Genomic DNA, 111,096 nt, shown 5'->3' on the forward strand with positions numbered 1-111,096 from the left:
TTTCGCCAGGTTGCCGATGCTTTCGGCGGTGGCCGTGGAGCCGGACGAGGTCTGCGAGGTGATCTGCTGGATCACGTTCATCGTCAGGGAAATCTGCCCGGCCGAAGACGTCTGCTGCTGCGCTGCGTTGGAAATGCTCTGGATCAGCGCCGCGAGGGTCTTGGACACGCCTTCGATTTCTTCCAGGGCCACACCGGCATCCTGCGCCAGCCGCGCGCCGCGCACCACTTCGGTGGTGGTCTGTTCCATGGAAATCACGGCTTCGTTGGTGTCGGTCTGGATCGCCCGTACCAGTGTCTCGATCTGCCGGGTCGCGGCGGACGAACGTTCGGCCAGCCGTTGCACTTCGTCGGCAACCACCGCAAAACCGCGCCCGGCGTCACCGGCCATCGACGCCTGAATCGCCGCGTTGAGGGCGAGGATGTTGGTCTGGTCGGCGATGTCGTCGATCAGGCTGACGATGTCGCCGATTTCCTGGGACGACTCGCCCAGGCGCTTGATGCGTTTGGCGGTGTCCTGGATCTGTTCGCGAATGTTGTCCATGCCGTGGATGGTGTTGTGCACCACCTCGTTGCCCTTGTTGGCGATCTCCACCGAACGCTCGGCCACCGCCGAGGATTCGGCGGCGTTGGCCGACACTTGATCGATGGACTGGGCCATGTCGTTGATCGCAGTCGACGCTTCGGAAATCTGCTGGGCCTGATGCTCGGAAGCCTGGGCCAGGTGCATGGCGGTGGCCTGGGTTTCCTGCACCGCAGCGGCGACCTGGCCGGCGGTGAGGTTGATGGTCGCCACCAGGTCGCGCAACTGGTCGACCGAATAGTTGATCGAGTCGGCGATGGTCCCGGTGAAGTCTTCGGTCACCGAAGCCGTCACCGTCAGGTCGCCATCGGCGAGGTCTTCGATTTCATCCAGCAGACGCATGATCGCGTTCTGGTTGCGTTCGTTCTTCTCGGCGGTTTCCTGCAACTGCCGGTTGGTTTCCCGGACCATGACCATGCCGATCAGGATGATCGACGCCAGCGCCAGCAGGCCCAGCACGTAACCGCCGATGGTGTCGGTGTTGCGCCCGCCGGCGAGGTTCTCGAAACCGGTGGCCAGGTGCGAGGCTTCGTCGAGCAGGGTCTGCGACAGGCTGAAAATGTTGGTGGCGGACTCGCGGACCTTGAACAGCTCCGGCGAGGTTTCGAGAATTTCATCCACCGAGCCCGAGACGAACTGGAACAGCTCGGAAATCTCGCTCAGACGAGCGCGGGCGTCGCGGTCTTCGACCTGGCTGATCTTCAGTGTCGGGTTGCCTTGCAGCATGCCGTTGAGCACCTGGCCGAAACGCGCGGCATCACGACCGAAGGCATCGGCAGCCTGTTGCGAATTTTCATCGCCGGAGAGCACGGTATTCACCGCGCCGAGAATCCGCTCGGCCAACAGCGACTGACGCTGGGCCATCGCCACCTGCGCCGCCGGGGCGCCGCGTTGCAGGAGGATCTCGACGACTTTTTCGTATTCGATCTGCAACTGCGGCACGGTTTCGGCCAGGGTCGCGGCGACCTGATGCAGCGACAGCACGGTCTGTTCGCTGGACAGAATGGCGTCGGTGTTTTTCAGCAGGCGCTCCCAGTCCAGCTGCACGGCGCGCATTTCCGGGCGCACGGTCGACGGTGCCGGCGGCAGGCCGGTGGCCGGGTCGCCCTTCTTCAGGTAACCCCAGCGCTGGGCGAAATCGTTGCGCGCATCGCTCAACAGCTTGAACGCGGCCGACTTGCCGGCCGCCGCTTCGGTGGCGTTCTTGGCGATCCGCTGCGACAGCACCCGCAGCTCACCGGCGTGGCCGATGTACTGTTTGTCGTAGTTGGCCTGGGTGTTGAGGTAAGCGAAATTGGCGAACAGCAGCATGATGAACACGATCAGCGCGATGAACAGCACGATGATCTGCGAGCGGCTGCGCGAGCCTTCTGCGGGCTTGCTGGTTTTTGCTTTGATCATCGGTCCTCGCCTGTTAAACCGCGACGTGCATGAAACTCGGTGACTGCGCCAGCGCAAACAGGCTGAACACTCGCCAGTTCTGCTCGCGCCGGAAATACCCTTTGACGAACTCGCCCTTGGAGCCTTGCCGTTTACGGATCGAGACGGGTTCGAAGCTGTCTTGCTCGAAGTGCTGCAAGCCGAAGACCTCATCGACCAGCACACCGGCAAAAACGTCCTGATGCTCCACTACCAATACCCGCCGCTGCTTGCGCATGGGTGACAGCTCATGGCCGAAGAATCCGCACAGGTCCATGATCGGCAACAACCGCCCGCGCAGATTGGCCACGCCCTTGACCCACGGCTTTACCCCTGGCAGTTGGGTGAAACGCGGTTCGGGCAGCACTTCGCTGACTTCGCCCATCGGCGCGACGTACCAGTGCTCGCCGAGGCGAAAGCCGATGCCGCTCCAGCGATCCTGGCGCGCCGGCTGCGACGGCAGGTCCGCCGCCAGCAGGCGACAGCGCTGGTCGATCTGCCACAACAGTTCGAACGCGGTCAGCGACTCGCTCATGGCGGCGCGATCAACCGGCCAGCACGTTGTTCAGGGTCTTGATCAGCGTGTCTTCATCGACCGGTTTGGTCAGGTAATCCTTGGCGCCCTGGCGAGTGCCCCAGACCTTGTCGGTTTCCTGATCCTTGGTGGTGATGATGATGACCGGGATGTGGCTGGTTTCAGCGTCCTTGGTCAGTTGGCGGGTCGCCTGGAAACCGTTGAGGCCGGGCATGACGATGTCCATCAGCACCGCGTCGGGTTTTTCCTGACGGGCCAGGGCCACGCCGTCGGCGCCGTTTTCGGCTTTCAACACTTCGTGGCCGTGCTTTTCCAGCATGCCGGTCAGTTTGTACATTTCGGTCGGCGAATCATCGACGATCAGAATACGTGCCATGGTCTTCCCCATTTTTCTTGTCGACACCGGGCCCGCTGGCCGAGCGTCACTGTGCGTGTCTTACTGCGGCAAATCAGCGGTAAAGCCCGGAACATGGGCCGCAATCGCGTCGAGCAGTTCTTCCTTGCTGAAAGGCTTGGTCAAAAATTGATCGGAACCGACAATCCGCCCCTTGGCCTTGTCGAACAGCCCGTCGCGGGACGACAGCATGATCACCGGCGTTGCCTTGAAAGCACTGTTGTTCTTGATTAAAGCGCAGGTCTGATAACCATCCAGACGCGGCATCATGATGTCGACAAAAATGATCCCGGGGTGGTTGTCGGCGATCTTCGCCAGGGCGTCGAAACCGTCGATCGCCGTGATGACTTCGCACCCTGCATTTTTCAACAGGGTCTCGGCGGTGCGACGAATCGTTTTCGAGTCGTCGATCACCATGACCTTCAAGGCGCTGGACTGCTGTTCCATAAGGGGGCTCTACCGTCGCCTTTGCGAATCAATTTGTCCGTTTTGCGATGACTGATGGCTGGAAACCCTTGATGTTCAAGGGCCAGCACGGCTGGCAGCCTTTTTAGCACAGTCTCCAGAAGCAATCTATCGACGGGTTTTTCCTTGACCGAAAACCCGCCCGGAGCCACTCTGGCGGCACTTTTTTCATACCGATCCGGTAGCCAATTTTCGAGGAAAACCCAATGAGCGTTCGCGTCGGGATAGTCATGGACCCAATCGCCAGCATTTCCTATAAAAAGGATAGCTCGCTGGCCATGCTGCTGGCGGCGCAGAAGCGCGGCTGGGAACTGTTCTATATGGAACAGCAGGACCTTTATCAGGGCGAAGGTCAGGCACGGGCGCGGATGAAGCCGCTGAAAGTCTTCGCCAACCCGGAAAAATGGTTCGAACTGGGCGCCGAGCAGGATCTGCCGCTGAGCGACCTGAACGTGATCCTGATGCGCAAGGATCCGCCGTTCGACATGGAGTTCGTCTACTCCACCTACCTGCTCGAACAGGCCGAAGCCGCCGGCGTACTGGTGGTCAACAAGCCGCAGAGCCTGCGCGACTGCAATGAAAAACTGTTCGCCACGCTGTTCCCGCAGTGCACGCCGCCAACCGTGGTCAGCCGCCGCGCCGACGTGCTGCGTGAATTCGCCGCCAAGCATGGCGACGTGATCCTCAAACCGCTGGACGGCATGGGCGGCACGTCGATCTTCCGTCACCGCGTCGGCGATCCGAACCTGTCAGTGATCCTCGAAACCCTGACCGCACTCGGCACCCAACAGATCATGGGCCAGGCGTACCTGCCGGCGATCAAGGATGGCGACAAACGCATCCTGATGATCGACGGCGAGCCGGTGGATTACTGCCTGGCGCGGATTCCGGCCCAGGGCGAAACCCGTGGCAACCTCGCGGCCGGCGGCCGTGGCGAAGCCCGTCCGCTGACCGACAAGGATCGCTGGATCGCCGCTCAGGTCGGCCCGACCTTGCGCGCGAAGGGTCTGCTGTTCGTCGGCCTGGATGTGATCGGTGAACACCTGACCGAAATCAACGTCACCAGCCCGACCTGCATCCGCGAGATCGACAATGCCTTCGGCACCGACATCGGCGGCCTGCTGATGGATGCCATCGAGAAAAAGCTGCAAGCTTGATGTGTGTCACATGCAGCCTGTCGCTTGATGCTTGAAGCCCAAGGCGAGAAACCAACATTGCGTTATCATGCGCGGCCTGTGAAAAACGCGATGTTGGTTTTCTTGTCATGACACTTCCGTCCGATCTGCCCGCTGAACTCGCCCATAAAGGCGTGCGCCCGGTCGATCGCCTCGGATTTACCCTGTTTCTCGCGGCGCTGATCCATCTGGCGCTGCTGCTCGGCGTGGGTTTCACCATGGTCGAGCCCAAGCAGATCAGCAAAACCCTGGAAATCACCCTCGCCACCTTCAAGAGCGAAACCAAGCCCAAGAAGGCTGATTTCCTCGCCCAGGAAAACCAGGAAGGCAGCGGCACCCTCGACAAGAAGGCGATCCCCAAGACCACCGAGGTCGCGCCGTTCCAGGACAATCAGGTCAAGAAGGTCACCCCGCCGCCGGCCGCCAAGCCGGAAGTGCAGGAAGCCGCGCCCAAGGCGGCCGTGACCACTGTCGCGCCGAAACCGAAAAAGGCACCGACCAAAAAAGAAGAAGCCAAGACCGAGACCAAACCGACGGTCGACGCCCCGACTTTCGACAGCTCGCAGCTCTCCAGCGACATCGCCAGCCTGGAAGCCGAACTGGCCAACGAACAACAGCTGTACGCCAAGCGCCCGCGCATCCACCGCCTGAGCGCGGCCTCGACCATGCGCGACAAGGGCGCCTGGTACAAGGACGAATGGCGCAAGAAGGTCGAGCGCATCGGCAACCTCAATTACCCCGACGAAGCTCGTCGCCAACAGATCTACGGCAATCTGCGCCTGATGGTGTCGATCAACCGCGACGGCTCGCTGTATGAAGTGCTGGTGCTGGAATCCTCCGGCCAGCCGCTGCTGGATCAGGCGGCGCAACGCATCGTGCGTCTGGCGGCACCGTTTGCACCGTTTACCGGGGATCTGTCGGACATCGACCGACTGGAAATCATCCGCACCTGGAAATTCGCCCGGGGCGACCGGTTGTCCAGCAACTGAGCCGATCTTTTGACCGCTCCAGCTTGTCAGTTCGCCCCCCGAACGCCACACTACCGCACATGAAAAACGTCAGCCCCAGCTACCTCAAGCATCACTTCCTGATCGCCATGCCACACATGGCCGACCCGAACTTTGCCCACACCTTGACCTACATCGTCGAGCACACGGCCAATGGGGCCATGGGGCTGGTGGTCAACCGACCGCAAGAGCTGAATCTGGCCGACATCCTCGAGCAACTGCGCCCGGACATCGATCCGCCAGCGCTGTGCCAGCATGTGCCGATCTTCATCGGCGGCCCGGTGCAGACCGATCGCGGTTTCGTGCTGCACCCGGCGGGCAAGACCTTCCAGGCGACCGTCGAACTGGAAGGCGAGCTGGCCCTGTCCACTTCCCAAGACGTGCTGTTCGCCATCGCTGACGGCGTAGGCCCGGCGAAAAGCCTGATCGCCCTCGGCTACGCCGGCTGGGAAGCCGGGCAACTGGAGGCTGAAATGGCCGACAACGCCTGGCTGACCTGCCCGTACGACGCCGACATCCTGTTCAACACCAGCAGCGAGCTGCGTCTGGAAGCGGCGGCCAAGCATTTGGGGATCAACCTCAATCTGCTGACCAGCCAGGCAGGGCACGCCTGATGGCCCTGCGCCTGATCCTCGGCTTCGACTACGGCACCAAACAGATCGGCGTGGCGGTCGGCCAGGTGGTTACCGGCCAGGCCCGCGAGCTGTGCACCTTGAAGGCACAGAACGGTGTGCCGGACTGGAATCAGGTCGAAGCCCTGATAAAGGAATGGAAACCCGACGCCGTGGTGGTCGGCCTGCCGCTGAACATGGACGGCACGCCCAGCGAGATGTGCCTGCGCGCCGAGAAATTCGCCCGTCGCCTCAACGGCCGCTACAACCTGCCCTTCTATACCCACGACGAACGCCTGACGACCTTCGAAGCCAAGGGCGAACGACTGGTGCGCGGCGGGCAGAAAGGCAGTTACCGCGACAACCCTGTGGACGCCATCGCCGCCGCCTTGCTGCTGCAAGGCTGGCTCGACGAAAACACCGCACTATTTGAATCCTGACAAGCGCTACGGCGCTTTTCTTTTGGTTACAACCCGAGCCTCGGTTCGCGAGAACCGGCTCGACCCCAAGAAGGAGCAACCATGAGCCTGCCCAATCCCGCCGATCTGATCAGCCAGATGGCGACCCGCCTCAAGGCGCACCTTGCCCAGCGTGATATCAGCGAACCGCGTTACATCGGCATCCGCACCGGCGGCGTCTGGGTCGCCCAGGCCCTGCTCGAAGAGCTGGGCAGCGATGCGCCATTGGGCACGCTGGATGTTTCCTTCTATCGCGACGACTTCAGCCAGAACGGCCTGCACCCGCAAGTGCGCCCGTCCGCCCTGCCCTTCGAAATCGAAGGCCAGCATCTGGTACTGATCGACGACGTACTGATGAGCGGCCGCACCATCCGCGCCGCCATGAACGAACTGTTCGACTACGGCCGCCCGGCCAGCGTGACGCTGGTCTGCCTGCTGGACCTGGACGCCGGCGAACTGCCGATCCGCCCGAACGTGGTCGGCGCGACGCTGTCGCTTAGCCCCCACGAACGAGTGAAGCTGTCCGGCCCGGAACTGGCCCTCGAACTGCAAGACCTCGCCCTTTAATCCGCCCTATTGAGAGTCCCCTTCGCGATGACGCCTCTAGATACCAAGCGCCCGCTGCAGCTCAATGATCAGGGCCAGCTGCGCCACTTCCTCTCGCTCGACGGCCTGCGCCGCGAGTTGCTGACGGAAATCCTCGACACCGCCGACTCGTTCCTCGAAGTCGGTGCCCGGGCCGTGAAGAAGGTCCCGTTGCTGCGCGGCAAGACCGTGTGCAACGTGTTCTTCGAAAACTCCACCCGCACCCGCACCACCTTCGAACTGGCGGCCCAGCGGCTGTCGGCGGACGTGATCACCCTAAACGTGTCGACCTCGTCGGCCAGCAAGGGCGAAACCCTGCTCGATACCCTGCGCAACCTCGAAGCCATGGCCGCCGACATGTTCGTCGTACGCCACGGTGATTCGGGCGCTGCGCACTTCATCGCCGAACATGTGTGCCCGCAAGTGGCGATCATCAACGGCGGCGACGGCCGTCACGCCCACCCGACTCAGGGCATGCTCGACATGCTGACCATCCGTCGGCACAAGGGCAGCTTCGAAAATCTCTCGGTGGCCATCGTCGGCGACATCCTGCACTCGCGGGTGGCGCGTTCGAACATGCTCGCCCTGAAGACCCTCGGTTGCCCGGACATCCGCGTGATCGCACCGAAAACACTGCTGCCGATCGGCATCGAGCAATACGGTGTGAAGGTCTACACCGACATGACCGAAGGCCTGAAAGACGTCGACGTGGTGATCATGCTGCGCCTGCAGCGTGAGCGCATGACCGGCGGCCTGCTGCCGAGCGAAGGCGAGTTCTACCGCCTGTTCGGCCTGACCACCGCGCGCCTGGCCGGCGCCAAGCCCGATTGCATCGTCATGCACCCGGGGCCGATCAACCGCGGCGTGGAGATCGAGTCGGCGGTGGCCGACGGCCCGCACTCGGTGATCCTCAATCAAGTCACCTACGGCATCGCGATCCGTATGGCCGTGTTGTCGATGGCCATGAGCGGACAAACAGCCCAGCGCCAATTCGAGCAGGAGAACGCCCAGTGAAGCTCAGCATTCTCGGCGCCCGCGTCATCGATCCAAGCAGCGGCCTGGATCAAATCACCGATATTCACGTTGAAGCCTGCAAGATCGTCGCCCTCGGCGCCGCACCGGCCGGTTTCACTGCCCTCGAAACCATCGATGCCCAAGGCCTTGTCGCCGCTCCAGGCCTCGTAGACCTGAACGTCGCCCTGCGCGAGCCGGGCTACAGCCGCAAAGGCACCATCGCCAGCGAAACCCGCGCTGCGGCGGCCGGCGGCGTGACCAGCCTGTGCTGCCCGCCGAAAACCAAGCCGGTGCTCGACACCTCCGCAGTGGCCGAACTGATCCTCGACCGCGCCCGCGAAGCCGGCAACACCAAGGTGTTCCCGATCGGCGCCCTGAGCAAAGGCCTGGATGGCGAGCAACTGGCCGAGCTGGTGGCCCTGCGCGACGCCGGTTGCGTGGCCTTCGGCAACGGCCTGGAAAGTTTCCGCAACACCCGCACCCTGTGCCGGGCGCTGGATTACGCGGCGACCTTCGACCTGACGGTGATTTTCAACTCCCAGGATCACGACCTGGCCGACGGCGGCCTGGCCCACGAAGGCGCCACCGCCAGTTTCCTCGGTCTGCCGGGCATCCCGGAAACCGCTGAAACCGTGGCCCTGGCCCGTGACCTGCTGCTGGTCGAGCAGACCGGCGTGCGCGCGCACTTCAGCCAGCTCACCAGCGCTCGCGGCGTTGCGCTGATCGCTCAGGCCCAGGCCCGTGGTTTGAAAGTCACGGCGGATGTCGCCCTGTATCAGTTGATCCTGACGGACGAAGCGCTGATCGACTTCAGCAGCCTGTATCACGTGCAACCGCCGCTGCGCACCCGCGCCGACCGCGACGGTCTGCGTGAAGCGGTGAAGTCCGGGGTGATTTCGGCGATTTCCAGCCATCACCAGCCCCACGAGCGTGATGCGAAACTGGCACCGTTCGGCGCGACCGAACCGGGCATCAGCAGCGTCGAGCTGCTGCTGCCGCTGGCGATGACGCTGGTCGAGGATGGTCTGCTGGACCTGCCGACCCTGCTCTCACGCCTGAGCGCCGGCCCGGCCGAGGCCCTGCGCCTGCCGGCGGGCAAACTGGCGGTGGGTGGCGCGGCGGATATCGTGCTGTTCGATCCGAAGGCCTCGACCGTTGCCGGCGAAACCTGGCTGTCGAAGGGCGAGAACTGCCCGTTCCTCGGCCATAGCCTGCCGAGTGTGGTGCGTTACACCTTGGTGGATGGCCGGATCAGCCACCAGGCATAAAAAAATGGCGAGGGAGCTTGCTCCCTCGCCATCACTTACTGAAAAGCGCCCCGCCCTTCGGCATTACGCACCGACACCTGATCGTTCAGCGTCCAGAAGTCATACAGCACGCCAATAAAGAACAATCCGCCGGTCAGCAGGTACAGCAAGCCAGTGATCCACTTGCCTTGATACATCCGGTGCACGCCGAACACCCCGAGGAACGTCAGCAGGATCCACGCCACGTTGTATTCGATCGGCCCCGCCGCAAAGCGCAGGTCCGCTTCCCGATCCATCGCCGGGATCAGGAACACGTCGATCAGCCAGCCGATCCCCAGTAGCCCGAAGGTGAAAAACCAGATCGTTCCGGTCACCGGCTTGCCGTAATAGAAGCGGTGAGAACCGGTAAAACCGAAGATCCACAGCAGGTAACCGATCACTTTGCTATGGGTGTCTTTTTCCTTCACACGGGGTAGCTGATAGCTGTTCATGAAGACCTCGATTCACACGATAGATAAATATTCTTTAATTCTTTGTGACTTTTTTACAGGTAGCCGACGTACGGCAAATGCTACCGTGTGTTCCGTCAAAGCCTTATAGCACCTGACTTCTGTCCGACAATTGCGTCTATTTGCCGCTTGTTTGGTTCCGTTGCCCGCCTTTTGAATCGACCAACGGCCTCGGAAGGGACAAAAAAGCTGTTATAAAGTTGCGCGCTAACACATAAGAGCCCTGCCTAATGCGTCCATTTTTCAAGACATGGCTAACCATTTGCCTATTAATGCCACTGGCCGCCCACGCCACCAATCGTGAGCAACGTCTTCCCAACGTCAACGGCTTCACCCCTAAATCCCATGCCTCTGCTCCTTCGAACAAAGGCAAGCAAACGAAACACACCACGCTCGCCAGCAAGAGTCACGGCAAGCTGGTCCCACCGATGGCGAACAAGGAAAGCAGCAACGTCCTCAGTCGCGCGGTGAACGTCCTCGGTACACCTTACCGTTGGGGCGGCAGCAGCCCAAGTAAAGGCTTCGATTGCAGCGGTCTGGTGAAATACGCGTTCAACGACGCGACTTTCGACCTGCCCCGCACCTCGAATGCCATGGCCAGCGGCCACGGCGAGAAAGTCGAGCGCAAGGATCTCAAGCCGGGCGACCTGATTTTCTTCAACATCAAGAGCCGTCGGGTCAATCACGTTGCCATCTACCTGGGCAACGACCGCTTCATCCACGCGCCGCGTCGTGGTAAAGCGGTGAGCATCGATACGCTGAACAAGCCGTATTGGGAACAGCATTACGTGGTAGCCAAGCGCGTGCTGCCGAAAGAACCGGGTGGCAAGCAGATGCGCGTGGTTCAGCGCTGATCTGTACAGATCATAAAAAACGCAGCCTTCGGGCTGCGTTTTTTTTCGTCCCTAGAAATTATCCGGTGTCCGCGCCTTCTCCCGCGCATGTTCGCGACTGATCAGGCCCTTGGTCACCAGATCCTTCAGGCACATGTCGAGTGTCTGCATCCCCAGCGACCCGCCGGTCTGGATCGCCGAATACATCTGCGCCACCTTGTCCTCGCGGATCAGGTTACGGATCGCCGATGTGCCGAGCATGATCTCGTGCGCCGCTACCCGCCCACCGCCGATCTTCTTGATCAGCGTCTGCGACACCACGGCCAGCAGCGACTCGGACAACATCGAGCGCACCATGGACTTCTCATCCCCCGGAAACACGTCCACCACCCGGTCGATGGTCTTGGCCGCCGACGTGGTGTGCAGCGTGCCGAACACCAGATGCCCGGTCTCGGCAGCGGTCAACGCCAGGCGGATGGTTTCCAGATCGCGCATCTCGCCCACCAGGATCACGTCCGGGTCTTCACGCAGCGCTGAACGCAACGCCGTGGCGAAACTGCGGGTATCGCGATGGACCTCACGCTGATTGATCAGGCATTTACGCGATTCGTGAACGAATTCGATGGGGTCTTCGATGGTCAGGATGTGGTGATGGCGATGGGTGTTGAGGTAATCGATCATCGCCGCCAGCGTGGTGGACTTGCCGGAACCGGTCGGCCCCGTCACCAGCACCAGCCCGCGCGGGGCGTCGGTGATCTTGCGAAAGACGTCGCCCATGGCGAGGTCTTCCATGCTCAGCACTTTCGACGGAATGGTGCGGAACACGGCGCCGGCGCCACGGTTCTGGTTGAAGGCGTTGACCCGAAAGCGCGCCACACCCGGTACTTCGAAGGAAAAGTCGGTTTCCAGATGTTTCTCGAACTCCACCCGTTGGGTGTCGTTCATGATGTCGTAGATCAGCTCATGCACCTGCTTGTGGTCCAGCGCCGGCAGATTGATCCGTCGCACATCGCCATCCACACGGATCATCGGCGGCAGTCCGGCCGACAGGTGCAGGTCGGAAGCGCCCTGTTTGGCGCTGAAGGCCAGCAGTTCAGTGATATCCATAGCGTTCCTCAATTCCAGTAGAATGCCGCGAACCTACAGACCGCTGGCGCCTCTTGATGTCCACGATAGCAGACAACATCTCACTGGTTAGTTCGCGCATTCAGGCAGCCGTCAAAGCCGCCGGCCGCGATGAAAACAGCGTCCAGCTGCTGGCCGTGAGCAAGACCAAACCCGCCGAAGCCCTGCGCGAAGCGTACGCCGCCGGCCTGCGCGACTTTGGCGAGAACTACCTGCAGGAAGCCCTGGGCAAACAGCTCGAACTGGCCGACCTGCCCTTGATCTGGCACTTCATCGGCCCCATTCAGTCGAACAAGACCCGCTCGATTGCCGAGCATTTCGCCTGGGTGCACTCCGTGGATCGCCTGAAAATCGCCCAACGTCTGTCCGAACAACGCCCGGCGGATCTGCCGCCACTGAACATCTGCATTCAGGTCAACGTCAGCGGTGAAGCCAGCAAGTCCGGCTGCACCCCGACTGACCTGCCGGCGCTGGCCCAGGCCATCAGCGCCCTGCCGCGCCTGAAGCTGCGCGGGCTGATGGCAATTCCCGAGCCGACCGACGATCGCGCCGAGCAAGACGCCGCATTCGCCGCTGTTCAGAAGCTGCAGGCCAGCCTCGATCTGCCGCTCGACACACTTTCCATGGGCATGAGCCACGACCTCGAGTCGGCCATTGCCCAGGGCGCCACCTGGGTCCGTATCGGTACGGCCCTGTTTGGCGCTCGCGACTACTCCCAATCTTGATGATTTCCAGATAAGGACCTGACATGAGCAACACGCGTATTGCCTTTATCGGTGCCGGCAACATGGCCGCCAGCCTGATCGGCGGCCTGCGGGCCAAGGGTCTGGAAGCCGCATCGATCCGCGCCAGCGATCCGGGCGAAGAGACCCGCAACCGGGTCAGCGCCGAGCACGGCATCGAAACCTTCGCCGACAACGCCCAGGCCATCGACGGTGCCGACGTTGTCGTGCTGGCGGTCAAGCCACAAGCCATGAAAGCCGTGTGCGAAGCGATCCGCCCGAGCCTGAAACCGAATCAACTGGTGGTGTCCATCGCCGCCGGCATCACCTGTGCCAGCATGACCGCATGGCTCGGCGAACAACCGATCGTGCGCTGCATGCCCAACACCCCGGCGCTGCTGCGTCAGGGCGTGAGCGGCTTGTACGCCACCAGCGAAGTGAGCGCCGAACAGCGCCAACAGGCTGAAGAGCTGCTGTCCGCCGTGGGCATCGCCCTGTGGCTGAACGAAGAGCAGCAACTGGACGCGGTCACCGCTGTCTCCGGTTCCGGCCCGGCGTACTTCTTCCTGCTGATCGAAGCCATGACCGCCGCCGGCGTCAAACTCGGTCTGCCGAAGGAAACCGCCGAGCAACTGACCCTGCAAACCGCACTGGGCGCCGCGCACATGGCCGTGTCCAGCGACGTCGACGCCGCCGAACTGCGCCGCCGCGTGACCTCGCCAGCGGGCACCACTGAAGCGGCGATCAAATCGTTCCAGGCCGGCGGCTTCGAAGCCCTGGTGGAAAAAGCACTCGGCGCCGCCGCGCACCGCTCGGCCGAAATGGCCGAACAACTGGGCAAATAAGGAGCCTTACATGATTGGATTGAACACTGCAGCGGTCTACGTGCTGCAAACCCTCGGCAGCCTGTACCTGCTGATCGTGCTGCTGCGCTTCGTCCTGCAACTGGTAAGGGCGAACTTCTATAACCCGCTGTGCCAGTTCGTGGTCAAGGCTACCCAGCCGCTGCTCAAGCCACTGCGCCGGATCATCCCGAGCGTCTTCGGCCTCGACATGTCGTCGCTGGTGCTGGCAATCCTCGTGCAACTGGCACTGATGGCGCTGACCCTGCTGCTGACCTACGGCACCACCGGCAACCCGCTGCAACTGTTCATCTGGTCGATCATCGGCGTGACCGCGCTGTTCCTGAAGATTTTCTTCTTCGCCCTGATCATCAGCGTGATCCTGTCGTGGGTCGCTCCGGGCAGCCATAACCCGGGCGCCGAGCTGGTGAACCAGATTTGCGAACCGGCCCTGGCGCCGTTCCGTCGCTTCCTGCCGAGCATGGGCGGTCTGGACCTGTCGCCGATCTTCGCCTTCCTCGCGTTGAAGCTGATCGACATGCTGGTGATCAACAACCTCGCGGCGATGACGATGATGCCGGAAATTCTGCGCCTGTTGATGTGAGCTGGTTTCGTTGGGACGGTGACGACTTGATCCTCGAGTGTCACCTGCAACCGGCAGCCCGCAGCGATGATTTCTGCGGGCTGCACGGCGACCGCTTGAAGATCCGCCTGACCGCGCCGCCGGTCGAGGGCAAGGCCAATGCGTACCTGATGGGGTTTCTGGCCAAGGCTTTTGGAGTCTCCAAGAGCCAGGTCAGCCTGATCAGCGGTGAGTTGAACCGGCAGAAACGTGTGCGCATCCACGCCCCCAAAAAACTGCCGGATCTGCCGGGTTTGGTTTTACCTTGATCGTTCCCACGCTCTGCGTGGGAATGCATCCCGGGACGCTCCGCGTCCCCGCCGAAGCGGACGCGGAGCGTCCAATGAGGCGTTCCCACGCAGAGCGTGGGAACGAGCGCAGGTAGTTGCTTGCCGCTAACCCCACCGGTCTTTAGACTTACGCCTCATTTCAACGAGAGCAGGGTCGATGCCAGCTGCCTTTCCCCCCGATTCTGTTGGTCTGGTGACGCCGCAAACGGCGCACTTCAGCGAACCGCTGGCCCTGGCCTGCGGCCGTTCGCTGGCCGCTTATGACCTGATCTACGAAACCTACGGCACGCTGAACGCGCAAGCGAGCAACGCCGTGTTGATCTGCCACGCCTTGTCCGGCCACCACCATGCCGCCGGCTACCACAGCGTCGACGACCGCAAGCCCGGTTGGTGGGACAGCTGCATCGGCCCCGGCAAACCGATCGACACCAACAAGTTCTTCGTGGTCAGCCTGAACAACCTCGGCGGTTGCAACGGCTCCACCGGCCCGAGCAGCCTCAACCCGGAAACCGGCAAACCGTTCGGCGCCGACTTCCCGGTGCTGACCGTGGAAGACTGGGTGCACAGCCAGGCACGCCTCGCCGACCTGCTCGGCATCGACCAGTGGGCCGCGGTGATCGGTGGCAGCCTCGGCGGCATGCAGGCGCTGCAATGGACCATCACGTATCCGGATCGCGTGCGCCACTGCCTGGCCATCGCCTCGGCCCCCAAGCTGTCGGCGCAGAACATTGCCTTCAACGAAGTGGCGCGCCAGGCGATTCTCACCGACCCCGAGTTCCACGGCGGCTCGTTCCAGGAACAGGGCGTGATCCCCAAGCGCGGGCTGATGCTGGCGCGGATGGTCGGGCACATCACCTACCTGTCCGACGACTCCATGGGCGAGAAATTCGGCCGTGGCCTGAAGAGCGAAAAGCTCAACTACGACTTCCACAGCGTCGAGTTCCAGGTCGAAAGCTACCTGCGCTACCAGGGCGAAGAGTTCTCCGGGCGCTTCGATGCCAACACGTATCTGTTGATGACCAAGGCGCTGGATTACTTCGATCCGGCGGCGAACTTCGACGATAACCTGGCGAAAACCTTCGAAGGTGCCAAAGCGAAGTTCTGCGTGATGTCGTTCACCACCGACTGGCGCTTCTCCCCGGCCCGATCGCGGGAACTGGTGGACGCGCTGATGGCCGCGCGCAAGGACGTCAGCTACCTGGAAATCGATGCGCCGCAGGGCCACGACGCCTTCCTGATTCCGATCCCGCGCTATTTGCAGGCGTTCGGCAATTACATGAACCGCATTACGTTGTGAGAAAGCCATGAGAGCTGATCTGGAAATCATCCAGGAATGGATCCCCGCCGGCAGCCGCGTGCTCGACCTCGGCTGCGGTGACGGCGAGTTGCTGACCTGGCTGCGCGACCACAAGCAGGTCACCGGTTATGGCCTGGAAAACGACCCGGACAACATCGCCGAGTGCGTGGCCAAGGGCATCAACGTCATCGAACAGGACCTGGACAAGGGCCTGGGCAACTTCGCCAGCAACAGCTTCGACGTGGTGGTGATGACCCAGGCCCTGCAAGCCGTGCACTACCCGGACAAGATCCTCGACGAAATGCTGCGGGTCGGTCGCCAGTGCATCATCACCTTCCCCAACTTCGGCCACTGGCGCTGCCGCTGGTACTTGGCGAGCAAGGGCCGGATGCCGGTGTCCGAGTTCCTGCCGTACACCTGGTACAACACGCCGAACATTCACTTCTGCACCTTCGAAGACTTTGAAGAACTTTGCCGCGAACGTGAGGCGAAGGTCATTGATCGGCTTGCCGTGGATCAACAGCACCGCCACGGGTGGGCCAGTAAGCTATGGCCTAATCTGTTAGGTGAGATCGGTATCTACCGCGTCAGCAGCCCAGGGCTGCAGGATCACAGAATCGCGGTCTGAACCACGACATTGCGAGGAGAACGAACATGGGACGCTTGATTACCGCGCTATTGGCCGCCTGCCTGAGCCTGTCGGCCATCGCTGCCGACGTCATCAAAGGCGAGCGCCAGGAAACCTTCGGCGACGTGACGGTGCACTACAACACCTTCAACTCGACCTACCTGCAACCGGACATTGCCAAGGCCGCCGAGCTGATTCGCAGCAAGAATCAGGGCGTGATCAATGTCTCGGTGATCAAGGACGGCAAGCCGTTGATCGCCAATGTCACCGGCACGGTCAAAGACCTGACCAGCCAGAGCGTGCCGCTGAAATTCCGCCAGATCACCGAACAGGGCGCGATCTATTACATCGCCCAGTACCCGGTGGAACAGCAGGAAACCCGCACCTTTGAAATCAAGGTGCAGAACGGCGACAAGATCAACACCATCAATTTCAACCAAGAGCTTTTCCCCGGCGAATGATGAACCTCAAGCAACTCGTACTGGCCAGCCATAACGCCGGCAAACTCAAGGAACTCCAGGCCATGCTCGGCGAATCGGTGCAACTGCGCTCGATCGGCGAGTTCAGCAGCGTGGAGCCGGAAGAAACCGGCCTGTCGTTCGTCGAGAACGCGATCCTCAAGGCCCGCAATGCTGCGCGCATCTCCGGGCTGCCGGCGCTGGCCGACGATTCGGGTCTGGCGGTGGATTTCCTCGGCGGTGCGCCGGGCATCTACTCGGCGCGCTACGCCGACGGCAAGGGCGACGCGGCGAACAACGCCAAACTGCTCGACGCCTTGAAGGATGTGCCTGAAGCCGAGCGCGGCGCGCAGTTCGTCTGCGTGCTGGCGCTGGTGCGTCATGCCGATGATCCGCTGCCGATCCTCTGCGAAGGTCTGTGGCACGGGCGCATCCTGACCGCCGCCAGCGGTGAACACGGTTTCGGCTACGACCCATTGTTCTGGGTCCCGGAGCGTAACGTGTCCAGCGCCGAGCTGAACCCGAGCGACAAGAACCAGATCAGCCACCGCGCCCGTGCAATGGATCTGCTGCGCCTGCGTCTGGGCTTGAAATGACCGATAGCTCCTCCGCGTCGTCGCTGATCATCGGCGGCGCCGCCTCCTCGCCTCGGGCGCCGTTGCCGACGCTGCCGCCCCTGGCGCTGTACATCCACATCCCGTGGTGTGTGCGCAAATGCCCGTATTGTGACTTCAACTCCCACACCGCCAGCCCGGTGCTGCCGGAGCAGGAATACGTCGACGCAATGCTGGCCGACCTCGACCAGGATCTGCACGCGGTGTATGGCCGTGAGCTGAGTTCGATCTTCTTTGGCGGTGGCACGCCGAGCCTGTTCAGTGCCGAAGCCCTCGGCCGCTTGCTCGAAGGTGTGAAACAACGCATTCCGTTTGCCGATGACATCGAAATCACCCTGGAAGCCAACCCCGGGACTTTCGAGCAAGAGAAGTTCGTCGCCTACCGCAAACTGGGGATCAATCGCCTGTCGATCGGTATCCAGAGCTTCCAGCAGGAAAAGCTCAAGGCCCTCGGCCGCATCCACAACGGCGATGAAGCCATCCGCGCCGCCGGCATGGCGCGCCAGGCCGGGTTCGATAACTTCAACCTCGACTTGATGCACGGCTTGCCGGATCAGTCGCTGGACGATGCCTTGAGCGATCTGCGTCAGGCGATCGAGCTGAAGCCGACGCACATTTCCTGGTATCAGCTGACACTGGAGCCGAACACCGTGTTCTGGAATCAGCCGCCAGTGCTGCCGGAAGACGATACCTTGTGGGACATTCAAGAGGCCGGACAGGCGCTGCTGGCCGAACACGGTTACGCGCAGTACGAAGTCTCCGCCTATGCGCAGCCCGATCGCCCGGCGCGGCATAACCTCAATTACTGGAGCTTCGGCGACTTCATCGGTATCGGCGCCGGCGCTCACGGCAAGCTCAGCCATCCGGACGGGCGCATCGTGCGCACCTGGAAGACGCGTTTGCCGAAGGACTACCTCAACCCGGCCAAAAGCTTTCAGGCTGGCGAGAAAGCCCTGACCAACGACGAGATGCCGTTCGAGTTCCTGATGAACGCCCTGCGCCTGACTGCTGGCGTCGAATCACGCCTGTACCCCGAGCGCACCGGCCTGCCGCTGGAGAGCCTCGACGAACACCGCCGCGAGGCCGAACAAAGCGGTCTGTTGCAGGTCGAACCGTCACGTCTGGCGGCCACCGAGCGCGGACAACTGTTCCTCAATGACTTGCTGCAGAAATTTCTGAACTGAGCCCAACGCCCAACGGCAGCCCCAAGGAAAAACCATGGATTTGATTCTCGACCTGCTCGCCACCGTGTCCCGCTGGAGTCGCAGCAACCTCTCGGAAATCGCGCTGGCCCTGGTGGGCTGCCTGCTGGTGCTGTTCGGCGCTGACTTCAAGGCCTGGGTCGACCAACGCCTGGGCAGCATCGCCGGCGCCCTGCGCGTCCCGCTGATGGCCCTGCTCTGCCTGATCGGCAGCGGCGCGGCACTGATCTACGCCACGCCTTGGGTGGTGAAGGGCTTGAGCCAGTTCAACAACTACAGCCTGGCACCGGTGTTGTTGGTGGTGCTCGTTTTGATCGGCGTAGTCGCGGATCGCCGCTGACCGCGCATTGAAAACAGACAGGGAAGTTCATGAGCAAGAAACTGCTGGACGAAACAAGCAAATTTCTCAGCTTCGTGCTGCGTCATGAGCCACAGGCGATCGGCCTGACGCTGGATTCCGAAGGCTGGGCAGACATCGACGCCTTGATCGGTGGCGCGACGCGGGACGGTAGAACGCTGGATCGCGCGCTAATCGAAAACGTCGTGGCGAGCAGCGACAAGAAGCGCTTTTCGATCTCCGCCGACGGTCAGTCGATTCGTGCGGTTCAGGGGCACTCGACGAAAAGCGTGGAGCTGCAGTTCGAAGAAAAGCAGCCTCCGGAAACGCTGTATCACGGCACCGCGACGCGCTTCATGGACTCGATCAACGAGCAGGGATTGATTCCGGGGTCACGCCATCACGTGCACCTTTCTCAGGAAACCGCTACCGCCTCGGCGGTTGGGCAACGTTACGGAACGGTGGTGATTCTGAAGGTTGCAGCGCGGCAGATGCAGGAACAGGGTTTCAAGTTCTATCAGGCCGAGAATGGCGTCTGGCTGACCGAGCGGGTTCCGGCGGAATTTCTTTCAACGGTGTAACTTCCGAGCACTGCTAAAACAACTGTGGGAGCCAATGGCTCCCACAGTTTTATTGCGTGATGCTTAAGCGAGCTTTTCGAACTTCAGATCCCACACGCCATGCCCAAGACGTTCGCCGCGGCGTTCGAACTTGGTGATCGGGCGTTCGGCCGGGCGTGGCACGCACTTCCCGTCTTCGGCGAGGTTGCGATAGCCCGGGGCGACGTTCATCACTTCCAGCATGTATTCGGCGTACGGTTCCCAGTCGGTGGCCATGTGCAGAATGCCGCCAACCTTCAGCTTGCTGCGCACCAGCTCAGCGAAGGACGCCTGAACGATGCGGCGCTTGTGGTGACGACTCTTGTGCCACGGGTCCGGGAAGAACAGCATCAGGCGATCGAGGCTGTTGTCGGCGATGCAGCGATTGAGCACTTCGATCGCGTCGCAATCGTAGACCCGCAGGTTGGTCAGGCCCTGCGTCAGCACGCCATTGAGCAGCGCACCGACACCCGGACGGTGAACTTCGACACCGATGAAATCCTGTTCCGGCGCAGCGGCTGCCATTTCCAGCAGCGAATGGCCCATGCCGAAACCGATCTCCAGCGAACGCGGCGCGGAACGGCCGAACACCTGGTCGTAATCCACCGGCGCATCGGCCAACGGCAGGATGAACTTCGGCGCGCCCTGATCCAGGCCGCGCTGCTGGCCTTCGGTCATGCGCCCGGCGCGCATCACGAAACTCTTGATGCGGCGGTGTTGGCGCTCGTCGCCTTCTTCCGTCTGGATTGGCGTGTCGTTCGATTCAGTCATCAATAGCTCTTACTTGATCAGACCATCCAGCGGCGAAGAGGCGCTGGCATAGAGTTTTTTCGGCATGCGGCCGGCGAGGTAGGCCAGGCGGCCCGCGACGATCGCGTGTTTCATGGCTTCAGCCATCATGATCGGCTGCTGGGCGTGGGCGATGGCCGAGTTCATCAGCACCGCATCACAGCCCAGCTCCATGGAGATGGTGGCGTCGGAAGCGGTGCCGACACCGGCATCCACCAGCACCGGAATTTTTGCTTCTTCGAGGATGATCTGCAGGTTGTACGGGTTGCAGATCCCCAGGCCCGAGCCGATCAGACCGGCCAGCGGCATCACTGCGATGCAGCCGATTTCAGCCAGTTGACGGGCGATGATCGGGTCATCACTGGTGTAAACCATCACGTCGAAGCCTTCCTTGACCAGTACTTCGGCGGCCTTGAGGGTTTCGATCACGTTGGGGAACAGGGTTTTCTGGTCGGCCAGCACTTCCAGCTTCACCAGGTTATGGCCATCAAGCAGCTCACGGGCCAGGCGGCAGGTGCGCACAGCCTCGACAGCGTCGTAGCAGCCAGCGGTGTTCGGCAGGAAGGTGTAGCGATCCGGCGACAGCACATCGAGCAGGTTCGGCTCGCCTTCGATCTGGCCCAGGTTGGTGCGGCGCACGGCGAAGGTGACGATCTCGGCACCCGAGGCTTCGATGGCCAGACGGGTTTCTTCCATGTCACGGTACTTGCCGGTACCGACCAGCAAACGCGACTGGTAAGTACGACCGGCCAGAACGAAAGGCTTGTCGCTACGAACGATGCTCATGGGAAATCCTCTGTTGGGGTGAGGGTCTTGCAGAATTCTCGGCCCATGCAGGCCTGGCGACTAGCCGCCGCCGATGGCGTGCACCACTTCGACGTTGTCGCCGTCGTTCAAAGTCGTGTCGGCATGCTGGCTGCGCGGGACGATATCCAGATTGAGTTCGACCGCCACACGGCGTCCGGTCAGGTCCAGACGGGTCAGCAGGGCCGCAACGGTTTCACCGTCGGGCAGTTCAAGGGATTCGCCGTTCAACTGAATGCGCATGCCGGATGCCGCCATCATTTTTAGGGGGTGGCATTCTAGCCCGATCATGACCTAAAGGTCAGCACCAAGCGTCAAGCGGTTGGCTGCAGGCGCCAGGCGGCGAGTCCGAGGCACAACCAGCCGATCAGGAACGCCAGGCCACCGAACGGGGTGATGATGCCGAGCTTGCCGATGCCGACGGTGGTCAGCAGGTACAGGCTGCCGGAGAACAGCAGGATGCCGATGCTGAACGAGATACCGGCCCAGGCAACCAGTCGCCCCTGAAGCTGCGTGGCCAGCAGTGCCACGCCGAACAACGCCAGCGCATGCACCAGTTGATAGGTGACGCCGGTGTGGAAGATCGCGAGGTACTCGGGGGTCAGGCGGTTTTTCAGGCCATGGGCGGCGAATGCGCCGAGGCCGACACCGGTAAAACCAAAGAAGGCAGCCAGCATCAGAAAGCTACGCAGCATGTAGAACTCCAGTCAGACTCGATCGGCAGGGTCTGTATAATGGCCCGCTCAACCGGTTCGGCCAAGCCATCTCTATGCTGCGTTTATTTCTCCGTCGTTTCACGAAGGCTCTGCTCTGGTTCGCGGGCGGCAGCGTATTGCTGGTGTTGGTGTTTCGTTTCGTGCCGCCACCGGGCACGGCGCTGATGGTCGAGCGCAAGATCGAATCCTGGGTCGACGGCGAGCCGATTGATCTGCAGCGCACCTGGAAGCCGTGGGACGAGATCTCCGATGACCTGAAGGTCGCGGTGATTGCCGGCGAAGACCAGAAATTCCCCGAGCATTGGGGTTTTGACCTGAGTGCAATCAAGGCCGCACTGGCCCACAACGAACTCGGCGGTTCGATCCGTGGCGCCAGCACCTTGAGCCAGCAAGTGTCGAAGAACCTGTTCTTGTGGTCGGGTCGCAGTTATCTGCGCAAAGGCCTGGAAGCGTGGTTTACCGCGCTGATCGAAGTGTTCTGGCCCAAGCAGCGAATTCTTGAGGTGTACCTGAACAGTGTCGAGTGGGATGACGGCGTGTTTGGTGCCGAAGCGGCAGCAAGGCATCACTTTGGCGTAGGCGCCAAGTCTTTGTCCCGGCAGCAGGCGAGTTATCTGGCAGCCGTATTGCCCAATCCCCGGGTCTGGAGCGCCAGCCACCCGACATCCTATGTTTCACGCAGGGCGGGGTGGATTCGCCAGCAGATGAGCCAGTTGGGTGGCGACAGCTATTTGCTGACACTCAATGATTCGCGGCGGGCACCCTGGGCTCAATGACTTTCTGACAGGCAAACAAAAACGCCCCGATCATCACTGATCGGGGCGTTTTTTATTGTCGGACTACCGGTTACGCGGCAATCGACAACTTGAGCTTGTTCATCGCGCTCTTCTCGAGCTGACGGATCCGCTCGGCAGACACGTTGTACTTCTGCGCCAGGTCGTGCAGCGTGGCTTTCTCTTCTGCCAGCCAGCGCTGGTAGAGGATGTCACGGCTGCGTTCGTCCAGCACTTCCAGCGCTTCGTGCAGGTTGTGATTGGAGTTGTCGCTCCAGTCGGCATCTTCCAGCTGACGCGCCGGGTCGTACCGGTGGTCTTCCAGGTAGTTGGCCGGCGACTGGAAAGCACTGTCGTCGTCCGCTTCGGCAGCCGGGTCGAAGGCCATGTCATGACCGGTCAGGCGACTTTCCATCTCACGCACTTCACGCGGCTCGACGCCGAGGCTTTCCGCCACACGGTGGACTTCCTCATTGTTCAGCCAGGCCAGACGTTTCTTCTGGCTGCGCAGGTTGAAGAACAGCTTGCGCTGGGCCTTGGTGGTCGCGACTTTCACGATCCGCCAGTTGCGCAGGATGAACTCGTGAATCTCGGCCTTGATCCAGTGCACCGCGAAGGACACCAGACGCACGCCCATTTCCGGGTTGAAACGCTTCACGGCCTTCATCAGGCCGACGTTGCCTTCCTGGATCAGGTCAGCCTGAGCCAGGCCGTAGCCGGAATAGCTACGGGCAATGTGTACAACAAAACGCAGGTGGGCGAGCACCATCTGCCGAGCCGCCCCCAAATCCTGCTCATAGTAGAGACTCTCGGCCAGTTCACGCTCCTGCTCCGGCGTCAGCAATGGAATGCTGTTGACGGTGTGTACATAGGCTTCCAGGTTTGCGCCCGGAACCAATGCATACGCAGGTTGCAAAGAATTGGTCATACGAAAAAACCTCCGACTTACATACTCGCGCCTTTCGGCACTGCGAAAAATTGACCGGGAACTCAAGTACAAGTTCCCTAAAAACCGTAAGGTCAATCACGCGCAAAAAAAGATTCTACTTCGGCGCCAGCTCCCTGAGATGACGTGCGACTGCAATCCATGCACCGATATAACCCAACAGCACCGCGCCAAGCAAGAGCGACAGACCGTCGGCAACTGGCACTCCGGCCAGCGCAAAATCACTGCCGTACAAGCCGGCCAGCCCGACTACCGCGTCGTTCAGCCAGTTCAGGCCGAACGCCAGCACACCCCAGGACAGCAGCCCCGCACCGAAACCATACAACGCGCCCATATAAAGGAAGGGACGACGTACATAGCTGTCAGTGCCGCCGACGAGTTTAATCACTTCTATCTCGGTGCGGCGGTTTTCAATATGAAGACGAATGGTATTGCCTATCACCAAAAGTAATGCGGAAACCAGCAACACCGTCAGACCGAAGACAAAGCGGTCGCCGAGCTTGAGGATGGCAGCCAGACGCTCGACCCAGACTAGATCAAGTTGCGCCTGTTGTACCTTGGGCAGCTCGGAAAGTTTTTGTCTTAATGCTTCCAGCGTCGACTTGTCGACCTCGTTCGGCGTGACCAGCACCACGCCCGGCAGCGGGTTTTCCGGCAGCTCGCGCAGGGCTTCGCCCAATCCGGACTGCTGCTGGAACTCTTCCAGTGCCTGATCGCGGCCGACATATTCAGCATCAGCTACACCGGGCATGCCCTTGATCTGATCGCGCAGCTTCTCGCCCTGAGCCGGACTGGCTTCGAGCTCCAGGTACAGCGAGATCTGTGCCGCACGCTGCCAAGAACCACCCAGGCGCTCGACGTTGTTCAGCAACAGCGACAGCCCCATCGGCAGACTCAGTGCGACCGCCATCACCATGCAGGTGAAGAAGCTGCCGATCGGCTGCTTGCCGAGGCGGCGCAGGCTGTCGAGCAGGCTGGCACGGTGGTTTTCCACCCAGGCACGGAACAGCGTGGCGAAATCCGGGCCATCGTCATCGTCGTGCTTTTTCTTTTTTGGCGGCTGCGGATCGGCGGCTTTGGGAGCCACACGCTCGGAAACCTTCGGACTACGTGTTGCACTCATTCGCCAGCCTCCCCGTCACCGATCAATCGGCCGCGTTGCAGGGTCAGCATGCGATGGCGCATGCGCGCAATCAGGGCCAGGTCGTGACTGGCGATCAGCACGCTGGTACCCAGACGGTTGATGTCTTCGAACACACCCATGATTTCGGCCGCCAGACGCGGGTCGAGGTTACCGGTCGGTTCGTCCGCCAGCAGCAGGGCCGGACGGTGAACGATGGCGCGGGCAATGCCGACGCGCTGTTGCTGACCGGTGGACAGGTCGCCGGGGTACAGATCGGTCTTGTCCGACAGCGCCACGCGCTCCAGCGCCGAATCGACGCGCTTGGCGATTTCCGCCTTGGACAGCCCGAGGATCTGCAACGGCAGCGCGACGTTGTTGAACACCGTGCGATCGAACAACAGTTGATGATTCTGGAACACCACGCCGATCTGCCGGCGCAGGAACGGAATCTGCGCATTGCTGATGGTGCTCAGGTCTTGCCCGGCCAGCAGCAGTTTGCCGCTGGTCGGACGCTCCATCGCCAGCAGCAGGCGCAACAACGTGGATTTACCGGCACCGGAATGGCCGGTGACAAACAGGAACTCGCCGCGACGGACTCGAAAGCTCAGCTCATGCAAGCCGACGTGACCGTTCGGGTAGCGTTTACCGACCTGTTCGAAACGAATCATGAACGCTCCCGCTCGGCAAACAGTGCCTGGACAAAGGGTTCGGCTTCAAAGGTACGCAGATCGTCAATGCCTTCACCGACGCCGATGTAGCGGATCGGCAGGCCGAATTGCTTGGCCAGGGCGAAAATCACCCCGCCCTTGGCGGTGCCGTCGAGCTTGGTCAGCGCCAGGCCGGTCAGTTCGACGGTCTGGTTGAATTGCTTGGCCTGGTTGATGGCGTTCTGACCGGTACCGGCGTCGAGCACCAGCAGCACTTCGTGCGGCGCATCGGCGTCGAGCTTGCCGATTACCCGGCGAACCTTCTTCAGTTCTTCCATCAGGTTGTCTTTGGTGTGCAGGCGACCGGCGGTGTCGGCGATCAGCACATCGATGCCACGGGCCTTGGCGGCCTGCACGGCGTCGAAGATCACCGAGGCCGAGTCAGCGCCAGTATGCTGGGCGATCACCGGAATCTTGTTGCGCTCGCCCCAGACCTGCAACTGCTCGACCGCCGCCGCACGGAAGGTGTCACCGGCGGCGAGCATGACTTTCTTGCCTTCCAGTTGCAGCTTCTTCGCCAGCTTGCCGATGGTGGTGGTCTTGCCGGCACCGTTGACGCCAACCACCAGGATCACGAACGGCTTGTTCTGCGAAACGATCTTCAGCGGCTGCTCGACCGGCTTGAGCATCGCAGACAGCTCGGCTTGCAGGGATTTGTACAGGGCGTCGGAATCGGCCAGTTCCTTGCGTGCGACCTTCTGGGTCAGGCGCTGGATGATCACCGACGTGGCTTCGACGCCGACGTCAGCGGTCAGCAGACGGGTTTCGAGGTCGTCGAGCAACTCGTCATCGATGGCTTTCTTGCCGAGGAACAGGCTGGCCATGCCCTCGCCGATGCTGGCACTGGTCTTCGACAGGCCTTGCTTGAGACGGGCGAAGAAGCCGGCCTTGGTTTCTTCGGTGCGAGGCGCAGCGACCGGAGTTTCGACGACCGCGACAGGCGCAGCGACGACCGGTGCAGGTGCAGGTGCAGGTGCAGGTGCAGGTGCAGGTGCAGGTGCAGGTGCAGGTGCAGGTGCAGGTGCAGGTGCAGACTCGGGGATTTCGATAGCCGGAGCAACTGCGACAGGCTCGGCAAAAACTGGCGCAGCCTCAATCACCAGCTCGGCCACAGGAGCCGGCTCAGAAGCAAACGCAACCGGCGCAGGAATCACCGGCGTCACATGCGGCGCAGCCTCTTCAACCAATGCCACCGGCTCTTCGGCCACCGGCAAGGTCAGCCACGGCTGGGCAACCGGAGTCAGTGGCAGTTCGGCGGCAGCCGGCATTTCAGGTTCGGCCTCAGCCACCGGTTGCAACACAGGCTCGGCAATCGGCAGCACAACCGGGGCCGGCGCTTCCTCTATTACCGGCGCTGGCGCCGGGGCCGGCTCAGGAATGGCCGTCGGCTGTTCGACGACGGGTTCCTGCGGTTTCTTGCGCAGCCATCCGAACAGGCTTTTCTTCTCGCCAGCCGCAGCTGGGGTCTTCTTGTCGTCGTTGGAACCAAACATGGAGGACGGCTATCTCACGGTAGCGACGCGCCACAGGGGCGCCCCGGCAAATAAATATTCGATGCAGAACAGACTGCGTTTCACCCAGCTTGTTCACGCGCAACATTTTGTCGAAGCGCCAACGGCACCTCAAAGGAATCGTTTTAATGAAGGACTAGCCGGCAAAATCGGCGAAAAAGCGAAGTTTAGCTGATAAACCAAGGCCTTCTGCCGCAAACCCATACAACCTGATCAAGTTTCAAAACCGGATAGGCGTGGTCGCCGGTAAAACGGATCAGTATCCTAGCACCTCCTCGCCCGCCTAGGCTAAGACCAAGCGGGCAGCCCAACAGGTTTAAAAACGAATGAATGCTCTAGCCCGCCGCGCCGCAGGCCTGCTGCTCAGCACAGTCTGCCTGCCCCTTTCGGCCCTGGCAGCCGACCCGCAACCGACCCACGAATTCACCCTCGACAACGGTTTGAAGGTTGTCGTGCGCGAAGATCATCGCGCGCCGGTGGTGGTGTCGCAGGTCTGGTACAAGGTCGGCTCCAGCTACGAAACCCCGGGCCAGACCGGTCTGTCCCACGCCCTCGAGCACATGATGTTCAAGGGCAGCGAGAAAGTCGGCCCCGGTGAAGCCTCGCTGATCCTGCGCGACCTCGGCGCCGAAGAGAACGCGTTCACCAGCGATGACTTCACCGCCTACTACCAGGTGCTGGCCCGCGACCGCCTGGGCGTAGCCTTTGAACTGGAAGCCGACCGCATGGCCAATCTGCGTCTGCCGGCCGACGAGTTCGCCAAGGAAATCGAAGTCATCAAGGAAGAGCGCCGCCTGCGCACCGACGACAAACCGATGTCCAAGGCTTACGAGCGCTACAAGGCCATGGCCTACCCGGCCAGCGGCTATCACACGCCGACCATCGGCTGGATGGCCGACCTCGACCGGATGAAGGTCGAAGAACTGCGCCACTGGTACCAGTCCTGGTATGTGCCGAACAACGCCACGCTGGTGGTGGTCGGTGACGTGACCCCGGACGAGGTGAAAACCCTCGCCCAGCGCTATTTCGGGCCGATCCCGAAACGCGACGTGCCACCAGCGAAAAAACCGCTGGAACTGGCCGAACCCGGCGAACGCCAGATCACTCTGCATGTGCAGACCCAACTGCCCAGCCTGATGCTCGGTTTCAACGTGCCAAGCCTGGCCACCGTCGAGGACAAGCGCTCCATCAATGCCTTGCGCCTGATTTCGGCGCTGCTGGACGGCGGCTACAGCGGTCGTATCCCGACCCAACTGGAGCGCGGCGAAGAGCTGGTGTCCGGCGGTTCGTCGAGTTATGACGCCTACACGCGCGGTGACAGCCTGTTCACCCTGTCCGCCACACCGAACACCCAGAAGAAAAAGACCATGGCCCAGGCTGAAGCCGGTCTGTGGAAACTGCTGGAACAGTTGAAAACCACCGCACCGTCCGCCGAAGAACTGGAGCGCGTGCGTGCACAAGTCATCGCCGGCCTGGTCTTCGAGCGTGACTCGATCACTGCCCAGGCCACCGCCATCGGCCAACTGGAGACGGTCGGCCTGTCGTGGAAATTGATGGACACCGAACTGGCCGATCTGGAAAGCGTCACCCCGCAAGACATCCAGAACGCCGCCAAGCTGTATTTCACCCGCGAACGTCTCAGCGTCGCCCACGTCCTGCCACTGGAGACGACTCATGAGTGAGCGCAAAACCCCACGCCTGTTGCTGCTTGGCCTGATCACCGTGGCGGTGATCGGCTCCGCCGCGTTCTACCTGGCGCCGAGCGACAACAGCAAGGCCAGCGAAGCACTGGATAACGCCAAGTCCAGCCAGAAGCTGCAATCGCTGGCCGAACTCGACGGCAAGGCCCCGGCCAGCCGCAAGCTCGACGTGCAGACCTGGAACACCGCCGAAGGCGCCAAGGTGTTGTTCGTCGAAGCTCGCGAACTGCCGATGTTCGACATGCGCCTGATCTTCTCCGCCGGCAGCAGCCAGGACGGCAACGCGCCGGGCCTGGCCCTGCTGACCAACGCCATGCTCAACGAAGGCGTGGCCGGCAAGGATGTCGGTGCAATCGCCCAGGGCTTTGAAGGCCTGGGCGCGGATTTCGGCAACGGCGCCTACAAGGACATGGCCATCGCATCGCTGCGTAGCCTGAGTGCCGTCGACAAACGCGAACCGGCACTGAAGCTGTTCTCCGAAGTGATCGGCAAACCGACCTTCCCCGCCGACTCCTTCGCGCGTATCAAGAACCAGATGCTCGCCGGTTTCGAATACCAGAAACAGAGCCCCGGCAAACTCGCCAGCCTGGAATTGATGAAGCGCCTGTACGGCGATCACCCGTACGCGCACTCCAGCGATGGCAGCGCGCAAAGCGTACCGAAGATCACCCTGGCGCAACTGCGTGAGTTCCACGCCAAGGCGTATGCCGCCGGCAACGTGGTGATTGCGCTGGTCGGCGACCTGTCCCGTGCCGAGGCCGAGGCAATTGCCAATCAGGTTTCTGCCGCCCTGCCAAAAGGCCCGGCGCTGGCGAAGATCGCCCAGCCGCAGGAGCCGAAGGCCAGCGTCGGCCATATCGAGTTCCCGTCCAAGCAGACCAATCTGATGCTCGCGCAACTGGGCATCGACCGTGACGACCCGGACTACGCCGCACTGTCGATGGGCAACCAGATCCTCGGTGGCGGAGGCTTCGGCACCCGCTTGATGAGTGAAGTCCGCGAGAAACGTGGTCTGGCCTACACCGTGTATTCGGCGTTCAGCCCGATGCAGGCGCGCGGCCCGTTCATGATCAATCTGCAGACCCGCGCGGAAATGAGCGAAGGCACCCTGAAACTGGTGCAGGATGTGCTCGCCGATTACCTGAAGACAGGCCCGACCCAGAAAGAACTTGATGACGCCAAGCGCGAACTGGCCGGCAGCTTCCCGCTGTCCACTGCGAGCAACGCCGATATCGTCGGCCAACTCGGCGCCATGGGTTTCTACAACCTGCCGCTGAATTATCTGGACGACTTCATGCGTCAGTCCCAGAGCCTGACCGTCGAGCAGGTTCGCGACGCCCTGAACAAACACTTGAGCACGGATAAACTGGTCATCGTCAGCGCTGGCCCGACCGTGCCGCAAAAGCCGTTACCGGCCCCATCTGATAAACCTGCCGAGCAGCCGCTCGGGGTTCCGGAGCATTAATGGCCAGTCCAAAGAAACCTGTACAAAAACTGCACAACGGTGTGAACCAGCTGCGCATCATCGGCGGCGAATGGCGCAGCCGCAAACTGAGCTTCCCTGATGCGCCGGGCCTGCGTCCGACGCCGGACCGTGTGCGCGAAACCCTGTTCAACTGGCTCGCGCCGTATGTTGCCGGGGCCAAGGTGCTCGATCCGTTTGCCGGCAGCGGCGCGCTGTTTCTGGAAGCGCTGTCCCGTGGCGCGTCCATGGGTCAGGCGCTGGATGCCAGCCATGTCGCAGTCTCCAGCCTGAAAGAACACCTCGGCACGCTGCGCTGCACCAACGGCCACGTGCAGACCGCCGATGCCTTGCGCTACCTGGAAACCCAGACCGCGACCGCGTTCGATCTGGTGTTCCTCGACCCGCCCTTCAACCAGAACCTGCTGCCAGCCGTCTGCACGCTGCTGGAAGAGCGCCAATGGCTCGCCGATGATTCGTGGATCTACACTGAAAGCGAAACCGCGCCATCGACCCTCGGCCTGCCAGGCAACTGGCGCCTGCACCGCGAGCAGAAATCCGGGCGGGTGTACTACGCGTTGTGGCAACGTATGGCAGTGATCGCCGGTTAACCGACCGGCCTGAAAAAGCGGCGAGCTTCAGCCGAGGCTCGCTGCGCTGCATCGAGAGCAATCGTGTCCCCTTCGTCAAAACCGTTCATCCCCGCCTTCGGCCTCGGCAATCCGCACCTGCAAACCTTGTGGGGGCCGCTGTGGCGCAAAACCGTGCACCTTGATCGCCAGCGCGAACGACTGTGGCTGGACGACGGCGATTTCCTCGACCTTGACTGGCACGGCCCCCACAGTGCGGAAGCGCCGTTGGTATTGGTGCTGCACGGGCTGACTGGTTCTTCCAATTCGCCTTACGTCGCCGGAATCCAGGCAGCGCTCGCCGCCCAAGGCTGGGCCAGTGTTGCGCTGAACTGGCGTGGCTGCTCGGGCGAACCGAACCTGTTGCCGCGCAGCTACCATTCCGGCGCCAGCGAAGACCTCGCCGAAACCATCCGTCATCTGAAGGCCAAGCGGCCACTGGCGCCGCTGTATGCGGTCGGCTACTCCCTCGGTGGCAACGTGCTGCTCAAGCATCTGGGGGAAACCGGCAGCGCCAGCGGCGTGCTCGGTGCGGTGGCGGTGTCGGTGCCGTTTCGTCTGGATCAGTGCGCCGACCGTATTGGCCAGGGTTTCTCGAAGGTCTATCAGGCGCACTTCATGCGCGAGATGGTCGCCTACATCAAGAACAAGCAGCGCCAGTTCCAGCACGACGGCCGCGAGGAGGGTCTTGCCGCATTGGCCGCCCTCGGCTCACTGGAAAACATGCGCACCTTCTGGGATTTCGACGGCCGGGTGACGGCGCCACTGAATGGCTTTGCCGATGCCGAGGATTACTATCGCCGGGCATCGAGCCGCTACTTTCTTGGCGAGATCCGTACACCGACCCTGATCATTCAAGCGGCGGACGACCCGTTCGTGTTCCCCCACAGCCTGCCTTCAGCCAGTGAGCTGTCGAGTTCGACCGCGTTCGAATTGCAGAGCAAGGGCGGGCATGTCGGCTTCGTCGATGGCTCGTTCCGCCAACCGGGTTATTACCTGGAACGGCGCATTCCCCAGTGGCTGGCCGATTCGGGGCGCGAGTGACGTCATGAGCGAACAGGGCGAGTCGATCCGTTTCTGGCAAACCGCGCCACTGGCCGGGGTCGAATTACTGTCGGCGCGCTACATCGAGCATCGCTTCGCCCCGCATGTCCACGACGGCTACGTGATCGGCATGATCATGGCCGGCGCCCAGCGCTACCGCTATCGCGGCGCCGAACACCTGGCCGGCAGCGGCACGCTGGTGCTGATCAACCCGGACGAATTGCACACCGGCCACAAAGGCACCGAGGACGGTTGGCTGTACCGGGCGTTTTATCCGGATACCGGCAAGATTGTCTCGCTGCTCGAAGAACTGGAACTGCCGACTGCGCCGATGCCGGCTTTTGGCGCGACGCTCTATCGCGATCCGGATCTGGTCAACGGCTTCAGCCAGTTGCACCGCTTGCTGGAAAGCCCCGCCACCGCGCTGCAACAGCAAACGGTGTGGCGCGAAATGATGATGCTGCTGTTGCAACGCCACGCGGCGGTGCAGATCAACGGCAAACCCGGCAAGGAACATCGTGCGGTGGTGATGGCCAAGGAATTGCTGCACGCACAACTGGCGGCGCCACCCTCGCTGGAAGAACTGGCGGCAGCGGTGAACCTGTCGCCCTTCCACTTCGCCCGGGTGTTCCGCCGCGCCACCGGCATGCCGCCGCACACCTGGCTGATGCAACAGCGGATTGCCTGCGCGCGGGGCTTGTTGCAGAGCGGCTGCCTGCCAGTGGAGGTCGCCACACAGTTGGGCTTTGCCGACCAGAGTCATCTGAGTCGGCAGTTCAAACAGGTTTACGGCGTGGGGCCAGCGGCCTATCGCAGTGCGCGGCTGGACCGCTGAACGCGCTTACTCGCCGGTGGCGATACCGCGCGAAGGCTCATTGATCCACTCGCTCCACGACCCGGCATACAGCGAACCCAACGGATAACCCGCCAGGCACAGGGCGAACAGGTTGTGACACGCCGTCACCCCCGAGCCGCAATACGCCACCAGATCGGCCGGCGACCGCTCGCCGAGTTTCGCGGCAAAGCGCTGCTTGAGCTGGTCGGCCGGCAGGAAACGCCCATCGCTGCCCAGGTTGTCGGTGAACGCCGCGCATTGCGCACCGGGGATGTGCCCGGCGATCGGGTCGATCGGCTCCACTTCTCCCTTGAAACGCGGCAAGGCGCGGGCATCGAGCAGAGTCAGAGCCGGTTGACCGAGGCGTTGCTGCAATTGCTCGGCGCTGAGCAGCAGATGTTTGTCCGGATGCCCGCTGAACGTCCCGCGAGTCACCGAAGGCGCATCCAGGCTCAGCGGCAGACCGGCCGCGTGCCAGGCCTTGAGCCCGCCATCGAGAATGAACACGCCGTCGCGCTTGCCCAGCCACGCCAGCAACCACCAGGCCCGCGCCGCGTAGGCACCGGGGCCGTCGTCATACAGAACCACGTCGCTGTCGTTGTTGATGCCGAAGGTTTGCAGGCGCTCGATCAGCGCTGCCGGCTCCGGCAACGGATGACGCCCGGTCACGCCCTTGGTCACCGGGCCGCTGAGGTCTCGCTCAAGATCGGCATAGCTCGCCCCGGCAATGTGTCCTTCGGCATAGCTGCGCTGGCCGTAGTCCGGGTCTTCGAGGGCAAAACGGCAGTCGAGAATCACCAGCCCCGGTTGCTCCTTGCGGGCATCCAGCGTGGTCGGGCTGATCAGTTGCGCAATCGGCATAGCGAACGACTCCTGTGAGCGGATGGGTCAGGACCTTTCTTCGAGGGCCTGGGCCAACGGTACGTAGAATTCTTCGAACAGTGCGTTGACCTCATCGCGGGCCTGCTCGGTGACAAACCCCGCTTCCAGCACCAGCACCTGATACACGCCGCGTTTAATGGCCTGCTCGCTGAGGTGATTGGAGTTTTCCCGGGTCGTGCACAGAAAGCGCACCCAGGAGGTGAGGATGATCCACGCGTTGAGGGTCAGGGATTCGATCTGCACCCGGTCCATCTTCAGGATGCCGGCGGCGACGAAGCCTTCATAGATCGCCGCGCCCTGAATCACACAGCGCTGGGAAAAGCGCCGGTAACGCCCGGCCAGGTCCGGGTCGCTGTCGAGCAGGTGCTCAAGATCGCGATGCAGGAAGCGGTAGCGCCACATCGCCGACAACAGTTCCTTGAGATAGAAACGCTTGTCTTCGACCGTCGCCGCACGCCCCTGAGGCGGGCGCAGGAAGCTGTCCACCAGGCTTTCGTACTCACTGAACAGCACGGAGATGATCGCCTGCTTGTTGGGGAAGTGGTAGTACAGGTTGCCCGGAGAAATCTCCATGTGAGCGGCGATGTGGTTGGTGCTGATGCTGCGCTCGCCCTGCTGATTGAACAGCTCGAGGCTGTTCTGCACGATGCGCTCGCTGGTTTTGATCCGTGGGGCCATGGCTTGAGCTTTAATTCAGAGTGCGTTGGGGGGCATCTTACGACCTAACCGGAATGGGATAAAACCATGACGCACAAGGAAGTCATTTGACTTTCTAGAGCATAGACTCTAGAAAGTTCCTCACGACAACAAATCCGGAGCCGACAATGACCGCCGATATTGCCTACCTGCAATCGTTGCAACAGCCGCTGGAAGAGCTCAACCGGTTGTTCAACGCGCAGCGCGCCGCCTACGCCGCCAACCCGATGCCGCCGGCCGCCCAGCGCCAGCAATGGCTCAAGGCGTTGCGCGATCTGCTGAGCAGCGAACGGCAGGCGCTGGTCGAGGCGATCAGTTCGGACTTCAGCCATCGCAGCGCCGATGAAACCCTGCTCGCCGAGTTGATGCCGAGCCTGCATGGCATTCATTACGCCAGCCGCCATATCAACCAGTGGATGAAGCCATCGCGGCGCAAAGTGGGTGTCGCCTTCCAGCCGGCGTCGGCGAAAGTCGTGTACCAACCGCTGGGCGTGGTCGGCGTTATCGTGCCGTGGAACTACCCGCTATTTCTGGCCATGGGCCCGTTGACCGGCGCGCTCGCAGCGGGCAATCGGGTGATGCTCAAACTCAGCGAATCGACCCCGGCCACCGGCCTGCTGCTCAAGGAATTACTGGCGCGGATCTTCCCCGAAGACCTGGTCTGCGTGGTGCTCGGCGAGGCCGATGTCGGCGTGGCGTTCTCGAAACTGCGCTTCGATCACCTGCTGTTCACCGGCGCCACCAGCATCGGCAAGCACGTGATGCGCGCAGCGGCGGAAAACCTCACGCCAGTGACTCTCGAACTGGGCGGCAAATCCCCGGCCATCGTCTCCCGCGATGTGCCGCTCAAGGACGCCGCCGAGCGCATCGCCTTCGGCAAGACGCTCAACGCCGGCCAGACCTGCGTGGCCCCGGACTACGTGCTGGTGCCGGAAGATCGGGTCGGCGGTTTCGTCGAAGCCTATCGCCAGGCCGTGCGCGGGTTTTATCCGACACTCGCCGACAACCCGGACTACACCGCCATCATCAACGAGCGCCAATTGGCGCGGCTGAACAGCTACCTCAGCGACGCCACCAGCAAGGGCGCGCTGCTGATTCCGCTGTTCGATCAGGGCCAGGGCCGACGCATGCCTCACAGCCTGCTGCTGAATGTCAGTGACGAGATGACGGTGATGCAGGACGAAATCTTCGGCCCGCTGCTGCCGATCGTGCCGTATCAGGATCTGGATCAGGCATTTGCTTACATCAATCAGCGGCCACGTCCTCTGGCTCTTTACTACTTCGGCTACGACAAACGTGAACAGAAGCGCGTGCTTCACGAAACCCATTCCGGTGGTGTCTGCCTCAACGATACGTTGCTGCATGTGGCCCAGGACGACATGCCCTTCGGCGGTATCGGGCCGTCGGGGATGGGCCATTACCACGGGCACGAAGGTTTTCTGACCTTCAGCAAGGCCAAGGGTGTACTGGTTAAACAGCGCTTCAACGCGGCGAAGCTGATCTACCCGCCGTACGGCAAATCCATCCAGAAACTGATCCAGAAACTGTTCATTCGCTAACGTCACCGCCGGGTAATAACAACAATGCACCCAAGCCTGACCGAAACACCTGCACTCTCGCGCCGTGGCCTGCTGAAATTCAGCCTGGGCGCCACGGCTTTCCTCGCCACCGCCGGCCTCGGCGCCAGCCTCAGCGGCTGTTCGTCGAGCGTATCGGCCAACGGATTCACCGCGTTGCGCAGCGGTGACCTGCTGTTTCTGCGCGCGCTGATTCCGGTGATGCTCGATGGCGCTGTCGCAGTGGAGAAGATGCCCGCCGCTGTCGACGGAGCGCTGAAGTCCCTGGACTACAGCCTCGATCACCTGTCGCCGGAAATGCTCAAACTCACCCGGCAACTGTTCGACGTACTGGGCATGGCCGTGACCCGAGGACCGCTGACCGGAATCTGGGGCAGCTGGGAAAACGCCAGTCCCGAGGCGATCCGACACTTCCTCGATCGCTGGGAAAACAGCTCGTTGAGCCTGCTGCGCATGGGCCACAGCTCCCTGCAGCAAATGGTGATGATGGCCTGGTACACCCGCGCCGAATCCTGGGCGCACTGTGGTTATCCCGGCCCGCCCACCGTCTGAGACACGCGCCTCCCCCGAACAATAATAAGAGAGCCTGATTGATGCCCGTACCTGACCCGTTTCGCGAAGGCCTTGCCCGTGGCTGGAAAACCTACAACGGCGCACAACTGACCGACGACCTGACTCTGGAAGCCGACGTGGCCATCATCGGCAGCGGTGCCGGCGGCGGCACCACGGCGGAAATCCTCAGCGCCGCCGGTTATAAAGTGCTGCTGATCGAAGAAGGTCCGCTCAAGACCAGCAGCGACTTCAAGATGCTGGAAGACAAGGCCTACAGCAGCCTCTATCAGGAAGGCATCGGCCGCATGAGCAAGGACGGCGCGATCACCATCCTTCAGGGTCGCGCGGTCGGCGGCACCACCCTGATCAACTGGACATCGAGCTTCCGAACCCCCGAGCCGACCCTCGAACACTGGGCCAAAGAACACAACGTCAAAGGCCACAGCCCCGTCGACATGGCGCCGTGGTTCGAAAAAATGGAACAGCGCCTCGGCGTCGCCCCGTGGATGATTCCACCCAACGCCAACAACGACGTGATCCGCAAAGGCTGCGAACAACTGGGCTACAGCTGGCACGTGATCCCGCGCAACGTGCGCGGCTGCTGGAATCTGGGTTATTGCGGCATGGGCTGCCCGACCAACGCCAAACAATCGATGATGGTCACAACCATTCCGGCGACCCTGGAAAAGGGCGGTGAACTGCTTTATCTGGCCCGCGCCGAGAAGCTGTTGATCAGCGGCGACAAAGTGACCGGGCTGCAATGCGTGGCGATGGACGAACGCTGCGTCGAACCGACCGGACGCAAGATCACGGTCAAGGCCCGCCATTACGTGCTGGCCGGCGGCGGGATCAACAGCCCTGCCCTGCTGCTGCGCTCGGATGCGCCGGATCCCCATCAGCGCCTCGGCAAACGCACCTTTCTGCATCCGGTGAACATGTCCGCCGGGCGCTTCGACGAGGTCATCAACCCGTTTTATGGGGCGCCGCAGTCGATCTACTCCGACCACTTCCAGTGGAAGGACGGCACCACCGGGCCGATGGCCTTCAAACTCGAAGTGCCGCCGCTGCACCCGGCGCTGGCCGCCACCCTGCTCGGCGGCTTCGGCCAGGAAAACGCGCAGCACATGGCCGACCTGCCCCATACCCACGCCATGCTGGCGTTGCTGCGTGACGGTTTTCATCAGGACAGCCAGGGCGGCAGTGTCGAATTGCGTGGCGACGGCTCGCCGGTGCTCGATTATCAGGTGTCGTCCTACGCCTGGGACGGTTTGCGCCGGGCCTTCCACGTCATGGCCGAAATCCAGTTCGCCGGTGGCGCCAAAGCGGTGATGCCGATGCACGCCGATGCGCGCTACGTGAACAGTCTGGCCGAGGCACGCAAAATGATCGACGGCTTGAGCCTTGAGCTGTACCGCACACGCCTGGGCAGCGCCCACGTCATGGGCGGTTGTGCGATGGGCGAAGACCCGAAAACCGCCGTCACCGATAGCCTTGGCCGGCATCATCAACTGCGCAATCTGTCGATTCATGACGGCTCGCTGTTCCCCACCAGCATCGGCGCCAACCCGCAGCTGTCGGTATATGGTCTGACGGCGCAACTGGCGACATCCCTCGGCGAACGGTTGAGAAACCCGTGAAAAAGCCGAAGATTCGTACCGTCTATAGTGCTTTCTTACCCAAAAGGCGACTTGGCCGGCCGGGACGGCTGCGATACCATCCGACTCCCCAACGGATTCCCGCCAGGACGACGCGATGAACCGAGTGTTGTACCCAGGTACCTTCGACCCTATTACCAAGGGCCATGGCGATCTGGTCGAACGCGCCTCGCGCCTGTTCGACCATGTGATCATCGCCGTCGCCGCCAGCCCCAAGAAGAATCCGCTGTTCCCGCTGGAACAACGGGTCGAGCTGGCTCGCGAGGTCACCAAACACCTGCCGAACGTGGAAGTGGTCGGCTTCTCGACGCTGCTGGCGCATTTCGCCAAAGAGCAGAACGCCAATGTGTTCCTGCGTGGTTTGCGCGCGGTGTCGGACTTCGAATACGAATTCCAGCTGGCCAACATGAACCGCCAGCTGGCACCGGATGTGGAGAGCCTGTTCCTCACCCCGTCCGAGCGTTATTCGTTCATTTCCTCGACGCTGGTGCGGGAAATTGCAGCCCTGGGCGGCGATATCAGCAAGTTCGTCCACCCGGCGGTGGCTGACGCACTGACCCTGCGCTTCAAGAAGTAACGACCGTTCAAACGGCGCCCGCGTGCACTGCGGGCGCCAATGCGGCACAATTGCGCGCATTGATTTATTGCGCCCGGGCCCGCCGCCCCGGCTGGAGTTAGCATGTCCCTGATCATCACCGACGATTGCATCAACTGCGACGTCTGCGAACCTGAGTGCCCGAACGCCGCCATTTCCCAGGGCGAAGAGATCTACGTGATCGACCCGAACCTGTGCACCCAGTGCGTCGGCCACTACGACGAGCCGCAGTGCCAGCAGGTCTGCCCGGTGGATTGCATTCCACTGGACGAAGCCCATCCGGAGACTGAAGAACAGTTGATGGAGAAGTACCGCAAGATTACCGGCAAGGCTTGAGCCTCTGACCCCGATCGCAGCGCCAGGCTGCGATCGCGTCACTCACGCTGCTCGAATCCTTCCCCGGTGCAGCCCAGGCAGCGCACGAATGCCGCTTTCGCCGGTGCCACCACCAGCGCCTCCCCCGCATCGCCGACGCCGCCACCCAGCGCGGTAAACGGCAACGACACCACAAACGCTCCCGCACCGATCACCGTCGCCGCCACCAGCAAGGGGCGGGCAATCAGCAGATCGCCAATCATGGCGTAGGCCGGTGGATTCTGGATGGCGTATCGCGGGTCGCCGCTGCCGCCTTCCGTGGCATGAACGGTCAGGCCGGAACACAGCAGCAGTGCGAGGAACAGGGCTTGCGAGGATTTCATGGCACGATCCTTCGGGCTGAACAGTGAGACAACTCACTATAGACCGTAGGACTTTTTCAGCTTTTGCGCTCAGCTTTGGCAGCGCGGGCAGAAGACGCTGGCGCGCTGACCCAGTTTCACTTCCCGCAGACCGGTGCCGCAGACTTTGCAGTGCTCGTTACCACGCCCGTAGACAAACAGTTCCTGCTGGAAATACCCCGGCTGCCCATCGCCACCGATGAAATCACGCAACGTAGTGCCGCCACGTTCGATGGCGGCGGCGAGGATGCGCTTGATCTCGATTGCCAGCTTCAGATAGCGCGCCCGGGAAATGCCCTTGGCTTCTCGACGCGGATCGATACCGGCGGCGAACAGCGCTTCAGTCGCGTAAATGTTGCCGACGCCCACCACCACTGCGTTATCCATGATGAACGGTTTGACCGCCATCGACCGCCCGCGTGACAACTGGAACAGCCGCTCGCCATCGAACAGATCGGTCAACGGCTCAGGCCCCAGACGAATCAGCAATTCGTGATTGAGCGGGTCGGTACTCCAGAGCATCGCGCCGAAGCGCCGCGGATCGGTGTAGCGCAGGGCCAGGCCGGATTCCAGCTCGATGTCGACATGCTCGTGTTTGGCCGCCGGCAGCCCGACTTCAACCAGCCGCAGATTGCCCGACATGCCCAAGTGACTGATCAGCGTGCCGACCTCGGCGTTGATCAGCAGATACTTGGCGCGCCGCTCGACCAGCACGATGCGCTGCCCGGACAGGCGCACATCGAGGTCTTCGGGAATCGGCCAGCGCAGCCGCCGGTCACGCACGATCACCCGGCTGACGCGCTGGCCTTCCAGGTGCGGGGCGATGCCGCGGCGGGTGGTTTCGACTTCCGGCAATTCAGGCATGGGTGTCTCGAATCAGTTTGCTAAATCAATGTGCACCAAGTTCGCGGATCGTCTGCTTCAACGTTTCGAAGTCGTAATCCGAGAGGCCGATGTATTCGAGCACCAGCGGCCCGACGGCCTGCCATTCGAAGTCTTCGGTCTGGTTGCCCAGCACCCGATACGAGGCGCAGATGTGCTCGGCCATTTTCAGGATCGCCAGCAGGTTTTTCATCTGGCTGTTGCGTGAAGTCTCGTCGCTGAAGATCGCCATCGCATTATGGTGGTTGGCGATGGCCGCGCTGACGTGTTCCGGCAGGCGCCAGGACTTGGCGGTGTAGTAACCGACCACCGAGTGATTGGTGTTGTAGACATCGTTCTCGGTGTCCACAACCCGGCGTTCGGCACCCGCGTTGGCATAGGCCTCTTCGAGTGTCTTCATGTAATCCGGGAAACGCTGGAGCATCAGCGGCACGCCGCAGTCATGGAACAGGCCCAATGCGTAGGCCTCGTCGCTCGCCTCGGTGCCGACGCGCTTGGCCAGGGTCAGGCAGGTCATGGCCACGTCCTGGGCGGTATCCCAGAAGCGGTTCAGGGTGACGATGGTGTCATCGTTCATCTCGCCCTTGATCGACATCGCGTTGATCAGGTTGATGATCGAACGACTGCCCAGCAGGTTCACCGCGCGCTTGATCGAAGTGATCTTGTTGCTCAGGCCGTAATACGGCGAGTTGACGATTTTCAGCAGTGAGCCGGACAGGCCGGGATCCTGGGAGATCAGCTTGGCGATCGTCTCCAGATCCGGGTCGGGCATGTACTGCTCCATTTGCAGATCCACCATGATCTGCGGTTGCGCAGGCACGCTGATGCCTTGCAGGGACTGTTGAATCTGTTCGGTGGTCAGCTCTTGGGACATAAGTACACACTCTGGGACAGGCGGCGATTCTAACCCCTAAAAACCGACGAACGACACATCGGGGACAGATCGGCGGAAACTTTCATTCAAGACCATTTGGCCAATTCTGCCTTCATCCGCTGACAGGCCGGGCTTACGCGCCACATGTCCAGCACCGAACCCGCGTGCAGCGCAACACGGTATACTCCCGCTCTTTTTTCCGGAGCGACGTCATGTCCCTGCCTAGCTTGCGCCTCAAAGCCAACGCCGACCGTCGCCTGCGCGCCGGTCACCTGTGGATCTACAGCAACGAAATCGACGTGGCCGCGACCCCGTTGCACGGCTTCAAGGCCGGCGACCAGGCGATCCTCGAAGCCGCCGGCGGCAAGCCGCTGGGCATCGTCGCCATGAGCCCGAACAACCTGATCTGCGCCCGCCTGCTGTCGCGCGACATCAAGCTGCCGCTGGACAAGTCGCTGCTGGTGCATCGCCTGAACGTGGCCCTGTCCCTGCGCGATCGCCTGTTCGACAAGCCGTTCTATCGTCTGGTCTACGGTGATTCCGACCTGCTGCCGGGTCTGGTGGTCGACCGTTTCGGCGACATCCTCGTGGTGCAGATCGCTTCGGCGACCATGGAAGCGCATAAAGATGACGTGATCGCGGCGCTGACCCAAGTGCTCAAGCCAAGCGGCATCCTGTTCAAGAACGATTCCGCCGCCCGTGATGCCGAAGGCCTCGAGCGCTACACCGAAACCGTGTTCGGCCTGGTGCCGGAGTGGGTGGCGCTGGAAGAGAACGGCGTGAAATTCGAAGCCCCGGTGATTCAGGGCCAGAAAACCGGCTGGTTCTACGACCACCGCATGAACCGCGCGCGCCTGGCCCCTTACGCCAAAGGCAAACGCGTGCTGGACCTCTACAGCTACATCGGTGGCTGGGGTGTGCAGGCTGCCGCATTCGGCGCCAGCGAAGTGTTCTGCGTCGATGCCTCGGGTTTTGCCCTCGACGGTGTTGAACGCAACGCCGCGCTGAACGGCTTCGCCGACAAGATGACCTGCATCGAAGGCGACGTCTTCGAAGCCCTGAAGGAACTCAAGGCCAGCGAAGAACGCTTCGACGTGATCGTTGCCGACCCGCCTGCGTTCATCAAACGCAAGAAGGACATGAAAAACGGTGAAGGCGCCTACCGCCGCCTGAACGAGCAAGCCATGCGCCTGCTCAACAAGGACGGCATCCTGTTCAGCGCTTCGTGCTCGATGCACCTGCCGGAAGACGACCTGCAGAACATCCTGCTGACCAGCGCCCGTCACCTGGACCGCAACATCCAGCTGCTGGAGCGTGGTGGGCAGGGCCCGGATCACCCGGTGCACCCGGCCATTCCGGAAACCCGCTACATCAAGAGCATCACCTGCCGTCTGCTGCCCAACAGCTAACGGTATCGATGCATAAAAGAAGGGGAGCCAACGGGCTCCCCTTCTTTTTGCCTTCCGTTATTGGCTTTCCTACATTTATCGTCCGGTCAGCGTGCAGGACATTTCCTTACATCCATCATTTACCAATATCTAACTTACAAGACCTTTTCAAGCGGAAGATCACTCCGACAAAATTACTGGAATATTCCTACTTAATATCCGCTTGCGATTAATCCATTACAAACTATTATTAAGTCGTCACCACGAGGTGGCACTCAACAAATAACGAAGCCTCAATGAACAAGGAGTTCAAACATGAAAGCAATTGCTCTGGAATCCCGCAAAATCGCAAACCTGGCTTTTCTGGTTGCACCTAAAACCCGATAAGTAAGGCGGCGCTGGGTATTGCCGGCTACCCAGCGTCTTTGATGACCTATCCAGAGAGCCTTGCCTTAACATGCAAATAAATCCCTATCTATTCATATTGCCGCGCACGCCAGGACAAATAGTCTGGAACTATAAAGATCACACGCAACATGAACTCGATCTGGACTATTCATCTCGCCTGGCACAACTAATCCACAACCCCGAGCTGTACGACAACGACAACATCATAGATACACAGTTACTCAACGCCGGAATACTGACAACATCGACAATAAACAACCCCATATGGGGCTGGGATGAACTGTCGAAGGTTTATCACATCGGCACCCGCAACATTCCCTGCGAATACATTCCGAAAAACATTCATGAATGGGCCAGACAATACCTGGAACATTGCAACGAAGTGCTCGCCTCCTCGCCCCCGGCCGATGACACGGCTGAGCGCCCCCCAGGCAGACGCATCGCTCTCCCCGCGCCGTCGACATTGAATGACGACAGTCTGTCGAACGCCCTGACCCGGCGAAAAACCTGCCGGTCCTTCACCGGCTCTTCCATCGCGCTGAAAGATGTCGGCACTTTGCTCTACCTGACCCTCGGATACCTGCGCGAGCGCGAAGGCGACGACAGCGTCGCCGAAGGACTCGACGCCCGCCGCAGCAGCCCTTCCGGTGGCGGGCTCAATGCCTGCGAAGGTTACCTGCTGATCCAGAACGTCGAAGGACTGGCACCTGGCGTATATGCCTATCACCCGACCGAACACGCCTTGAGCCTGATCAACCCGTCGCCCGACACAGCGCTGGGCAATCTGCTGGGAGGCCAGCACTTCATCAACAACCTGCCACTGGGCCTGTTCATCACCGCCCGTTTCGACAGGCTCTGGTGGAAGTATCCCCACTCGCGCGCCTACCGAATGGCGTTCGTCGAGGCCGGGCATCTTTCACAGACGTTTCAACTGGCCGCCACCGCGCTAGGCATGAACACCTGGCTGACAGGCGCATTCGCCGACGATCAGGTCGACACATTGCTGCAACTGGAGAACGCTACCGAGCAACCGCTGTTCTTTGTCGGTTGCGGCGAAAGCGACGGTCAGGCGATGTGCCAGGAAATGCGCGACCTGCTGCGTGAGTCGCAAGCATGAGCCTTCTCTCCCAAGCCCCGGCCTTCGAGTTTTCACTGGGCGACTGGAACACCCGCGCTTCGGTGCGTACCAGCGCCCACGATTACCGCTTGCCGGCTGACATCGCGCAACAACTGGAAACCCGTCATTGGTTCCCGCCGGCATTTCTGCCCTATCTTGCCCACCCGGCCATCGAAGCGGCGGGCCGTTCGGTAGTGCATCGGCTCACGGCCAGTCATCTGGTGCATTTTCTCGACTACACCACGTTACTTGAACACCGCATCGTCAATCGCGCCGTCGAAGTCATCGTCCACGGCGAACTGCCGGTCGATCTTCTGCCATCCATGAAAACCGCCGCACTGCAGCTCTACACCGATGAGGGCTACCACGCCCTGTTTTCCCATCAGGTCGCGGAACAGATCGCCGGGTTCTACGCCATCACAGGGCGCCCGGTGATGCCCAGGCGCATCACGCGGATGGACGGGCTGATCGCCAGAACGCCTCAAGAGCAGCGACCGCTGACAGGGTTCCTGCTCGGCTTCGTCTCGGAAACCATCATTGCCCGGGAGCTGCTCGACGTCTGCCGGGACAGCCTGGTGTCCGGGGTCAACGACATGCTGCGCGATCACCTCACGGACGAAGCGCGCCACAGTCGCTACTTCACTGAAGTGTTCCACTACCTCTGGCTGCACCTGGGCGCGCAACAACGAACCTTCGCCGCCGCCACCCTGCTTGAGATCCTCGGGATCTTCTTCGAAATCGATGAACCGTGGCTGCAGCAAAGCCTGTGCAACGCCGGGATCGCAGACAGCGTCGTGACGGAGATACTCGGCAAGCTGGTAACAGTGCAAGCCACCCGATCGCGCGCACGGGCAGGCAGCGTCGCCACGTTGAATGCACTGAAGAAAGCCGGATTTTTCACTGAACCTCAAAACCAGATACTTTTCGCCAAGGCAGGATTGATCGATGGATAAAGGAAAATCCGGGATGACGACCCGACAACGTCGCGGGGCCGTCAGCCTGTTGCTGGCGATGGTGTTGCTGGGTGTATTTCCGCTGGATGTCCTGCTGCCTTCGTTCCCGGCGCTAGCCGAACACTTTCGCAGCACTCCGGCGGACATCGCACTGTCCATCAGCCTGTTCGCCGTCGGTATCGCCTTCGCCCAGTTGCTGATCGGGCCGCTGTCGGATGTGATCGGTCGCAAGGGGCTGCTGCTCGCCGGCATGAGCGTTTCAATGCTCGGTGCCCTCGGGTGTGTAATGACCTCGGACTATTCGCTGTTCCTGATATTCCGGGTCGTTCAGGCGCTGGGTTGCGGTTGCTTCGTGCTGTCCCAGGCGCTGGTCCAGGATCTGTTCGAAGGCGAGGAACGCGATCGCCTGCGAATCCTGATGGTCACCGCCGGCGGGATTTTCATCTCGGTATCACCGCTGGCAGGGACTTTCATGCAGGCAACGTTGGGCTGGCGAGGCAGCTTCTGGGTGTTCATCACATTATCCGCCGTAGTGCTGCTCAAGGCCTGTCTGTTTCTGGAGAACACCCGACCGACCACCCGAGGCACAAGCACGAACTTCCTCACGGCTTACCGTCGGGTGCTGGGGGATTTCGACTTCGTCGGCTACTGGCTGATTTCGGCATTCGCGTTCGCCTGCCACTTTTCATTCATCGTGATCTCGCCGCTGATCTTCATGGACCGGCTGCAATTGTCCGCCTACGAATTTTCCTTGATCCTGCTGATCTACGGTGCGGCGTACGTCACCGGGGGCATCCTCGCCAGCGTGCTGAGCAGGCGCATCACCAGCGGCCAGCAGATGGTCGTCGGTTTGAGCCTGATCCTGTTCGCCGGTGTGACCATGCTGTACCTGTCGTCGAGCTTTGCACTGGCTCCGGCGACAGTGCTGATCCCGATGCTGATCTGCACCGCCGGCACCACCATCGCCCGACCGGCCGCCACCTCACGGGCCATGGGCCTGTTTCCGGACATCGCCGGCACCTCGGCCTCGGCCGGCAGCACGATCATTTTCATCTGCGGCGGTTTGATCAGTGCCTTGATCAGTCTGAGCCCGACCAACCTGCAATCCACCCTGGGCTACAGCTTTGTCTTGCTCAGTGGTGTGGCGCTCGCCTTGAACAACCGGATCAGCCGTCGCGCCAGAATCCTGCAAACCGGTGCCATCGCACAGCCGGGCGGCGATTAAACCTGCCAGTCGTCATTCCGCACGGGGCGTCAGCGCTGGAACAACGTTTTGCGCCATTCCCTCCTGACGCCAGCGGTGTAGAATCGCGAGATTCATCGCCATTCATCCCCGGCGGGTTTATGAGCTCAGGCTGAGACCAGCGGCGATCCCGCAACGTCATCGGCAACTTCAGGACACACGGCCATTTCTGAGTGTTCCAGACGTCAATAGAAGCTCACTCCCCTTTTGCACCTGATTAGTAAGTGATTAGCCGCCCGGAGTGCTCCATGCCAGATTACCGTTCGAAAACATCCACCCACGGCCGCAACATGGCCGGCGCCCGCGCACTGTGGCGCGCCACCGGGATGAAAGATGACGACTTCAAGAAGCCGATCATCGCGATTGCCAACTCCTTCACCCAGTTCGTACCGGGCCACGTTCACCTGAAAGACCTGGGCCAACTGGTTGCCCGTGAAATCGAACGCGCCGGTGGCGTGGCGAAAGAATTCAACACCATCGCCGTGGACGACGGCATCGCCATGGGTCACGACGGCATGCTGTATTCGCTGCCGAGCCGCGAAATCATCGCCGACTCCGTCGAGTACATGGTCAACGCCCACTGCGCCGACGCCATCGTCTGCATCTCGAACTGCGACAAGATCACCCCGGGCATGCTGATGGCCGCCCTGCGCCTGAACATTCCGGTGATCTTCGTCTCCGGCGGCCCGATGGAAGCCGGCAAGACCAAACTGGCCAGCCACGGTCTCGACCTCGTCGATGCCATGGTCATCGCCGCCGACTCCAGCGCTTCTGACGAGAAGGTTGCCGAGTACGAGCGCAGCGCCTGCCCGACCTGCGGTTCGTGCTCCGGCATGTTCACCGCCAACTCGATGAACTGCCTGACCGAAGCCCTGGGCCTCGCATTGCCGGGCAACGGTTCGACCCTCGCCACCCACAGTGACCGCGAACAGCTGTTCCTGCAGGCCGGCCGCACCATCGTCGAACTGTGCAAACGCTACTACGGCGAGAACGACGAGTCGGTACTGCCGCGCAACATCGCCAACTTCAAGGCGTTTGAGAACGCGATGATGCTCGACATCGCCATGGGCGGCTCGACCAACACCATCCTGCACTTGCTGGCCGCTGCCCAGGAAGCCGAGATCGCGTTCGACCTGCGCGACATCGATCGCCTGTCGCGCGTAGTGCCACAACTGTGCAAAGTCGCGCCGAACATCCAGAAGTACCACATGGAAGACGTGCACCGCGCCGGCGGCATCTTCAGCATCCTCGGTTCGCTGGCCCGTGGCGGCCTGCTGCACACCGACCTGCCGACCGTGCACAGCCGCAGCATGGAAGAAGCCATCGCCAAGTGGGACATCACCCAGACCGACGATGAAGCCGTACACCACTTCTTCAAGGCCGGCCCGGCAGGCATTCCGACGCAGACCGCGTTCAGCCAGTCGACCCGTTGGGAAACCCTGGACGACGACCGTGAAAACGGCTGCATCCGCAGCTTCGAGCATGCCTATTCGAAAGAAGGCGGCCTGGCCGTGCTCTACGGCAACATCGCCCTGGACGGCTGCGTGGTGAAAACCGCCGGCGTCGACGAGTCGATCCATGTGTTTGAAGGCAACGCGAAGATCTTCGAAAGCCAGGACAGCGCCGTGCGCGGCATCCTCGCCGACGAAGTGAAGGAAGGCGACATCGTCATCATTCGCTACGAAGGCCCGAAAGGCGGCCCGGGCATGCAGGAAATGCTCTACCCGACGTCGTACCTGAAATCCAAAGGCCTGGGCAAAGCCTGCGCCCTGCTGACCGATGGCCGCTTCTCCGGCGGCACCTCCGGCCTGTCCATCGGCCACGCTTCGCCAGAAGCTGCAGCCGGCGGCGCGATCGGTCTGGTGCAGGACGGTGACAAGGTGCTGATCGACATTCCGAACCGCTCGATCAACCTGTTGATCAGCGACGAAGAACTGGCTGCACGCCGGGTCGAGCAGGACAAGAAGGGCTGGAAACCGGTGGAAATACGTCCACGCAAAGTGACCACCGCCCTCAAGGCCTACGCCCTGCTGGCCACCAGCGCCGACAAGGGTGCGGTGCGTAACAAGGCGATGCTCGACGGGCTGTAAGCGTCAAATCGCAGAAACAAAATGCCCCGCCAAGTGCGGGGCATTTTGTTTCCTTCAGTTTGATCGTTCCCACGCTCTGCGTGGGAACGATCATCGTAGAAAGGATTACTGAATTTCTTCCGGCTTCACGATCACCCAGTTCTTGTCCGCCGTCACCGGCAAACCTTCTTTCGCCTGCGCCGCTGCGTGTTTGGCCATCATGCCGTTGAGCTGGGTCATGTACTTGTCCTTGCGGTTGACCCACAGGTGAATGCCGCCCTTGGCCACGTCGACGCTGTGGAACAGCATGTAGCCGTCGCTGCTCGGGGTGTCGCCGCCCACCAGCACCGGTTTTTTCCATTCGTCGATGTAGGTCAGGATCGCCGCGTGCTTGCCGGCCATCCAGGTCGCCGGGGTCCACAGGTAAGGCGTCAGTTCCAGGCCGAGGTTGGCCTTCTCGTCATACTTGCCAGCGGTGATCTGCTTGCGCGCGGTGGTCAGTTCGCCAGTCTTCGGGTCTTTGAGCAGCAGCGAAACACCGATCACGTTCTGCGGTTTGACGTTGTAGCCGTACTTCGGATCGGCCGCGACCATCCGCACCAGTTCTTCGGAGGCGGCGGTCATCACATAGACCTCGATGCCGTTCTCCATCAGCTTGTTGTAAAGCTCGGCCTGACCGGCGAAGACTTTCGGCGGCTGGACGTCGAGGTTCTTCACCACATCGCCATCGTAATAAGTCGCCGGCACCGGTTTGCCCGACGCCATCAGCTCATCGACGTAGCCTTTGAGTTCCTTGAGGGTGAAACCGGAGAACACCTGCGCGACCCATGGATAGCAGACCATGTCGTCGACTTCGCAGAGGCGATAGTAGTAGCTGAACAGGCTTTCCTTGTGGTCGGCGGTGTCCTTGAACGGCATCAGTTTCAGGGAGGGGTCGAGTTTGTCGCGGGTGATCAGGCCCTTGTTTTCCATGAACGGCAGCAACGACTCTTCGAGGTCGTAGCGGTAGCTGGTGTTGTCCATGTCGAACACCGCGTAGTTACCCTTGTTGGCGTTGGCGGCAATCATCGCGTCCAGCGCCTTGGCCTGATCCGCCGGCCAGTGTTTCAGGTCGGTGGCGAACGCCTGAGTGGCCAGGCCCATCCCCACAGTCAGCGCGACAGCCAGAAATTTCGGTGCAAACTTCATGGACACTTCTCCCTGAGTCAAAGAAATCGACGCTAACAAATAAATGTGACAGTCCTCGTCTGTCAGCGACCGTCCGCGTCCCTTCCGCGCCAGTTGCATCCCCGAGAGCGACACACGCTTATTCCAAAAACGACGGACGACCTTCGATTTCGGTATTAATTCATTGGAAATCAAACTGTTAGGCTTGCCGGTTCGCAACAGCCCCGGAAGGTTGTTGGCACAGTCTTTTCTGGAGTCCTCATGAATCTGCCTCTGATTCTCAACTTGCTGGTGTTCCTCGCCCTGCTCTTCGGCCTGGCGCAAACCCGTCACACCTCGTGGAGCCTGGCGAAAAAAGTCCTGCTCGCGCTGGTGCTGGGCGTGGCATTCGGCGTCGCGCTGCACACGATTTACGGTGCCGGCAACCCGGTGCTGAAAGCCTCGATCGGCTGGTTCGACCTGGTCGGCAACGGTTACGTGCAACTGCTGCAAATGATCGTGATCCCGCTGGTGTTCGCCTCGATCCTCAGCGCCGTGGCCCGTCTGCACAACGCTTCATCGCTGGGCAAGATCAGCTTCCTGACCATCGGCACACTGCTGTTCACCACCGCGATTGCGGCGCTGATCGGTATCGGCCTGACCAATCTGTTCGGCCTGACCGCCGAAGGCCTGGTCGCCGGCACTCAGGAAATGGCCCGTCTGCAAACCATTCAGACCGACTACGCCGGCAAGGTCGCCGACCTGAATGTGCCGCAACTGCTGCTGTCGTTCATCCCGCAGAACCCGTTCGCCGACCTGGCCCGGGCCAAGCCGACGTCGATCATCAGCGTGGTGATCTTCGCCGCGTTCCTGGGGGTTGCCGCGCTGCAACTGCTCAAGGATGACGTCGAGAAAGGTCAGAAAGTGATCAACGCCATCGACACCCTGCAAGCCTGGGTGATGCGTCTGGTGCGTCTGGTGATGAAGCTGACCCCGTACGGCGTGCTGGCGCTGATGACCAAAGTGGTGGCGGGTTCCAACCTGCAAGACATCATCAAACTCGGCAGTTTTGTGGTGGTGTCGTACCTCGGTCTGGGCCTGATGTTCGTGGTGCACGGCCTGCTGGTGTCGGCGGCCGGGATCAACCCGCTGCGCTTCTTCCGCAAGATCTGGCCGGTGCTGACCTTCGCGTTCACCAGTCGCTCCAGCGCCGCGAGCATCCCGCTGAGCATCGAAGCGCAGACCCGTCGTCTGGGCATTCCGCAATCGGTTGCCAGCTTCGCCGCATCGTTCGGTGCGACCATCGGCCAGAACGGCTGCGCCGGTCTGTACCCGGCAATGTTGGCGGTGATGGTTGCGCCAACGGTCGGCATCAACCCGCTGGATCCACTGTGGATCGCGACGCTGGTGGCGATCGTGACCTTGAGTTCGGCCGGTGTGGCGGGCGTGGGTGGCGGTGCGACTTTCGCGGCACTGATCGTGCTGCCGGCCATGGGCTTGCCGGTTTCGCTGGTGGCGTTGCTGATTTCGGTCGAGCCACTGATCGACATGGGTCGTACGGCGCTGAACGTGAGTGGTTCGATCACCGCTGGCGCGATTACCAGCCAGGTGATGCAGCAGACCGACAAGGCCCTGCTGGATGCCGATGAGCATGCGGAGCTTGCTCAGGCTTGATTGACGTTGTAGCGAGGGAGCGTGCTCCCTCGCTGATCGTTCCCACGCTCCGCGTGGGAATGCAGCCCGTGACGCTCTGCGTCACTGGACGCGGAGCGTCCCTAGAGGCATTCCCACGCAGGAGCGTGGGAACGATCAATTGAGCTAAACCCGCTCCCAGACTTCGAAGTTGTAAGCCGGTTTGTCGCCTTCAGCCGGATTCGGCACGTTCGACACCAGCTTCCACTGGTTGAGATCGAACTCCGGAAACCACGCATCGCCTTCCGGGCTCAGTGCCACACGGGTCAGATACAGACGATCCGCCTGCGCCAGCCCCTGCGCATACAGTTGCGCCCCGCCAATCAGCATCAATTCGTCGACGCCCTGCTCTTTCGCCCACTCTTCGGCGCGAACCACGGCAGCTTCCAGCGACGGATAGACTTCCGCCCCTTCCAGCACCAGATCGGCCTGACGGCTGACCACGATATTCAAACGGCCCGGCAACGGACGACCCAGCGAATCCCAGGTCTTGCGACCCATGATGATCGGCTTGCCGAGCGTCGTGGCCTTGAAGTATTTGAAGTCCCCCGGCAGGTGCCAGGGCATGCTGTTGTCGACGCCGATCACGCGGTTTTCACCGAGGGCTGCGATCAGGCTGAGGGGGAGTGATTTAGTCATGCCGGCGAGGATACCAGAGCCGCGCTTACCCCGATAAGCGCCACAGCGGTTATGCTCACGGCTCAATCAAGCAACGGGATGCCGCGTGACTGAACTGACTCCACTGCAAAACCTCTGGCTCACCGAAACCGTGCGCCTGCGCGAAGAACACGCAGGCCCGCTGGACGATCTGGAAGCCAATCGCCTGGCCCGCGCGGCCGGCGGCGATCTGCCGAGCCGCATTCAACGCCGCGCCCTGTGGCTGGCCGAGCGCGATGGCCTGACCTCTGCGCTCAAGCACTGGCTGCAAGGCGCCCGTCTGGCGCTGGTGCTGCTGGCGATCTTCGCGGTACTGAGCGGCGCCGGCCTGGCTTTCGCCGCACTGGGCCAGACGCCGGTCAATGTGTTCTGGGCGCTGGGCAGTCTGCTCGGGCTGAACCTGATTTTGCTGTTGAGCTGGGCCCTGGGGCTGATCTTCGCTGGCGAACACGGTGCCACCCTTGGCCGCTTGTGGCTGTGGCTCAGTGAAAAACTCGCCCGCGATGCCAAGGCTGCGCAACTGGCGCCGGCCCTGCTGTTGATGCTGCAACGCAAGAAGCTCAATCGCTGGGCGCTCGGCTCGCTGGTCAATGGCCTGTGGCTGCTGGCGATGTTCAGCGCGCTGGTTTTGCTGCTGACGCTGATGGCAACCCGGCGCTACGGCTTCGTCTGGGAAACCACGATTCTCAGTGCCGATACGTTCATCAACATGACCCAGGTCCTCGGCACATTGCCGGCACTGCTGGGCTTCAACGTGCCGACCGTAGACATGATCCGCGCCAGCGGCGACACCGCGCTGAACATCGAAACCGCCCGACAGGCCTGGGCGACCTGGCTGGTCGGCGTGCTGGTGGTGTACGGCGTGCTGCCGCGCCTGCTATTGGCGCTGTTTTGCTTCTGGCGCTGGAACAGCGGCAACGCTGCGTTGCGTCTGGACCTGAACCTGCCCGGCTACGCCCAGTTACGCGAACGGCTGATGCCGACCAGCGAACGCCTGGGCATTACCGACCCTGAGCCTGCGCAACTGCACCGCGTCGAAAGCGCCGTCGGCGAACACGCCAGCGATGGCGCCCTGCTGGTGGCGATCGAGCTCGACGATCAGCACCCATGGCCGCCGGCGCTGCCGAAGAACGTCAGCAACGCCGGCATCCTCGACAGTCGTGAATCACGCAACAAACTGCTCGAACAGCTCAGCCGTTTTCCGCCGGCACGCCTCGCGATTGCCTGCGATCCGAGACGCTCCCCGGATCGCGGCAGCCTGGCACTGATCGCCGAGCTGGCGCGCAATGCCGCCGCGACCCGAATCTGGCTGTTGCAGGCGCCATCGGGACAGGCGCTGGACGCCGAACGCCTCGGTGACTGGCATGTGGCGCTGCAACAGCTGGAGCTGCCATTTGCCGATTGCGCCCCGTTGAACTGGCTGGAGCACGGACATGACTGATGCCTGGAAAGCGCCGCTGAAACTGGCCGTGGTCGGCCACACCAACGTCGGCAAGACTTCGCTGCTGCGCACCCTGACTCGCGACGTCGGTTTCGGCGAAGTCTCCCATCGCCCGAGCACCACGCGGCATGTCGAGGGCGCGCGGTTGTCGGTGGATGGCGAACCGTTGCTCGACCTCTATGACACACCGGGTCTGGAAGACGCCATCGCCCTGCTGGATTTTCTCGAGCGCCTGGAACGCCCCGGCGAACGCCTCGACGGCCCGGCGCGGTTGGCGCGGTTTCTCGACGGCAGCGAAGCGCGCCAGCGTTTCGAACAGGAAGCCAAAGTGTTGCGGCAACTGCTCGACTCCGACGCCGGCCTGTATGTGATCGACGCCCGAGAGCCGGTGCTGGCCAAGTACCGCGATGAACTGGAGGTGCTGGCCAGTTGCGGCAAGCCGTTGCTACCGGTGTTGAATTTCGTCAGCAGCGCCAATCACCGCGAGCCGGACTGGCGTGAAGCGCTGGCGCGCCTGGGACTGCACGCGCTGGTGCGCTTCGACAGCGTCGCCCCGCCCGAGGACGGCGAGCGACGACTGTATGAAAGCCTTGCGTTGCTGCTGGAAAATGCCCGCCCACAACTTGAACGCCTGATCGCCGATCAACAGGCCCAACGCCTCGCCCGCGAACAAAGTGCCGCACGCCTGATCGCCGAATTGTTGATCGACTGCGCCGCGTGCCGGCGCAGCGTGGCGAGCAACGCGGAACAGGAACAACAGGCCATCAGCGAACTGCGCAAGGCCGTGCGCCAACGCGAGCAGAAATGCGTCGAAGCGCTGCTCAAGCTCTACGCCTTCCGACCGCAAGACGCCGCGGCCAGTGATTTGCCGCTGCTCGACGGGCGTTGGGGCGATGACCTGTTCAATCCGGAAACCCTCAAGCAACTGGGGGTGCGAGTCGGCGGCGGGATTGCGGCCGGCGCAGCGGCCGGTGCAGGTGTGGATCTGCTGGTGGGCGGCATCACCCTCGGCGCCGCCGCCCTGGCCGGCGCAATTGCCGGCGGCGCCCTGCAAACCGCCCGCAGCTACGGCAATCGCCTGCTGGGCAAGATCAAGGGACAAAGGGAGCTGACGGTCGACGACAACGTGTTGCGCCTGCTGGCACTGCGTCAACGGCAACTGCTGCAAGCGTTGAATGCCCGTGGCCATGCGGCGCTGGACAGCATTCAGGTGGTGACGCCACAGGACAAGACCTGGCGCGAAGGCAAGCTGCCCGAAGCATTGGGCAAGGCCCGGGCGCATCCACAGTGGTCGTCGCTCAATCCGCATCCGAAGCTGAATCAGGCTGAGCGGCAGGAGCAGATTGAGTCTTTGGCCACAGAGCTCTAGTGCCTGACCTGACCCCATCGCTGGCTTGCCAGCGATGGGGTCAGGTCAGTTCAAAGACTTACGCAGCAAGCAACCGAGCTGCTTTGTCTTTCAGCACGCCCAGATCCATCACCGGCACGGCCATTTCCTTCGCCAGTTCATCCCACTGGCGCATCCGAAGACTCACAGCGCACAACGGATCCCGCTCGAACGCATCGGCTTCAGCCTCCGTCATCACCCCGCCCTGATATTCCAGAGTGCGTCGGCTGGCTTCGCTCAAGCGCTCGTAATAGCCCGAATCCCTGAGTGTCAGATAGCGCTTGGCCTGGACGTGATACTCCACCAGACGCGCCATGCGTTCGCTAAATCCGGCCTCGCGCAAATAATCGGCACCGAGGCGCTCGTGGCTGACCACGCCGTAACCGCCCATGTTCTCCGCACCTTCGGCACACAAATGACCGATGTCATGGAAGAACGCGGCAAGCACCACTTCATCGTCAAAACCTTCGGCGATGGCCAGTTGCGCAGCCTGGGACATGTGCTCGATCTGCGACACCGGTTCGCCGATATAGTCGCTGGCACCAAACCGCTCATAGAGCCCGAACACCCGGGCGATCACCTGTTCGTGCCCCGTCATCAAACCTCTCCCAGCAAGGTTGCGATGTTGCGCTCGGCCATGGCCGGGCCGACGCTCATGCCGACGCCACTGTGCATCAGCGCCACACTCAGCCCCGGCGCCGGACGCAGGAACGAAAACGGCCCCGGCCCCGGCCCCGGCCCCCGAGAACCATAGACACCCTGCCAGCGCTCGACCACTTGCACCTTGCAGCCGAGGGTCTGTTCGGCCAGTTCGAGCATCCAGTTGTCGACCTGCTCGGCGTTGAACGGCGACGGATCGCTGCCGTAATGGTGCGAGTCGCCGATGATCAGTTCGCCATACGGCGTCGGGCTGATCAGCAGGTGAATGCCGTTTTCCTGCAGGTGCGGTTGCTCGCGCAGGATCTGCGCCTGCACCGCTGCGGCTTCCGGCAAGTCGGCGAAGGCGCCGTAGTGCACGCAGCTGAGGCCGGTGAGCAAGGCGTGTTGCAGGTTCAGGTCAATTTGCGGCCGGGCGCGGAGCATTTGCAGGCGGCAGATCTGTGGGTCGAGGGCGGCAATCGGCTCGGCCAGCAAGGTCTGATAATCGTGGCCGGAACAGACAATGATCTGCTCGGCGGTAAAAGTGCCGGCAGTGCTTTGCAGCCTCCCCGGCTCGACGTCGCGCACCAGCGTCGAGAAGTGGAACTCGACGTTGAGTTCGCGACGCAGGTAATCGATCAGCGCCGGAATCGCTTCCCGGGAATACAGTTGTTGATCGTCCATCCCGTGCAGCGCGGCGCGGTGATGGCTGAACTGGCCGCCATACAGATCTCGTAATGCGGCACCGCGCAACAGGTTGACGCGATAGTCGTGCTCCACGGCGCGCCCGACGCAGAAGGCATCGAGCAAGTGCTCTTCGGCCTCGGTACGGGCGAACAGGTACGAGCCGTTGCGCTTGAGTTGCAGGCCGGCGAGCTGCGCCCACTGACCCCAGATCTCGCGGCTGGCCTTGGCCAGTTCGAGCATCAGGCCCGGTGGCTGACCGGTGACCAGTGCCTGGCCGAAGTTGCGAACCGACGCGCCGAGTGGCGTAGCGGTGCGCTCGAAAACCGTGACTTTGAGACCACGCCGGGCGGCGGCATAGGCGTGGGACAGGCCCAGGATGCCGGCGCCGACGATCAGCAAGTCTTTGTGTTGTGTCATTGAGAGGTGCTCTGAATGAGAGACCGCCATCGCTGGCAAGCCAGCGATGGGGCCCTGTCAGTCGATGAAGATCTTACTTGGCGACCACTTTCTCGGACTTGCCGTCATAGCGCTTGCGCCATTCGGTCAGGATCTCGTCGCGGTTCTTCGAGGCCCAGGCAAAGTCGTTCTTGATCAGGCGCTGCTCGTAGTCGGCCGGCAGTTCGGTCTGCGGCTTGGCGATGCCCGGCTGGGCGAGGACGGCGAAGTTTTCCTTGTACAGATCCATCGCCGGGGCGCTGGCGGAGAAGTCAGCCAGTTTCTTCGCAGCCTCTTCGTGCGGCGTGCCTTTGATCACGGCAGTCGCTTCGATCTCCCAGCCCAGGCCTTCCTTCGGCAGGATGATGTCCAGCGGTGCACCCTGGCGTTTCAACTGTACGGCCGGGTATTCGAAGGAAATCCCGATCGGGAATTCGCCAGCGGCCGCCAGTTTGCAAGGCTTGGAACCGGAGTGAACGTATTGGCCGATGTTCTGGTGCAGACCGTCCATGTAAGCCCAGCCCTGCTTCTCGCCGAAGGTTTGCAGCCAGGCGCTGACGTCGAGGAAACCGGTGCCGGACGAGGCCGGGTTCGGCATCACGATCTTGCCTTTGTACTCAGGCTTGGTAAGGTCCTGCCAGCTCACCGGTTTGGTCAGGCCTTGTTTCTCGGCCTCGACAGTGTTGAAGCAAATGGTTGCGGCCCAGACGTCCATGCCGACCCAGGCTGGCGGGTTGGCGGCGTCGCGGTAGTTCGCACCGATCTTGCCCAGATCCTTCGGCGCATAGCTTTGCAGCATGCCTTGCTGATCGAGGATCGCCAGGCTCGATGCTGCCAGGCCCCACACCGCGTCAGCCTGTGGACGCTCTTTTTCGGCCAGCAGTTTGGCGGTGATGATCCCGGTGGAATCGCGCACCCACTTGATCTCGACGTCCGGGTTGGCCTTTTCGAACGCTTCCTTATAGCTCTTAAGCTGTTCGGCTTCGAGGGCGGTGTACACCGTCAACTCGGTTTTTGCCGCGAAGGCATTCAGGCTGAAAGTAGCGAGCACAGCAGCGGCCAGGGCCATAGGCTTGAACATGATCGTTTTCCTGTAGGTGAGTTGAGGCGATAGGGATAAGTCGTGAATCAGTGACCGGGCGCCGTTTGCCGCCAGGCCTGGGAACGGCGCAGCAAGCCGCGCGAAGCCCACGCCAGCAGCAAGGACACGCCCGCCGAGGTGAACAGAATCAGGGTCGACATCGCCGCCGCGCCGCCGACGTTGCCGGCGTCATCCATGTTCAGCACCGCCACCGCCGCAAGGATGGTGTCGGGGCTGTAGAGGAAGATCGCTGCCGACACGGTGGTCATGGCCGAGACGAACAGGTAGCGCACGATGTCCAGCAGCGCCGGCAGGCAGATCGGCACGGTGACCTTCAGGTAATGCCGGTACAGCGGCGCCTTGAGCGACAGCGCGGCGGCTTCGAACTCGGCGTCGAGCTGGCGCAGCGCAGTGGTGGCGGTCATCTGCGCAGTGGTCAAATAGTGAGCAATGGTGCAGACGATCAGCAGGGTCATGGTCCCGTACAGCACGTGCAGCGGGTTGCCGGTGAGGTTGAAGAAGAAGACGTAACCCAGCCCCAGCACCAGTCCCGGTACCGCCATCGGTACGAAACTGAGCATGCGCAGGGTCAAATTCAGTCCGCGCTGGCTGCGGGTCTTTTCCATCAGGTAAGCGCCGGTGAAGATCAGCACGCTGCCGATCAATGCCGTGCCCAGCGCCATTTTCAAACTGTTGCCGTAGGCCAGCCACCCACCGCCGGCGGTCTCGTTGAACTGATAGTGGTTGAGTGACAGCGACAGGTTGTACGGCCAGAACTTCACCAGCGACGAGAACACCGCCATGCCGAACACCAGCAGCAACGCCGCACTGATCAGCAGGACGATCGCCAGATAACAGGCGTCGCGCTTCTTCGACGGCGCCGGTTTGAACACCTGGGCGCGGCCGCTCATGGAGTCGCCGTGACGCCGACGCAGCCAGGCATCGACGCCGAAGCTGAACAGCGCCGGCAGCAGCAGAACCATGCCGATCAACGCGCCACGACCGAATTGCTGCTGGCCGACCACCGCTTTGTAGGCTTCCAGCGCCAGCACCTGATAGTCGCCACCGACCACCACCGGCACACCGAAATCAGTGATGGTCAGGGTGAACACCAAACAGAACGCGGCGAACACAGCCTGGCGGGTTGCCGGCCAAGTAATGCTGCGGAAGGCTTTCGCAGGACTGGCGCCCATGCTCGACGCGGCGTCGAACAGTCGCGCATCCGCCAGCGACAGGGCTGACAGCAAAATCATCAAGGCGTGTGGGAAGGTGTAGATCACCTCACCCAGAACAATCCCCCAGAAACCGTAGATGTTGTCCGATAGCAGCCCGCGCAACATGCCCTGATTGCCGAACAGATAGACCAGGGCAATCCCCGGCAACATCGACGGCGCCATCAGCGGCAGCAGGGAAATCCCGCGCCAGATGCCTTTGGCGGGAATCAACGTGCGTTGCAACGCGTAGGCAAACAGGTAGGCCAGCGGTACGACGATGGCCGCGACGCTGAGGGAAACCTTCAGGCTGTTACCGAGCAACCAGTGAAAATTGTCGCTGGTCACCAGTTCCTTCGCCGCCAGCCAGCCACCACCCTGCCCGGCTTCGCTGCTGAAACCGCGCCAGAAGATCGCCAGCAATGGCAACAGCACCGCCACACCGAGCAGCACCAGCAGCAGGAGTTTGCCGCCGAGGACGAAGATCCGGTCGCCGACCTCGGCCCCGGACACCTGCCGCGCCTGCTTTTGCGGTAGCGGCAGTGCGAGGTTGCTGTTCATCAGGCAAACACCTGCAGGCTGCGTGGCGGCAAGGCGACCATGATTTGCTGGGCGCCGAGGCGCGGCATGGCTTCCGGTGCCAGTTCGGCGAGCAAGGCGTGGCCGGGCAATTGATCGAGCTCGAAGCTCATGCGGCAGCGGTTGCCGAGGAAAGTGATCTCGCGGACCTTGGCCGGGAACAGGTTTTCTTCGTGCACCAGCGGATTGACGTTGATCGCTTCCGGACGGCAGAACAGTCGGCCCGACGGGCTGTGGACGCTGCCATCGGCCAGGCGCAGGTTCATCCCGCCGACCTTGGCGTGGCTGTCGCTGCTGCGCTGGAACGGCAGCCAGTTGCCCTGGCCGACGAACTCGGCCACGAACGGCGTGGCCGGGCGGTTGTAGATTTCCTGCGGGGTGGCGTACTGCTCGACCTTGCCGTTGTTCATCACGGCGATGCGGTCGGCCATCAGCATGGCTTCGTCCTGATTGTGGGTGACCATCAGGGTGGTGATGCCGAGGTTGCGTTGCAGTTGGCGCAACTCGGTGCACAGATGCTCGCGAACCCGGGCGTCGAGGGCCGACATCGGTTCGTCGAGCAGCAGCAACGACGGCGCGGGGGCCAGGGCTCGGGCCAGTGCAACTCGTTGCTGCTGGCCACCGGACAACTGGCCCGGGTACTTTTTCTCACTGCCGGTGAGGCCGACCAGCTCCAGCATCTGACCAACGCGACGGCGCACTTCATCACGACCACTGCCGGCGAGGCCGTAGGCAATGTTCGCTTCGACGGTCAGATTGGGGAACAGCGCGTAGGACTGGAACAGGATGCCGTAGTCCCGGGCCTGCGGGGCGAGGTGGGAAACGTCGCGCTCGCCGAGGTACAACTCGCCACTGTCCTGCTTCTCCAGACCGGCGATGCAGCGCAACAGCGTGGTCTTGCCACAGCCCGACGGGCCGAGCAGGCACACCAGCTCACCGGCCGCGACATCGAGGGAGACGTTATCCAGCGCGGTGAAGGCGCCGAAGCGCTTCTGCACGCCCCGCACTTTCATCGGGGCGCCGGGGTTGGTCAGGGCAGTTGCGATTGCAGGGTTCATGGACAGACCTCATCAAGCAGATGAGGCAAATCCTAGAGTTGTAATGCGTCGGTCATATGGCAGTAAGGCAAAATCGACCGATAGTGGTATTCAGGGATTTGGGTTGATCAGGCCGGGGACATTTCCTGCGCCAGCCCGAGAAACGCCGCCGGCAACCGGGCGTTCTTGCGTTCCTTGAGGCAGTAGAGATATTCGGGGATCTGCGGCGCATTCTCCAGGGTCAGCACCCGCAACTGCGGATCATGCGGTACTTCCTGGCGGGCGATGATGCTGATGCCGATGTTGCGCAGCACCGCTTCGCGGATCGATTCACGGCTGCCGATCTCCAGCAACGGGCCGAAACTGACCCCGGCACCGGCCAGCAATTCTTCGGTCAAGCGACGGGTGGTCGAGCCCGGTTCACGCATCAACAGGGTATGCCCGGCCAGTGCACTCAGCGGCACATGGTCGTGCGCTGCCAGTGGATGATTGCGATGCACCGCCAGCACCAGCGGATCGCTTCCAAGCACCCGGCGGATCAGCCGCGCATCGTCGAGCAATTGCGACGATGCCGCGACATCCACCCGGTAATCCTCCAGCGCTTCGAGCACTTGCTGCGAGTTGCCGATTTCCACCGACACTTCCACCTGCGGCAGACGTTCGCGGAAGGTCTTCACCAGATCGAGGATGTAATACGGCGCGGTGGCGGCGATGCGCAGGGTGCCCTGAACCTGACCACTGTTGCGCAGGAAGAACTCGATATCGGCCTCCTGCTGCAACAGCGCCTTGACCATCGGCAACAGCCGCGCACCTTCATCGCTGACACTCAGGCGCCGGCCGCCACGGTAGAACAGCTCCACCGAGTACTGACTTTCCAGATTACGGATCTGGGTGGTCACGGTCGGTTGACTGAGGCCGAGCTTTTTCGCCGCCAGCGTGATGCTGCCCAGGCGGGCCACCATGTAAAACGCTTTCAGCTCGGCACTCAGCACAACCGCCCCTCTTCCTCTATTTGCGCAACAGGCGCAAACCGTTGAACACCACCAGCAGGCTCACGCCCATGTCGGCAAACACCGCCATCCACATGGTGGCGAGCCCGGCGAAGGTTACCCCAAGAAAGATAGCCTTGATCACCAATGCCAACGCAATGTTCTGTTTCAGGATGCTGGCCGTGTTGCGGGACAAGCTGATGAAGGCCGGAATCTTGCGCAGATCGTCGTCCATCAGGGCGACATCGGCGGTTTCAATCGCCGTATCGGTGCCAGCCGCCGCCATCGCAAAACCGATCTCCGCACGAGCCAGTGCCGGCGCATCGTTGATACCGTCGCCGACCATGCCGACCCGACGGCCCTGCGCGTACAGTTCTTCGATGGCTTGCAGTTTGTCGGTGGGCAGCAAGTCGCCCTTGGCCTGATCGATCCCGACCTGCGCCGCAATGGCCTGCGCGGTGTGGACGTTGTCGCCGGTGAGCATCAGGGTTTTCACGCCCAGATCGTGCAGCTGGCGAATCGCTTCGCGGCTGGTTTCCTTGACTGTGTCGGCCACGGCAAACAATGCCAGCGGGCCGGAACGGTCGAGCAGCAGCACCACGGACTTGCCCTGTTTTTCCAGCGCGAACAGTTTTTCTTCCAGTTGCGGCGAGCAAAGGCCCAGTTCTTCCACCAAACGATGGTTGCCCAGGTGGTAGGCCTGGCCGTTGACCTCACCCTTCACACCACGCCCGGCCAGCGCTTCGAAGTTATCCACAACCAGCGTGGCGAAACCTTTATCCACAGCTGCGTTGGCGATGGCCAGCGACACCGGGTGATCGGAACGCCCGGCCAGCGCGGCGGCAATCGCCGGCGCCGTGGCGTCGGCGGTCGGATCGAGGGACAGGTAGTCGGTCTGCACCGGCTTGCCGTGGGTGATGGTGCCGGTCTTGTCGAGGGCCAGATAGTCGAGTTTGAAACCGCCCTCCAGGTACACGCCGCCCTTGACCAGAATGCCTTTGCGCGCCGCTGCGGCGAGGCCGCTGACGATGGTCACCGGGGTGGAAATCACCAGTGCGCACGGGCACGCAACCACCAGCAGCACCAGCGCGCGGTAGATCCAGTCGAACCACACGGCGCCCATGAACAGCGGCGGGATGATCGCCACGGCCAGGGCCAGGACGAAGACCACCGGGGTGTAGATTTTCGAGAACTGATCGACAAAGCGCTGGGTGGGCGCCCGCGCGCCTTGCGCCTGTTCCACGGCGTGGATGATTCGCGCCAGGGTGGAATTGTTCGCCGCTGCCGTCACCGCATACTCCAGCGAACCGGCCTGGTTGATGGTGCCGGCGAACACTTTGTCGCCGACGGTTTTTTCCACGGGCAGGCTTTCGCCGGTGATCGGCGCCTGATCGATAGTCGAACTGCCGCTGACGACTTCACCGTCCAGCGCAATACGCTCGCCGGGTTTTACCCGCACACGGGCGCCGAGATCGATGCTTTTCACATCCAGTTCGACCCAGTTGCCGTCAGCCTGCAACACAGTCGCCTGCTCCGGGGTCATCTGCATCAAACCGCTGATGGCGTTGCGTGCGCGATCCAGCGAGCGCGCTTCGATCAGCTCGGCCACGGTGAACAAGAACATCACCATCGCCGCTTCCGGCCATTGGCCGATCAACACGGCGCCGGTCACGGCGATGCTCATCAGGGCGTTGATGTTGAGGTTGCGGTTCTTCAGGGCGATCCAGCCCTTCTTGTAGGTGGTGAGGCCGCCGCTGAGGATCGAGATCAGCGCGATGATCGCCACCACCCAGGTCGGCGCGGCGCTGGTGAAGTGGATCACTTCGGCAGCGAGCGCACCGACGCCGGACAGCGCCAGCGGCCACCAGTGTTTTTTCACCGGGGCGGCGGCCGGGGAATCAACGCCCGCCTCGAGCGGCTCGGCCTGCATGCCGAGGGATTTGATTGCGTCGATGATCGGCGCGGTGTCCGGCAGATTGTGGGTCACGCCGAGCACGCGGTTGATCAGGTTGAATTCCAGCTGCTGGATCCCGGCGAGTTTGCCGAGCTTGTTCTGGATCAGCGTCTGCTCGGTCGGGCAGTCCATCGCCTCGATGCGGAAACTGCTCAGCCGGGCGTCGGCGCTTTTCGCCTCGCTCAGTTGTACCAGCGCTGGCGCAGCGGCTTTCGATGAACAGCAGGAATCGCCGCCGTGGGAATGCTTATGCACAGGCTGCAATTTATGACTGTGATCGTGCCCGTCGCCCGGTTTGTGGGTGTGAGGGTGGGTGTGCTGGGAATCGCTCATTGGTCGCGTCCATGAAGGTGCCTGTTGCCAAGTAAAGACCCTGTAGCCACTATAGGGTCAAGCACCCTTTTGGAGATCGCTGTCATGAAGATCGGAGAACTGGCGAAACAGACCGATTGCGCCGTAGAAACCATCCGCTACTACGAGCGCGAAAACCTGCTGCCGGAACCGGCCCGCAGTGACGGCAACTACCGCGTCTACACCCAGGCCCACGCCGAGCGCCTGACGTTCATCCGCAACTGCCGCACCCTCGACATGACCCTCGAAGAGATCCGCAGCCTGCTCGCCTTGCGCGACAGCCCGCAGGATCAGTGCGAAAGCGTGAATGCGCTGATCGACGAGCACATCCAGCACGTCAAGGCGCGAATCGATGGGTTGTTGGCGTTGCAGACGCAACTGCTCGACCTGCGCCAGCGTTGTGGCGAAGGGCCGGAAGCGGATCAGTGCGGGATCCTGCAACGGCTGGAAGTGAGTGGCGGAGTTGTGGCAGCGGAGGTTGAGCATTCGCATGTGGGCCGCAGTCACGGCCATTAAGAACGCCAGAAACGACTGAGGGAGCCATTTGGCTCCCTCAGTGTTTGATCACCCGGTTTTCAGACCGCCATCGGCGCGGTCATCGGCGCATGGTGCTCGTAGCCTTCCAGCGAGAAGTCGCTCGGCTCCACCAGCTCCAGCCATTCCGGCTGGTACACGCCCGTCTTGGCGAATTCCGGCACACGATCCGAAATCTTCAACTTCGGCATGGCGAACGGCTCGCGCTTGAGCTGTTCGTTGAGCATGTCGAGGTGGTTCTCGTAGACGTGGGCGTCACCGATGAAATAGGTGAACCAGCGCGGCGTATAACCGGTCAGGCGACCGATCAGACTCAGCAGTGCAGCGCCTTCGGTGAGGTTGAACGGCGTGCCCAGACCCAGGTCGTTGGAGCGGATGTAGAGGGTCAGAGAAATCTCTTTGGTCTCGACATTCGGGTGGAACTGGTACAGCAGATGGCACGGCGGCAAAGCCATTTCATCGAGCTGGGCGCAGTTCCAGCCGTGGAACAGGATGCGGCGGCTGCCCGGATCCTTGATGATCGTGTCGACGCACTGGCGCACTTGATCGATGGCTTTGTACAGCACCACGTAGGCCTGGCCGTCTTCTTCGCCCTGGGCAATCTGCTTGTAGCCGTTGCTCAGGGTTTGTTCGATGGCGGCGGTGTTGCTCAGCGGGATCTGCTTGTACGCCGGCCATTTGCGCCATTGCACGCCGTAGATTTCGCCGAGGTCGTCTTCGCCCTGGCGGAACGGGTTGGCCAGCCACTGGGCGTTTTCGTTGGCGTTCTGATCCCAGACCTTGCAGCCCAGCGCACGGAATTCCGCAGCATTGTTCACGCCACGCAGAAAGCCGCACATCTCGCCGATGGCCGATTTGAAGGCCATCTTGCGGGTGGTGATCGCCGGGAAACCTTCCTGCAGATCGAAGCGCAGCATCGCGCCCGGAAAGCTGATGGTGTTCACGCCGGTACGGTTGGCCTGTTTGGTGCCGTTGTTGATGACGTGCGACACCAGATCGAGATATTGCTTCATGAGTTACCTGTGTCCTTGAGCCCCGGCCAACCGCGCCGGGGTTCGAAAATTTAAGCCGTCGGTGCAACCGGTGCCGCCGGGGCACGACGGTAGGCCAGCCAGATCAGGAACAGCCCGCCGATGATCATCGGTACACACAGTACCTGACCCATGGTCAGCCAGTTCCAGGCGAGGTAGCCCAGTTGCGCGTCCGGCACGCGGACGAATTCGACGATGAAACGGAAGATGCCATAGAACAGCGCGAACATGCCCGAGACCGCCATGGTTGGGCGCGGCTTGCGCGAGAACAGCCAGAGGATCAGGAACAGCGCGACGCCTTCGAGCGCGAACTGGTACAGCTGCGAAGGGTGACGCGGCAGTTGCGCCGGGTCGCTGAACGGCGGGAACACCATGGCCCACGGCACGTCGGTGGCCTTGCCCCACAGCTCGGCGTTGATGAAGTTGCCGATGCGTCCGGCACCCAGGCCGATCGGCACCATCGGCGCGACGAAGTCCATCAGCTGGAAGAACGACTTGCCGTTACGCTTGCCGAACCACAACGCCGCCAGCATCACGCCGATGAAGCCGCCGTGGAACGACATGCCGCCCTTCCACACCTCGAAAATCAGCGTCGGGTTGGCGATGTAGGCGCTCAGATCGTAGAACAGCACATAGCCCAGTCGCCCGCCGACAATCACGCCCATCGACAGCCAGAACACCAGATCGGAGAGTTTCTCCTTGGTCCAGGTCGGGTCGAAACGGTTGAGCCGGCGCGACGCCAGCAGCCACGCACCGCCAATGCCGACCAGATACATCAGGCCGTACCAATGGATTTTCAGCGGACCGATGGCCAGGGCCACCGGGTCGATCTGCGGGTAAGGCAGCATTGCGACTCCTCGTTAGAGTTCAAATCTTCAAAATTCCCGGGCGACGCTGCCACCTCAGGATTAAGCCAGGATTGTGGCCTGCTCAGAACAAAAAGCTCAGCCCCACGCAGAACAGCAAAGCGGCGAACAGCCGTTTCAGCAACTTCGGCGACAACTTGTGCGCCAGCCGCGCGCCGAGACGGGCGAACACCATGCTGGTCAACGCAATGCCCAGCAGCGCCGGCAGATACACAAACCCGAGACTATGGGCCGGCAGCAACGGATCATGCCAGCCCAGAATCATGAAACTTATTGCACTGGCCACGGCAATCGGCAGGCCACAGGCCGACGATGTCGCCACCGCCTGCTGCATCGGCACGCTGCGCCAGGTCAGGAACGGCACGGTCAGCGAGCCACCGCCAATCCCGAAAATCGCCGACGCCCAGCCGATCACACTGCCGGCCATGGTCAGACCGAGCTTGCCGGGCACCGTTCGGCTGGCCTTGGGTTTGACGTCCAGCGCCAGCTGCGCCGCGATCACCAGCGCGAATACACCGATGATTTTCTGCAGATTGGGCCCGGAGATCGCTTCGGCCGTCAGCGCCCCGAAACCGGCGCCAAGCAGAATCCCGACGGTCATCCACTTGAAGATCGACCAACGCACCGCCCCGCGTCGATGATGCTCACGCACGGCGTTGACCGAGGTGAAGATGATCGTCGCCAGCGACGTGCCGACGGCCAGGTGGGTCAGGATCGACGGATCGAAGCCTTGCAAGGTGAAACTGAACACCAGCACCGGAACGATGATGATCCCGCCGCCAACCCCGAACAGCCCGGCCAGCACGCCTGCACAGGCACCCAGCGCCAGATAGAGCAGAAATTCCATGCTGCCTCCAAGGCGCATCCCCAAAACCGGAGCGGCATGGTAACGGATGCATGGCCTTCGGCTCCACTGGCGATGGATGCACGGACGATGTCTGCGTAGAGTGGGCAGAAAACACACAAGGACCACCTTATGTGCCTGATCGTTTTCGCCTGGCGGCCGGGGCATGCCCAGCCGCTGATCGTCGCGGCCAACCGTGACGAGTTCTACGCCCGGCCCAGCCTGCCGCTGGCCCAGTGGCCGGAAGCGCCGCACGTTCACGCCGGTCGGGACCTGGAGGCCGGAGGCACCTGGCTCGGCCTCGGCGCCAATGGACGTTTTGCCGCACTGACCAACATCCGTGATCCGCATCAACCGCCAGCCCGGCGCTCCCGGGGAGAATTGGTGGCGGGGTTTCTGACCGGAAACCTGTCGATCGATGACTATTTGTCCGACGTTGTCGCCCGTTCGCCGGAGTATGCCGGGTTCAATCTGCTGCTGGGCAATGCTCATGAGTTGTGGCATTTCAACGCCCGGACTTCGGAACCGGTGATGTTGCAGCCGGGCCTTTACGGGCTTTCAAACGCCGGGCTGGATACGCCGTGGCCGAAACTGCTCAAGGCCAAGGCTGCATTGAATGCGGTGCTGGATGATCCACAGCCCGAGCGGTTGCTCGCGCTGCTGGGCGATGCGCAGACCGCGCCGTTCGCCGAACTGCCGGACACCGGCGTGGGGCTGGCGACCGAGTCGTTGTTGTCGAGTGTGTTTATTGCCAGCCAGAGCTATGGGACACGGGCGAGTACGGCGCTGATTGTGCAGGCCGACGGGACGCGGCGGATGGTGGAGCGCAGTTTCGGGCCGTATGGCGGGCACTTGGGGGAAGTGGAAATCAACCTCTGAAGATCGCAGCCCGAAGGCTGCGATCCTGTGCTCAGAGAGGTTTGGCCGCCGCTGGACTGACCATCTTCGCCAATCCGAGGTTCTTCAGCGCCAACTGCAGCGAGCTGTGGATAACTTGCGGGTTATCGATAGTCATCAGTTCCGCCAGCAGATCCCTGGCCTTGCTCAGGTTGATCTGACGCAGCATCCACTTCACCTTCGGCAGGTTGGTGGCGTTCATCGACAGGCTGTCGAAACCCATCGCCATCAACAGCACCGCCGCCGCCGGGTCACCGGCCATCTCGCCGCAGATGCTCACCGGCTTGCCTTCGGCATGGGCGTCGCGCACCACGGTTTGCAGGGCTTGCAGCACCGCCGGGTGCAGGTAGTCGTAGAGATCGGCCACCCGTGGGTTGTTGCGGTCCACGGCCAACAGGTACTGGGTCAGGTCGTTGGAGCCGACCGACAGGAAGTCCACCATCCGCGCCAGTTCCTTGGTCTGGTAGACCGCCGCAGGAATTTCAATCATCACGCCCACCGGCGGCATCGGCACGTCGGTGCCTTCGTCGCGCACTTCGCCCCAGGCACGGTGAATCAGGTGCAGCGCCTCTTCGAGCTCGTGGATGCCGGAGATCATCGGCAGCAGGATCCGCAGGTTGTTCAGGCCTTCGCTGGCCTTGAGCATCGCGCGGGTCTGCACCAGGAAGATTTCCGGGTGGTCGAGGGTGACGCGGATCCCGCGCCAGCCGAGGAACGGGTTGTCTTCCTTGATCGGGAAGTACGACAGCGACTTGTCCCCGCCGATGTCCAGGCTGCGCATGGTCACCGGTTGCGGGTGGAACGCGGCAAGCTGCTCACGGTAGATCGCCAGTTGTTCCTTCTCGCTCGGGAAACGCTGGTTGATCATGAACGGCACTTCGGTGCGGTACAGACCGACGCCTTCGGCGCCACGTTTCTGCGCCCGCGCCACGTCCGCCAGCAGGCCGGTGTTGACCCACAGCGGCATGCGGTGGCCATCGAGGGTCACGCATGGCAGGTCGCGCAGGGTATCGAGGCCCAGCGCCAGTTGTTTCTCTTCTTCCACCACATCGGCGAATTGCTTGCGCAACACTTCGCTGGGGTTGGTGTAGACATCGCCCTTGGTGCCATCGACGATCATGTCGATGCCGTCAACCTTGGCATACGGCAGGTCGACCAGACCCATGACCGTCGGGATGCCCATGGCCCGGGCCAGGATTGCGACGTGGGAGTTGCCCGAACCGAGTACCGAGACCAGACCGACCAGCGTGCCTTCCGGCACCTCGCCGAGCATTGCCGGCGTCAGTTCTTCGCTGACCAGAATGGTTTTTTCCGGGTAGACCAGGTTCTGCTGACGCTCTTCCTGCAAGTAGGCGAGCAGGCGACGGCCCAGGTCCTTGACGTCCGACGCCCGCTCACGCAGGTATTCATCGTCCATCAATTCGAAACGGTTGACGTGATCGGTGACCACCTGACGCAACGCGCCCTGGGCCCACTGGCCGGTCTTGATCACGGTGGTGATTTCGCTGCCCAGCGAGGCATCGTCGAGCATCATCAGGTAGACGTCGAACAGCGCGCGCTCTTCCGGACGCAACTGGGTCGCCAGTTTGGCCGACAAGGCACGCATGTCGGCGCGCACGCCTTCGATGGCGGTCTTGAACAGCTCCAGCTCGGCATCGATGTCGTCGATGTGCTTGTCCGGCACCACGTCCAGATCCGCCGGCGGCAACATGACCACCGCCGTACCGACCGCTGCGCCCGGCGAACCCGGCACACCGACGAACTTGGCTTCCTGGATGCCCTTGCCCTGACGGCCCAGACCTCGGATCGAACCGGTGGCCTCGGCGTGAGCGATTACGCCAGCGAGCTGCGCGCTCATGGTCACGAGGAAGGCTTCTTCACCTTCATCGAACTGGCGACGTTCTTTCTGCTGGATGACCAACACGCCGACGACGCGGCGGTGGTGAATGATCGGCGCCCCGAGGAACGAGGCGTAACGCTCCTCGCCGGTTTCGGCGAAGTAGCGGTAGCGCGGGTGATCCGCGGCGTTTTCGAGGTTCAGGGGTTCTTCACGCGTGCCGACCAGGCCGACCAGACCTTCGTTGGGTGCCATGCTGACCTTGCCGATCGAGCGCTTGTTCAAGCCCTCGGTGGCCATCAGGACGAAGCGGTTGGTCTCGGGATCAAGCAGGTAGACCGAGCAGACCTGGCTGCCCATGGCCTCTTTGACGCGCAATACAATAATCCCCAACGCCGCCTTGAGATCCTTGGCGGAGTTAACTTCCTGGACGATCTTGCGCAGCGTATTGAGCATGGCTCGGGGTCGAACTCCGTCGTCAGTCGCGCGCTAAAAGGCGCGGGGCAAGCTCTTTGAGAGCGCGGCGATACACCTCGCGCTTGAATGTCACCACCTGGCCCAACGGATACCAATAGCTGACCCAGCGCCAGCCATCGAACTCCGGTTTACCGGTCAAATCCATCCGCACCCGCTGCTCGTTGGAGATCAGGCGCAGGAGAAACCACTTCTGTTTCTGGCCGATGCACAGCGGTTGGCTGTGGGTTCGCACCAGACGTTGCGGCAAACGATAGCGCAACCAGCCCCGGGTACAGGCGAGAATTTCAACATCCTCGCGTTCCAGGCCCACTTCTTCGTTCAACTCGCGGTACAAGGCGTCTTCCGGCGTCTCCTCGGGATTGATCCCTCCTTGCGGAAACTGCCAGGCATCTTGATTGATACGGCGAGCCCATAGCACCTGTCCGGCGTCATTCGTCAGAATGATCCCGACATTAGGACGGAAACCATCGGGGTCGATCACGGCAACAACCTCGCAAACGCATGTCGCCGCATTGTTCCACAAAGATTGTGAAGGCAGCAATGAAGCTTCCTACCTTATGTGCACTCTTGTGAAAAGACCGTATTCTTGTGGCCTTTTTACTGACTTTTCAGCGGGTAACTGCAATGCGCCTGGCTTTATTCGATTTGGACAACACCCTTCTGGGCGGCGACAGCGATCACGCCTGGGGCGATTATCTGTGTGAACGCGGCTTCCTCGACCCGATCGCTTACAAGGCACGCAACGACGAGTTCTATCAGGACTACCTGGCGGGCAAACTGGATAACGCCGCGTACCTGAACTTCTGCCTGGAAATTCTCGGCCGCACCGACATGGCCGTGCTCGAGCAATGGCACAGCGACTTCATGCGCGACTGCATCGAGCCGCTGATGTTGCCAAAAGCGGTCGAGCTGCTGAAAAAGCACCGCGACGCCGGCGACAAACTGGTGATCATCACCGCCACCAACCGCTTCGTCACCGCACCGATTGCCGAGCGCCTGGGCGTTGAAACCCTGATCGCCACCGAGTGCGAGATGCAGGACGGTCGCTACACCGGTCGCAGCACCGACGTGCCGTGCTTCCGTGAAGGCAAGGTAACGCGCCTGAACCGCTGGCTGGAAGAGACCGGGCATTCGCTGCAAGACAGCTATTTCTACAGCGACTCGATGAACGACTTGCCGCTGCTGGAGCAGGTGGTGAACCCGGTCGCTGTTGATCCGGACCCGAATCTGCGGGCCGAAGCCGAGAAACGCGGCTGGTCGGTCATCTCGCTGCGCGATTGATCTCGAGACCGGGTGCCGGGCCTTAAACCGGCTTGGCGCCCATCAACCCGGCAATCGCGACAAAGCAGACAAAACTGAACAGCGCCAGGGCAAAGCTGAACCTGCCGACGCCGCCCGGCGCCTTGCGCAACCGGTTCAAGCGCACCAGCAGCCAGAACCACGCCAGCGCCGCCACGGTGTACAGCACGCTGGAGGCCAGAATCCACGTCTGCCCCAACGGCCAACCCACCAGATGCACCATCCACCAACCCGTAAACGGCATGCTCAGCAGCGCCAGGCCCATCAGCAGCCAGACAAACACCCGTGGCCGCTGCAAGGTGCGGCTGCCCGCCGTCGCATCACCTTTGCGCCGGGCCAGTAAAACCCAGACGCCCAGTCCCAGCGCACTCGCCAGCAGAACCACGGTGGCGACCATGTGCGCCGTTTTCAGGGCAGTTAACGTTTCCATTGTCCGATTTCCTTAAGGCCTGCCCATCAGCGTAGCCGCTCAGCCAAGAAACAGCTGATAGGCCGGGTTGTCGCTTTCGTCCCAGTACGGGTAGCCGATTTCCGCCAGCGCTGCGGGAACCAGGTGACGCTCCTCGTGAGGCACTTGCAGACCGGCGACCACACGGCCATCGGCCGCGCCGTGGTTGCGGTAGTGGAACATCGAAATGTTCCAGCGCCCGCCGAGCTTGTTGAGGAAGTTGAACAGCGCGCCCGGACGCTCCGGAAACTCGAAGCGCAACACCACTTCATCGACCACCTGCGCCGCGCGCCCACCGACCATGTGGCGGATATGCAGTTTGGCCAGTTCGTTGTCGGTGAGGTCGAGTACCGGGAAACCCTGTTCGGTCAGGCTCGACAGCAAGGCGCTGCGCGGGTCGTTTTCCGGGTGAGTCTGCACGCCGACGAAGATGTGCGCTTCGCTGCCGGTGTTGTAGCGATAGTTGAATTCGGTGATCTGGCGTTTTCCGATGGCCTCGCAGAACGCCTTGAAGCTGCCGGCCTTCTCCGGGATGGTCACGGCGATGATCGCTTCACGCCCCTCGCCCAGCTCGGCGCGCTCGGCGACGTGGCGCAGGCGGTCGAAGTTGACGTTGGCCCCGGAGTCGATGGCGACGAAAGTCTGGCTGCTGACGCCGCGCTGCTCGACATACTTCTTGATCCCGGCCACGCCCAGGGCGCCGGCCGGTTCGGTGATCGAACGGGTGTCGTCGTAGATGTCCTTGATCGCCGCACAGATCTCGTCGGTGCTGACAGTGATCACTTCATCGACGTAATCCTTGCAGATGTCGAACGTATGCTGGCCGATCTGCGCCACCGCCACGCCGTCGGCGAAGATGCCCACGGTCGGCAGCACGACGCGCTCGCCCGCCGCCATCGCCGCTTGCAGGCAGTTGGAGTCGTCGGGCTCGACGCCGATGACCTTGATGTCCGGCCGCAGGTATTTCACGTACGCCGCGATGCCGGCGATCAGACCGCCACCGCCCACCGGTACGAAGATCGCGTCCAGTGGCTGCGGGTGCTGGCGCAGGATTTCCATCGCCACGGTGCCCTGCCCGGCAATGGTGTGCGGATCGTCGTACGGATGGATGTAGACGTAGCCTTTTTCATCGACCAGTTTCAGCGAGTAGGCCAGGGCTTCCGGGAACGAATCACCGTGCAGCACCACCTTGCCGCCACGGGAGCGTACGCCTTCGACCTTGATCTCCGGGGTGGTCTTGGGCATCACGATGGTTGCCTTCACGCCCAGCACTTTCGCCGCCAGGGCCAGGCCCTGCGCGTGGTTGCCCGCCGACGCGGTGACCACGCCGCGAGCGCGTTCTTCGTCGCTCAACTGGGTCAGCTTGTTGTAGGCGCCGCGAATCTTGAACGAGAACACCGGCTGCAAGTCTTCGCGCTTGAGCCAGATGTCGTTGCCCAGCCGCTCGGAGAGCTGGCGGGCGTTCTGCAGCGGGGTTTCTACGGCAACGTCATAAACGCGCGAGGTGAGGATCTTCTTGACGTACTGTTCGAGCATCGGAAAGCATCACTGAGCGGGTTGGGCAGGGCCAACGAGTCTAACCCGGCTTTCGGGCGCACGACCACACGAATCCAGAGGTTTTAGCCCGGCTTGAGGCTATAATGCCGGCCTTTCCGTTCTTACCTTGCCCGCTTCCGGAGCCCGCATGACCCAGGATCAACTCAAACAGGCCGTGGCCCAGGCCGCCGTCGACTTCATCCTTCCGAAACTTGACGACAAAAGCATCGTCGGGGTCGGCACCGGCTCCACCGCCAACTGCTTCATCGACGCCCTGGCCCAGCACAAGGGCGCGTTCGATGGCGCGGTCGCCAGTTCCGAAGCCACCGCCGCGCGCCTCAAGGGCCACGGGATTCCGGTGTACGAACTGAACACGGTCAGCGACCTGGAGTTCTACATCGACGGCGCCGACGAAAGCGACGAGCACCTGAACCTGATCAAGGGCGGTGGCGCAGCCCTGACCCGCGAGAAGATCGTCGCGGCCGTGGCCAAGACCTTCATCTGCATCGCCGACGGCAGCAAACTGGTGCCGGTGCTCGGCGCGTTCCCGCTGCCGGTGGAAGTGATCCCGATGGCTCGCAGCCACGTGGCCCGCCAACTGGTGAAGCTGGGCGGTGACCCGGTCTACCGCGAAGGCGTGCTGACCGACAACGGCAACATCATCCTCGACGTGCACAATCTGCAGATCACCAACCCGGTGGAGCTGGAAGCGCAGATCAATGCAATCGTCGGCGTGGTCACCAACGGCTTGTTCGCGGCGCGTCCGGCTGACCTGCTGTTGCTGGGCACCAGCGAAGGCGTGAAGACCCTGAAGGCCGAGTAAGCCTGAAGAACCTGTGGGAGCCTGTCCGCTCCCACAGGGGTTCAAAAAGAAAGTCAGTTCGGGTCTGGTTTTCTGAAGACATAAAACAGATTTGGCTCGCTCACCAGATACAACGTCCCGTCGTCATCCATCGCAATGCCTTCCGCCTGCGGCACGGTTTTCTTCAGCCCTTGCCGACCACCGCTCAACGACATCGTGCTCATCGGGCGCCCGTCCACATCCAGTTCCAGAATCAGCCGCGATTCGTCCGACAGCGCCAGTAGATGGCCGCTGCGCTCGTCGTATTGCAGGCTCGACAGGTCACGCACGAACATCCCGGCGTCGCGCTTGGGGTTGTTGATGACATGCACCGCGTAGGACTTTTCCGGGTTGAAGTGCGGAAATCCGTGCACTTCGTAGATCAGCATCGGATCGCGCTCCTTGGCCACGAACAGGCGCTTGCCCACTGAATCGTAAGCCAGACCTTCGAAACCCTTGTTGCCGCTCATGTGCACGCCGAGCGTCATCTGCTCGGCGTCCGCCGCATCGAGGAACGTAGTGTCGTGCTCCAGATGGATCTTGATCAGGCGCTGCTGACGCTCGTCGGTGATCACGTAAGTGTCGGCACTGATGAACTCGACCGCCTCCGGATCGCCGAAACCGATCAGCGCGACACGGCGCAGGATCCGGCCCTCCAGCGACAATTCGATCAGCTCGGCATTCTTGTTGGTGACGGTGAACAGGCTTTTGCGCACCGGATCGTAAGTCAGCGCGGAGACGTCATCGTTCAGCCCCTCGATGACCCGAGCCTCGATGCCCACGCGGTACTGATCCAGATTGATCGCCTCAATGCTGTGGGGCTGCCAGTGACTTTGCAGGTTGAACCAGGCGCGCTCGAACAGACGCAGGTATTGGCCGATCGCAATCAATGCGATCAGGGCAATCACCGAGAGGATGATCAGAAGTGGCTTGGGACGGGCAAATCGACGCATGCGGGCTGGGCTCGGGATCAAAACAGGCGGATGAAATATCACGCCTGTCTGAATCGAAGCTTAAAGGCCACTTGCCCCGGACGACAACCTTGCGGCGGCAGGCGGGTTATTTCTGTTTTTCGAAGCGGTAGAACAGGTTCGGCTCGCTGACCATGTACAGCGTGCCTGCCTCGTCCATGGTCACGCCTTCGGCGCGGGGGATGGTCTGCTTCAGACCGTTGAAACCGCCCAGCAAGGTCATGAAACTGACCTGTTCGCCCTTCTCGTCCAGCTCCAGCAGCAGGTGCGAATCGGCAGACAGCACCAGGGTATGACCGGTGCGCGGATCGATGGCCAGGGCCGAGAGGTTGCGGATGTCCAGTTCATCGTTCGGCAGTTTCTGCTTGTCGCCGGTGAGAGTCTGGCTGCCGTCGCTTTTCCAAGTGAACAGCGCTGGCGGACGTTCTTCGCCCAGCAACAATCGCTGGTTGCGGGCATCCCAGGTGATGGCTTCGAAGGCCTTGTTCTGGTTTTTCGAGGGGCCGAGGTCGTATTTCGGGAAATCGTCGCGCTTCAGCTCGCGGGTATTGGCATCGACCTTGACGATCGACAGCATGTGCTCACGCTCATCGACAATAGCCAGCAAGCCATTGCCCATGACGGTCACGCCTTCCGGGTTGATCCAGCCCACCAGCGGCATCTTGCGCAGCACGTCGCCCTGCAAGGTCAGCTCGACCAGGAACGGATTCTTGCCCATCACCGAAAACAGGGTCTTGCTCTGCGGGTCGTAGGACAGGTCCGAGGCCTCGTCCTTTTCCATCCCCGGCAACAGCTTGGCGTCGATCACCACCCGATAGTCCGGCAACCAGACACTCGCCGTGCGTTCAGCCGGGCTTTCGAAGCGCTCGCGCACCCACAACAGGCCACGGTCATCCCAATGCATCGCATACGCCAGACCGTAACCGGCCGCGACCACCAGCAACAGCCAGTAATACCAGCGCAGGGCGAAACGTGAACGGCGAGCAGTGTTGAGCTGTGTTTGAGATGACATCAGTGGACGCGTTCCGAAAAATTCAGGCTATGGGTAATAGCACAAAGAGGCCGGCTCAGACGCCAGAATGACCGGAATTATCCGGACAGGATGTGAAAAAAACGGCAAATGGCCGGATTGCCCTGCGCCTTTGCAGGCGGGATCACAAAACAGAAATGGGAGATTGCCGGCTTGAGGGCGCACCTCAAACCCGCAATCTCCCACTCGGGAACGCGTTGCCCGGATCAGCGAACGCTGCTGGTGAAGCGACTGGCGCCCGGCAGTTCCAGCACAATGTCATCGCCAACGTTCAGCGGACCGACACCCACCGGCGTGCCGGTCAGGATCACGTCACCGGCCTGCAGCGAGAAGCAGCCGGCCATGTGCTGGATCATCGGCACGATCGGGTTGAGCATCGCGCTGCTGTTGCCGTCCTGGCGCACTTCGCCATTGATGGTCAGGCGGATGCCGATGTCGGTCAGGTCGGCAAAGGTGCTGCCGACCACGAACGGTGCAATCACCGCCGCGCCGTCGAACGACTTGGCGATTTCCCACGGCAGGCCCTTGGACTTGAGCTCGGCCTGCTTGTCGCGCAAGGTCAGGTCCAGCGCCGGGGCGAATCCGGAGATCGCGTCCAGCACTTCTTCACGGCTGGGCTTGGTCGACAGCGGCTTGCCGATCAACACGGCGATTTCCGCTTCGTAATGCACAGAGCCACGCTCGGTCGGAATGCTGAAACCACCTTCCAGCGGCACCACGCAACTGCCCGGCTTGATGAACAGCAACGGTTCGGTAGGGACCGGGTTGTCCAGTTCCTTGGCGTGTTCGGCGTAGTTGCGGCCGATGCACACCACTTTCCCCAGCGGAAAATGAATCCGCGTACCGTCGACATACTGGTGCTGATAGCTCATTACCGACTCCTGCCTTCATTGATTCATCAGGGATTGCCAATCAAACTGCGAAGATCTTGCCCGGGTTCATGATGCCGTTCGGGTCGAACACCGCCTTGACCGCTTTCATGTATTCGATTTCCACCGGCGAGCGGCTGTAGGTCAAGTAGTCGCGCTTGGTCATGCCCACGCCGTGCTCGGCGGAAATCGAACCGTTGTACTTCTCGACGGTTTCGAACACCCACTTGTTGACGGTGGCGCACTTGGCGAAAAACTCGTCCTTGCTCAGGTTGTCCGGCTTGAGGATGTTCAGGTGCAGGTTGCCGTCGCCGATGTGGCCGAACCAGACGATTTCGAAGTCTGGATAATGTTTGCCGACGATCGCGTCGATTTCCCGCAGGAACGCCGGGACTTTCGAGACGGTGACCGAGATGTCGTTCTTGTACGGCGTCCAGTGGGAGATGGTTTCGGAGATGTACTCGCGCAACTTCCACAGGTTCTGCAATTGGGTTTCGCTCTGGCTCATCACGCCGTCCAGCACCCAGCCCTGCTCCACGCAATGCTCGAAGGTTTCCAGGGCGCTGTTGGCCACTTCCTCGGTGGTCGCTTCAAATTCCAGCAACGCATAGAACGGGCAGTCGGTTTCGAACGGTGCCGGGACGTCGCCACGGCCCATGACCTTGGCCAGGGCCTTGTCGGAGAAGAATTCGAACGCGGTCAGGTCGAGCTTGCCCTGGAAGGCGTGCAGCACCGGCATGATCGAGTCGAAATCCGCGGTGCCGAGCACCATTGCGGTCAGGTTTTTCGGTGCGCGATCCAGGCGCATGGTGGCCTCGACCACGAACCCGAGGGTGCCTTCGGCGCCGATGAACAGCTGGCGCAGGTCGTAACCGGTGGCGTTCTTGATCAGGTCCCGGTTCAGTTCCAGCACATCGCCCTTGCCGGTGACCACTTTCATGCCCGCCACCCAGTTGCGAGTCATGCCGTAGCGAATGACCTTGATCCCGCCGGCATTGGTGCCGATATTGCCGCCAATCTGGCTGGAACCGGCCGACGCGAAGTCCACCGGGTAGTACAGATCATGTTCTTCGGCCGCGTTCTGCAATTGCTCGGTGACCACGCCCGGCTGGCACACGGCGGTGCGGTCGGTGAGGTTGATGTCGAGAATCTGGTTCATGTAGTCGAACGACACCACCACTTCGCCATTGGCGGCCACGGCAGCGGCAGAAAGACCGGTGCGGCCGCCCGAGGGCACCAGCGCCACTTTGTGTTCGTTGGCCCAGCGGACGATGGCCTGCACCTGCTCGATGGTCTTGGGGAACACGATGGCGCTGGGCGCCGGGGCGAAGTGCTTGGTCCAATCCTTGCCGTACGCGTTCAGGGAGTCGGCATCGGTCAGGACCTTGCCAGGCTCGACCAGGGTCTTCAGTTCATCAATCAGGGCAGGATTGGTCATCGACGGAACTCTCGAACAATTCATGGTCATCCTGAGAACGCTTCACGTCGCAGGAATGAGTGATTAGCGGGGCGGCTATGCTAGCATACCGACCCCGCAGGCCAGTGCCCAACGGCGGTTCTGCGGTGACGGCATTCTTGTCGTCAAGGTCAATGTCTGTTGACCATTTCCTGCCATTTTTCTCCGGGATACAGGTTTACGCAGATGAGCAAGACTTCTCTCGATAAGAGCAAGATCAAGTTCCTTCTTCTCGAAGGCGTCCACCAATCGGCTGTCGACGTCCTCAAGGCGGCGGGCTACACCAGCATCGAATACCTGACAGGCTCCCTGCCGGAAGCCCAGCTCAAGGAAAAGATCGCTGACGCTCACTTCATCGGCATTCGTTCGCGCACCCAACTGACCGAAGAGATCTTCGATCACGCGAAGAAGCTGGTGGCAGTCGGCTGTTTCTGCATCGGCACCAACCAGGTTGACCTGAGTGCTGCCCGCGAGCGCGGCATCGCCGTGTTCAACGCGCCGTACTCCAACACCCGCTCCGTTGCCGAGCTGGTGCTGGCCGAAGCGATCCTGCTGCTGCGCGGCATCCCTGAGAAAAACGCTTCCTGCCACCGTGGCGGCTGGATCAAGTCGGCGGCCAACTCCTTCGAGATCCGCGGCAAGAAACTGGGCATCGTCGGCTACGGCTCGATCGGTACTCAGCTGTCGGTCCTGGCTGAAGGTCTGGGCATGCAGGTGTTCTTCTACGACACCGTGACCAAGCTGCCGCTGGGCAACGCGACCCAGGTCGGCAACCTGCACGAGCTGCTGGGCATGTCCGACATCGTCACCCTGCACGTTCCGGAAACCGCTGCGACCCAGTGGATGATCGGCGAGAAGGAAATCCGCGCCATCAAGAAGGGCGGCATCCTGATCAACGCAGCACGCGGCACCGTGGTCGAGCTGGATCACCTGGCCGCAGCGATCAAGGACAAGCACCTGATCGGCGCCGCCATCGACGTGTTCCCGGTCGAGCCGCGCTCCAACGACGAAGAGTTCGAAAGCCCGCTGCGCGGCCTGGACAACGTGATCCTGACCCCGCACATCGGCGGTTCCACCGCTGAAGCGCAGGCCAACATCGGTCTGGAAGTGGCAGAGAAACTGGTCAAGTACAGCGACAACGGTACTTCGGTATCGTCCGTGAACTTCCCGGAAGTGGCCCTGCCGGCTCACCCTGGCAAGCACCGCCTGCTGCACATCCACGAGAACATCCCGGGTGTGATGAGCGAGATCAACAAGGTCTTCGCCGAAAACGGCATCAACATCTCCGGTCAGTTCCTGCAGACCAACGAGAAGGTCGGCTACGTGGTGATCGACGTCGACGCCGAGTACTCGGAGCTGGCGCAAGAGAAGCTGCAACACGTCAACGGCACCATCCGTAGCCGCGTGCTGTTCTGATCAAGCGCTGAGCCACAAAAAAGGGAGCCCCTCGGGGCTCCCTTTTTCATGCCGGCGGAAAAGTCATTTCACCGTCACGGTGATCTTTTCCGAAACGATTGGCGGATCGAAGGCCATGTGGCCCTTGTCGCCCAGCTCCAGCTGCAAGGTGTGCTTGCCCGGCGCCAGGGTCAGTTCGGTTTCGGTCTGGGCCTTGCCGAAGTGGAGGTGGTTGGCATCGGTCGGGATCACGCTGCCCGCCGGGACGATTTCCTTGGCATCGACCAGCAGGTGATGGTGCCCGGTGTTCGCGGTCGGGTCGCCGGCCGGCGCCAGGGCAATGCCTTTGACTTCAAACTTGACCTTGAATGTCTTGTCCACAACGGCACCGCTGCTCGGCTCGACAATACTCACTGAAGCACCGGCCGGTGCCGGTGTAGCGGCGCTGGCCATCATCGAAGCACTTAACAGAAGCCCTGCCAAAGCGGCGCGTGACATGAATGTTTTCATTCTCTTCTCCAGTTTTTCCGTAAAATCCGCGCGGTCATGACAACTTCATGACCATTCGTTGTCGAAGGCACTCGACAACCATAGCAAAGCGAGCCTGAACAGCAGGCCGCGACAATGATTTCAAAGGAGTGACCATGCGCTTTCTGCCTGGCCTGATCTGCCTGCTTCCCCTTCTGAGCCCGCTGGCTCATGCCGAACTGATTGATGACATCAACGACCGTGGCGAGTTGCGCATTGCCCTTGAGGCTAATACACCGCCCTTCAATTTCAAGGACGGCGACACACTCACGGGGTTCGAGGTCGAGCTTGGGCAACTGCTGGCCAACGAGCTGGATGTGCGCGCCGACTTCATCGTCACCGACGAAGCCGATCTGCTCCAGGGCGTCGAAAGCGGCAAGTACGACGTCGCGCTCAACCACATAGCACTGACCCCGGAACTCAAGGATCGTTTCGACTTCAGCGAACCTTACACACAGGTCAATGCGCAGTTATTGGCAAAAAAGGATGAGCAGCCCCGCCCATTGGTGCTGGTACAGACGCTGACTGAGGAAAAACCGAAGGTCGGGCCGCCGGTGGATCTGGCGATTCCATTTCAGAAGGGCAACCCGGCGTTTCACGCGAGTCTTGAGAATGCGTTGCAGCGGATCAGGACGGATGGGCGGCTGGAGGCGTTGTCGCAGAAGTGGTTGAACGCGCAGGCCACTGAACACCTGAAGTGACGGTGTCTAGTCGAGTGCCTTGAGCGCCTGTGCGGCCTGCGGCAGTTCCAGTTCGCTGAAGACCTGCACGCCATGGCGCTTGAGCAAGGCTGCCGTGACACCTTCGCCACTCACCTTCACCCCACTGAACGTCCCGTCATAGGTCAGCAGGTTCCCGCAGGAAGGACTGTTGGCCTTGAGCACCGCCACGCGAATTTCGTGTTTCTGCACCAGTTCCAGCGCCTGGCGCGCACCGTCGAGAAACTGCGCACTGACGTCCTCGCCCTCGGTGGTGATCACCGCCGCAAGGCCATCGAGCACTTCACTGCCCTGCCCGCCCGGAATCTCCGCCGCCGCCCGAGGCGTCGGCAGACCACCGGCCACTTCCGGGCACAGCGGCACGACACGCCCTTCGGCAATCCACTGTTCCAGCAGATCGAACGGCCCGCTGGCGCCACCGTCATAACGCACGCGATGGCCCAACAGGCAGCGGCTCACGAGGATCTTCTGCATCTCAGAACGGCTCGTTGCCACGGCGGCGGAACCAGCCTGTCAGCGACAGGCGCTCACGATGGGCCGGCAACACTTCGTGGGGCACTTCACCGGAGAGAAACACCACCAGACAACCGCCGGTAGGTTGCACGTCATGGACGCGGTCGTTCTCCAGGTACATGCGCAGTTGCCCGCCATCCTCCGGCAGCCAGCCGTCATTGAGGTAGATCACCGCCGAGACCATACGCCGGTCATCGTCGCGAAAACGGTCGACATGCCTGCGATAGAACGCACCCGGCGGGTACAGGGCGAAATGGCACTCGAAATCTTCCAGGCCCAGGAACAAGCCGCGATTGAGCGCCTCGCGCAGGCTGTCCATCAGGTTCAGATAACGGTCACTGGCCTCGGCCTGGCCGGGATCGATCCACTGGATATGGTCACCACGAATACCCTCGCGGACCTCCGACAACGGGCCACGTCCGACCCCCGCCGGCGCCAGTTCACCTTCGGCGTCACGTTTGCGGCACTCGGCGGCCAGCGCGCGGGTCAGATCCGCAGGCAGGAAAATGTTCTGCTGCGACCAGCCACGCTCGGCCAGGTCGTCGACGATACGTAACAGCAGCGGGTGTTCAGAGGATATTTGCATGGCGCGCATAGTATGCCTGCGCCGGGAATTCCGACAGAGCCACGCGGCGGCTTGATACGAATTCTCGACAAGTACTGGCACCGCACGGAGAATAGTCCGCTGCTGACAGGAGTCCCTATGCGCCGTTTGCTTTTTTCACTGTTGATGTTCTGCGTTTTGCCCGCCTGGGCAGACGGCCACGACCAGTTGTACAAGGTCGCCGGCTGGCCGGAACAACGCGCGCATTTCAATGACGCCCTGAGCGCCGCGCAACAGCGCTACCAGAACAGCCTGCCGCCGGCGGTGTTTCAGGCGCTGGTGAACAACAGCAATCAGCGCTTCGCCCCCCAGGCCGTGGATCAACGGGCCGAAGCGCAATTGCGCAAGAATCTCGCCGACCCGAAACCGGCCCTGTCGTTCTTTCAGTCACCGCTGGGCAAGAAGATCGTCGCCGCCGAACTGCTGGCGACCCGCCGCGATCAATTGGCCAAAAACGCCAAGGGCCTGCCGAAGATGCCGGCCAGCGACAGTCGTCTGCTGATCATCGGCCACCTCGCCCAGGCCCTGCCCGCCCGCGAAGCCGGCGCCGAAGTCAGCCTGGCGATTGCCGGCGTGGCGGCGGACAGCCTGAGTTCGATGATCCCTGGCCTGCTCGGCGGCGGTCAGGCCCAGGGCATGTTGAACGGTCAACGCCAGCGACTGATGGATCAGATCGGCGCCCACCTGAACAACACGCTGCTGTACGTCTATCGCGATTTGTCGGATGAAGAACTGGAAGAATTCGCGACCTTCGCCGAATCCACCGAAGGCAAGGCCTACTATCAGGCAGCGCTGGCGGCGATTCGCGCCGGGCTGGCCGTGGGGCAAAGCACCTCGAACCTCAATCAGTGATCTAGGGATTGCGGCCCTTGATCCGCTTGTTCAGGAACTCGAAATACTCCTCGCGCATTTCCGCCGTCTCATTGGCCAGGTGATGCCGCGCCTCCGCCAGCAACAGAATCTGCGGCCGGTCGAACTTCCACTTCAGCACTTGCAGGTTGTGCGGCCAATCCACCGTCATGTCCGCCTGGCCCTGAATGATCAGCGGCCGACGCGGACTTTTCTTCGCGTATTCCACGCGGTTGATCCAGCGTGACAACGCCCCGACCCACGCCGTCGGCAAGCGTTTTGGCTGCAATGGATCGGCCTGCAGGAATGGCAGGAAATCCGGATCATTGGAGTTCTCGCTGAAACGCCGGGCGATGCCCCGGACGAAGGGCCGGAGCAGGTAATAACTGAACTGCGACCAGCCCCAGGCCCGCGGACGCACCAGCGGCGCCAGCAGAATCAGCTGGCCTTGCGCCGGGCTGTTTTCGCCATGGTTGAGCACGTGATCGACAATGATCGCACCGCCGGTACTTTGCCCGCACAAGTGCCACGGCTGCGGCAGCGCGATCGAATGCGCCTCGGCGAACAGACCTTGCAGCGCATCCTGATACTCGGAGAAATCGCGGATGCTCGCCCGCTCGCCGCTCGACAGACCATGCCCCGGCAGATCGCAGGCAATCACCGCGAACCCCTGATCCAGCGCCCACTCGATCACATGCCGATAGAGACCGGTGTGGTCATAAAAACCATGAACCAGAAACAGCGTGGCCTTGGCCGTTTCCGCCGGCCACCAGCAATGACTGACCAACTCATAACCATCGACGTCGAACCGGCCCATGCCGCGCCAGACATCGCGTTCCGGGAAGTCGGTCTTGTAGAACCGCTGATACGCCTTCGCCTCCTCGGACAACGGCTGCCACTCGGCCAAAGGCTTGAGGCTCGCGCGCAGATGATCGGGATTGAAGGCAGCAGACATGGGCAATTCCAAAACGGTAAACGGACTTTATCGGCCTGCGATATTCATCTGTCGCGGCAAGCATGGCAAGCTAGCGCGCTCTCGAGGAACCAAATCCATGCGCTCGCCCTACCGCACCGCACTGTTTGCCAGCCTGCTCGCCATCGTGTGTGCCGGCGTGCTGTGGGCCGCGTACGACTGGTTTCAGGGCCGCTACCTGCGGGCCTTCAGCGAACACACGGCGGTGTTTTCCGGCGATCCGCTGCGACTGCCCGAAGACCTCGCCGGCCCCGGCAACATCCGCCTGGTGCATTTCTGGGACCCGGCCTGCCCGTGCAACGTCGGCAATCAGCAGCACCTGACCGAAATGGTCGAACAGTTCGGCCCCAAAGGTGTGGAGTTCTATGCCGTGCAGAAGTCCGGCAGCCACGGCCAGTTGCCCGCCACGCTCAGCAATCTCAAGACCATCGCGGTGCTGCCCGGCTCCGAACAGATCCCCGCCAGCCCGGCCGTGGCGATCTGGGATCGCAGCGGCAAACTGGCGTACTTCGGCCCGTACAGCGAAGGCCTGACGTGCAACTCCAGCAACAGTTTTATCGAACCGATCCTGCAAGCGTTGAGTGATGATCGTCCGGTCAATGCGACTCATACGTTGGCGGTCGGTTGCTACTGCCCGTGGCCGGTAGAAACGAAGTAAGGCATTCCGGACATTTCAAGGACAGCGATGCGCGGCACACGAGGCGTGTGCTAATTGTTTGCAGCCCGCACGGGCGGCAACCCCGAATGCACAAGGAGTCACCATGAAACGCGTCTTTACCGTTCTTGCCTTGCTCATCGTTGCACTGCTCGCCGCCGGCGGCTGGTACGTGTACAGCAAGCAACCGACGCGTCAGGGCCAGGTGGAGTTGCGCAACCTGCAAGGCTCGGTGACCGTGCGTTACGACGAACGCGGCGTGCCGCACATCCGTGCTGAAAACGAAACTGACCTCTATCGTGCCCTCGGTTACGTGCACGCCCAGGACCGGCTGTTCCAGATGGAAGCCATGCGCCGCCTGGCTCGGGGCGAACTGGCCGAAGTGCTCGGGCCGAAACTGCTCGATACCGACAAACTGTTCCGCAGCCTGCGCATTCGCGAACGCGCTGCCACTTACGTGGCCAGCCTCGACAAGCAGTCGCCGGCCTGGAAGGCCCTGCAAGCCTATCTGGACGGCATCAATCAATATCAGGACTCGCACGCCGCCCCCGTCGAGTTCGACGTGCTGGGCATCCCCAAGCGGCCGTTCACCGCCGAAGACACCATCAGCGTCGCCGGCTACATGGCCTACAGCTTCGCCGCCGCGTTTCGCACCGAACCGTTGCTGACCTACGTGCGCGATCAGCTCGGCGCCGATTACCTCAACGTCTTCGACCTCGACTGGCAGCCCAAGGGCGTGCTCGCCAAAGGCCACGCCGGCAAAACACCGGCACTCGCCGCCGAAGACTGGAAAGACCTGAACGCCCTCGCCCGCCTCAGCGAACAGGCGCTGATCGAAAACGGCCTGCCGCAGTTCGAAGGCAGCAACGCCTGGGTGATTGCCGGCAGCCGCAGCAGGGGTGGCAAGGCATTACTGGCCGGCGACCCGCACATCCGCTTCTCGGTGCCATCGGTGTGGTACGAAGCACAGTTGTCGGCGCCGGGTTTTGAACTCTACGGCCATCATCAGGCGCTGGTGCCATTTGCGTTCCTGGGGCACAACCTGGATTTCGGCTGGAGCCTGACCATGTTCCAGAACGATGACCTGGACCTGATCGCCGAGAAGGTCAATCCGGACAACCCGAATCAGGTCTGGTATCACGGTCAGTGGACCGACATGGTCAGCACCGAGCAGCAGATTGCGGTGAAAGACCAGGCGCCGGTGACCATCACCCTGCGCCAGTCGCCCCACGGGCCGATCGTCAACGACGCCCTCGGCACCGCCGCCGGGAAAACCCCGATTGCGATGTGGTGGGCATTCCTCGAAACGCCGAACCCGATCCTCGAAGGTTTCTACCAGCTCAACCGCGCCGACACCCTGGCCAAGGCTCGCGCCGCTGCTGCCAAGGTGCAGGCGCCGGGGCTGAACATTGTCTATGCCAACGCCAAGGGCGATATCGCCTGGTGGGCCTCGGCGCTGTTGCCCAAGCGTCCGGCCGGGGTCAAACCCGAGTTCATCCTCGACGGCAGCGGCAATCAGGCGGACAAGGACGGCTACTTCCCGTTCAGCGCCAACCCGCAGGAAGAGAACCCGGCGCGGGGCTATATCGTCTCGGCCAACTTCCAGCCCGTGTCGCCGACCGGCATGGAGATTCCCGGTTACTACAACCTCGCTGACCGTGGCCAGCAGCTCAACCGCCAGCTCGCCGACAAGAACGTGAAGTGGGACAACGAAGCCAACCAGAAGCTGCAACTGGGCACCACCACCGGTTACGGCCCGCGCGTGCTCGCGCCATTACTGCCGGTATTGCGTGAAGTGGTGACTGACCCGGCGCAGCTGAAACTGGTCGAGCAACTGGCCCAGTGGCAGGGCGACTATCCACTGGATTCGGTCAGCGCGACGGTGTTCAACCAGTTCCTCTACAACCTGGCCGACGCGGCGATGCGCGATGAACTGGGCAACGACATGTTCGAGACTCTGCTGTCGACCCGCGTGCTCGATGCAGCGTTGCCGCGACTGGCAGCCAACGCCGATTCACCGTGGTGGGACAACCGCAACACGCCAGGCAAGGAGACCCGCGCCGACACCGTGCGCACCGCGTGGCAGGCGAGCATGGCGCACCTGAAACAGATCCTCGGCGACGACGCCTCCGGCTGGCAATGGGGCAAGGCGCACACGCTGACCCATGGTCATCCGTTGGGTCAGCAGAAACCGCTGGATCGCATCTTCAATGTCGGCCCGTTTGCCGCACCGGGCACCCATGAAGTGCCGAACAACCTCTCGGCGAAGATCGGCCCCGCGCCATGGCCGGTGACCTACGGCCCGTCGACTCGGCGGCTGGTGGACTTCGCCGACCCTGCTCACAGCCTGACGATCAACCCGGTCGGCCAGAGCGGCGTGCCGTTCGACAGTCACTATGACGATCAGGCGGAAGCGTATGTGGACGGGCTGTATGTGCAGGCGCATTTCAGTGATGAAGAGGTGACGGCGAATACGCGCAGTACCTTGAAGCTGTTGCCGGCGCGGGCGCAGTAAAAGCACCCTCACCCCAGCCCTCTCCCGGGGGGAGAGGGAGCCGATCGGGGGATATTGGGGAGATACGCCGACCTGAACGAATTCAGCTGAATCCAAAATCGCAGCAAAGCATTCGGCGCTAAATCCATAATCGACTCCGATAATTCAGGTCGATGTAAGGCGCAAGACAACTCGGTCGACTCCCTCTCCCTCGGGGAGAGGGCTGGGGTGAGGGGTGGCGATCCATAGCCGATCACCACTCAAACCATCGCCGCAAAGTTCAGCCGAAACTGCTGCGGCGTCACCCCCAGCCGGCGGTTGAACACGCTGCGCATGTGTTGCGCATCGCGAAACCCGCATTGATACGCCACAGTCTTCAGCGGCGCCGTGGTGCTTTCGAGCATCACCCGCGCCGCATCCACCCGCGCCCGCTCGACGAATTCTGCCGGGGTGACCTTGGCTTCCCGGGCAAACACCCGGGAGAAATTCCGTGCGCTCATGTTGGCGGCATTCGCCAGGTCGGCGATGGTCAGGTCGCCGGTGAGATTGGCCAGCACGTACAGTTGCACCATCGCCACCGCCGACGTCGGTTCGGCGTGGGGCGTGAGAAACGGGCTGAACTGCGACTGCCCGCCCGAGCGCTGGGTAAATACCACCAGCCGCTTGGCCACGCTCAGCGCCACCTCGGCACCGTAGTCACGCGCCAGCAGGTACAGCGACAGATCGATCCCCGCCGTCACCCCCGCCGAGGTGTAGAGCTGACCATCCTCGACGTACAGCCGATCGGCCTCGACCCGGCTCGACGGGCACAACTGCGCCAGCACCTCGGCGTCGTTCCAGTGGGTGGTCACCGTGCGCCCTTCCAGTAACCCCGCGCGGGCCAGCATGAACGCGCCGTTGCAGATCGAACCGAACCGCCGCGCCCGCCCGCAGGCCTCACGCAACCAGGCATCGAACGTGCTGCCGAAATCCAGGAACGGCAACTGCGGCCCGCCGGCCACCAGCAGCAAATCGCAGGCTTCCTGCACGTCGCTGAAATGCCGGTGAGCACTCAGGGTCAGCCCGTTGGAACACGCCATCGGTCCGCGCTCGACGCCGATCACTTCGAGCCGGTAATGATCCTCCGGCGCCAGGAAGCGATTGGCCTCGGCGAACACGTCCATGGGCCCGCTGACGTCCAGCGCCTGCACGCCGGGGAACACCACGATGGCAACGGTTCTGTTCATGGCGATATCGGCTCCCGGGGAATGGCGGATCAGCGCCAACCCTAGCCAATCCACGCCGCAGAAGCGAGCTGGCACGATTTGCAGGTGGAATGGCAAGGATCGCTGCCATGGATCGATTGTCCGGTTTTGCCGCCGGGAACAGACTTTCTCCATCAGCGCCGTGACGGCGTTTTCGACGAGGAAGCTCAACATGACCACGACCATCGCCGGTATCCAGATCCCCGACAGCGCCCTCGCCCGGGCCACCACCGAATACATCCGCGACATCGAATCCGACCTGCTCTATCACCATTCGCGCCGGGTGTTTCTGTTCGGTGCCTTGAGCGGCGAACGCCAGCAACTGGCCTACGATCCGGAGCTGTTGTACGTCGGTGCGATGTTCCACGACCTGGGGCTGGTCGAAGGTCACCGCAGCGACGACGAGCGCTTCGAAGTCGATGGCGCCAACGCCGCGGCGGCGTTTCTCAAGCCTTACGGTTTGAGCGACGACGACATCGAACAGGTCTGGCTGTCGATTGCCCTGCACACCACGCCGGGCGTACCGAAGCATCTGCGTCCGACCGTGGCGCTGGTGACGGCAGGCGTCGAGATGGATGTGCTGGGCATGGATTACGCTGCGTTCACCACCGTGCAGCGCGAGGCAGTGGTGCATGCGCATCCACGGGGCGAGGGTTTCAAGGAGTGCATCATCTGCGCGTTCGCCGATGGCTTGCGTCATCGCCCGCAGACGACGTTCGGCAATGTGAAGACCGATGTGCTGAAGGATCAGGCGCCGGGGTTCAAGCCGATGAACTTTGTCGAAGTCATCCGCCAATCGCCCTGGGCGTCCTGACCGGGTATAAAAAAACCTCGCGGCCGGTAACGGTCGCGAGGTTTTTTTGTGTCGGAAGACTTAAGCCGCTTCCGGCGTCTGCGCCCGGCGCACGTCCGGTTGTTTCCACGAATCGGCAGCGCCTTCTTCGATGGCTTGCTGGATCGCCTTGCGGCGCGACTCTTCGGCACGGCGGCTGAAGAACCAGACCATGAAGGTCACCAGCGACACCGCCAGCAGAATCAGGCTGGCTACGGCGTTGATCTCAGGCTTCACGCCCAGACGCACCGCCGAGAACACTTCCATCGGCAGGGTCGTCGAACCCGGGCCGGAGACGAAGCTCGCCAGTACCAGGTCGTCCAGCGACAGGGCGAACGACATCATGCCGCCCGCCGCCAGCGACGGCGCGATCATCGGGATGGTGATCAGGAAGAACACCTTCCACGGCCGCGCACCCAGGTCCATCGCTGCTTCTTCGATGGACAGATCCAGCTCACGTAGACGCGCCGACACCACCACCGCCACATACGCCGCACAGAACGTGGTGTGAGCGATCCAGATGGTGACGATGCCACGCTCCTGTGGCCAGCCGATCATCTGCGCCATGGCCACGAACAGCAGCAACAGCGACAGACCGGTAATCACCTCAGGCATTACCAGCGGCGCAGTGACCAGGCCGCCGAACAGCGTACGGCCCTTGAAGCGCGTGATACGGGTCAGGACGAACGCCGCCAGCGTACCCAGCGCCACTGCCGCGACGGCGGTGTAGCAGGCGATTTCCAGCGAGCGCACCACCGAACCCATCAGTTGGGTGTTGTCGAGCAGGCCGACGTACCACTTGATCGACCAGCCGCCCCACACCGTCACCAGTTTCGAGGCGTTGAACGAGTAGATCACCAGGATCAGCATCGGCAGATAGATGAACAACAGGCCGAGCACCAGCATCAGGCTGGAGAAACGGAAGCGCTTCATTCTTTACCCTCCATTTCCTTGGCCTGACTGCGGTTGAACAGGATGATCGGCACGATCAGGATCGCCAGCATCACCACCGCCAGGGCGGACGCCACAGGCCAGTCACGGTTGTTGAAGAACTCTTGCCAGAGCACTTTACCGATCATCAGGGTTTCCGGACCGCCGAGCAGTTCCGGGATCACGAACTCGCCCACCACCGGGATGAACACCAGCATGCAGCCGGCGATGATCCCGTTCTTGGACAGCGGAATAGTGATTTTCCAGAAGCTGTTGAATGTGCTCGAACCCAGATCGGACGCCGCTTCCAGCAAGCTGTTGTCGTGCTTTACCAGGTTGGCGTACAGCGGCAGGATCATGAACGGCAGGTACGAGTAGACGATGCCGATGTACACCGCGAGGTTGGTGTTGAGGATCTGCAGCGGCTCGTCGATGAAGCCCATGCTCATCAGGAAACCGTTGAGCAGGCCGTTGTTGCTGAGGATGCCCATCCACGCATAGACGCGGATCAGGATCGCGGTCCAGGTCGGCATCATGATCAGCAGCACCAGCACCGTCTGCACTTCCTTGCGGGCACTGGCGATGGCATAGGCCATCGGGTAGCCGATCAGCAGGCACAACAGCGTGCTGAAGAACGCCATCTTCAGCGAACCGAGGTACGCCGAGATGTAGAGTTCGTCGTCACCGAGCATCGCGTAGTTGCCCAGGTTCAGCAGCACTTGCAGCTTCTGGTCAACGAAGCTGTAGATCTCGGTGTACGGCGGGATGGCCACGTCTGCTTCGGCAAAGCTGATCTTCAGAACGATGAAGAACGGCAGCATGAAGAACAGGAACAGCCAGATGAACGGAACCCCGATGACCAGTTGGCGGCCACCGGGAATTATTCGATTGAGCCGGCGTTTGAATTTGCGCATGTTCATGAGCGAAGTACCACGCCGCTGTCATCTTCCCAGTACACGTACACCTGATCGCCCCAGGTCGGACGTGCGCCACGACGCTCGGCGTTGGCCACGAACGACTGCACCAGTTTGCCGCTCGGCAATTCGACGTAGAACACCGAGTGGCCGCCGAGGTAGGCGATGTCGTGCACCTTGCCGCTGGACCAGTTGTATTCGCAGGTCGGCATTTCGGCGGTGACCAGCAGTTTTTCCGGGCGGATCGCGTAGGTCACGGACTTGTCCTGCACCGAGGTGCTGATGCCGTGGCCGACGTAGATCTGCCGGTCGAGGTCCTTGCAGGTGATGGTCGCGTGGCCTTCGGCGTCGTCGATCACTTCACCTTCGAAGATGTTCACGTTGCCGATGAATTCGCAGACCAGGCGGCTGGTCGGGGTTTCGTAGATGTCGATCGGGCTGCCGATCTGGGCGATCCAGCCCAGGTGCATGATCGCGATGCGCTCGGCCATGGTCATGGCCTCTTCCTGGTCGTGGGTCACCATCACGCAGGTCACACCCACGCGCTCGATGATTTCCACCAGTTCCAGCTGCATCTGCGAACGCAGTTTCTTGTCCAGTGCGCCCATCGGTTCGTCGAGCAGCAACAGCTTCGGCCGCTTGGCCAGCGAACGCGCCAGCGCCACACGCTGACGCTGGCCGCCGGACAACTGGTGCGGCTTGCGCTTGGCATACTGGCTCATCTGCACCAGCTTGAGCATCTCGGCCACGCGGGCGTCGATCTCGGCCTTGGGGATCTTGTCCTGTTGCAGGCCGAACGCGATGTTCTGCGCCACGGTCATGTGCGGGAACAGAGCGTACGACTGGAACATCATGTTGATCGGTCGCTCGTACGGCGGCATGTCGGTGATGTCGACGCCGTCGAGGAAAATGCGCCCCTCCGTGGGCCGTTCAAACCCTGCCAGCATCCGCAGCAGAGTGGATTTGCCCGATCCCGAACCGCCGAGCAGGGCGAAGATCTCGCCCTTCTTGATTTCCAGGGACACATCGTCCACGGCAACCGTCTCGTCGAACTTCTTCGTGACCCGGTCGATTTTAACCAGCACCTGCTTAGGTGTCTGGTCGCCCTCGAGGGCTTTCTTATAGGCGCCGGAGGCAACTGCCATTTACGAAACTCCCAGAAAAAAAGAGTGCAGTTCGCCCACGCAAGACGAACCCAGGATAGTTTGTACGTTGAAGCTATTTACCCGACTTGACCTTGGTCCAGCTGCGGGTCATCAAACGCTGAATATTCGGCGGCAACTCGATCGACACGTAAGTCTTGTCGAGAACGGCCTGCGGTGGATAAACCGCTTCGTCGGTGCGAATGGACTGCTCCATCAGCTTGTCCGAACCCGGATTGGGGTTGGCGTAACCGACGTAATCACTGACCTGGGCGATCACCTCAGGTTTCAGCAAATAGTTGATGAAGGCGTGGGCTTCCTTGACGTTGGACGAGTCCTTCGGAATCGCCAGCATGTCGAACCAGAGCGCGCCGCCCTCTTTCGGGATGGCGTAGGCGATGTTCACGCCTTTCTTGGCTTCTTCGGCGCGGTGCTTGGCCTGGAAGATGTCTCCGGAGAAACCGATGGCCACGCAGATGTCGCCGTTGGCCAGATCGCCGATGTATTTCGAGGAGTGGAAGTAGGTCACGTAAGGACGCACCGCCAGCAACTTGGCCGTGGCCTTCTCGTAATCCTTGGGATCGGTGCTGTTGGCGTTCAGGCCCATGTAGTTGAGCACGGTCGGCATCATTTCATCGGCCGAATCGAGGAACGCCACGCCGCAGCTGTGCAGCTTCTTGATGTTCTCGGGCTCGAACAGCACGCTCCAGGAGTCGATCTTGTCGACACCGAGCACGGCTTTCACTTTATCGACGTTGTAGCCGATGCCGTTGGTGCCCCACAGGTACGGCACGGCGTACAGGTTGCCCGGATCGTTCTGTTCCAGACGCTTGAGCAGCACCGGGTCGAGGTTGGAATAGTTCGGCAGCTGCGCCTTGTCGAGCTTCTGGAACGCGCCCGCCTTGATCTGCTTGCCAAGGAAGTGGTTCGACGGCACGACCACGTCGTAACCGGTACGCCCGGCAAGCAGTTTGCCTTCCAGGGTCTCGTTGGAGTCGAACACGTCGTAGACCGGCTTGATCCCGGTTTCTTTCTGGAAATCGGCCAGGGTGGTCTCGCCGATGTAATCCGACCAGTTATAAATATGCACAGTACCGGCGGCTTGGGCACCGACAGCGAACGTCAGGCCGGCAGCGGCCAGCAGGGCATTGCGCAAAGAAGAAAAAATAGGCAAGTGGAGGTCCTCTAATTTAGTTGGGCCCAAGTTGCCCCGCGCTGCATGACAGTCACGGTTGCCCGGCAACAAAACCGGCGCGCAACTTACCCTCGAAAAACCGTTCCAGCAAAACTTTCTGTCATTTAATTGCACCGCTGGCCGTCCTTGCGAACGCGACGGCCAGCGGTTGCTGCGTCAAACCGGCTTATTTACCGGATTTGATCTTGGTCCAGCTGCGAGTCATTTCACGCTGGGTCGCCGCCGGCAGATCGGCGATGGCATACAGCTTGGCCTGCACGTCGGCTGGCGGGTAGATGCCTGGATCGCTGGTGATGTCTTTTTCCACCAGTGCCGTTGCAGCGGCGTTACCGTTCGGGAAACGTACGGCGTTGGTGATGCCGGCCATGACTTCAGGCTTCTGCAGGAAGGTCATGAACTTGTAGGCGCCTTCAACGTTTTCGGCATCCTTCGGAATGGCGACCATGTCGAAGAAGCTGCCAGCGCCTTCTTTCGGAATCGCATAGCTGACTTTCACCTTGTCACCGGCCTCGGCGGCACGGGACTTGGCCTGCTGCACGTCACCCGAGTAGCCGACCGCTACGCAGATGTTGCCGTTGGCCAGGTCCGAGATGTACTTGGACGAGTGGAAGTAGGTGATAGAAGGACGAATCTTGAGGAACAGGTCCTCGGCTTTCTTGATGTCTTCTTTCTTCTGGGAGTCGGTTGGCAGGCCCAGGTAGTGCAGCGCGACCGGGAGCATTTCGGTCGGTGAATCGAGGAAGCTCACGCCGCAGCCCTTGAGCTTGGCGATGTTTTCCGGCTTCAGCAGTACGTCCCAGGAATCGATCTTGTCGACGCCCAGCGCAGCCTTGACCTTCTCCGGGTTGTAGCCGATGCCGATTGAACCCCACATGTACGGGAAGGCGTGCTTGTTGCCCGGGTCGCTGACCGACACGGCCTTGAGCAGGTCCTGGTTCAGGTTCTTCCAGTTAGGCAGCTTGGACTGATCCAGCTCCTGGTAGACACCGGCCTTGATCTGCTTGGCCAGGAAGTTGTTCGACGGCACGACCACGTCGTAGCCGGACTTGCCCGCCAGCAGCTTGGCTTCCAGGGTTTCGTTGGAGTCGAACACGTCGTAGACGACCTTGATCCCCGACTCTTTCTCGAAGTTCGCGATGGTGTCCGGAGCAATGTAGTCGGACCAGTTGTAGACGTGCAGCACTTTGTCGTCCGCGTGAACCGCGCCCGCCATCATGCCCGCGACGGACAGGGCCAGAAGAGTCTTGCCAGCAAGCTTTTTACCTAATGCCTTCATGCGTCATGCTCCAAATTTTTCTTTTTTGAACCACTTTGTTCAGCGGCCGAACCCGGACAACTGGAACCGCGGCTAGTCTGGCAAGATACGAGGCGGTCTTTCAAGAAAAGACCAGCCTTTCTGACAGCTCCGAGCGACAGCGCAACAGCTCCATCGCTCAGAGCCTAGCACTTAGCCCTGCAATGCACTGAGGGTCAGGTCCAGGCACTTGCGCGCCTTGGTCACCAGCTCATCGATCTCCGCCTTGCTGATCACCAGCGGCGGCGCGATGATCATGGTGTCGCCCACGGCGCGCATGATCAGCCCGTTGTCGAAGCAGAACTGGCGGCAGATCATGCCCACACCCTTGCCTTCGTAACGCTTGCGAGTGGCCTTGTCCTGCACCAGCTCGATGGCCCCCAGCAGACCGACTCCGCGCACTTCCCCCACCAACGGGTGATCGTTCAGCTCGCGCAGACGTTTCTGCAAATACGGTGCCGTTTCTTCATGGGCGCGTTCGATGATTTTCTCTTCGCGCAGAATCCGGATGTTTTCCAGACCCACCGCCGCCGCCACCGGGTGACCGGAGTAGGTGAAGCCGTGGTTGAAATCGCCGCCCTCGTTGAGCACCGCCACCACTTCGTCGCGCACGATCAGGCCACCCATCGGGATGTAGCCGGACGTCAGGCCTTTGGCGATGGTCATCATGTGGGGCTTGAGATCGTAGAAATCGCTGCCGAACCATTGGCCGGTACGGCCGAAACCGCAGATCACTTCGTCCGCCACGAACAGGATGTCGTACTTGGCGAGGATTTCCTTGATGCGCAGCCAGTAGGTGTCAGGCGGAATGATCACGCCGCCGGCACCCTGGATCGGCTCGGCAATGAAGGCACCGACGTTGTCGACGCCGACTTCCAGAATCTTCTCTTCCAGCTGATTGGCTGCCCAGATCCCGAATTCTTCCGGGGTCATGTCGCCGCCTTCGGCGAACCAGTACGGCTGGGCGATGTGGACGATGCCCGGAATCGGCAAGTCGCCCTGCTCGTGCATATACGTCATGCCGCCCAGGCTGGCGCCGGCCACGGTGGAGCCGTGGTAGCCGTTCTTGCGGCTGATGATGACTTTCTTGTTCGGCTGGCCCTTGATCGCCCAGTAGTGGCGAACCATGCGCAGCATGGTGTCGTTGCCTTCGGAGCCGGAACCGGTGAAGAACACATGGTTCATGCCTTCCGGCGCCACGTCGGCGATGGCCTTGGCCAGTTCCAGCGCCGGCGGGTGCGCGGTCTGGAAGAACAGGTTGTAGTAAGGCAGTTCGCGCATTTGCTTGGCGGCCGCATCGGCCAGTTCATCGCGCCCATAACCGATCGCCACACACCACAGACCCGCCATGCCATCGAGGATCTTGTTGCCCTCGCTGTCCCACAGGTACACGCCCTTGGCGTTGGTGATGATCCGTGGACCCTTTTCTTTCAGCTGCTTGAAGTCGCTGAACGGGGCCAGGTGGTGATCGCTGCTGAGGGCTTGCCACTCACGGGTTTGCGGGTTGTTGCTGGTCATGCCAATTCTCCTTGTTATCGGTGAAGGCGCGGCGGCTGGCCACCGCGCCCGGCGTATCAGACGGCGAAGAGCAGGTACTCACGCTCCCAGGAACTGATCACGCGCTTGAAGTTTTCATGCTCGGCCCGCTTGACCGCGACGTAGCCGGTGATGAAGGTCTTGCCCAGGTATTTCTCGATGGTTGCGCTGTTTTCCATACGCTCCAGCGCGTCTTCGATGGTCAGCGGCAGGCGCAGGTTGCGGCGCTCGTAGCCACGGCCCACGACCGGCGCGCTCGGGTTGAGGCCCTCGACCATGCCGATGTAGCCGCAGAGCAGGCTCGCGGCAATCGCCAGGTACGGGTTGGCGTCGGCGCCCGGCAGGCGGTTTTCCACCCGACGGTTCTGCGGGCCGGCATCCGGTACGCGCAGGCCCACGGTGCGGTTTTCTTCGCCCCACTCCACGTTTACTGGCGCGGAGGTGTCCGGCAGGAAGCGGCGGAACGAGTTGACGTTCGGTGCGAACAGCGGCAACAGCTCAGGGATCAGTTTCTGCAGGCCACCGATGTGGTGCAGGAACAACTGGCTCATGGTCCCGTCTTCGTTGGAGAACACGTTCTTGCCGGTCTCGATGTCGATGATGCTCTGGTGCAGGTGCATCGCACTGCCCGGCTCACCGGTCATCGGCTTGGCCATGAAGGTGGCGGCCACGTTGTGCTTGAGGGCGGCCTCACGCATGGTGCGTTTGAACACCAGGATCTGGTCGGCGAGGGACAAGGCATCGCCGTGACGGAAGTTGATTTCCATCTGTGCGGTGCCGTCCTCGTGGATCAGCGTGTCGAGGTCCAGCTCCTGCAATTCGCACCAGTCGTAGACGTCTTCGAACAGCGGATCGAATTCGTTCGCCGCTTCGATGGAGAACGACTGACGACCGATTTCCGGACGCCCGGAACGGCCGACTGGCGGCTGCAACGGATAGTCAGGGTCGTCGCTGCGCTTGGTCAGGTAGAACTCCATTTCCGGCGCCACGATCGGCTGCCAGCCCTTGTCGGCATAGAGTTTCAGGACTTTCTTGAGGACGTTGCGCGGCGACAGCTCGATCGGGTTGCCTTGCTTGTCGTAGGTGTCGTGGATCACCTGGGCGGTCGGCTCGATGGCCCATGGCACCAGGTACACGGCGTTCTGGTCGGGGCGGCAGATCATGTCGATGTCGGCCGGGTCGAGCAGTTCGTAATAGATGTCGTCTTCGACGTAGTCGCCGGTCACGGTCTGCAACAGAACGCTCTCTGGCAGGCGCATGCCTTTTTCGGCGATGAACTTGTTGGTCGGCGAGATCTTGCCCCGGGTGATACCGGTCAAGTCGCCGATCATGCATTCGACTTCTGTGATCTTGTGGTCTTTCAACCAATCGGTGAGCTGGTCGAGGTTGTTACTCATAAATGCCTCTGGGCTGAGTCTCCTGACGCGTGTCAGGCAAGTTTGACGCACGGGGCGTCGCGTTAAGGGGGCTTGCTTGCGCGCAGTACCGGCTTACGCCTGGCACCGCGCATAGACAATGAAGGAGGAGCTTACCTGCCCTTTACGCTGGCGTTGCATTTCCTGTGCACATTCCGGGCGTGCAGAATCACGGGCACGGCGACGGGCGCGGTGCAGGCCGGAAGAAGGAAAGAGATCTATATTGAAAGGAGAACCGCTAAAGAGGATGCCCCCGCATGCGTCCAGAATATCGGACGCTGTCGCCTGATCTGCCGTGGACAGAGACACCGCTGGCAGGCTGCGAGCCTTGCTGGCTGCGCTGCGGACGGACGTGTCGCCACTGATGTGATAAGCATGCAGACCGGACTGCAAGGAGCAGTCGGTGACGCCGATTAACGGCAGGCGAGACATGAAGCACCCCGGTATTATTGCTGTTATGGGTTTGACCCGAGCTTAGCCTTGTTCATTTTTTTACACAACACCCCCGTAAAAAATACAACACGGCCTGCTCAAGCCTGCGGGTGGCGCGTCCTCCATGGATAAAAAAATGCCCCAAAGTGCCCCATAAATGCCCTCATGGCGCTTTTTCAGGGCAAAAAAGGCCTCGCTTGACTTCGGCAGGCCGTTCGGGTTGACTGAAACCAGAAAAGATCAATGATTGATATTTTTAACAACAAAGGTGTTGCATCATGTCGGTACCCCCGCGTGCCGTTCAGCTTAACGAAGCGAACGCGTTCCTTAAGGAACATCCTGAGGTTCTGTACGTTGACCTTCTGATTGCGGATATGAATGGTGTGGTGCGCGGCAAGCGCATCGAACGCACCAGCCTCCACAAGGTTTACGAGAAAGGCATCAACCTGCCGGCCTCTCTATTTGCTCTGGATATCAATGGTTCGACGGTGGAAAGCACCGGTCTGGGCCTGGACATCGGCGACGCCGACCGTATCTGCTATCCAATCCCCGACACCCTGTGCAACGAGCCATGGCAGAAGCGCCCTACCGCGCAACTGTTGATGACCATGCACGAACTCGAAGGTGACCCTTTCTTCGCCGATCCGCGCGAAGTGCTCCGTCAAGTTGTTGCAAAGTTTGACGAGCTGGGCTTGACCATCTGCGCCGCATTCGAACTCGAGTTCTACCTGATCGACCAGGAAAACGTGAACGGCCGCCCTCAGCCGCCACGCTCGCCGATCTCCGGCAAACGCCCGCATTCGACCCAGGTTTACCTGATCGACGACCTCGACGAATACGTCGACTGCCTCCAGGACATTCTGGAAGGTGCAAAAGAGCAAGGCATCCCGGCCGACGCCATCGTCAAGGAAAGTGCCCCGGCGCAGTTCGAAGTGAACCTGCACCACGTCGCCGACCCGATCAAGGCGTGCGACTACGCGGTGCTGCTCAAGCGTCTGATCAAGAACATCGCCTACGACCATGAAATGGACACCACCTTCATGGCCAAGCCGTACCCGGGCCAGGCAGGCAACGGTCTGCACGTCCACATTTCGATTCTGGATAAACAAGGCAAAAACATTTTTGCCAGCGAGGATCCCGAGCAGAACGCCGCACTGCGTCACGCGATCGGCGGTGTGCTCGAGACCCTGCCCGCGCAGATGGCTTTCCTCTGCCCGAACGTCAACTCCTACCGTCGTTTCGGCGCACAGTTCTACGTGCCGAACTCGCCGAGCTGGGGCCTGGACAACCGCACCGTGGCCCTGCGCGTACCGACCGGCTCCGCCGACGCGGTCCGTCTGGAACACCGCGTTGCCGGCGCCGACGCCAACCCGTACCTGCTGATGGCTTCGGTCCTGGCGGGCGTGCACCATGGTCTGGTCAACAAGATCGAACCGGGCGCTCCGGTCGAAGGCAACAGCTACGAGCAGAACGAGCAGAGCCTGCCGAACAACTTGCGCGATGCCCTGCGCGAGCTGGACGACAGCGAGGTGATGGCCAAGTACATCGATCCTAAATACATCGATATCTTCGTCGCCTGTAAGGAAAGCGAGCTGGAGGAGTTCGAACACTCCATCTCCGACCTTGAGTACAACTGGTACCTGCATACCGTTTAAGCGGATTGCAGCAAAAGAAAACGCCGTTGGCTTCTCAGCCCGCGGCGTTTTTTATTGGCCCCTGTGGCACATGGCCAAGCTCTGCGTACAATGCCCGATGCCCCGCAGGAGACTTTCATGACGCGTCCCGCCCCCGTCCGCAAACCCCGTGCCCGCAGCCAGGCGCGGATCGATTCGATACTCGACGCCGCGCGCACGCTGCTGGCCGCCGAGGGCGTGGCGAGCCTGTCGGTCTACAGCGTCGCCGAGCGCGCGCAGATCCCACCCTCCTCGGTCTACCATTTCTTCGCCAGCGTCCCGGCCTTGCTGGAAGGCCTGACGGCGGATGTCCACGCGGCCTTCCGCGCCTGCCTGCAAGCGCCGATCGACCACGACGCCCTGCGCGACTGGCGCGACCTGTCACGACTGGTCGAGCAACGGATGCTGGAGATCTACGACGAAGACGCCGCCGCCCGGCAACTGATCCTCGCGCAACACGGCCTCACCGAAGTCACCCAGGCCGACCGCCAGCACGATCTGGAACTGGGCGACCTGATGCACAAGCTGTTCGATCATCACTTCGAACTGCCGAAGCTGCCGGATGACGTCGACGTGTTCGCACTGGCGATGGAACTGGGCGACCGCGTCTACGCCCGCTCGGTGCAGCAGCACGGGCAAATCACGCCACGCATGGCCGAGGAAGGGATGCGCGTGTTCGATGCCTATATCGGGCTGTATCTGCCGCCGTACCTGCCCAAGCGGGTTCTCTAGCGCCGCACGACAGACACAAAAAACCCCGAAGGGCTCACACCCTTCGGGGTTGTTTTTTACTCACAGGCTTACAACTTGGCGATGGACACCTCGGTGGATTTCACGAAGGCGATCACTTCGCTGCCGACCTCCAGTTCCAGCTCCTTGACCGAACGGGTGGTGATCACCGACGTGACGATGCCGGAGGCGGTCTGCACGTCGATTTCCGACAGCACGTCGCCGAGAACGATCTCCTTGATCGCGCCTTTGAACTGGTTGCGTACGTTGATGGCTTTGATAGTCATGGCATTGATTCCTGTCGTTTGCTTGAGTTATTGAGCCCAACGCAGTTGCGTAGGCAAGGGTGAAACGGGTTCCGGCGCCGGCGGCTCGCCGGGCAGGGACAACACACGGTTGAGTACTTCGGTTTCCAGCGCTGCCAGTCGATGGGAGCCACGCACCCGAGGGCGCGGCAGCTCCACCTGCAGATCGAGACCGACTTCGCCGTCCTCGATCAGAATCACCCGATCGGCAATCGCCACCGCTTCGCTGACATCGTGGGTCACCAGCAACACGGTGAAACCATGCTGTTGCCAGAGACGTTCGATCAGTTGCTGCATCTCGATCCGGGTCAGCGCGTCCAGTGCACCCAGCGGTTCGTCGAGCAGCAACAGGCGCGGTTGATGGATCAAGGCGCGCGCCAGTGCCACACGCTGCTTCTGCCCGCCGGACAAGGCCGCCGGCCATTCATTGGCGCGATCGGCGAGACCGACCGCATCCAGCGCTTCCAGGGCTTGCGGACGCCAGTTGCCTTTAAGGCCGAGACCGACGTTGTCGATGATCTTTTTCCATGGCAGCAACCGTGCTTCCTGGAACATCAATCGGGTGTCTTCCTGCGCGTCGCTCAGCGGTGCAGCACCGGCCAGCAGGTCGCCGCCGGTGGGTTGATCAAGACCAGCAAGCAAGCGCAGCAACGTGCTTTTGCCGCATCCGCTGCGTCCGACCACGGCGACGAACTGTCCCGCCGGAATGTGCAGGTCGATACCCCGCAGCACCTGCCGCGAACCGAAGGTCTTTTGCAGATTGCGCACCGCCAGCGGAATGCCGCGCAGCAGGCGTGGAGGTTGTTGAGCGGTCATGCCGCACCTCCTTTCGCCACTTGATACGCCGGATGCCAGCGCAGCCACACACGCTCAAGTCCACGGGCTGCGAGGTCGGCCAGTTTGCCGAGCACCGCGTAAAGCAGAATCGCCAGCACCACCACGTCGGTCTGCAAAAACTCACGGGCATTCATCGCCAGGTAACCGATGCCCGAGCTGGCGGAGATGGTTTCCGCCACGATCAGCGTCAGCCACATGAAGCCCAGCGCAAAACGCACGCCGACCAGAATCGAAGGCAACGCCCCCGGCAGAATCACCTGCCAGAACAGGCTGAAACCGGACAAGCCATAACTGCGCGCCATTTCCACCAGCGCCGGGTCGACGTTGCGGATGCCGTGATAGGTGTTGAGGTAGATCGGGAACAGCGTCCCCAGCGCCACCAGAAAAATCTTCGCCGACTCGTCGATGCCGAACCACAGGATCACCAACGGAATCAGCGCCAGATGCGGCACGTTGCGGATCATCTGCACTGAGCTGTCGAGCAGGCGTTCGCCCCACTTCGACAGGCCGGTGATGAAGCCCAGCACCAGGCCGATGCTGCCACCGATGGTGAAGCCCAGCGCGGCGCGCCAGCCGCTGATTGCCAGGTGCGTCCAGATTTCACCGCTGCGCACCAGGCTCATGCCGGCTTCGATCACCGCCACCGGCGCCGGCAGAATCCGCGTCGACAGCCAACCCGCCGATACCGACAACTGCCACACCGCCAGCAACAACACCGGCAACGCCCAGGGCGCGAGGCTGTGGATAAATTTCTTCATGGCGGCGCCTCAGCTCTGGGACGCGGCTTTGGGAAGGATGTCGTTGGCCACCATTTCGCCGAACGGGCTGACATAACCGGCGCTTTTCGGCAGCTCAGGACGCTCGACGTCGAGGTGCGGGAACAGCAGCTCGGCCACCCGATACGACTCTTCGAGGTGCGGGTAACCGGAGAAGATGAAGGTATCGATGCCCAGCGCCGCGTATTCCTTCACACGCGCAGCCACGGTCGGACCGTCGCCGACCAGCGCCGTACCGGCACCGCCGCGCACCAGACCGACGCCGGCCCACAGGTTCGGGCTGACTTCGAGGTTGTCGCGACTGCCACCGTGCAGCGCGGCCATGCGTTGCTGGCCGACCGAATCGAACCGCGCCAGTGACGCCTGGGCACGTTTGATGGTGTCGTCGTCCAGATGCGAAATCAGGCGATCCGCCGCTTGCCAGGCTTCAGCGTTGGTCTCACGCACGATCACATGCAAACGAATACCAAAGCGAACCGTGCGGCCGAGCTTGGCAGCCTTGGCGCGAACCTGTTCGATCTTCTCGGCCACCGCTGCTGGCGGCTCGCCCCAGGTCAGGACCATTTCCACTTGTTCGGCGGCCAAATCCTGCGCCGCTTCCGACGAACCACCAAAGTACAGCGGCGGACGCGGTTGCTGGATCGGTGGATAGAGCAATTTGGCGCCCTTCACGCTGATGTGCTCGCCGTCGTAATCCACGGTTTCGCCTTCCAGTACACGACGCCAGATCCGGGTGAATTCCACTGAGGCCTGATAGCGCGCTTCGTGATCGAGGAACAGACCGTCGCCGGCCAACTCTTCCGGATCGCCACCGGTCACCAGGTTGAACAGCGCACGACCACCGGACAACCGATCCAGGGTCGCGGCCTGACGCGCCGCCACCGTCGGGGAAATGATCCCGGGGCGCAGGGCGACCAGAAATTTCAGGCGCTGGGTCACTGGAATCAACGATGCCGCCACCAGCCATGAATCCTCGCAGGAGCGGCCGGTAGGAATCAGCACGCCGCCAAAACCCAGTCGATCCGCCGCTTGCGCGACCTGTTGCAGATAGCCGTGGTCGACGGCGCGAGCGCCTTCGGCGGTGCCAAGGTAATGGCCGTCACCGTGGGTAGGCAGGAACCAGAAGATGTTGAGGCTCATGGAGTGGTCTCCTTGGGAATTCGATTTACTGGGCTTGGGTCGCCGAGCTTTGGGCCACAGCGGCCGGTGGTGTCCAGATCACATCCTTGATGCTCAACGGCTTGGGAATCAGCTTGAGCTGGTAGAAGGTGTCGGCGATTTTCTGTTGCGCGGCGACCACTTCCGGGGTCAGGAACAGCGCGCCGTAGCCCTGGCGCTTCACCGAGGTCAGGGTGATGTCTGCCGGCAGACCGAGCAGCGGCGACACCTGTTGAGTCACGTCTTCAGGATTGGCCTTGGACCATTCGCCGACGGCGCGCACTTCTTCCACCAGGGTCTTGATCACCTCGGGATTTTTCTGTGCGTAGGGTTTGGTCGCCAGATAGAACTGGTGGTTGTCGACGATGCCTTTGCCGTCACGCAGGGTGTGCGCTTGCAGTTGCTTCTCGGCGGCGGCCTGGTACGGATCCCAGATGACCCAGGCGTCGACGCTGCCACGTTCGAACGCAGCGCGGGCATCGGCCGGCGGCAGGAATACGGTTTGAATGTCGGTGTACTTGAGGCCGGCGTCTTCCAGCGCACGCACCAACAGGTAGTGGACGTTGGAGCCTTTGTTCAGGGCGACTTTCTTGCCCTTCAGATCCGCCACCGATTTGATTGGCGAATCTTTCGGCACGAGGATCGCTTCGCTGTTTGGCGCTGGCGGCTCGTAGGCGACATAGAGCAGATCGGCACCGGCCGCCTGGGCGAAGACTGGCGGAGTTTCGCCGGTGACGCCGAAGTCGATCGAGCCGACGTTCAGGCCTTCCAGCAGTTGCGGGCCACCGGGGAACTCAGTCCATTGCACGTCGACGCCTTGGGCGGCGAGGCGTTTCTCCAGCGTGCCTTTGGCTTTGAGCAGCACCAGCGTGCCGTATTTCTGATAACCGATCCGAAGCGTCTCGGCCTGAGCTTGAGTGATGGCGCCGAAGGACACAGCCGCAGCAAACAGAGCGACCAGACCACGACGCAAAAATACAGTGCGCATAGCGCTCTCCTTTTTGCTGTTGGGTTTTGGCTGCACCTGCTTGCCCGTTGGCGGGCGAGTAAGGCCAGTACTTCAAGTTTCGATGTGGCTCAAATGCTCCAGCGAGCACTCAACAAACGTTCGTTCAACAGCCCCGGCTCCAGTGGCTTCGGCCGGCGGGCCATGGCGCTGACAAACTGGTCCAGCGCTTCATGTAGCCGCTGCTCCAGAGCTGGCGCCAACTGCGCCGCGGCACTGCCTTCGCCGTAGGCGATCTGGCTGTCCTCGGCAAAAATCCCTTGCAGCATTTCCTGGGCCTTCAACGCCGACAGCACTGGTTTGAGGGCGTAATCGACCACCAGCATGTGAGCGATGCTGCCGCCCGTGGCCATCGGCAAGACAATCTTGTGGTTCAGGGCGCGTTCGGGCAGCAGATCCAGCACGGTCTTCAGTGCGCCGGAGAACGACGCCTTGTAGACCGGAGTCGCGATCAGCAGGCCATCGGCGTTTTCAATCTGTTGCAGCAGGTCGAGCACCTTCGGGCTGTCGAAGCGGGCGTGGAGCAGGTCCTCGGCCGGGAAGTCCCGCACCTGATAACTCACCACTTCCACCCCTTGCTGCTGCAACCAGCGTTGCGAGCGCTCCAGCAACACCCCGGAACGGGAGCGTTGACTGGGACTGCCACCGAGTGAGACGACCAGCATTCAGACAATTCCTTGAGCGTTACCGGCGATTCGCGGGTTGCGATCTCGCTTCAATGACACTGACCTTACCAGCTGATTCATATATCCATAAATCATATTTATTCATTTGGTTATTCTTTATGGAGATATACGTTTCACGTTCTTCCGGGCAAAAAAACAGGCCGTGAAAACGGCCTGAAACCCTGCATCGTGGTTTTTGCTGATCGCCCCCTAGCACTGATGATCGTTCCCACGCTCTGCGTGGGAATGAATCCATGGACGCTCCGCGTCCACTGTGACGCAGAGCGTCACGGGCGGCATTCCCACGCGGAGCGTGGGAACGATCTGCAACGAGATGTGCCCGGTCAGATCACTTGTTCGGCTGTGGCGTCAGGCGCAGGTACGGCTTCACCGCGCGGTAGCCCTTCGGAAAGCGTTGCTTGATTTCGTCTTCATCCTTGAGCGAGGGCACGATCACCACTTCATCACCGTCCTGCCAGTTGGCCGGGGTGGCCACCTTGTAGTTGTCGGTGAGTTGCAGCGAGTCGATCACCCGCAGGATCTCGTGGAAGTTGCGCCCGGTGCTCGCCGGGTAGGTGATGGTCAGGCGGATCTTCTTGTTCGGATCGATCACGAACAGCGAACGCACAGTCAGAGTATCGCTGGCGTTCGGGTGGATCAGGTCATAGAGATCGGACACCTTGCGATCGGCATCGGCCAGGATCGGGAAGTTGACGATCGTGTGCTGGGTTTCGTTGATGTCCTCGATCCACTTGTGGTGCGAATCCACCGGATCGACCGACAGGGCGATGGCCTTCACGCCGCGTTTGGTGAACTCATCCTTGAGCTTGGCGGTGAAGCCCAGCTCGGTGGTGCACACCGGGGTGAAGTCCGCCGGGTGGGAGAACAGCACGCCCCAGCTATCGCCCAGCCACTCGTGGAAACGAATCTTGCCAGCGCTGGAATCCTGTTCGAAATCGGGGGCGATATCGCCGAGTCTGAGGCTCATGGTGCTGCTCCTGATGAGTTGTTGGAGACCTCAACTGTAGCTCGGGATTTGCCTATCTGAAAAAGAATAAATAACGAGATATTTATATCGTTTAAGAATATTAAACATCTGTTCACTGGACGCCTGCCGGCAACGCGCCGAACATCGGCCCCAAGGTTCGAGAAGGCCTTGAGTTGCTGCAAAGAGGGAAATGTCGGGAAAGGTCTACGGGGGTGGGCCTGACCCGAAAACACAAAAGCCCCGTCCGGCGCGATGCCGGACGGGGCTTTTTTACGTCGGTTACTTGAGCGCTATTACAGCAGCGGGATCGAGTAGCTGACGATCAGGCGGTTTTCGTCCTGGGAGCGAGTGCTCGCCAGATCGGTACGCCACATGGCGTTCTTCCAGGCAACGCCGAGGTTCTTCAGCGGGCCTTCCGGAATCACGTAGCCAACGGTGATGTCACGTTCCCACTCGGTTTTTTCGCCGACCGGAGTGTCGATGTTATCGCCACGCAGGTAGATCACACCGGCGGTCAGGCCAGGCACGCCGACTTTGGCGAAGTCATAAGCGTAGCGAGCTTGCCAGGTACGTTCGCCAGCACGGGCAAACTTCTGGATCTGCATGTCGGTGATGGTGCTGTTGGACGAGCCGTCACCCTGGTTCAGCCAAGGGAAGTCGCTGTCACCCTTGGTGTACTGATAGCCAGCACCGAAAGTGTGACCTTGAACCGAGTACAGAGCCAGGTAGCTGTACAGATCGTTGTCGACCTTGCCCTTGACGGTTTTGCCGCCGTAGAAACCGCTGGTGTAGTAGGCAGGAGTGTCGCCGTTGTTGCCGTTGTCACGGCTGCGGTAGTAACGCAGGTCGCTTTTCAGTACGCCTGGACCGATTGCCCAGTTGTGTACCAGACCCAGGAAGTTCTGCGAGTAGAACTCTTTCAGTTCGCCGTAGTAGTACGAGGCGGTCAGGTCTTTGGTCAGCTTGTAGTCAGCACCGGCGTAGTAGAACTTGTTGCTGAACACGCCTTTGTCGTAGTTCGAACCAGCGTTCGCACCCGCAATCGACATGTTTTCGTTGTTGCTGGAGTTACGACCCTTCACGGCCTCAACCTGACCGGCAGTCAGAGTCAGGTCCTTGATCTCGTTCGAAGTGATCGCTTCGCCCTGGAAGGTTTGTGGCAGCAGACGACCATCGTTGTACTTGATGACCGGGTTGTTCGGCAGCAGAGTACCGACCTTCAGTTCGGTCTGGGAGATTTTGACCTTGCCGGTCACGCCCAGGCTGGCGAAGTCATGCACAGCACGGTTGCCGTCGCTTGGGAAAACAGTGCCACCCGAAGCGGTACCTGCGGAGTTGCCGCTGGTAGCCGGGCTGGAGTCCAGACGCACGCCGTACAGGCCGATAGCGTCAACGCCGAACTGAACGGTACCTTGGGTGTAACCCGAGGTGAAACGCAGATCGAAGCCTTGGCCCCACTCTTCGTTCTTGTTCGGACCAGTGCCATCGCGGTTATCGGTGTTGATGTAGAAGTTACGCAGCCCCAAGGTGGCCTTGCTGTCTTCGATGAAACCGGCTGCGCCTGCCTGCTGCGCAATAACCCCTACGGCCACGGCCAGGGCCAAGGTGGACTTGTTCATGTATCGCTCCTCTCGTTTCTAATTCTTGTGTTCCTGGTCCGGGGTCTGATGCCCCTGGATCCTAAGATGCGCGATTAGCGCCAGACCGTGACTGACAAGTCAATCGTAACCTTGTGTGTCTACGACCAAGGTCTAATCGCAGTTATTTGGTCCTTGCAGGGTAAAGACTTCCTGATAAACCCAAAAAGAATTTATTCATTCTTTTTCATACCATTCGGGTATATGGCTCTGTAATGGCCATCTGCACCGGGATACAGCGTATCGGCGACTAAGCTCATTCCTAAATGGTATTTATTAGCCTTTTTTTAGATCGTTTAGCTTTGGCGAAACCCCGATTCGTCAAACCCTATCGAAAAGGCGACGCCATCATGGCCAAACGCGCACTATCTAGTCAATTTGTTACAGTTTTTGTATCGGCATTGATTTCTTTCTCAGCCCACGCCGCCAACCTCACTGTCGGCTACCAGACCGGCATCGATCCAAGCAAAGTCCCTCAGGCCGATGGCGTTTACGAGAAGACCATCGGCGAAAAAATCGACTGGCGCCGTTTCAACAGTGGCCCGGAAGTTGTGACAGCCATCGCCTCCGGTGACGTACAGATCGGCAACCTCGGTTCCAGCCCGCTGGCTGCCGCCGCTTCGCGCAACCTGCCGATTGTCGCGTTCATCGTCTCGGCACAGATCAATGCCGCCGAAGCCCTGGTCGTTCGCAACGGCAGCGGTATCAACAAGCCCGAGGATCTGATCGGCAAGACCATCGCCACCCCGTTCGTCTCCACCTCCCACTACAGCCTGCTCGGTGCGCTCAAGCACTGGGGCCTGGACACCTCGAAAGTCAAAGTGGTGAACCTGCAACCCGCAGAAATCGCGGCGGCCTGGAAACGCGGTGACATCGACGGTGCCTTTGTCTGGTCACCGGCGCTGGGCGAGATCCGCAAAACCGGCAAGACCCTGACCGATGCCGCGCAGGTCGGCCAGTGGGGCGCGCCGACCTTCGAAGTCTGGGTAGCGCGCAAGGACTTTGCCGAGAAGCACCCGGAAGTCGTGGCCAAATTCGCCAAGGTGACTCTGGACTCGTTCGCCGACTATGCCGCCCATAAAGACAGCTGGACGGCCGACTCGGTACCGGTGCAGAAAATCGCCAAACTGACCGGTGCCAACGCCGCCGATGTCCCGGAATTGCTCGCAGGTTCGGCGTTCCCCGATGCCAAGGCGCAACAGACCACTGCGCTGCTGGACGGCGGCACGGCGAAGGCGATTGGCGAAACGGCGAAATTCCTGAAGGAACAGGGCAAGGTCGAAAGCGTACTGCCCGACTACTCGCCGTATGTCAGTGCGAAGTTTGTCGCTGAGTAAAGGAGATGCCCCCACGAGTCGCGTGGGGGCAATTGCAGATCACAGGGCTTTTTCGAAGATCTTCGAGTTGCGCTGATAGTTATAGAGAGAAGCCCGCGCCGCCGGCAGGCGCTCGACGCTGCTCGGCTCGAAGCCGCGCTCGCGGAACCAGTGGGCGGTGCGGGTGGTGAGAACGAACAGAGTCTTCAGGCCCTGTGCCCGGGCACGAGTCTCGATGCGTTCGAGCAATTCGTCGCCGCGACCGCCATGGCGGTACTCCGGGTTCACCGCCAGGCACGCCAGTTCACCGGCATCCGAATCGGCAATCTGATACAGCGCCGCACAGGCGATGATCATCCCTTCACGCTCGACCACGCTGAACTGCTCGATCTCACGCTCCAGCACTTCGCGCGAACGGCGCACCAGAATCCCCTGCTCTTCCAGCGGACTGATCAGGTCGAGCAAGCCGCCGACGTCTTCAATCGCCGCCTCGCGCACCCGCTCGAATTGTTCCTGGGCCACCAGCGTACCGCCACCGTCACGGGTGAACAGTTCGGTCAGCAGCGCGCCGTCCTCGGCATAACTGACGATATGGCTACGCGCCACGCCGCCACGGCAGGCTTCGGCGGCGGCATCCAGCAATTCCGCCTGATAGTTGCTGCCCAGACGCTGCAAATGTGCCGGCACCTGTTGTGGACGCAGTTCGCGTACCAGTTTGCCGTTTTCGTCGATCAGACCGAGGTCCGCGCCGAACAGCAGCAGCTTGTCAGCGCCCAGATCGATGGCGGCGCGGGTGGCGACGTCTTCACAGGCCAGGTTGAAGATTTCACCGGTCGGCGAGTAACCCAGCGGCGATAGCAGCACGATGGAGCGCTCGTCGAGCAGACGGTTGATGCCCTTGCGGTCGACCCGGCGCACTTCGCCGGTGTGGTGATAATCGACACCTTCCAGCACGCCGATCGGCCGTGCGGTCACCAGATTGCCGCTGGCCACTCGCAGGCGCGAGCCCTGCATCGGCGACGAGGCCATGTCCATCGACAGCCGTGCTTCGATGGCGATGCGCAACTGGCCGACCGCGTCGATCACACACTCCAGCGTCGCGGCATCGGTGATGCGCATGCCGTGGTGGTAATGCGGGGTCAAGCCGCGAGCGGCGAGACGGGTTTCGATCTGTGGACGGGAGCCGTGGACCAGCACCAGCCGCACGCCGAGACTGTGCAGCAACACGATGTCATGGACGATGTTGCCGAAATTCGGATGCTCCACGCCGTCGCCGGGCAGCATGACGACGAAAGTGCAGTCGCGGTGGGCATTGATATAAGGGGACGCGTGACGAAGCCAATTGACGTATTCGGGCATGAACCTGGGCCTGTAATAAATAGCAGCCGGAAAAAGGGCGAAACGGAAAACGCACAGCGGGCTGATGGTTATCGTCGGAACAGGCTTGGCGACACGCGCGCTCTCCTCATGAATACGGGTTGGCCGGACGGCAATTTATACAGCTTTGAGACAGTAATGTTCGATCAACTGCCGCAATAGATGCACGGTAGGCTGCAAACGTGACATTTCAAGGTACTCGTCCGGCTGGTGGGCGCAGGCGATGTCGCCGGGGCCGAGCACGATGGTTTCGCAGCCAAGGCGCTGAAGATAAGGCGCTTCGGTGCCGAACGCTACCGCTTCGGCCGTGTGGCCGGTGAGTTTTTCGGCAATTCGCACCAGTTCGGCGTCCTCGGCCTGCTCGAACGGCGGCACTTCGGGGAACAAGGGTGCGTAGTCGATCTTCACCTGATGCCGCTCGGCAACCGGGTTGAGCTTGCGCAGGATCTCGGCCCGCAGGACCTTCGGGTCCATTCCCGGCAACGGCCGCAGATCAAACTCCAGCGAACACTGACCGCAGATACGGT

114 protein-coding genes (2 of these 114 only partly in view) are annotated in these 111,096 nt (G+C 61.6%); 52 read left to right on the forward strand and 62 right to left on the reverse strand.

Annotated elements, in window-relative coordinates; translation table 11 throughout:
- The 4 genes in view from AC07N4_RS16035 to pilG are tightly spaced (at most 60 nt apart) and all read right to left on the reverse strand, a layout consistent with a single transcriptional unit that may run on beyond the window.
- Window positions 1-1,983, reverse strand: partial view of a methyl-accepting chemotaxis protein gene (locus tag AC07N4_RS16035; protein WP_096817628.1) — the 5' portion only. It extends 78 nt beyond the left edge of the window; the window shows 1,983 of its 2,061 coding nt (coding positions 1-1,983); its start codon is at window positions 1,981-1,983; the stop codon falls past the left edge of the window.
- A 13-nt stretch (window positions 1,984-1,996) separates the two neighbouring features.
- On the reverse strand, window positions 1,997-2,536 hold the full coding sequence (locus tag AC07N4_RS16040) for a chemotaxis protein CheW (RefSeq protein ID WP_085731577.1): 540 nt from the start codon (window positions 2,534-2,536) through the stop codon (window positions 1,997-1,999).
- Window positions 2,537-2,546: 10 nt separating this feature from the next.
- Window positions 2,547-2,912, reverse strand: coding sequence for a twitching motility response regulator PilH (gene pilH, locus AC07N4_RS16045; RefSeq protein ID WP_007953328.1), 366 nt, complete (start codon window positions 2,910-2,912; stop codon window positions 2,547-2,549).
- A 60-nt stretch (window positions 2,913-2,972) separates the two neighbouring features.
- Window positions 2,973-3,377 (reverse strand): twitching motility response regulator PilG, encoded by a 405-nt coding sequence (gene pilG / locus AC07N4_RS16050; RefSeq protein ID WP_096817626.1) that lies wholly within the window; start codon window positions 3,375-3,377, stop codon window positions 2,973-2,975.
- Window positions 3,378-3,601: 224 nt separating this feature from the next.
- On the opposite strand from pilG, the gene gshB reads away from it, so the two are divergent.
- The 7 genes from gshB (at window position 3,602) to AC07N4_RS16085 (ending at window position 9,513) form a co-directional block, all read left to right on the forward strand.
- Window positions 3,602-4,552 (forward strand): glutathione synthase, encoded by a 951-nt coding sequence (gshB, locus tag AC07N4_RS16055; protein ID WP_096817624.1) that lies wholly within the window; start codon window positions 3,602-3,604, stop codon window positions 4,550-4,552.
- A gap of 107 nt (window positions 4,553-4,659) precedes the next feature.
- The gene (locus AC07N4_RS16060; protein ID WP_273539168.1) at window positions 4,660-5,559 is read left to right on the forward strand and encodes an energy transducer TonB; all 900 of its coding nucleotides are present in this window, start codon (window positions 4,660-4,662) and stop codon (window positions 5,557-5,559) included.
- 59 nt (window positions 5,560-5,618) lie between these two features.
- Window positions 5,619-6,191: a YqgE/AlgH family protein gene (locus tag AC07N4_RS16065; protein WP_096817620.1), complete on the forward strand. Its 573-nt coding sequence runs from the start codon at window positions 5,619-5,621 to the stop codon at window positions 6,189-6,191.
- Window positions 6,191-6,628, forward strand: a complete 438-nt coding sequence (gene ruvX / locus AC07N4_RS16070; RefSeq protein WP_493065692.1) for a Holliday junction resolvase RuvX — start codon at window positions 6,191-6,193, stop codon at window positions 6,626-6,628. The genes AC07N4_RS16065 and ruvX overlap by 1 nt, the downstream gene beginning before the upstream one ends.
- Before the next feature lie 81 nt (window positions 6,629-6,709).
- The gene (gene pyrR, locus AC07N4_RS16075) at window positions 6,710-7,213 is read left to right on the forward strand and encodes a bifunctional pyr operon transcriptional regulator/uracil phosphoribosyltransferase PyrR (RefSeq protein ID WP_102619700.1); all 504 of its coding nucleotides are present in this window, start codon (window positions 6,710-6,712) and stop codon (window positions 7,211-7,213) included.
- A gap of 27 nt (window positions 7,214-7,240) precedes the next feature.
- Window positions 7,241-8,245, forward strand: coding sequence for an aspartate carbamoyltransferase catalytic subunit (locus tag AC07N4_RS16080; protein ID WP_095164512.1), 1,005 nt, complete (start codon window positions 7,241-7,243; stop codon window positions 8,243-8,245).
- Window positions 8,242-9,513 (forward strand): dihydroorotase, encoded by a 1,272-nt coding sequence (locus AC07N4_RS16085; RefSeq protein WP_493065691.1) that lies wholly within the window; start codon window positions 8,242-8,244, stop codon window positions 9,511-9,513. The genes AC07N4_RS16080 and AC07N4_RS16085 overlap by 4 nt, the downstream gene beginning before the upstream one ends.
- Window positions 9,514-9,548: 35 nt before the next feature.
- On the opposite strand, the gene AC07N4_RS16090 is transcribed toward AC07N4_RS16085, so the two are convergent.
- A complete protein-coding gene (locus tag AC07N4_RS16090; protein WP_096817612.1) occupies window positions 9,549-9,983 on the reverse strand; it encodes an NINE protein in 435 nt (144 codons plus the stop codon).
- Between the two features lie 248 nt (window positions 9,984-10,231).
- On the opposite strand from AC07N4_RS16090, the gene AC07N4_RS16095 reads away from it, so the two are divergent.
- Entirely contained in the window at window positions 10,232-10,855 is a 624-nt protein-coding gene (locus AC07N4_RS16095) for a C40 family peptidase (RefSeq protein WP_096817610.1), read from the forward strand.
- 51 nt (window positions 10,856-10,906) lie between these two features.
- On the opposite strand, the gene AC07N4_RS16100 is transcribed toward AC07N4_RS16095, so the two are convergent.
- Entirely contained in the window at window positions 10,907-11,941 is a 1,035-nt protein-coding gene (locus tag AC07N4_RS16100; protein WP_114886090.1) for a type IV pilus twitching motility protein PilT, read from the reverse strand.
- 56 nt (window positions 11,942-11,997) lie between these two features.
- On the opposite strand from AC07N4_RS16100, the gene AC07N4_RS16105 reads away from it, so the two are divergent.
- The 11 genes from AC07N4_RS16105 (at window position 11,998) to AC07N4_RS16155 (ending at window position 19,552) form a co-directional block, all read left to right on the forward strand.
- Window positions 11,998-12,684: a YggS family pyridoxal phosphate-dependent enzyme gene (locus AC07N4_RS16105; protein ID WP_273540839.1), complete on the forward strand. Its 687-nt coding sequence runs from the start codon at window positions 11,998-12,000 to the stop codon at window positions 12,682-12,684.
- Window positions 12,685-12,707: 23 nt separating this feature from the next.
- Window positions 12,708-13,526: a pyrroline-5-carboxylate reductase gene (gene proC, locus AC07N4_RS16110; protein WP_192559213.1), complete on the forward strand. Its 819-nt coding sequence runs from the start codon at window positions 12,708-12,710 to the stop codon at window positions 13,524-13,526.
- 10 nt (window positions 13,527-13,536) lie between these two features.
- The gene (locus tag AC07N4_RS16115; protein ID WP_096817605.1) at window positions 13,537-14,127 is read left to right on the forward strand and encodes a YggT family protein; all 591 of its coding nucleotides are present in this window, start codon (window positions 13,537-13,539) and stop codon (window positions 14,125-14,127) included.
- Complete coding sequence (locus tag AC07N4_RS16120; protein ID WP_102619696.1) at window positions 14,124-14,414, forward strand: DUF167 domain-containing protein; 291 nt, start codon at window positions 14,124-14,126, stop codon at window positions 14,412-14,414. The genes AC07N4_RS16115 and AC07N4_RS16120 overlap by 4 nt, the downstream gene beginning before the upstream one ends.
- A gap of 178 nt (window positions 14,415-14,592) precedes the next feature.
- Window positions 14,593-15,732, forward strand: coding sequence for a homoserine O-succinyltransferase MetX (gene metX / locus AC07N4_RS16125; protein ID WP_102619695.1), 1,140 nt, complete (start codon window positions 14,593-14,595; stop codon window positions 15,730-15,732).
- 7 nt (window positions 15,733-15,739) lie between these two features.
- Complete coding sequence (metW, locus tag AC07N4_RS16130) at window positions 15,740-16,360, forward strand: methionine biosynthesis protein MetW (protein ID WP_096817600.1); 621 nt, start codon at window positions 15,740-15,742, stop codon at window positions 16,358-16,360.
- Between the two features lie 26 nt (window positions 16,361-16,386).
- On the forward strand, window positions 16,387-16,821 hold the full coding sequence (locus tag AC07N4_RS16135; RefSeq protein WP_096817597.1) for a DUF4426 domain-containing protein: 435 nt from the start codon (window positions 16,387-16,389) through the stop codon (window positions 16,819-16,821).
- The gene (gene rdgB, locus AC07N4_RS16140; protein WP_493065690.1) at window positions 16,818-17,414 is read left to right on the forward strand and encodes an RdgB/HAM1 family non-canonical purine NTP pyrophosphatase; all 597 of its coding nucleotides are present in this window, start codon (window positions 16,818-16,820) and stop codon (window positions 17,412-17,414) included. Before AC07N4_RS16135 ends, rdgB begins: the two co-directional genes overlap by 4 nt.
- The gene (gene hemW / locus AC07N4_RS16145; protein WP_493065689.1) at window positions 17,411-18,616 is read left to right on the forward strand and encodes a radical SAM family heme chaperone HemW; all 1,206 of its coding nucleotides are present in this window, start codon (window positions 17,411-17,413) and stop codon (window positions 18,614-18,616) included. The genes rdgB and hemW overlap by 4 nt, the downstream gene beginning before the upstream one ends.
- Before the next feature lie 34 nt (window positions 18,617-18,650).
- Complete coding sequence (locus AC07N4_RS16150; protein WP_102619691.1) at window positions 18,651-18,974, forward strand: DUF3392 domain-containing protein; 324 nt, start codon at window positions 18,651-18,653, stop codon at window positions 18,972-18,974.
- A 29-nt stretch (window positions 18,975-19,003) separates the two neighbouring features.
- Entirely contained in the window at window positions 19,004-19,552 is a 549-nt protein-coding gene (locus tag AC07N4_RS16155; RefSeq protein ID WP_493065688.1) for an RNA 2'-phosphotransferase, read from the forward strand.
- A 63-nt stretch (window positions 19,553-19,615) separates the two neighbouring features.
- On the opposite strand, the gene trmB is transcribed toward AC07N4_RS16155, so the two are convergent.
- The 4 genes from trmB to AC07N4_RS16175 all read right to left on the reverse strand — a co-directional run bounded on the left by trmB (window position 19,616) and on the right by AC07N4_RS16175 (window position 21,858).
- The gene (gene trmB / locus AC07N4_RS16160) at window positions 19,616-20,341 is read right to left on the reverse strand and encodes a tRNA (guanosine(46)-N7)-methyltransferase TrmB (RefSeq protein WP_493065687.1); all 726 of its coding nucleotides are present in this window, start codon (window positions 20,339-20,341) and stop codon (window positions 19,616-19,618) included.
- Between the two features lie 9 nt (window positions 20,342-20,350).
- Entirely contained in the window at window positions 20,351-21,145 is a 795-nt protein-coding gene (locus AC07N4_RS16165; RefSeq protein ID WP_085731561.1) for a thiazole synthase, read from the reverse strand.
- A gap of 60 nt (window positions 21,146-21,205) precedes the next feature.
- A complete protein-coding gene (gene thiS, locus AC07N4_RS16170; protein WP_167394879.1) occupies window positions 21,206-21,406 on the reverse strand; it encodes a sulfur carrier protein ThiS in 201 nt (66 codons plus the stop codon).
- A 71-nt stretch (window positions 21,407-21,477) separates the two neighbouring features.
- Entirely contained in the window at window positions 21,478-21,858 is a 381-nt protein-coding gene (locus AC07N4_RS16175; RefSeq protein WP_085709061.1) for a DUF423 domain-containing protein, read from the reverse strand.
- 74 nt (window positions 21,859-21,932) lie between these two features.
- Here AC07N4_RS16175 and mtgA point away from each other — a divergent pair, with 74 nt between their 5' ends.
- The gene (gene mtgA / locus AC07N4_RS16180; RefSeq protein ID WP_096817587.1) at window positions 21,933-22,655 is read left to right on the forward strand and encodes a monofunctional biosynthetic peptidoglycan transglycosylase; all 723 of its coding nucleotides are present in this window, start codon (window positions 21,933-21,935) and stop codon (window positions 22,653-22,655) included.
- Between the two features lie 70 nt (window positions 22,656-22,725).
- Here the strand turns inward: mtgA and rpoH are convergent, their stop codons facing one another.
- The 4 genes from rpoH to ftsY form a co-directional block, all read right to left on the reverse strand.
- Complete coding sequence (rpoH, locus tag AC07N4_RS16185) at window positions 22,726-23,580, reverse strand: RNA polymerase sigma factor RpoH (protein WP_003229146.1); 855 nt, start codon at window positions 23,578-23,580, stop codon at window positions 22,726-22,728.
- Window positions 23,581-23,695: 115 nt separating this feature from the next.
- Window positions 23,696-24,721, reverse strand: coding sequence for a permease-like cell division protein FtsX (gene ftsX / locus AC07N4_RS16190; protein ID WP_096817585.1), 1,026 nt, complete (start codon window positions 24,719-24,721; stop codon window positions 23,696-23,698).
- A complete protein-coding gene (gene ftsE / locus AC07N4_RS16195; protein WP_008065082.1) occupies window positions 24,718-25,389 on the reverse strand; it encodes a cell division ATP-binding protein FtsE in 672 nt (223 codons plus the stop codon). Before ftsE ends, ftsX begins: the two co-directional genes overlap by 4 nt.
- The gene (gene ftsY / locus AC07N4_RS16200; RefSeq protein WP_493065686.1) at window positions 25,386-26,921 is read right to left on the reverse strand and encodes a signal recognition particle-docking protein FtsY; all 1,536 of its coding nucleotides are present in this window, start codon (window positions 26,919-26,921) and stop codon (window positions 25,386-25,388) included. The genes ftsE and ftsY overlap by 4 nt, the downstream gene beginning before the upstream one ends.
- On the opposite strand from ftsY, the gene AC07N4_RS16205 reads away from it, so the two are divergent.
- From AC07N4_RS16205 to AC07N4_RS16230, 6 genes are all read left to right on the forward strand, one after another.
- Window positions 26,920-27,114, forward strand: a complete 195-nt coding sequence (locus AC07N4_RS16205; protein WP_096817581.1) for a hypothetical protein — start codon at window positions 26,920-26,922, stop codon at window positions 27,112-27,114. The genes ftsY and AC07N4_RS16205 overlap by 2 nt on opposite strands.
- A 151-nt stretch (window positions 27,115-27,265) precedes the next feature.
- On the forward strand, window positions 27,266-28,621 hold the full coding sequence (locus AC07N4_RS16210) for a M16 family metallopeptidase (protein WP_096817578.1): 1,356 nt from the start codon (window positions 27,266-27,268) through the stop codon (window positions 28,619-28,621).
- Window positions 28,614-30,104 carry a M16 family metallopeptidase gene (locus AC07N4_RS16215; protein ID WP_096817576.1) on the forward strand — a complete coding sequence of 497 codons (1,491 nt, stop codon included), beginning with the start codon at window positions 28,614-28,616 and terminating at the stop codon, window positions 30,102-30,104. Before AC07N4_RS16210 ends, AC07N4_RS16215 begins: the two co-directional genes overlap by 8 nt.
- On the forward strand, window positions 30,104-30,712 hold the full coding sequence (gene rsmD / locus AC07N4_RS16220; protein WP_096817575.1) for a 16S rRNA (guanine(966)-N(2))-methyltransferase RsmD: 609 nt from the start codon (window positions 30,104-30,106) through the stop codon (window positions 30,710-30,712). The genes AC07N4_RS16215 and rsmD overlap by 1 nt, the downstream gene beginning before the upstream one ends.
- 63 nt (window positions 30,713-30,775) lie before the next feature.
- On the forward strand, window positions 30,776-31,774 hold the full coding sequence (locus AC07N4_RS16225) for a hydrolase (protein ID WP_493065685.1): 999 nt from the start codon (window positions 30,776-30,778) through the stop codon (window positions 31,772-31,774).
- A gap of 4 nt (window positions 31,775-31,778) precedes the next feature.
- Window positions 31,779-32,609: an AraC family transcriptional regulator gene (locus AC07N4_RS16230; protein WP_085731553.1), complete on the forward strand. Its 831-nt coding sequence runs from the start codon at window positions 31,779-31,781 to the stop codon at window positions 32,607-32,609.
- Between the two features lie 6 nt (window positions 32,610-32,615).
- On the opposite strand, the gene AC07N4_RS16235 is transcribed toward AC07N4_RS16230, so the two are convergent.
- Window positions 32,616-33,470 (reverse strand): sulfurtransferase, encoded by an 855-nt coding sequence (locus AC07N4_RS16235; RefSeq protein WP_493065684.1) that lies wholly within the window; start codon window positions 33,468-33,470, stop codon window positions 32,616-32,618.
- A 27-nt stretch (window positions 33,471-33,497) separates the two neighbouring features.
- Window positions 33,498-34,169, reverse strand: coding sequence for a TetR/AcrR family transcriptional regulator (locus AC07N4_RS16240; protein WP_096817567.1), 672 nt, complete (start codon window positions 34,167-34,169; stop codon window positions 33,498-33,500).
- A gap of 146 nt (window positions 34,170-34,315) precedes the next feature.
- Between AC07N4_RS16240 and AC07N4_RS16245 the strand changes: the two genes are divergently transcribed.
- From AC07N4_RS16245 to AC07N4_RS16265, 5 genes are all read left to right on the forward strand, one after another.
- Complete coding sequence (locus tag AC07N4_RS16245) at window positions 34,316-35,746, forward strand: coniferyl aldehyde dehydrogenase (protein ID WP_493065683.1); 1,431 nt, start codon at window positions 34,316-34,318, stop codon at window positions 35,744-35,746.
- A gap of 24 nt (window positions 35,747-35,770) precedes the next feature.
- Window positions 35,771-36,316, forward strand: a complete 546-nt coding sequence (locus AC07N4_RS16250; protein WP_493065682.1) for a twin-arginine translocation pathway signal protein — start codon at window positions 35,771-35,773, stop codon at window positions 36,314-36,316.
- A gap of 41 nt (window positions 36,317-36,357) precedes the next feature.
- Window positions 36,358-37,953: a GMC family oxidoreductase gene (locus tag AC07N4_RS16255; protein WP_493065681.1), complete on the forward strand. Its 1,596-nt coding sequence runs from the start codon at window positions 36,358-36,360 to the stop codon at window positions 37,951-37,953.
- Window positions 37,954-38,068: 115 nt separating this feature from the next.
- On the forward strand, window positions 38,069-38,548 hold the full coding sequence (gene coaD / locus AC07N4_RS16260; protein ID WP_003229157.1) for a pantetheine-phosphate adenylyltransferase: 480 nt from the start codon (window positions 38,069-38,071) through the stop codon (window positions 38,546-38,548).
- 102 nt (window positions 38,549-38,650) lie between these two features.
- Window positions 38,651-38,902 (forward strand): YfhL family 4Fe-4S dicluster ferredoxin, encoded by a 252-nt coding sequence (locus tag AC07N4_RS16265; RefSeq protein WP_003195146.1) that lies wholly within the window; start codon window positions 38,651-38,653, stop codon window positions 38,900-38,902.
- A 38-nt stretch (window positions 38,903-38,940) separates the two neighbouring features.
- Here AC07N4_RS16265 and AC07N4_RS16270 read toward each other — a convergent pair whose 3' ends face one another.
- The 3 genes from AC07N4_RS16270 to AC07N4_RS16280 all read right to left on the reverse strand — a co-directional run bounded on the left by AC07N4_RS16270 (window position 38,941) and on the right by AC07N4_RS16280 (window position 40,984).
- Window positions 38,941-39,264: a multidrug transporter gene (locus AC07N4_RS16270; protein ID WP_102619681.1), complete on the reverse strand. Its 324-nt coding sequence runs from the start codon at window positions 39,262-39,264 to the stop codon at window positions 38,941-38,943.
- Between the two features lie 69 nt (window positions 39,265-39,333).
- A complete protein-coding gene (mutM, locus tag AC07N4_RS16275; RefSeq protein ID WP_102619680.1) occupies window positions 39,334-40,146 on the reverse strand; it encodes a bifunctional DNA-formamidopyrimidine glycosylase/DNA-(apurinic or apyrimidinic site) lyase in 813 nt (270 codons plus the stop codon).
- A 25-nt stretch (window positions 40,147-40,171) separates the two neighbouring features.
- Complete coding sequence (locus AC07N4_RS16280; RefSeq protein WP_173861305.1) at window positions 40,172-40,984, reverse strand: HDOD domain-containing protein; 813 nt, start codon at window positions 40,982-40,984, stop codon at window positions 40,172-40,174.
- 266 nt (window positions 40,985-41,250) lie between these two features.
- On the opposite strand from AC07N4_RS16280, the gene AC07N4_RS16285 reads away from it, so the two are divergent.
- The 5 genes from AC07N4_RS16285 (at window position 41,251) to ilvD (ending at window position 48,237) form a co-directional block, all read left to right on the forward strand.
- Window positions 41,251-42,447: a class I SAM-dependent rRNA methyltransferase gene (locus tag AC07N4_RS16285; RefSeq protein ID WP_096817544.1), complete on the forward strand. Its 1,197-nt coding sequence runs from the start codon at window positions 41,251-41,253 to the stop codon at window positions 42,445-42,447.
- A 436-nt stretch (window positions 42,448-42,883) separates the two neighbouring features.
- The gene (locus AC07N4_RS16290) at window positions 42,884-43,951 is read left to right on the forward strand and encodes a SagB family peptide dehydrogenase (RefSeq protein ID WP_493065680.1); all 1,068 of its coding nucleotides are present in this window, start codon (window positions 42,884-42,886) and stop codon (window positions 43,949-43,951) included.
- A complete protein-coding gene (locus tag AC07N4_RS16295; RefSeq protein ID WP_102619678.1) occupies window positions 43,948-44,904 on the forward strand; it encodes a diiron oxygenase in 957 nt (318 codons plus the stop codon). Before AC07N4_RS16290 ends, AC07N4_RS16295 begins: the two co-directional genes overlap by 4 nt.
- Window positions 44,897-46,129 carry an MFS transporter gene (locus AC07N4_RS16300; RefSeq protein ID WP_102619677.1) on the forward strand — a complete coding sequence of 411 codons (1,233 nt, stop codon included), beginning with the start codon at window positions 44,897-44,899 and terminating at the stop codon, window positions 46,127-46,129. Before AC07N4_RS16295 ends, AC07N4_RS16300 begins: the two co-directional genes overlap by 8 nt.
- Window positions 46,130-46,395: 266 nt before the next feature.
- A complete protein-coding gene (ilvD, locus tag AC07N4_RS16305; protein ID WP_096817537.1) occupies window positions 46,396-48,237 on the forward strand; it encodes a dihydroxy-acid dehydratase in 1,842 nt (613 codons plus the stop codon).
- 105 nt (window positions 48,238-48,342) lie between these two features.
- Here ilvD and AC07N4_RS16310 read toward each other — a convergent pair whose 3' ends face one another.
- The gene (locus AC07N4_RS16310; protein WP_096817534.1) at window positions 48,343-49,404 is read right to left on the reverse strand and encodes an HAD family hydrolase; all 1,062 of its coding nucleotides are present in this window, start codon (window positions 49,402-49,404) and stop codon (window positions 48,343-48,345) included.
- 240 nt (window positions 49,405-49,644) lie between these two features.
- Between AC07N4_RS16310 and AC07N4_RS16315 the strand changes: the two genes are divergently transcribed.
- The gene (locus AC07N4_RS16315) at window positions 49,645-51,036 is read left to right on the forward strand and encodes an L-cystine transporter (protein WP_085689555.1); all 1,392 of its coding nucleotides are present in this window, start codon (window positions 49,645-49,647) and stop codon (window positions 51,034-51,036) included.
- 144 nt (window positions 51,037-51,180) lie between these two features.
- On the opposite strand, the gene AC07N4_RS16320 is transcribed toward AC07N4_RS16315, so the two are convergent.
- Complete coding sequence (locus AC07N4_RS16320; protein ID WP_102619674.1) at window positions 51,181-51,693, reverse strand: dihydrofolate reductase; 513 nt, start codon at window positions 51,691-51,693, stop codon at window positions 51,181-51,183.
- 85 nt (window positions 51,694-51,778) lie between these two features.
- Here AC07N4_RS16320 and AC07N4_RS16325 point away from each other — a divergent pair, with 85 nt between their 5' ends.
- Complete coding sequence (locus AC07N4_RS16325; RefSeq protein WP_493065679.1) at window positions 51,779-53,152, forward strand: DUF2868 domain-containing protein; 1,374 nt, start codon at window positions 51,779-51,781, stop codon at window positions 53,150-53,152.
- Complete coding sequence (locus AC07N4_RS16330; RefSeq protein WP_493065678.1) at window positions 53,145-54,521, forward strand: GTPase/DUF3482 domain-containing protein; 1,377 nt, start codon at window positions 53,145-53,147, stop codon at window positions 54,519-54,521. The genes AC07N4_RS16325 and AC07N4_RS16330 overlap by 8 nt, the downstream gene beginning before the upstream one ends.
- Window positions 54,522-54,579: 58 nt before the next feature.
- Here the strand turns inward: AC07N4_RS16330 and AC07N4_RS16335 are convergent, their stop codons facing one another.
- From AC07N4_RS16335 to AC07N4_RS16365, 7 genes are all read right to left on the reverse strand, one after another.
- Window positions 54,580-55,137, reverse strand: coding sequence for a phosphonate degradation HD-domain oxygenase (locus AC07N4_RS16335; protein WP_493065677.1), 558 nt, complete (start codon window positions 55,135-55,137; stop codon window positions 54,580-54,582).
- Entirely contained in the window at window positions 55,137-56,282 is a 1,146-nt protein-coding gene (locus AC07N4_RS16340) for a TIGR03364 family FAD-dependent oxidoreductase (protein WP_493065676.1), read from the reverse strand. The genes AC07N4_RS16335 and AC07N4_RS16340 overlap by 1 nt, the downstream gene beginning before the upstream one ends.
- Before the next feature lie 73 nt (window positions 56,283-56,355).
- Complete coding sequence (locus AC07N4_RS16345) at window positions 56,356-57,381, reverse strand: putative 2-aminoethylphosphonate ABC transporter substrate-binding protein (RefSeq protein ID WP_096817517.1); 1,026 nt, start codon at window positions 57,379-57,381, stop codon at window positions 56,356-56,358.
- A 47-nt stretch (window positions 57,382-57,428) separates the two neighbouring features.
- Window positions 57,429-59,153, reverse strand: coding sequence for a putative 2-aminoethylphosphonate ABC transporter permease subunit (locus AC07N4_RS16350; RefSeq protein ID WP_114886147.1), 1,725 nt, complete (start codon window positions 59,151-59,153; stop codon window positions 57,429-57,431).
- The gene (locus AC07N4_RS16355; RefSeq protein ID WP_007953451.1) at window positions 59,153-60,229 is read right to left on the reverse strand and encodes a putative 2-aminoethylphosphonate ABC transporter ATP-binding protein; all 1,077 of its coding nucleotides are present in this window, start codon (window positions 60,227-60,229) and stop codon (window positions 59,153-59,155) included. The genes AC07N4_RS16350 and AC07N4_RS16355 overlap by 1 nt, the downstream gene beginning before the upstream one ends.
- Window positions 60,230-60,336: 107 nt before the next feature.
- Window positions 60,337-61,200, reverse strand: a complete 864-nt coding sequence (locus tag AC07N4_RS16360) for a LysR family transcriptional regulator (protein ID WP_493065675.1) — start codon at window positions 61,198-61,200, stop codon at window positions 60,337-60,339.
- A 16-nt stretch (window positions 61,201-61,216) separates the two neighbouring features.
- On the reverse strand, window positions 61,217-63,484 hold the full coding sequence (locus AC07N4_RS16365) for a heavy metal translocating P-type ATPase (protein WP_493065674.1): 2,268 nt from the start codon (window positions 63,482-63,484) through the stop codon (window positions 61,217-61,219).
- An 84-nt stretch (window positions 63,485-63,568) separates the two neighbouring features.
- On the opposite strand from AC07N4_RS16365, the gene cadR reads away from it, so the two are divergent.
- A complete protein-coding gene (cadR, locus tag AC07N4_RS16370; protein WP_007953454.1) occupies window positions 63,569-64,018 on the forward strand; it encodes a Cd(II)/Pb(II)-responsive transcriptional regulator in 450 nt (149 codons plus the stop codon).
- Window positions 64,019-64,077: 59 nt separating this feature from the next.
- On the opposite strand, the gene AC07N4_RS16375 is transcribed toward cadR, so the two are convergent.
- From AC07N4_RS16375 to AC07N4_RS16385, 3 genes are all read right to left on the reverse strand, one after another.
- The gene (locus tag AC07N4_RS16375) at window positions 64,078-65,049 is read right to left on the reverse strand and encodes a thymidylate synthase (protein WP_011336420.1); all 972 of its coding nucleotides are present in this window, start codon (window positions 65,047-65,049) and stop codon (window positions 64,078-64,080) included.
- A gap of 50 nt (window positions 65,050-65,099) precedes the next feature.
- Window positions 65,100-65,915 carry a prolipoprotein diacylglyceryl transferase gene (gene lgt, locus AC07N4_RS16380; RefSeq protein WP_096817506.1) on the reverse strand — a complete coding sequence of 272 codons (816 nt, stop codon included), beginning with the start codon at window positions 65,913-65,915 and terminating at the stop codon, window positions 65,100-65,102.
- A gap of 82 nt (window positions 65,916-65,997) precedes the next feature.
- Window positions 65,998-66,780, reverse strand: coding sequence for a sulfite exporter TauE/SafE family protein (locus AC07N4_RS16385; protein WP_493065673.1), 783 nt, complete (start codon window positions 66,778-66,780; stop codon window positions 65,998-66,000).
- A 129-nt stretch (window positions 66,781-66,909) separates the two neighbouring features.
- On the opposite strand from AC07N4_RS16385, the gene AC07N4_RS16390 reads away from it, so the two are divergent.
- Window positions 66,910-67,656 (forward strand): NRDE family protein, encoded by a 747-nt coding sequence (locus tag AC07N4_RS16390; protein WP_493065672.1) that lies wholly within the window; start codon window positions 66,910-66,912, stop codon window positions 67,654-67,656.
- Between the two features lie 31 nt (window positions 67,657-67,687).
- Here AC07N4_RS16390 and ptsP read toward each other — a convergent pair whose 3' ends face one another.
- Both ptsP and AC07N4_RS16400 read right to left on the reverse strand, forming a co-directional pair.
- Window positions 67,688-69,967, reverse strand: coding sequence for a phosphoenolpyruvate--protein phosphotransferase (gene ptsP / locus AC07N4_RS16395; protein ID WP_096817498.1), 2,280 nt, complete (start codon window positions 69,965-69,967; stop codon window positions 67,688-67,690).
- 22 nt (window positions 69,968-69,989) lie between these two features.
- Window positions 69,990-70,469 carry an RNA pyrophosphohydrolase gene (locus tag AC07N4_RS16400; RefSeq protein WP_003229203.1) on the reverse strand — a complete coding sequence of 160 codons (480 nt, stop codon included), beginning with the start codon at window positions 70,467-70,469 and terminating at the stop codon, window positions 69,990-69,992.
- A gap of 143 nt (window positions 70,470-70,612) precedes the next feature.
- On the opposite strand from AC07N4_RS16400, the gene AC07N4_RS16405 reads away from it, so the two are divergent.
- Window positions 70,613-71,269: a histidinol-phosphatase gene (locus AC07N4_RS16405; RefSeq protein ID WP_096817495.1), complete on the forward strand. Its 657-nt coding sequence runs from the start codon at window positions 70,613-70,615 to the stop codon at window positions 71,267-71,269.
- A 22-nt stretch (window positions 71,270-71,291) separates the two neighbouring features.
- Here the strand turns inward: AC07N4_RS16405 and AC07N4_RS16410 are convergent, their stop codons facing one another.
- Both AC07N4_RS16410 and ilvA read right to left on the reverse strand, forming a co-directional pair.
- Window positions 71,292-71,717, reverse strand: a complete 426-nt coding sequence (locus AC07N4_RS16410) for a DUF2269 domain-containing protein (protein WP_085709022.1) — start codon at window positions 71,715-71,717, stop codon at window positions 71,292-71,294.
- Between the two features lie 39 nt (window positions 71,718-71,756).
- Window positions 71,757-73,271, reverse strand: coding sequence for a threonine ammonia-lyase, biosynthetic (gene ilvA, locus AC07N4_RS16415; RefSeq protein WP_493065671.1), 1,515 nt, complete (start codon window positions 73,269-73,271; stop codon window positions 71,757-71,759).
- 148 nt (window positions 73,272-73,419) lie between these two features.
- On the opposite strand from ilvA, the gene rpiA reads away from it, so the two are divergent.
- Entirely contained in the window at window positions 73,420-74,094 is a 675-nt protein-coding gene (rpiA, locus tag AC07N4_RS16420; RefSeq protein ID WP_096817491.1) for a ribose-5-phosphate isomerase RpiA, read from the forward strand.
- Between the two features lie 53 nt (window positions 74,095-74,147).
- Here the strand turns inward: rpiA and AC07N4_RS16425 are convergent, their stop codons facing one another.
- The 4 genes from AC07N4_RS16425 to AC07N4_RS16440 all read right to left on the reverse strand — a co-directional run bounded on the left by AC07N4_RS16425 (window position 74,148) and on the right by AC07N4_RS16440 (window position 78,420).
- Window positions 74,148-75,065 (reverse strand): SdiA-regulated domain-containing protein, encoded by a 918-nt coding sequence (locus tag AC07N4_RS16425; RefSeq protein WP_273539246.1) that lies wholly within the window; start codon window positions 75,063-75,065, stop codon window positions 74,148-74,150.
- 106 nt (window positions 75,066-75,171) lie between these two features.
- Window positions 75,172-76,095: an SdiA-regulated domain-containing protein gene (locus AC07N4_RS16430; RefSeq protein ID WP_192559233.1), complete on the reverse strand. Its 924-nt coding sequence runs from the start codon at window positions 76,093-76,095 to the stop codon at window positions 75,172-75,174.
- Between the two features lie 224 nt (window positions 76,096-76,319).
- A complete protein-coding gene (locus AC07N4_RS16435) occupies window positions 76,320-76,985 on the reverse strand; it encodes a fumarylacetoacetate hydrolase family protein (RefSeq protein ID WP_096817485.1) in 666 nt (221 codons plus the stop codon).
- 40 nt (window positions 76,986-77,025) lie between these two features.
- Window positions 77,026-78,420 (reverse strand): FAD-binding oxidoreductase, encoded by a 1,395-nt coding sequence (locus AC07N4_RS16440; protein ID WP_096817482.1) that lies wholly within the window; start codon window positions 78,418-78,420, stop codon window positions 77,026-77,028.
- A gap of 204 nt (window positions 78,421-78,624) precedes the next feature.
- On the opposite strand from AC07N4_RS16440, the gene serA reads away from it, so the two are divergent.
- Complete coding sequence (gene serA / locus AC07N4_RS16445) at window positions 78,625-79,854, forward strand: phosphoglycerate dehydrogenase (protein WP_493065670.1); 1,230 nt, start codon at window positions 78,625-78,627, stop codon at window positions 79,852-79,854.
- Window positions 79,855-79,917: 63 nt separating this feature from the next.
- On the opposite strand, the gene AC07N4_RS16450 is transcribed toward serA, so the two are convergent.
- Window positions 79,918-80,343, reverse strand: a complete 426-nt coding sequence (locus tag AC07N4_RS16450) for a DUF4399 domain-containing protein (RefSeq protein ID WP_102619659.1) — start codon at window positions 80,341-80,343, stop codon at window positions 79,918-79,920.
- Between the two features lie 134 nt (window positions 80,344-80,477).
- Here AC07N4_RS16450 and AC07N4_RS16455 point away from each other — a divergent pair, with 134 nt between their 5' ends.
- Window positions 80,478-81,062, forward strand: a complete 585-nt coding sequence (locus AC07N4_RS16455) for a transporter substrate-binding domain-containing protein (RefSeq protein WP_102619658.1) — start codon at window positions 80,478-80,480, stop codon at window positions 81,060-81,062.
- A 6-nt stretch (window positions 81,063-81,068) separates the two neighbouring features.
- On the opposite strand, the gene AC07N4_RS16460 is transcribed toward AC07N4_RS16455, so the two are convergent.
- Together AC07N4_RS16460 and AC07N4_RS16465 are read right to left on the reverse strand one after the other, a co-directional pair.
- Window positions 81,069-81,554 carry a 2-thiouracil desulfurase family protein gene (locus AC07N4_RS16460; RefSeq protein ID WP_493065669.1) on the reverse strand — a complete coding sequence of 162 codons (486 nt, stop codon included), beginning with the start codon at window positions 81,552-81,554 and terminating at the stop codon, window positions 81,069-81,071.
- Between the two features lies 1 nt (window position 81,555).
- On the reverse strand, window positions 81,556-82,188 hold the full coding sequence (locus AC07N4_RS16465; RefSeq protein WP_096817474.1) for a 2OG-Fe(II) oxygenase: 633 nt from the start codon (window positions 82,186-82,188) through the stop codon (window positions 81,556-81,558).
- A gap of 108 nt (window positions 82,189-82,296) precedes the next feature.
- Here AC07N4_RS16465 and AC07N4_RS16470 point away from each other — a divergent pair, with 108 nt between their 5' ends.
- A complete protein-coding gene (locus AC07N4_RS16470) occupies window positions 82,297-83,049 on the forward strand; it encodes a DUF2059 domain-containing protein (RefSeq protein WP_493065668.1) in 753 nt (250 codons plus the stop codon).
- Between the two features lies 1 nt (window position 83,050).
- Here the strand turns inward: AC07N4_RS16470 and bipL are convergent, their stop codons facing one another.
- Window positions 83,051-84,001 (reverse strand): phospholipase BipL, encoded by a 951-nt coding sequence (bipL, locus tag AC07N4_RS16475; protein WP_096817472.1) that lies wholly within the window; start codon window positions 83,999-84,001, stop codon window positions 83,051-83,053.
- 97 nt (window positions 84,002-84,098) lie between these two features.
- On the opposite strand from bipL, the gene AC07N4_RS16480 reads away from it, so the two are divergent.
- Together AC07N4_RS16480 and AC07N4_RS16485 are read left to right on the forward strand one after the other, a co-directional pair.
- Window positions 84,099-84,677: a DUF6436 domain-containing protein gene (locus tag AC07N4_RS16480; RefSeq protein ID WP_493065667.1), complete on the forward strand. Its 579-nt coding sequence runs from the start codon at window positions 84,099-84,101 to the stop codon at window positions 84,675-84,677.
- Between the two features lie 103 nt (window positions 84,678-84,780).
- Window positions 84,781-87,189, forward strand: coding sequence for a penicillin acylase family protein (locus AC07N4_RS16485; protein ID WP_493065666.1), 2,409 nt, complete (start codon window positions 84,781-84,783; stop codon window positions 87,187-87,189).
- Window positions 87,190-87,428: 239 nt separating this feature from the next.
- Here the strand turns inward: AC07N4_RS16485 and AC07N4_RS16490 are convergent, their stop codons facing one another.
- On the reverse strand, window positions 87,429-88,394 hold the full coding sequence (locus tag AC07N4_RS16490; RefSeq protein WP_493065665.1) for a GlxA family transcriptional regulator: 966 nt from the start codon (window positions 88,392-88,394) through the stop codon (window positions 87,429-87,431).
- A 190-nt stretch (window positions 88,395-88,584) separates the two neighbouring features.
- On the opposite strand from AC07N4_RS16490, the gene AC07N4_RS16495 reads away from it, so the two are divergent.
- The gene (locus tag AC07N4_RS16495; protein ID WP_115079585.1) at window positions 88,585-89,226 is read left to right on the forward strand and encodes an HD domain-containing protein; all 642 of its coding nucleotides are present in this window, start codon (window positions 88,585-88,587) and stop codon (window positions 89,224-89,226) included.
- 60 nt (window positions 89,227-89,286) lie between these two features.
- On the opposite strand, the gene AC07N4_RS16500 is transcribed toward AC07N4_RS16495, so the two are convergent.
- The 8 genes from AC07N4_RS16500 to AC07N4_RS16535 form a co-directional block, all read right to left on the reverse strand.
- Window positions 89,287-90,177 carry an ABC transporter permease subunit gene (locus AC07N4_RS16500; RefSeq protein ID WP_085709000.1) on the reverse strand — a complete coding sequence of 297 codons (891 nt, stop codon included), beginning with the start codon at window positions 90,175-90,177 and terminating at the stop codon, window positions 89,287-89,289.
- Window positions 90,174-91,055, reverse strand: a complete 882-nt coding sequence (locus AC07N4_RS16505; protein ID WP_371858305.1) for an ABC transporter permease subunit — start codon at window positions 91,053-91,055, stop codon at window positions 90,174-90,176. The genes AC07N4_RS16500 and AC07N4_RS16505 overlap by 4 nt, the downstream gene beginning before the upstream one ends.
- A 35-nt stretch (window positions 91,056-91,090) precedes the next feature.
- Window positions 91,091-92,233 carry an ABC transporter ATP-binding protein gene (locus AC07N4_RS16510; protein WP_096817462.1) on the reverse strand — a complete coding sequence of 381 codons (1,143 nt, stop codon included), beginning with the start codon at window positions 92,231-92,233 and terminating at the stop codon, window positions 91,091-91,093.
- Between the two features lie 73 nt (window positions 92,234-92,306).
- Complete coding sequence (locus AC07N4_RS16515) at window positions 92,307-93,404, reverse strand: polyamine ABC transporter substrate-binding protein (RefSeq protein WP_096817460.1); 1,098 nt, start codon at window positions 93,402-93,404, stop codon at window positions 92,307-92,309.
- Between the two features lie 187 nt (window positions 93,405-93,591).
- Window positions 93,592-94,701, reverse strand: coding sequence for a polyamine ABC transporter substrate-binding protein (locus tag AC07N4_RS16520; RefSeq protein WP_096817458.1), 1,110 nt, complete (start codon window positions 94,699-94,701; stop codon window positions 93,592-93,594).
- Window positions 94,702-94,872: 171 nt separating this feature from the next.
- Complete coding sequence (locus AC07N4_RS16525; protein ID WP_493065664.1) at window positions 94,873-96,237, reverse strand: aspartate aminotransferase family protein; 1,365 nt, start codon at window positions 96,235-96,237, stop codon at window positions 94,873-94,875.
- A gap of 56 nt (window positions 96,238-96,293) precedes the next feature.
- Entirely contained in the window at window positions 96,294-97,652 is a 1,359-nt protein-coding gene (locus AC07N4_RS16530; RefSeq protein WP_096817456.1) for a glutamine synthetase family protein, read from the reverse strand.
- Between the two features lie 93 nt (window positions 97,653-97,745).
- Window positions 97,746-98,102, reverse strand: a complete 357-nt coding sequence (locus AC07N4_RS16535) for a gamma-glutamyl-gamma-aminobutyrate hydrolase family protein (RefSeq protein ID WP_141401752.1) — start codon at window positions 98,100-98,102, stop codon at window positions 97,746-97,748.
- 278 nt (window positions 98,103-98,380) lie between these two features.
- Between AC07N4_RS16535 and AC07N4_RS16540 the strand changes: the two genes are divergently transcribed.
- A complete protein-coding gene (locus tag AC07N4_RS16540) occupies window positions 98,381-99,757 on the forward strand; it encodes a glutamine synthetase family protein (RefSeq protein WP_096817455.1) in 1,377 nt (458 codons plus the stop codon).
- A gap of 117 nt (window positions 99,758-99,874) precedes the next feature.
- A complete protein-coding gene (locus tag AC07N4_RS16545) occupies window positions 99,875-100,507 on the forward strand; it encodes a TetR/AcrR family transcriptional regulator (protein ID WP_102619652.1) in 633 nt (210 codons plus the stop codon).
- Window positions 100,508-100,575: 68 nt separating this feature from the next.
- On the opposite strand, the gene AC07N4_RS16550 is transcribed toward AC07N4_RS16545, so the two are convergent.
- The 8 genes from AC07N4_RS16550 to AC07N4_RS16585 all read right to left on the reverse strand — a co-directional run bounded on the left by AC07N4_RS16550 (window position 100,576) and on the right by AC07N4_RS16585 (window position 107,858).
- Window positions 100,576-100,791: a TOBE domain-containing protein gene (locus AC07N4_RS16550; RefSeq protein ID WP_007953520.1), complete on the reverse strand. Its 216-nt coding sequence runs from the start codon at window positions 100,789-100,791 to the stop codon at window positions 100,576-100,578.
- Window positions 100,792-100,818: 27 nt separating this feature from the next.
- Entirely contained in the window at window positions 100,819-101,625 is an 807-nt protein-coding gene (gene ssuB / locus AC07N4_RS16555) for an aliphatic sulfonates ABC transporter ATP-binding protein (RefSeq protein ID WP_096817453.1), read from the reverse strand.
- Complete coding sequence (gene ssuC, locus AC07N4_RS16560) at window positions 101,622-102,404, reverse strand: aliphatic sulfonate ABC transporter permease SsuC (RefSeq protein WP_493065663.1); 783 nt, start codon at window positions 102,402-102,404, stop codon at window positions 101,622-101,624. Before ssuC ends, ssuB begins: the two co-directional genes overlap by 4 nt.
- Before the next feature lie 9 nt (window positions 102,405-102,413).
- Window positions 102,414-103,562, reverse strand: coding sequence for an FMNH2-dependent alkanesulfonate monooxygenase (ssuD, locus tag AC07N4_RS16565; protein WP_102619651.1), 1,149 nt, complete (start codon window positions 103,560-103,562; stop codon window positions 102,414-102,416).
- A 25-nt stretch (window positions 103,563-103,587) separates the two neighbouring features.
- Window positions 103,588-104,568: a sulfonate ABC transporter substrate-binding protein gene (locus AC07N4_RS16570; RefSeq protein ID WP_096817451.1), complete on the reverse strand. Its 981-nt coding sequence runs from the start codon at window positions 104,566-104,568 to the stop codon at window positions 103,588-103,590.
- An 89-nt stretch (window positions 104,569-104,657) separates the two neighbouring features.
- A complete protein-coding gene (gene ssuE, locus AC07N4_RS16575) occupies window positions 104,658-105,251 on the reverse strand; it encodes an NADPH-dependent FMN reductase (protein ID WP_085731495.1) in 594 nt (197 codons plus the stop codon).
- A gap of 349 nt (window positions 105,252-105,600) precedes the next feature.
- Complete coding sequence (locus AC07N4_RS16580; RefSeq protein ID WP_102619650.1) at window positions 105,601-106,239, reverse strand: peroxiredoxin; 639 nt, start codon at window positions 106,237-106,239, stop codon at window positions 105,601-105,603.
- Between the two features lie 293 nt (window positions 106,240-106,532).
- Window positions 106,533-107,858: an OprD family porin gene (locus tag AC07N4_RS16585; RefSeq protein ID WP_102619649.1), complete on the reverse strand. Its 1,326-nt coding sequence runs from the start codon at window positions 107,856-107,858 to the stop codon at window positions 106,533-106,535.
- Between the two features lie 365 nt (window positions 107,859-108,223).
- Between AC07N4_RS16585 and tauA the strand changes: the two genes are divergently transcribed.
- Window positions 108,224-109,213: a taurine ABC transporter substrate-binding protein gene (gene tauA / locus AC07N4_RS16590; RefSeq protein WP_102619804.1), complete on the forward strand. Its 990-nt coding sequence runs from the start codon at window positions 108,224-108,226 to the stop codon at window positions 109,211-109,213.
- A 39-nt stretch (window positions 109,214-109,252) separates the two neighbouring features.
- Here the strand turns inward: tauA and argA are convergent, their stop codons facing one another.
- Window positions 109,253-110,551, reverse strand: coding sequence for an amino-acid N-acetyltransferase (gene argA, locus AC07N4_RS16595; protein WP_102619648.1), 1,299 nt, complete (start codon window positions 110,549-110,551; stop codon window positions 109,253-109,255).
- A gap of 135 nt (window positions 110,552-110,686) precedes the next feature.
- Window positions 110,687-111,096 carry the 3' portion of an acetylornithine deacetylase gene (gene argE, locus AC07N4_RS16600; RefSeq protein WP_493065662.1) on the reverse strand. Its footprint extends 739 nt past the window's final position, so the window shows 410 of its 1,149 coding nt (coding positions 740-1,149); the start codon falls outside the window, past its right edge — the gene reads right to left on this strand; the stop codon is at window positions 110,687-110,689.

The sequence above is a fragment of the Pseudomonas sp. GW821-FHT09E04 genome, assembly GCF_059416185.1.

Excerpts from the sequence above, each read along its gene's own strand:
- AC07N4_RS16040 (WP_085731577.1), bottom strand. The coding sequence starts at position 2,536 with ATGAGCGAGTCGCTGACCGCGTTCGAACTGTTGTGGCAGATCGACCAG.
- pilH (WP_007953328.1), bottom strand. The coding sequence starts at position 2,912 with ATGGCACGTATTCTGATCGTCGATGATTCGCCGACCGAAATGTACAAA.
- pilG (WP_096817626.1), bottom strand. The coding sequence starts at position 3,377 with ATGGAACAGCAGTCCAGCGCCTTGAAGGTCATGGTGATCGACGACTCG.
- gshB (WP_096817624.1), top strand. The coding sequence starts at position 3,602 with ATGAGCGTTCGCGTCGGGATAGTCATGGACCCAATCGCCAGCATTTCC.
- AC07N4_RS16060 (WP_273539168.1), top strand. The coding sequence starts at position 4,660 with ATGACACTTCCGTCCGATCTGCCCGCTGAACTCGCCCATAAAGGCGTG.
- AC07N4_RS16065 (WP_096817620.1), top strand. The coding sequence starts at position 5,619 with ATGAAAAACGTCAGCCCCAGCTACCTCAAGCATCACTTCCTGATCGCC.
- ruvX (WP_493065692.1), top strand. The coding sequence starts at position 6,191 with ATGGCCCTGCGCCTGATCCTCGGCTTCGACTACGGCACCAAACAGATC.
- pyrR (WP_102619700.1), top strand. The coding sequence starts at position 6,710 with ATGAGCCTGCCCAATCCCGCCGATCTGATCAGCCAGATGGCGACCCGC.
- AC07N4_RS16080 (WP_095164512.1), top strand. The coding sequence starts at position 7,241 with ATGACGCCTCTAGATACCAAGCGCCCGCTGCAGCTCAATGATCAGGGC.
- AC07N4_RS16090 (WP_096817612.1), bottom strand. The coding sequence starts at position 9,983 with ATGAACAGCTATCAGCTACCCCGTGTGAAGGAAAAAGACACCCATAGC.
- AC07N4_RS16095 (WP_096817610.1), top strand. The coding sequence starts at position 10,232 with ATGCGTCCATTTTTCAAGACATGGCTAACCATTTGCCTATTAATGCCA.
- AC07N4_RS16100 (WP_114886090.1), bottom strand. The coding sequence starts at position 11,941 with ATGGATATCACTGAACTGCTGGCCTTCAGCGCCAAACAGGGCGCTTCC.
- AC07N4_RS16105 (WP_273540839.1), top strand. The coding sequence starts at position 11,998 with ATGTCCACGATAGCAGACAACATCTCACTGGTTAGTTCGCGCATTCAG.
- proC (WP_192559213.1), top strand. The coding sequence starts at position 12,708 with ATGAGCAACACGCGTATTGCCTTTATCGGTGCCGGCAACATGGCCGCC.
- AC07N4_RS16115 (WP_096817605.1), top strand. The coding sequence starts at position 13,537 with ATGATTGGATTGAACACTGCAGCGGTCTACGTGCTGCAAACCCTCGGC.
- metX (WP_102619695.1), top strand. The coding sequence starts at position 14,593 with ATGCCAGCTGCCTTTCCCCCCGATTCTGTTGGTCTGGTGACGCCGCAA.
- metW (WP_096817600.1), top strand. The coding sequence starts at position 15,740 with ATGAGAGCTGATCTGGAAATCATCCAGGAATGGATCCCCGCCGGCAGC.
- AC07N4_RS16135 (WP_096817597.1), top strand. The coding sequence starts at position 16,387 with ATGGGACGCTTGATTACCGCGCTATTGGCCGCCTGCCTGAGCCTGTCG.
- rdgB (WP_493065690.1), top strand. The coding sequence starts at position 16,818 with ATGATGAACCTCAAGCAACTCGTACTGGCCAGCCATAACGCCGGCAAA.
- hemW (WP_493065689.1), top strand. The coding sequence starts at position 17,411 with ATGACCGATAGCTCCTCCGCGTCGTCGCTGATCATCGGCGGCGCCGCC.
- AC07N4_RS16150 (WP_102619691.1), top strand. The coding sequence starts at position 18,651 with ATGGATTTGATTCTCGACCTGCTCGCCACCGTGTCCCGCTGGAGTCGC.
- AC07N4_RS16155 (WP_493065688.1), top strand. The coding sequence starts at position 19,004 with ATGAGCAAGAAACTGCTGGACGAAACAAGCAAATTTCTCAGCTTCGTG.
- trmB (WP_493065687.1), bottom strand. The coding sequence starts at position 20,341 with ATGACTGAATCGAACGACACGCCAATCCAGACGGAAGAAGGCGACGAG.
- AC07N4_RS16165 (WP_085731561.1), bottom strand. The coding sequence starts at position 21,145 with ATGAGCATCGTTCGTAGCGACAAGCCTTTCGTTCTGGCCGGTCGTACT.
- thiS (WP_167394879.1), bottom strand. The coding sequence starts at position 21,406 with ATGCGCATTCAGTTGAACGGCGAATCCCTTGAACTGCCCGACGGTGAA.
- AC07N4_RS16175 (WP_085709061.1), bottom strand. The coding sequence starts at position 21,858 with ATGCTGCGTAGCTTTCTGATGCTGGCTGCCTTCTTTGGTTTTACCGGT.
- mtgA (WP_096817587.1), top strand. The coding sequence starts at position 21,933 with ATGCTGCGTTTATTTCTCCGTCGTTTCACGAAGGCTCTGCTCTGGTTC.
- rpoH (WP_003229146.1), bottom strand. The coding sequence starts at position 23,580 with ATGACCAATTCTTTGCAACCTGCGTATGCATTGGTTCCGGGCGCAAAC.
- ftsX (WP_096817585.1), bottom strand. The coding sequence starts at position 24,721 with ATGAGTGCAACACGTAGTCCGAAGGTTTCCGAGCGTGTGGCTCCCAAA.
- ftsE (WP_008065082.1), bottom strand. The coding sequence starts at position 25,389 with ATGATTCGTTTCGAACAGGTCGGTAAACGCTACCCGAACGGTCACGTC.
- AC07N4_RS16205 (WP_096817581.1), top strand. The coding sequence starts at position 26,920 with ATGGAGGACGGCTATCTCACGGTAGCGACGCGCCACAGGGGCGCCCCG.
- ftsY (WP_493065686.1), bottom strand. The coding sequence starts at position 26,921 with ATGTTTGGTTCCAACGACGACAAGAAGACCCCAGCTGCGGCTGGCGAG.
- AC07N4_RS16210 (WP_096817578.1), top strand. The coding sequence starts at position 27,266 with ATGAATGCTCTAGCCCGCCGCGCCGCAGGCCTGCTGCTCAGCACAGTC.
- AC07N4_RS16215 (WP_096817576.1), top strand. The coding sequence starts at position 28,614 with ATGAGTGAGCGCAAAACCCCACGCCTGTTGCTGCTTGGCCTGATCACC.
- rsmD (WP_096817575.1), top strand. The coding sequence starts at position 30,104 with ATGGCCAGTCCAAAGAAACCTGTACAAAAACTGCACAACGGTGTGAAC.
- AC07N4_RS16230 (WP_085731553.1), top strand. The coding sequence starts at position 31,779 with ATGAGCGAACAGGGCGAGTCGATCCGTTTCTGGCAAACCGCGCCACTG.
- AC07N4_RS16235 (WP_493065684.1), bottom strand. The coding sequence starts at position 33,470 with ATGCCGATTGCGCAACTGATCAGCCCGACCACGCTGGATGCCCGCAAG.
- AC07N4_RS16240 (WP_096817567.1), bottom strand. The coding sequence starts at position 34,169 with ATGGCCCCACGGATCAAAACCAGCGAGCGCATCGTGCAGAACAGCCTC.
- AC07N4_RS16245 (WP_493065683.1), top strand. The coding sequence starts at position 34,316 with ATGACCGCCGATATTGCCTACCTGCAATCGTTGCAACAGCCGCTGGAA.
- AC07N4_RS16250 (WP_493065682.1), top strand. The coding sequence starts at position 35,771 with ATGCACCCAAGCCTGACCGAAACACCTGCACTCTCGCGCCGTGGCCTG.
- AC07N4_RS16255 (WP_493065681.1), top strand. The coding sequence starts at position 36,358 with ATGCCCGTACCTGACCCGTTTCGCGAAGGCCTTGCCCGTGGCTGGAAA.
- coaD (WP_003229157.1), top strand. The coding sequence starts at position 38,069 with ATGAACCGAGTGTTGTACCCAGGTACCTTCGACCCTATTACCAAGGGC.
- AC07N4_RS16265 (WP_003195146.1), top strand. The coding sequence starts at position 38,651 with ATGTCCCTGATCATCACCGACGATTGCATCAACTGCGACGTCTGCGAA.
- AC07N4_RS16270 (WP_102619681.1), bottom strand. The coding sequence starts at position 39,264 with ATGAAATCCTCGCAAGCCCTGTTCCTCGCACTGCTGCTGTGTTCCGGC.
- mutM (WP_102619680.1), bottom strand. The coding sequence starts at position 40,146 with ATGCCTGAATTGCCGGAAGTCGAAACCACCCGCCGCGGCATCGCCCCG.
- AC07N4_RS16285 (WP_096817544.1), top strand. The coding sequence starts at position 41,251 with ATGTCCCTGCCTAGCTTGCGCCTCAAAGCCAACGCCGACCGTCGCCTG.
- AC07N4_RS16290 (WP_493065680.1), top strand. The coding sequence starts at position 42,884 with ATGCAAATAAATCCCTATCTATTCATATTGCCGCGCACGCCAGGACAA.
- AC07N4_RS16295 (WP_102619678.1), top strand. The coding sequence starts at position 43,948 with ATGAGCCTTCTCTCCCAAGCCCCGGCCTTCGAGTTTTCACTGGGCGAC.
- AC07N4_RS16300 (WP_102619677.1), top strand. The coding sequence starts at position 44,897 with ATGGATAAAGGAAAATCCGGGATGACGACCCGACAACGTCGCGGGGCC.
- ilvD (WP_096817537.1), top strand. The coding sequence starts at position 46,396 with ATGCCAGATTACCGTTCGAAAACATCCACCCACGGCCGCAACATGGCC.
- AC07N4_RS16310 (WP_096817534.1), bottom strand. The coding sequence starts at position 49,404 with ATGAAGTTTGCACCGAAATTTCTGGCTGTCGCGCTGACTGTGGGGATG.
- AC07N4_RS16315 (WP_085689555.1), top strand. The coding sequence starts at position 49,645 with ATGAATCTGCCTCTGATTCTCAACTTGCTGGTGTTCCTCGCCCTGCTC.
- AC07N4_RS16320 (WP_102619674.1), bottom strand. The coding sequence starts at position 51,693 with ATGACTAAATCACTCCCCCTCAGCCTGATCGCAGCCCTCGGTGAAAAC.
- AC07N4_RS16330 (WP_493065678.1), top strand. The coding sequence starts at position 53,145 with ATGACTGATGCCTGGAAAGCGCCGCTGAAACTGGCCGTGGTCGGCCAC.
- AC07N4_RS16335 (WP_493065677.1), bottom strand. The coding sequence starts at position 55,137 with ATGACGGGGCACGAACAGGTGATCGCCCGGGTGTTCGGGCTCTATGAG.
- AC07N4_RS16340 (WP_493065676.1), bottom strand. The coding sequence starts at position 56,282 with ATGACACAACACAAAGACTTGCTGATCGTCGGCGCCGGCATCCTGGGC.
- AC07N4_RS16345 (WP_096817517.1), bottom strand. The coding sequence starts at position 57,381 with ATGTTCAAGCCTATGGCCCTGGCCGCTGCTGTGCTCGCTACTTTCAGC.
- AC07N4_RS16350 (WP_114886147.1), bottom strand. The coding sequence starts at position 59,153 with ATGAACAGCAACCTCGCACTGCCGCTACCGCAAAAGCAGGCGCGGCAG.
- AC07N4_RS16355 (WP_007953451.1), bottom strand. The coding sequence starts at position 60,229 with ATGAACCCTGCAATCGCAACTGCCCTGACCAACCCCGGCGCCCCGATG.
- AC07N4_RS16365 (WP_493065674.1), bottom strand. The coding sequence starts at position 63,484 with ATGAGCGATTCCCAGCACACCCACCCTCACACCCACAAACCGGGCGAC.
- cadR (WP_007953454.1), top strand. The coding sequence starts at position 63,569 with ATGAAGATCGGAGAACTGGCGAAACAGACCGATTGCGCCGTAGAAACC.
- AC07N4_RS16375 (WP_011336420.1), bottom strand. The coding sequence starts at position 65,049 with ATGAAGCAATATCTCGATCTGGTGTCGCACGTCATCAACAACGGCACC.
- lgt (WP_096817506.1), bottom strand. The coding sequence starts at position 65,915 with ATGCTGCCTTACCCGCAGATCGACCCGGTGGCCCTGGCCATCGGTCCG.
- AC07N4_RS16385 (WP_493065673.1), bottom strand. The coding sequence starts at position 66,780 with ATGGAATTTCTGCTCTATCTGGCGCTGGGTGCCTGTGCAGGCGTGCTG.
- AC07N4_RS16390 (WP_493065672.1), top strand. The coding sequence starts at position 66,910 with ATGTGCCTGATCGTTTTCGCCTGGCGGCCGGGGCATGCCCAGCCGCTG.
- ptsP (WP_096817498.1), bottom strand. The coding sequence starts at position 69,967 with ATGCTCAATACGCTGCGCAAGATCGTCCAGGAAGTTAACTCCGCCAAG.
- AC07N4_RS16405 (WP_096817495.1), top strand. The coding sequence starts at position 70,613 with ATGCGCCTGGCTTTATTCGATTTGGACAACACCCTTCTGGGCGGCGAC.
- AC07N4_RS16410 (WP_085709022.1), bottom strand. The coding sequence starts at position 71,717 with ATGGAAACGTTAACTGCCCTGAAAACGGCGCACATGGTCGCCACCGTG.
- ilvA (WP_493065671.1), bottom strand. The coding sequence starts at position 73,271 with ATGCTCGAACAGTACGTCAAGAAGATCCTCACCTCGCGCGTTTATGAC.
- rpiA (WP_096817491.1), top strand. The coding sequence starts at position 73,420 with ATGACCCAGGATCAACTCAAACAGGCCGTGGCCCAGGCCGCCGTCGAC.
- AC07N4_RS16425 (WP_273539246.1), bottom strand. The coding sequence starts at position 75,065 with ATGCGTCGATTTGCCCGTCCCAAGCCACTTCTGATCATCCTCTCGGTG.
- AC07N4_RS16430 (WP_192559233.1), bottom strand. The coding sequence starts at position 76,095 with ATGTCATCTCAAACACAGCTCAACACTGCTCGCCGTTCACGTTTCGCC.
- AC07N4_RS16435 (WP_096817485.1), bottom strand. The coding sequence starts at position 76,985 with ATGAGCTATCAGCACCAGTATGTCGACGGTACGCGGATTCATTTTCCG.
- AC07N4_RS16440 (WP_096817482.1), bottom strand. The coding sequence starts at position 78,420 with ATGACCAATCCTGCCCTGATTGATGAACTGAAGACCCTGGTCGAGCCT.
- serA (WP_493065670.1), top strand. The coding sequence starts at position 78,625 with ATGAGCAAGACTTCTCTCGATAAGAGCAAGATCAAGTTCCTTCTTCTC.
- AC07N4_RS16450 (WP_102619659.1), bottom strand. The coding sequence starts at position 80,343 with ATGAAAACATTCATGTCACGCGCCGCTTTGGCAGGGCTTCTGTTAAGT.
- AC07N4_RS16455 (WP_102619658.1), top strand. The coding sequence starts at position 80,478 with ATGCGCTTTCTGCCTGGCCTGATCTGCCTGCTTCCCCTTCTGAGCCCG.
- AC07N4_RS16460 (WP_493065669.1), bottom strand. The coding sequence starts at position 81,554 with ATGCAGAAGATCCTCGTGAGCCGCTGCCTGTTGGGCCATCGCGTGCGT.
- AC07N4_RS16465 (WP_096817474.1), bottom strand. The coding sequence starts at position 82,188 with ATGCGCGCCATGCAAATATCCTCTGAACACCCGCTGCTGTTACGTATC.
- AC07N4_RS16470 (WP_493065668.1), top strand. The coding sequence starts at position 82,297 with ATGCGCCGTTTGCTTTTTTCACTGTTGATGTTCTGCGTTTTGCCCGCC.
- bipL (WP_096817472.1), bottom strand. The coding sequence starts at position 84,001 with ATGTCTGCTGCCTTCAATCCCGATCATCTGCGCGCGAGCCTCAAGCCT.
- AC07N4_RS16480 (WP_493065667.1), top strand. The coding sequence starts at position 84,099 with ATGCGCTCGCCCTACCGCACCGCACTGTTTGCCAGCCTGCTCGCCATC.
- AC07N4_RS16485 (WP_493065666.1), top strand. The coding sequence starts at position 84,781 with ATGAAACGCGTCTTTACCGTTCTTGCCTTGCTCATCGTTGCACTGCTC.
- AC07N4_RS16490 (WP_493065665.1), bottom strand. The coding sequence starts at position 88,394 with ATGAACAGAACCGTTGCCATCGTGGTGTTCCCCGGCGTGCAGGCGCTG.
- AC07N4_RS16495 (WP_115079585.1), top strand. The coding sequence starts at position 88,585 with ATGACCACGACCATCGCCGGTATCCAGATCCCCGACAGCGCCCTCGCC.
- AC07N4_RS16500 (WP_085709000.1), bottom strand. The coding sequence starts at position 90,177 with ATGAAGCGCTTCCGTTTCTCCAGCCTGATGCTGGTGCTCGGCCTGTTG.
- AC07N4_RS16510 (WP_096817462.1), bottom strand. The coding sequence starts at position 92,233 with ATGGCAGTTGCCTCCGGCGCCTATAAGAAAGCCCTCGAGGGCGACCAG.
- AC07N4_RS16520 (WP_096817458.1), bottom strand. The coding sequence starts at position 94,701 with ATGAAGGCATTAGGTAAAAAGCTTGCTGGCAAGACTCTTCTGGCCCTG.
- AC07N4_RS16525 (WP_493065664.1), bottom strand. The coding sequence starts at position 96,237 with ATGACCAGCAACAACCCGCAAACCCGTGAGTGGCAAGCCCTCAGCAGC.
- AC07N4_RS16530 (WP_096817456.1), bottom strand. The coding sequence starts at position 97,652 with ATGAGTAACAACCTCGACCAGCTCACCGATTGGTTGAAAGACCACAAG.
- AC07N4_RS16535 (WP_141401752.1), bottom strand. The coding sequence starts at position 98,102 with ATGTCTCGCCTGCCGTTAATCGGCGTCACCGACTGCTCCTTGCAGTCC.
- AC07N4_RS16540 (WP_096817455.1), top strand. The coding sequence starts at position 98,381 with ATGTCGGTACCCCCGCGTGCCGTTCAGCTTAACGAAGCGAACGCGTTC.
- AC07N4_RS16545 (WP_102619652.1), top strand. The coding sequence starts at position 99,875 with ATGACGCGTCCCGCCCCCGTCCGCAAACCCCGTGCCCGCAGCCAGGCG.
- AC07N4_RS16550 (WP_007953520.1), bottom strand. The coding sequence starts at position 100,791 with ATGACTATCAAAGCCATCAACGTACGCAACCAGTTCAAAGGCGCGATC.
- ssuB (WP_096817453.1), bottom strand. The coding sequence starts at position 101,625 with ATGACCGCTCAACAACCTCCACGCCTGCTGCGCGGCATTCCGCTGGCG.
- ssuC (WP_493065663.1), bottom strand. The coding sequence starts at position 102,404 with ATGAAGAAATTTATCCACAGCCTCGCGCCCTGGGCGTTGCCGGTGTTG.
- ssuD (WP_102619651.1), bottom strand. The coding sequence starts at position 103,562 with ATGAGCCTCAACATCTTCTGGTTCCTGCCTACCCACGGTGACGGCCAT.
- AC07N4_RS16570 (WP_096817451.1), bottom strand. The coding sequence starts at position 104,568 with ATGCGCACTGTATTTTTGCGTCGTGGTCTGGTCGCTCTGTTTGCTGCG.
- ssuE (WP_085731495.1), bottom strand. The coding sequence starts at position 105,251 with ATGCTGGTCGTCTCACTCGGTGGCAGTCCCAGTCAACGCTCCCGTTCC.
- AC07N4_RS16580 (WP_102619650.1), bottom strand. The coding sequence starts at position 106,239 with ATGAGCCTCAGACTCGGCGATATCGCCCCCGATTTCGAACAGGATTCC.
- AC07N4_RS16585 (WP_102619649.1), bottom strand. The coding sequence starts at position 107,858 with ATGAACAAGTCCACCTTGGCCCTGGCCGTGGCCGTAGGGGTTATTGCG.
- argA (WP_102619648.1), bottom strand. The coding sequence starts at position 110,551 with ATGCCCGAATACGTCAATTGGCTTCGTCACGCGTCCCCTTATATCAAT.